General features: G+C 72.4%; 96 protein-coding genes, 2 tRNA genes and 1 pseudogene (1 of these 99 running past the window's edge). 68 read left to right on the forward strand and 31 right to left on the reverse strand.

Annotated elements, in window-relative coordinates:
* Positions 1–85: 85 nt before the first annotated feature.
* The 16 genes and pseudogenes from gmk (at position 86) to pyk (ending at position 19,394) form a co-directional block, all read left to right on the forward strand.
* Positions 86–634 (forward strand): guanylate kinase, encoded by a 549-nt coding sequence (gmk, locus tag I8D64_RS00685; RefSeq protein WP_200500602.1) that lies wholly within the window; start codon positions 86–88, stop codon positions 632–634.
* 180 nt (positions 635–814) lie between these two features.
* Complete coding sequence (rpoZ, locus tag I8D64_RS00690; RefSeq protein ID WP_152353056.1) at positions 815–1,180, forward strand: DNA-directed RNA polymerase subunit omega; 366 nt, start codon at positions 815–817, stop codon at positions 1,178–1,180.
* A 56-nt stretch (positions 1,181–1,236) separates the two neighbouring features.
* Positions 1,237–2,541: a bifunctional phosphopantothenoylcysteine decarboxylase/phosphopantothenate--cysteine ligase CoaBC gene (gene coaBC, locus I8D64_RS00695; protein ID WP_200500603.1), complete on the forward strand. Its 1,305-nt coding sequence runs from the start codon at positions 1,237–1,239 to the stop codon at positions 2,539–2,541.
* A complete protein-coding gene (gene metK, locus I8D64_RS00700) occupies positions 2,538–3,746 on the forward strand; it encodes a methionine adenosyltransferase (protein ID WP_200500604.1) in 1,209 nt (402 codons plus the stop codon). Before coaBC ends, metK begins: the two co-directional genes overlap by 4 nt.
* Positions 3,743–4,096: pseudogene (gene hisI, locus I8D64_RS17070) on the forward strand (phosphoribosyl-AMP cyclohydrolase); the annotation flags it as partial. The gene metK and the pseudogene hisI, both read left to right, overlap by 4 nt.
* A gap of 122 nt (positions 4,097–4,218) precedes the next feature.
* Positions 4,219–5,844: an anthranilate synthase component I gene (locus I8D64_RS00710; protein WP_200500606.1), complete on the forward strand. Its 1,626-nt coding sequence runs from the start codon at positions 4,219–4,221 to the stop codon at positions 5,842–5,844.
* Positions 5,841–6,494 (forward strand): Trp biosynthesis-associated membrane protein, encoded by a 654-nt coding sequence (locus I8D64_RS00715; protein ID WP_200500607.1) that lies wholly within the window; start codon positions 5,841–5,843, stop codon positions 6,492–6,494. Before I8D64_RS00710 ends, I8D64_RS00715 begins: the two co-directional genes overlap by 4 nt.
* A 33-nt stretch (positions 6,495–6,527) precedes the next feature.
* Positions 6,528–6,767 carry an HGxxPAAW family protein gene (locus tag I8D64_RS00720; RefSeq protein ID WP_200500608.1) on the forward strand — a complete coding sequence of 80 codons (240 nt, stop codon included), beginning with the start codon at positions 6,528–6,530 and terminating at the stop codon, positions 6,765–6,767.
* 26 nt (positions 6,768–6,793) lie between these two features.
* Complete coding sequence (locus I8D64_RS00725; protein WP_343068373.1) at positions 6,794–7,192, forward strand: DUF2752 domain-containing protein; 399 nt, start codon at positions 6,794–6,796, stop codon at positions 7,190–7,192.
* Positions 7,193–7,304: 112 nt separating this feature from the next.
* Positions 7,305–8,180: an indole-3-glycerol phosphate synthase TrpC gene (trpC, locus tag I8D64_RS00730; protein ID WP_200500610.1), complete on the forward strand. Its 876-nt coding sequence runs from the start codon at positions 7,305–7,307 to the stop codon at positions 8,178–8,180.
* A complete protein-coding gene (trpB, locus tag I8D64_RS00735) occupies positions 8,177–9,592 on the forward strand; it encodes a tryptophan synthase subunit beta (protein ID WP_200500611.1) in 1,416 nt (471 codons plus the stop codon). Before trpC ends, trpB begins: the two co-directional genes overlap by 4 nt.
* Positions 9,589–10,467, forward strand: a complete 879-nt coding sequence (trpA, locus tag I8D64_RS00740; RefSeq protein ID WP_200500612.1) for a tryptophan synthase subunit alpha — start codon at positions 9,589–9,591, stop codon at positions 10,465–10,467. The genes trpB and trpA overlap by 4 nt, the downstream gene beginning before the upstream one ends.
* Positions 10,464–11,468 carry a prolipoprotein diacylglyceryl transferase gene (gene lgt / locus I8D64_RS00745; protein WP_200500613.1) on the forward strand — a complete coding sequence of 335 codons (1,005 nt, stop codon included), beginning with the start codon at positions 10,464–10,466 and terminating at the stop codon, positions 11,466–11,468. The genes trpA and lgt overlap by 4 nt, the downstream gene beginning before the upstream one ends.
* Before the next feature lie 199 nt (positions 11,469–11,667).
* Positions 11,668–16,236 carry a glutamate synthase large subunit gene (gltB, locus tag I8D64_RS00750; protein ID WP_200500614.1) on the forward strand — a complete coding sequence of 1,523 codons (4,569 nt, stop codon included), beginning with the start codon at positions 11,668–11,670 and terminating at the stop codon, positions 16,234–16,236.
* Entirely contained in the window at positions 16,229–17,707 is a 1,479-nt protein-coding gene (locus I8D64_RS00755) for a glutamate synthase subunit beta (protein ID WP_200500615.1), read from the forward strand. The genes gltB and I8D64_RS00755 overlap by 8 nt, the downstream gene beginning before the upstream one ends.
* Before the next feature lie 214 nt (positions 17,708–17,921).
* A complete protein-coding gene (pyk, locus tag I8D64_RS00760) occupies positions 17,922–19,394 on the forward strand; it encodes a pyruvate kinase (RefSeq protein ID WP_200500616.1) in 1,473 nt (490 codons plus the stop codon).
* 147 nt (positions 19,395–19,541) lie between these two features.
* Here the strand turns inward: pyk and I8D64_RS00765 are convergent.
* Positions 19,542–19,624: transfer RNA gene (locus I8D64_RS00765), tRNA-Leu, on the reverse strand.
* A gap of 201 nt (positions 19,625–19,825) precedes the next feature.
* Here I8D64_RS00765 and I8D64_RS00770 point away from each other — a divergent pair.
* Positions 19,826–20,485, forward strand: coding sequence for an ANTAR domain-containing response regulator (locus I8D64_RS00770; protein WP_200500617.1), 660 nt, complete (start codon positions 19,826–19,828; stop codon positions 20,483–20,485).
* Between the two features lie 91 nt (positions 20,486–20,576).
* Positions 20,577–21,932 (forward strand): ABC transporter substrate-binding protein, encoded by a 1,356-nt coding sequence (locus I8D64_RS00775; RefSeq protein WP_200500618.1) that lies wholly within the window; start codon positions 20,577–20,579, stop codon positions 21,930–21,932.
* 44 nt (positions 21,933–21,976) lie between these two features.
* Here I8D64_RS00775 and I8D64_RS00780 read toward each other — a convergent pair whose 3' ends face one another.
* Positions 21,977–22,432: a hotdog fold thioesterase gene (locus I8D64_RS00780; protein ID WP_200500619.1), complete on the reverse strand. Its 456-nt coding sequence runs from the start codon at positions 22,430–22,432 to the stop codon at positions 21,977–21,979.
* Positions 22,433–22,491: 59 nt separating this feature from the next.
* Between I8D64_RS00780 and polA the strand changes: the two genes are divergently transcribed.
* The 7 genes from polA (at position 22,492) to aroD (ending at position 31,842) form a co-directional block, all read left to right on the forward strand.
* Positions 22,492–25,212 (forward strand): DNA polymerase I, encoded by a 2,721-nt coding sequence (polA, locus tag I8D64_RS00785; RefSeq protein WP_200500620.1) that lies wholly within the window; start codon positions 22,492–22,494, stop codon positions 25,210–25,212.
* Between the two features lie 259 nt (positions 25,213–25,471).
* Complete coding sequence (gene rpsA / locus I8D64_RS00790; RefSeq protein ID WP_200500621.1) at positions 25,472–26,962, forward strand: 30S ribosomal protein S1; 1,491 nt, start codon at positions 25,472–25,474, stop codon at positions 26,960–26,962.
* 158 nt (positions 26,963–27,120) lie between these two features.
* A complete protein-coding gene (locus tag I8D64_RS00795; RefSeq protein WP_200500622.1) occupies positions 27,121–27,951 on the forward strand; it encodes an HAD-IIA family hydrolase in 831 nt (276 codons plus the stop codon).
* 75 nt (positions 27,952–28,026) lie between these two features.
* Positions 28,027–29,268, forward strand: coding sequence for a chorismate synthase (gene aroC, locus I8D64_RS00800; RefSeq protein ID WP_281391962.1), 1,242 nt, complete (start codon positions 28,027–28,029; stop codon positions 29,266–29,268).
* Positions 29,265–29,879 (forward strand): shikimate kinase, encoded by a 615-nt coding sequence (locus I8D64_RS00805; protein ID WP_228358519.1) that lies wholly within the window; start codon positions 29,265–29,267, stop codon positions 29,877–29,879. The genes aroC and I8D64_RS00805 overlap by 4 nt, the downstream gene beginning before the upstream one ends.
* Entirely contained in the window at positions 29,876–31,006 is a 1,131-nt protein-coding gene (aroB, locus tag I8D64_RS00810) for a 3-dehydroquinate synthase (RefSeq protein ID WP_200500623.1), read from the forward strand. Before I8D64_RS00805 ends, aroB begins: the two co-directional genes overlap by 4 nt.
* Before the next feature lie 5 nt (positions 31,007–31,011).
* Positions 31,012–31,842: a type I 3-dehydroquinate dehydratase gene (gene aroD, locus I8D64_RS00815; protein ID WP_200500624.1), complete on the forward strand. Its 831-nt coding sequence runs from the start codon at positions 31,012–31,014 to the stop codon at positions 31,840–31,842.
* Positions 31,843–31,848: 6 nt separating this feature from the next.
* On the opposite strand, the gene I8D64_RS00820 is transcribed toward aroD, so the two are convergent.
* Entirely contained in the window at positions 31,849–32,868 is a 1,020-nt protein-coding gene (locus I8D64_RS00820) for a TRIC cation channel family protein (RefSeq protein WP_200500625.1), read from the reverse strand.
* 100 nt (positions 32,869–32,968) lie between these two features.
* On the opposite strand from I8D64_RS00820, the gene coaE reads away from it, so the two are divergent.
* Together coaE and uvrB are read left to right on the forward strand one after the other, a co-directional pair.
* A complete protein-coding gene (coaE, locus tag I8D64_RS00825) occupies positions 32,969–33,763 on the forward strand; it encodes a dephospho-CoA kinase (protein WP_200500626.1) in 795 nt (264 codons plus the stop codon).
* A 9-nt stretch (positions 33,764–33,772) separates the two neighbouring features.
* Positions 33,773–35,881, forward strand: a complete 2,109-nt coding sequence (uvrB, locus tag I8D64_RS00830) for an excinuclease ABC subunit UvrB (RefSeq protein ID WP_200500627.1) — start codon at positions 33,773–33,775, stop codon at positions 35,879–35,881.
* A 108-nt stretch (positions 35,882–35,989) separates the two neighbouring features.
* Here the strand turns inward: uvrB and I8D64_RS00835 are convergent, their stop codons facing one another.
* Positions 35,990–36,724, reverse strand: coding sequence for a metalloregulator ArsR/SmtB family transcription factor (locus I8D64_RS00835; protein ID WP_200500628.1), 735 nt, complete (start codon positions 36,722–36,724; stop codon positions 35,990–35,992).
* 64 nt (positions 36,725–36,788) lie between these two features.
* Here I8D64_RS00835 and I8D64_RS00840 point away from each other — a divergent pair, with 64 nt between their 5' ends.
* Positions 36,789–38,051 (forward strand): MFS transporter, encoded by a 1,263-nt coding sequence (locus tag I8D64_RS00840; protein WP_200500629.1) that lies wholly within the window; start codon positions 36,789–36,791, stop codon positions 38,049–38,051.
* A gap of 27 nt (positions 38,052–38,078) precedes the next feature.
* Here I8D64_RS00840 and I8D64_RS00845 read toward each other — a convergent pair whose 3' ends face one another.
* A complete protein-coding gene (locus I8D64_RS00845; protein WP_343068374.1) occupies positions 38,079–39,881 on the reverse strand; it encodes a bifunctional 3'-5' exonuclease/DNA polymerase in 1,803 nt (600 codons plus the stop codon).
* A complete protein-coding gene (locus I8D64_RS00850) occupies positions 39,878–40,495 on the reverse strand; it encodes an MBL fold metallo-hydrolase (RefSeq protein ID WP_200501218.1) in 618 nt (205 codons plus the stop codon). Before I8D64_RS00850 ends, I8D64_RS00845 begins: the two co-directional genes overlap by 4 nt.
* A gap of 300 nt (positions 40,496–40,795) precedes the next feature.
* Here I8D64_RS00850 and uvrA point away from each other — a divergent pair, with 300 nt between their 5' ends.
* The 9 genes from uvrA to secG all read left to right on the forward strand — a co-directional run bounded on the left by uvrA (position 40,796) and on the right by secG (position 52,295).
* Positions 40,796–43,645, forward strand: a complete 2,850-nt coding sequence (gene uvrA / locus I8D64_RS00855; protein ID WP_200500630.1) for an excinuclease ABC subunit UvrA — start codon at positions 40,796–40,798, stop codon at positions 43,643–43,645.
* A gap of 9 nt (positions 43,646–43,654) precedes the next feature.
* Positions 43,655–45,544 carry an excinuclease ABC subunit UvrC gene (gene uvrC / locus I8D64_RS00860; protein WP_200500631.1) on the forward strand — a complete coding sequence of 630 codons (1,890 nt, stop codon included), beginning with the start codon at positions 43,655–43,657 and terminating at the stop codon, positions 45,542–45,544.
* Positions 45,545–45,695: 151 nt separating this feature from the next.
* On the forward strand, positions 45,696–46,631 hold the full coding sequence (rapZ, locus tag I8D64_RS00865; protein WP_200500632.1) for an RNase adapter RapZ: 936 nt from the start codon (positions 45,696–45,698) through the stop codon (positions 46,629–46,631).
* Entirely contained in the window at positions 46,628–47,686 is a 1,059-nt protein-coding gene (locus I8D64_RS00870) for a gluconeogenesis factor YvcK family protein (protein WP_425490254.1), read from the forward strand. Before rapZ ends, I8D64_RS00870 begins: the two co-directional genes overlap by 4 nt.
* On the forward strand, positions 47,670–48,653 hold the full coding sequence (gene whiA / locus I8D64_RS00875) for a DNA-binding protein WhiA (protein ID WP_200500633.1): 984 nt from the start codon (positions 47,670–47,672) through the stop codon (positions 48,651–48,653). Before I8D64_RS00870 ends, whiA begins: the two co-directional genes overlap by 17 nt.
* 185 nt (positions 48,654–48,838) lie before the next feature.
* Complete coding sequence (gap, locus tag I8D64_RS00880; RefSeq protein WP_200500634.1) at positions 48,839–49,843, forward strand: type I glyceraldehyde-3-phosphate dehydrogenase; 1,005 nt, start codon at positions 48,839–48,841, stop codon at positions 49,841–49,843.
* A gap of 111 nt (positions 49,844–49,954) precedes the next feature.
* Positions 49,955–51,157 carry a phosphoglycerate kinase gene (locus I8D64_RS00885; RefSeq protein WP_200500635.1) on the forward strand — a complete coding sequence of 401 codons (1,203 nt, stop codon included), beginning with the start codon at positions 49,955–49,957 and terminating at the stop codon, positions 51,155–51,157.
* Positions 51,154–51,933 carry a triose-phosphate isomerase gene (gene tpiA / locus I8D64_RS00890; protein WP_200500636.1) on the forward strand — a complete coding sequence of 260 codons (780 nt, stop codon included), beginning with the start codon at positions 51,154–51,156 and terminating at the stop codon, positions 51,931–51,933. The genes I8D64_RS00885 and tpiA overlap by 4 nt, the downstream gene beginning before the upstream one ends.
* A 113-nt stretch (positions 51,934–52,046) precedes the next feature.
* Complete coding sequence (secG, locus tag I8D64_RS00895) at positions 52,047–52,295, forward strand: preprotein translocase subunit SecG (RefSeq protein ID WP_200500637.1); 249 nt, start codon at positions 52,047–52,049, stop codon at positions 52,293–52,295.
* 232 nt (positions 52,296–52,527) lie between these two features.
* On the opposite strand, the gene pgl is transcribed toward secG, so the two are convergent.
* The 4 genes from pgl to tkt form a co-directional block, all read right to left on the reverse strand.
* Positions 52,528–54,228, reverse strand: a complete 1,701-nt coding sequence (pgl, locus tag I8D64_RS00900) for a 6-phosphogluconolactonase (protein WP_200500638.1) — start codon at positions 54,226–54,228, stop codon at positions 52,528–52,530.
* Positions 54,225–55,766: a glucose-6-phosphate dehydrogenase gene (gene zwf / locus I8D64_RS00905; RefSeq protein WP_200500639.1), complete on the reverse strand. Its 1,542-nt coding sequence runs from the start codon at positions 55,764–55,766 to the stop codon at positions 54,225–54,227. The genes pgl and zwf overlap by 4 nt, the downstream gene beginning before the upstream one ends.
* A gap of 143 nt (positions 55,767–55,909) precedes the next feature.
* The gene (gene tal, locus I8D64_RS00910) at positions 55,910–57,022 is read right to left on the reverse strand and encodes a transaldolase (RefSeq protein WP_200500640.1); all 1,113 of its coding nucleotides are present in this window, start codon (positions 57,020–57,022) and stop codon (positions 55,910–55,912) included.
* A 175-nt stretch (positions 57,023–57,197) separates the two neighbouring features.
* Positions 57,198–59,297: a transketolase gene (tkt, locus tag I8D64_RS00915; RefSeq protein ID WP_200500641.1), complete on the reverse strand. Its 2,100-nt coding sequence runs from the start codon at positions 59,295–59,297 to the stop codon at positions 57,198–57,200.
* Between the two features lie 349 nt (positions 59,298–59,646).
* On the opposite strand from tkt, the gene I8D64_RS00920 reads away from it, so the two are divergent.
* The 12 genes from I8D64_RS00920 to I8D64_RS00975 all read left to right on the forward strand — a co-directional run bounded on the left by I8D64_RS00920 (position 59,647) and on the right by I8D64_RS00975 (position 72,008).
* The gene (locus tag I8D64_RS00920) at positions 59,647–60,666 is read left to right on the forward strand and encodes a heme o synthase (protein WP_425490255.1); all 1,020 of its coding nucleotides are present in this window, start codon (positions 59,647–59,649) and stop codon (positions 60,664–60,666) included.
* Between the two features lie 17 nt (positions 60,667–60,683).
* Positions 60,684–61,661, forward strand: coding sequence for a tyrosine recombinase (locus I8D64_RS00925; RefSeq protein WP_343068375.1), 978 nt, complete (start codon positions 60,684–60,686; stop codon positions 61,659–61,661).
* Positions 61,662–61,900: 239 nt separating this feature from the next.
* Positions 61,901–62,773: a ParA family protein gene (locus I8D64_RS00930; protein WP_152353016.1), complete on the forward strand. Its 873-nt coding sequence runs from the start codon at positions 61,901–61,903 to the stop codon at positions 62,771–62,773.
* Positions 62,773–63,600: a pseudouridine synthase gene (locus I8D64_RS00935; protein WP_200500642.1), complete on the forward strand. Its 828-nt coding sequence runs from the start codon at positions 62,773–62,775 to the stop codon at positions 63,598–63,600. The genes I8D64_RS00930 and I8D64_RS00935 overlap by 1 nt, the downstream gene beginning before the upstream one ends.
* Positions 63,597–64,745, forward strand: coding sequence for a prephenate dehydrogenase (locus tag I8D64_RS00940; protein WP_343068376.1), 1,149 nt, complete (start codon positions 63,597–63,599; stop codon positions 64,743–64,745). The genes I8D64_RS00935 and I8D64_RS00940 overlap by 4 nt, the downstream gene beginning before the upstream one ends.
* A 19-nt stretch (positions 64,746–64,764) precedes the next feature.
* The gene (gene der / locus I8D64_RS00945) at positions 64,765–67,077 is read left to right on the forward strand and encodes a bifunctional cytidylate kinase/GTPase Der (RefSeq protein WP_200500643.1); all 2,313 of its coding nucleotides are present in this window, start codon (positions 64,765–64,767) and stop codon (positions 67,075–67,077) included.
* Positions 67,078–67,162: 85 nt separating this feature from the next.
* On the forward strand, positions 67,163–67,501 hold the full coding sequence (locus tag I8D64_RS00950) for a hypothetical protein (RefSeq protein ID WP_200500644.1): 339 nt from the start codon (positions 67,163–67,165) through the stop codon (positions 67,499–67,501).
* A gap of 8 nt (positions 67,502–67,509) precedes the next feature.
* On the forward strand, positions 67,510–67,983 hold the full coding sequence (locus I8D64_RS00955) for an NUDIX hydrolase (RefSeq protein ID WP_200500645.1): 474 nt from the start codon (positions 67,510–67,512) through the stop codon (positions 67,981–67,983).
* Positions 67,980–68,627: a hypothetical protein gene (locus tag I8D64_RS00960; RefSeq protein WP_200500646.1), complete on the forward strand. Its 648-nt coding sequence runs from the start codon at positions 67,980–67,982 to the stop codon at positions 68,625–68,627. Before I8D64_RS00955 ends, I8D64_RS00960 begins: the two co-directional genes overlap by 4 nt.
* Before the next feature lie 134 nt (positions 68,628–68,761).
* Positions 68,762–70,135 (forward strand): extracellular solute-binding protein, encoded by a 1,374-nt coding sequence (locus tag I8D64_RS00965; RefSeq protein ID WP_200500647.1) that lies wholly within the window; start codon positions 68,762–68,764, stop codon positions 70,133–70,135.
* Entirely contained in the window at positions 70,132–71,076 is a 945-nt protein-coding gene (locus tag I8D64_RS00970) for a carbohydrate ABC transporter permease (RefSeq protein WP_200500648.1), read from the forward strand. Before I8D64_RS00965 ends, I8D64_RS00970 begins: the two co-directional genes overlap by 4 nt.
* A complete protein-coding gene (locus I8D64_RS00975; RefSeq protein ID WP_200500649.1) occupies positions 71,073–72,008 on the forward strand; it encodes a carbohydrate ABC transporter permease in 936 nt (311 codons plus the stop codon). Before I8D64_RS00970 ends, I8D64_RS00975 begins: the two co-directional genes overlap by 4 nt.
* A 70-nt stretch (positions 72,009–72,078) precedes the next feature.
* Here the strand turns inward: I8D64_RS00975 and I8D64_RS00980 are convergent, their stop codons facing one another.
* Both I8D64_RS00980 and purU read right to left on the reverse strand, forming a co-directional pair.
* Positions 72,079–73,257 carry an intradiol ring-cleavage dioxygenase gene (locus I8D64_RS00980; protein ID WP_246482624.1) on the reverse strand — a complete coding sequence of 393 codons (1,179 nt, stop codon included), beginning with the start codon at positions 73,255–73,257 and terminating at the stop codon, positions 72,079–72,081.
* Positions 73,258–73,359: 102 nt separating this feature from the next.
* Positions 73,360–74,289, reverse strand: coding sequence for a formyltetrahydrofolate deformylase (gene purU / locus I8D64_RS00985; protein WP_200500650.1), 930 nt, complete (start codon positions 74,287–74,289; stop codon positions 73,360–73,362).
* A 148-nt stretch (positions 74,290–74,437) separates the two neighbouring features.
* On the opposite strand from purU, the gene I8D64_RS00990 reads away from it, so the two are divergent.
* Complete coding sequence (locus I8D64_RS00990) at positions 74,438–74,947, forward strand: universal stress protein (RefSeq protein ID WP_200500651.1); 510 nt, start codon at positions 74,438–74,440, stop codon at positions 74,945–74,947.
* A 19-nt stretch (positions 74,948–74,966) separates the two neighbouring features.
* On the opposite strand, the gene I8D64_RS17075 is transcribed toward I8D64_RS00990, so the two are convergent.
* Positions 74,967–75,212 (reverse strand): cupin domain-containing protein, encoded by a 246-nt coding sequence (locus I8D64_RS17075; RefSeq protein ID WP_343068377.1) that lies wholly within the window; start codon positions 75,210–75,212, stop codon positions 74,967–74,969.
* A gap of 63 nt (positions 75,213–75,275) precedes the next feature.
* Positions 75,276–75,596: a DUF2249 domain-containing protein gene (locus tag I8D64_RS17080; RefSeq protein ID WP_343068378.1), complete on the reverse strand. Its 321-nt coding sequence runs from the start codon at positions 75,594–75,596 to the stop codon at positions 75,276–75,278.
* A 103-nt stretch (positions 75,597–75,699) separates the two neighbouring features.
* Here I8D64_RS17080 and I8D64_RS01000 point away from each other — a divergent pair, with 103 nt between their 5' ends.
* Positions 75,700–75,858: a hypothetical protein gene (locus tag I8D64_RS01000; protein WP_200500652.1), complete on the forward strand. Its 159-nt coding sequence runs from the start codon at positions 75,700–75,702 to the stop codon at positions 75,856–75,858.
* Between the two features lie 136 nt (positions 75,859–75,994).
* Here the strand turns inward: I8D64_RS01000 and I8D64_RS01005 are convergent, their stop codons facing one another.
* Together I8D64_RS01005 and I8D64_RS01010 are read right to left on the reverse strand one after the other, a co-directional pair.
* Positions 75,995–77,089, reverse strand: coding sequence for a winged helix DNA-binding domain-containing protein (locus I8D64_RS01005; protein WP_200500653.1), 1,095 nt, complete (start codon positions 77,087–77,089; stop codon positions 75,995–75,997).
* Positions 77,090–77,403: 314 nt separating this feature from the next.
* Positions 77,404–77,477 (reverse strand) — tRNA-Pro (locus I8D64_RS01010).
* A gap of 166 nt (positions 77,478–77,643) precedes the next feature.
* On the opposite strand from I8D64_RS01010, the gene I8D64_RS01015 reads away from it, so the two are divergent.
* The 4 genes from I8D64_RS01015 (at position 77,644) to I8D64_RS01030 (ending at position 80,546) form a co-directional block, all read left to right on the forward strand.
* Complete coding sequence (locus I8D64_RS01015) at positions 77,644–78,444, forward strand: class I SAM-dependent methyltransferase (RefSeq protein ID WP_200500654.1); 801 nt, start codon at positions 77,644–77,646, stop codon at positions 78,442–78,444.
* Between the two features lie 180 nt (positions 78,445–78,624).
* Positions 78,625–79,068, forward strand: a complete 444-nt coding sequence (locus I8D64_RS01020) for an FHA domain-containing protein (RefSeq protein WP_200500655.1) — start codon at positions 78,625–78,627, stop codon at positions 79,066–79,068.
* A 4-nt stretch (positions 79,069–79,072) separates the two neighbouring features.
* The gene (gene ftsR / locus I8D64_RS01025; RefSeq protein WP_200500656.1) at positions 79,073–79,774 is read left to right on the forward strand and encodes a transcriptional regulator FtsR; all 702 of its coding nucleotides are present in this window, start codon (positions 79,073–79,075) and stop codon (positions 79,772–79,774) included.
* Between the two features lie 190 nt (positions 79,775–79,964).
* Positions 79,965–80,546: a MerR family transcriptional regulator gene (locus tag I8D64_RS01030; RefSeq protein WP_200500657.1), complete on the forward strand. Its 582-nt coding sequence runs from the start codon at positions 79,965–79,967 to the stop codon at positions 80,544–80,546.
* A 140-nt stretch (positions 80,547–80,686) separates the two neighbouring features.
* Here the strand turns inward: I8D64_RS01030 and I8D64_RS01035 are convergent, their stop codons facing one another.
* Complete coding sequence (locus I8D64_RS01035) at positions 80,687–81,478, reverse strand: ParA family protein (protein ID WP_200500658.1); 792 nt, start codon at positions 81,476–81,478, stop codon at positions 80,687–80,689.
* Between the two features lie 122 nt (positions 81,479–81,600).
* Between I8D64_RS01035 and I8D64_RS01040 the strand changes: the two genes are divergently transcribed.
* On the forward strand, positions 81,601–82,641 hold the full coding sequence (locus I8D64_RS01040) for a methyltransferase (RefSeq protein WP_200500659.1): 1,041 nt from the start codon (positions 81,601–81,603) through the stop codon (positions 82,639–82,641).
* A 44-nt stretch (positions 82,642–82,685) separates the two neighbouring features.
* On the opposite strand, the gene I8D64_RS01045 is transcribed toward I8D64_RS01040, so the two are convergent.
* From I8D64_RS01045 to I8D64_RS01075, 7 genes are all read right to left on the reverse strand, one after another.
* The gene (locus tag I8D64_RS01045) at positions 82,686–83,330 is read right to left on the reverse strand and encodes a TIGR03085 family metal-binding protein (RefSeq protein WP_200500660.1); all 645 of its coding nucleotides are present in this window, start codon (positions 83,328–83,330) and stop codon (positions 82,686–82,688) included.
* Between the two features lie 74 nt (positions 83,331–83,404).
* Positions 83,405–84,406 (reverse strand): sugar phosphate isomerase/epimerase family protein, encoded by a 1,002-nt coding sequence (locus tag I8D64_RS01050; protein ID WP_200500661.1) that lies wholly within the window; start codon positions 84,404–84,406, stop codon positions 83,405–83,407.
* Positions 84,407–84,516: 110 nt separating this feature from the next.
* Positions 84,517–85,683: a Gfo/Idh/MocA family protein gene (locus I8D64_RS01055; protein WP_200500662.1), complete on the reverse strand. Its 1,167-nt coding sequence runs from the start codon at positions 85,681–85,683 to the stop codon at positions 84,517–84,519.
* A gap of 77 nt (positions 85,684–85,760) precedes the next feature.
* Positions 85,761–86,882, reverse strand: coding sequence for a Gfo/Idh/MocA family protein (locus I8D64_RS01060; RefSeq protein ID WP_200500663.1), 1,122 nt, complete (start codon positions 86,880–86,882; stop codon positions 85,761–85,763).
* 131 nt (positions 86,883–87,013) lie between these two features.
* Positions 87,014–87,751, reverse strand: coding sequence for a TIM barrel protein (locus I8D64_RS01065; RefSeq protein WP_200500664.1), 738 nt, complete (start codon positions 87,749–87,751; stop codon positions 87,014–87,016).
* A 113-nt stretch (positions 87,752–87,864) separates the two neighbouring features.
* On the reverse strand, positions 87,865–88,812 hold the full coding sequence (locus I8D64_RS01070) for a PAC2 family protein (protein ID WP_200500665.1): 948 nt from the start codon (positions 88,810–88,812) through the stop codon (positions 87,865–87,867).
* Positions 88,813–88,932: 120 nt separating this feature from the next.
* Positions 88,933–90,180, reverse strand: a complete 1,248-nt coding sequence (locus I8D64_RS01075; RefSeq protein WP_200500666.1) for an MFS transporter — start codon at positions 90,178–90,180, stop codon at positions 88,933–88,935.
* 206 nt (positions 90,181–90,386) lie between these two features.
* Here I8D64_RS01075 and I8D64_RS01080 point away from each other — a divergent pair, with 206 nt between their 5' ends.
* The 10 genes from I8D64_RS01080 to I8D64_RS01125 all read left to right on the forward strand — a co-directional run bounded on the left by I8D64_RS01080 (position 90,387) and on the right by I8D64_RS01125 (position 100,313).
* Complete coding sequence (locus I8D64_RS01080; protein WP_200500667.1) at positions 90,387–91,397, forward strand: LacI family DNA-binding transcriptional regulator; 1,011 nt, start codon at positions 90,387–90,389, stop codon at positions 91,395–91,397.
* 205 nt (positions 91,398–91,602) lie between these two features.
* Positions 91,603–93,420 (forward strand): ABC transporter substrate-binding protein, encoded by a 1,818-nt coding sequence (locus I8D64_RS01085; RefSeq protein WP_200500668.1) that lies wholly within the window; start codon positions 91,603–91,605, stop codon positions 93,418–93,420.
* Between the two features lie 9 nt (positions 93,421–93,429).
* Complete coding sequence (locus I8D64_RS01090) at positions 93,430–94,440, forward strand: ABC transporter permease (RefSeq protein ID WP_200500669.1); 1,011 nt, start codon at positions 93,430–93,432, stop codon at positions 94,438–94,440.
* A gap of 1 nt (position 94,441) precedes the next feature.
* A complete protein-coding gene (locus I8D64_RS01095) occupies positions 94,442–95,476 on the forward strand; it encodes an ABC transporter permease (RefSeq protein ID WP_200500670.1) in 1,035 nt (344 codons plus the stop codon).
* On the forward strand, positions 95,473–96,423 hold the full coding sequence (locus I8D64_RS01100; protein WP_200500671.1) for an ATP-binding cassette domain-containing protein: 951 nt from the start codon (positions 95,473–95,475) through the stop codon (positions 96,421–96,423). Before I8D64_RS01095 ends, I8D64_RS01100 begins: the two co-directional genes overlap by 4 nt.
* 5 nt (positions 96,424–96,428) lie before the next feature.
* Complete coding sequence (locus tag I8D64_RS01105) at positions 96,429–97,289, forward strand: ABC transporter ATP-binding protein (protein ID WP_246482627.1); 861 nt, start codon at positions 96,429–96,431, stop codon at positions 97,287–97,289.
* A 149-nt stretch (positions 97,290–97,438) separates the two neighbouring features.
* The gene (locus I8D64_RS01110) at positions 97,439–97,744 is read left to right on the forward strand and encodes a hypothetical protein (RefSeq protein WP_200500672.1); all 306 of its coding nucleotides are present in this window, start codon (positions 97,439–97,441) and stop codon (positions 97,742–97,744) included.
* On the forward strand, positions 97,741–98,724 hold the full coding sequence (locus tag I8D64_RS01115; RefSeq protein ID WP_200500673.1) for a GNAT family N-acetyltransferase: 984 nt from the start codon (positions 97,741–97,743) through the stop codon (positions 98,722–98,724). Before I8D64_RS01110 ends, I8D64_RS01115 begins: the two co-directional genes overlap by 4 nt.
* Entirely contained in the window at positions 98,725–99,318 is a 594-nt protein-coding gene (locus I8D64_RS01120) for a maltokinase N-terminal cap-like domain-containing protein (RefSeq protein ID WP_200500674.1), read from the forward strand.
* 179 nt (positions 99,319–99,497) lie between these two features.
* The gene (locus I8D64_RS01125; RefSeq protein WP_200500675.1) at positions 99,498–100,313 is read left to right on the forward strand and encodes an endonuclease/exonuclease/phosphatase family protein; all 816 of its coding nucleotides are present in this window, start codon (positions 99,498–99,500) and stop codon (positions 100,311–100,313) included.
* A gap of 64 nt (positions 100,314–100,377) precedes the next feature.
* Here the strand turns inward: I8D64_RS01125 and I8D64_RS01130 are convergent, their stop codons facing one another.
* The 6 genes from I8D64_RS01130 to I8D64_RS01155 all read right to left on the reverse strand — a co-directional run bounded on the left by I8D64_RS01130 (position 100,378) and on the right by I8D64_RS01155 (position 106,894).
* A complete protein-coding gene (locus I8D64_RS01130; RefSeq protein ID WP_200500676.1) occupies positions 100,378–101,211 on the reverse strand; it encodes a GH25 family lysozyme in 834 nt (277 codons plus the stop codon).
* Between the two features lie 145 nt (positions 101,212–101,356).
* A complete protein-coding gene (locus I8D64_RS01135; RefSeq protein ID WP_200500677.1) occupies positions 101,357–102,190 on the reverse strand; it encodes a CPBP family intramembrane glutamic endopeptidase in 834 nt (277 codons plus the stop codon).
* 316 nt (positions 102,191–102,506) lie between these two features.
* Positions 102,507–103,889: a multidrug effflux MFS transporter gene (locus tag I8D64_RS01140; protein WP_343068381.1), complete on the reverse strand. Its 1,383-nt coding sequence runs from the start codon at positions 103,887–103,889 to the stop codon at positions 102,507–102,509.
* Positions 103,890–103,972: 83 nt separating this feature from the next.
* The gene (locus tag I8D64_RS01145) at positions 103,973–105,295 is read right to left on the reverse strand and encodes an MFS transporter (protein WP_200500679.1); all 1,323 of its coding nucleotides are present in this window, start codon (positions 105,293–105,295) and stop codon (positions 103,973–103,975) included.
* Positions 105,292–106,068 carry a queuosine precursor transporter gene (locus I8D64_RS01150; RefSeq protein ID WP_200500680.1) on the reverse strand — a complete coding sequence of 259 codons (777 nt, stop codon included), beginning with the start codon at positions 106,066–106,068 and terminating at the stop codon, positions 105,292–105,294. The genes I8D64_RS01145 and I8D64_RS01150 overlap by 4 nt, the downstream gene beginning before the upstream one ends.
* Before the next feature lie 34 nt (positions 106,069–106,102).
* Positions 106,103–106,894 (reverse strand): TetR/AcrR family transcriptional regulator, encoded by a 792-nt coding sequence (locus tag I8D64_RS01155; protein ID WP_200500681.1) that lies wholly within the window; start codon positions 106,892–106,894, stop codon positions 106,103–106,105.
* A 142-nt stretch (positions 106,895–107,036) separates the two neighbouring features.
* Here I8D64_RS01155 and I8D64_RS01160 point away from each other — a divergent pair, with 142 nt between their 5' ends.
* Positions 107,037–109,865 (forward strand): MMPL family transporter, encoded by a 2,829-nt coding sequence (locus tag I8D64_RS01160; RefSeq protein ID WP_200500682.1) that lies wholly within the window; start codon positions 107,037–107,039, stop codon positions 109,863–109,865.
* Positions 109,862–112,588 carry a YhgE/Pip domain-containing protein gene (locus I8D64_RS01165; RefSeq protein ID WP_200500683.1) on the forward strand — a complete coding sequence of 909 codons (2,727 nt, stop codon included), beginning with the start codon at positions 109,862–109,864 and terminating at the stop codon, positions 112,586–112,588. The genes I8D64_RS01160 and I8D64_RS01165 overlap by 4 nt, the downstream gene beginning before the upstream one ends.
* Before the next feature lie 26 nt (positions 112,589–112,614).
* Here I8D64_RS01165 and I8D64_RS01170 read toward each other — a convergent pair whose 3' ends face one another.
* Positions 112,615–115,343 carry the 3' portion of an error-prone DNA polymerase gene (locus I8D64_RS01170; RefSeq protein ID WP_200500684.1) on the reverse strand. The gene runs 928 nt beyond the window's last position, so the window shows 2,729 of its 3,657 coding nt (coding positions 929–3,657); the start codon falls outside the window, past its right edge; its stop codon occupies positions 112,615–112,617.

Here is a 115,343-nt window from a genome sequence, read left to right on the forward strand (position 1 = left end):
CCCCGCACCCCCCCCCCCCCCCCCCCGGGGGGGGCGGGGGGGGGGGGGGGCGGGCCCCCCCCCCCCCCCCCGCGTCCCTGTCACTGTGCTCGCCGGCCCCACGGCCGTGGGCAAGGGCACCGTCTCCGCGGCGATGCGCGAGCGCTATCCCGACGTGTGGCTGTCCGTCTCGGCGACCACGCGCGCCCCGCGCCCCGGTGAGATCGACGGCGTGCACTACTCCTTCGTCAGCGACGAGGAGTTCACCCGCCTGGTCGAGACCGGTCAGATGCTCGAATGGGCGATCGTCCACGGGCGCAACCGCTACGGCACGCCCCGCGGCGCGGTCGAGCAGCGCATCGCCGACGGCCGCCCCGTGCTCCTGGAGATCGACCTCGCGGGAGCGCGGCAGGTCCGCGAGACCATGCCCGAGGCACTCTTCGTCTTCCTCGCCCCTCCGGACTGGGAGTCGCTCGTCGAGCGGCTCGTCGGCCGCGGCACCGAGGACGCCGAGGAGCGCGAGAGGCGCCTGGCCACCGCGCGCGTCGAGCTCGCCGCCGAGAGCGAGTTCGACGTCACCATCATCAACGACACGGTCGCCGACGCCACCGATCGTCTGGCCGCCCTCATCGGCGTCGCCCCGCAGCGCGGCTGACCCCGATCCGGCGAGGGCTGCGCGCCGACCGCGCACGGGCGTGACGCAGCCCGCCCGCCCACCGCTCGCCAGCGTGGGGATCAGGGCGTATTCTGGGTGGTCGCATGCGGCGCGCCCCGCGAGCCCAGCTCACCGCCGGCCCGGCAGCGCCGTGCACATCGTCAATCGAAGGGACCTTCCGTGTTCGGAACCGTCGCCCAGCCCGAGGGCATCACGAACCCGCCGATCGACCGCCTCCTCGAGGACGTCGACTCGAAGTACGCGCTCGTGCTCTACTCCTCGCAGCGCGCCCGCCAGATCAACGCCTACTACTCGCAGCTCTCCGAGGGCCTGCTCGAGTACGTCGGCCCCCTGGTGGACGTCGAGAACCAGGAGAAGCCGCTCTCCATCGCCCTGCGTGAGATCGACGAGGGCCTCCTGGTCGCCCGCGAGATCGACGAGGCCGAGCTCGAGGCCAAGAAGCAGGCCGAGTCGGAGTCCTCGCTGGCCCCGCTGCAGCTCGGCGAGGACGCGCCCGAGCCGCCGTCCACCGACTTCTCCTTCTGAGCGCACTCGGGGGAGTCCCCTCGAGATCCGCCGAGCATCGCGAGGATCCTGCTGAGATGACCCAGATCGCCGATGGGATCCGCGGAGCCCGCGTCCTGCTGGGCGTGAGCGGCGGGATCGCCGCCTACAAGGCCGCGCACGTGGTGCGCGGCCTTGTCGCGTCCGGAGCCGACCTCCGCGTGGTCCCGACCGCCTCCTCCCTCGAGTTCGTGGGCGCTGCGACCTGGGAGGCCCTCAGCCACCACCCGGTCACCACGAGCGTCTTCGAGGACGTCGACGAGGTCGCTCATGTGCGGCTCGGCCAGGAGGCCGACCTCGTGCTGGTCGTCCCCGCGACGGCCGACCTGCTGGCGCGTGTCCGCGGCGGACGGGCCGACGACCTGCTGAGCGCGACCCTGCTCATGGCCGGCCCCCGGGCCCTCCTCGCGCCGGCCATGCACACCGAGATGTGGGAGAACCCGGCGACCCGCGAGAACGTGGCGGTTCTGCGCGAGCGCGGCGTGCGGGTGCTCGAGCCCGCCGTCGGCCGGCTCACCGGCCCCGACAGCGGCCCCGGCCGCCTCCCCGAGCCCGAGGCGATCCTCGACGCCGCCCGCGCGCAGCTCACCGCCCCGCGCGACGAGCGCGGCGCCGTCGTGCCGGACCTCGAGGGCGCGCGCGTGCTGATCAGCGCCGGCGGCACCCGCGAGGAGATCGACCCCGTCCGCTTCCTCGCCAACCACTCGTCCGGGAAGCAGGGCTTCGCCCTCGCCCACGCGGCCCTCGCGCGCGGAGCCGAGGTCACGCTGATCGCCGCGAACGTCGACCTCGAGACGCCGCCCGGCGCCCGCCGCGTCGACGTCACGAGCGCCGCCGATCTCGCCTTCGCCGTCGCCGCCGAGCGCGAGGGCGCCGATGCGCTCGTGATGGCGGCCGCCGTGGCAGATTTCACCCCTGCCCAGCGCGCCGAGGCGAAGATCAAGAAGACCGGTGAGGTTGACGTCCCCTCGCTCGCGCTGCGTCGCACCCAGGACGTGCTCGCCGCGAGCGTGTCGGACCGCCGGGAGCGTCGCGACCAGGCCGCGGCGTCCGCGGGAACCCGCGTGAACCCGCATGTCATCGTCGGATTCGCCGCGGAGACCGGGGGAGAGGGCCGCACATCCCTCGAGCTCGCGCGCGAGAAGGCGCGCCGCAAGCAGGCCGACCTCCTGGTGTTCAACGACGTCAGCCGCGGGGTCTTCGGCGCCGAGGACACGGCGATCGAGATCCTCGACGCCGAGGGCGCGGACGTGGCCCGCGCCGAGGGGTCCAAGACGGCGGTCGCCCACGCTGTGCTCACGCAGGTCGCGAGCAGGCTGGGCAACGTACGCTGGACCCCATGACATCGCACGACCTGCGCAGCTTCACCTCCGAGTCGGTCACCGAGGGGCACCCCGACAAGATCTGCGATCAGATCTCCGACGCCATCCTCGACGACATGCTCGGCCAGGACACCGGCGCGCGCGTCGCCGTCGAGACCATGGTGACCACGGGGCTCGTGCACGTCGCCGGAGAGGTGCGCACCTCGGGGTACACCGACGTGCAGCGGATCGTGCGCGACGTGATCCGCGAGATCGGCTACGACTCCTCCGCGAAGGGCTTCGACGCCGACAGCTGCGGCATCGAGGTCTCCATCGGCTCCCAGAGCCCCGACATCGCCGCGGGTGTCGACACCTCCTGGGAGCAGCGGGACGGCGGCTCCGCCGAGCGCTTCGGCGACCTCGGCGCGGGCGACCAGGGACTCATGTTCGGCTATGCGTGCTCGGACACTCCGACCCTCATGCCGCTGCCGATCCACGCCGCCCACCGCCTCTCCTCGAACCTCTCCGAGGCCCGTCGCAGCGGGGTCCTGCCCTATCTGCGGCCCGACGGGAAGACCCAGGTCACCATCGGCTACGACGAGAACGACGTCGCGCGCAGCGTCGAGGCGGTCGTCGTCTCCACCCAGCACGACGAGGACGTCGACATCGCCGCGCAGCTCGATCCCGGCATCCGCCAGGTCGTCATCGCACCCGTCCTGGAGGAGCTCGAGGGCATCGGCCTGGACACCTCCGAGGTGCGCTTCCACATCAACCCCTCCGGTCGCTTCGTCATCGGCGGCCCCAAGGGCGACGCCGGCCTCACGGGCCGCAAGATCATCGTCGACACCTACGGCGGGATGGCCCGCCACGGCGGCGGCGCATTCAGCGGCAAGGACCCCAGCAAGGTCGACCGCTCGGGCGCCTACGCCATGCGCTGGGTCGCCAAGAACGTCGTCGCCGCGGGGCTCGCGAAGCGCTGCGAGGTCCAGGTCGCCTACGCGATCGGCGTGGCCGCGCCCGTGGGCCTGTACGTCGAGACCTTCGGCACCGGCACCGTGCCCGACCACCAGATCGCCCGCGCCATCGAGAAGGTCTTCGACCTGCGCCCCGCCGCGATCATCGACGCCCTGGACCTGCTGCGCCCCATCTTCACCCTGACCTCGGCCCACGGCCACTTCGGCCGCGAGCTGCCCGAGTTCACCTGGGAGCGCACGGACCGGGCCGACGAGCTCGCGAGGGCGCTGTGAACGACGGCCCCGCGCTGGACCCGGCGATCGCGCAGCGCCTCACCCACGACGCCGCGGGCCTCGTGCCCGCCGTCATCCAGGACCACGAGGACGGCCGCGTGCTCATGGTGGGCTGGATGGACGACGAGGCCCTGCGCCGCACCCTCACCGAGGGCCGCGTGACGTTCTGGTCCCGTTCGCGCCAGGAGTACTGGCGCAAGGGCGACACCAGCGGGAACGTGCAGTACGTGCGCTCGGCCGCCCTCGACTGCGACGGCGACACGCTGCTCGTCGAGGTCGACCAGATCGGCCCGGCCTGCCACCGCGGCACCGCCACCTGCTTCGTGGGCGGAGAGCTTCCCGTCCGGGTGCTCGGCCCGGACGATCGCGCCCCTGCTGCCGACGCCGCCGCGCCCAGCGCGCCCGCCGGCGCGCCCACGGTGCCCACCGCCGAGACCGCCGTCGAGAACCGCCCCGAGGAGGACACCGAGGGATGACCACGACCGATCAGCCGCACCCGGAGCGGACCCGCCCGTCGGCCCCCGAGGGCGCGAGCGCCGCAGCCTCCTACCCGGAGCTCATCGGCGGGATCGAGGGCGATGCCCTCGGGGTGATCCAGCCCGATCGCGAGACCTTTCGAGCGCTGGCCGCCCAGCAGCGGATCGTCCCCGTGACCCTCCGCGTGCTCGCCGACGAGGACACCCCGCTCACGCTCTACCGGCGCATCGTCGACCAGGAGGACCCCCGCGGCACCTTCCTGCTCGAGAGCGCGGGGGAGGGCGAAGCATCCCGCTGGTCGATCATCGGCGCCCGCGCCCGCGCCGTCCTCACCGAGAAGGACGGCCAGGCCCATTGGATCGGCGACGTGCCCGCGGGGGTCCCCGAGGACGGGGACCCGATGCAGGCCCTGGACTCCGTCGCCGACGCCTTCCGCTCCGCGCGCCTCCCGCAGCTGCCGCCCTTCACCGGCGGCCTGGTCGGGTTCGTCGCCTACGACGCCGTGCGCCACTGGGAGAAGCTGCCCGACGCCCCGCCCGACGAGATCGGCGTCCCCGACCTCTCGATGTTGCTCGCCCAGGACGTCGCCGTGCACGATGCGCACGACGGCACCGTGCTGCTGGTCGCCAACGCCCTCAACCTCGACGGCACCGACGAGCGCGTCGACGAGGCCTACGACGACGCCCTCGCGCGCCTGGACGCGCTGCGCGCGGCGCTGCACCGCCCGCTGCCCGCCCGCGCCGCCGTCTACGACACGGTCCGGGAGGTCGAGCCCAAGGCCCGCACGGCCGAGCTCGAGTACCAGCAGTCCGTGCGCGAGGCCGTCCGCGACATCGTCGACGGCGAGATCTTCCAGGTCGTGCCCTCGCAGCGCTTCTCCCTGCCCACCGCCGCGGATCCGCTGGACGTCTACCGGGTGCTGCGGCGCATGAACCCCAGCCCGTACATGTACCTGCTGCGGACCGTGGACGGCGACGGCGCGCCGATCCACGTGGTGGGCGCGAGTCCCGAGGCCCTCGTCACCGTGCGCGGGCGCACCGCCGGCACGCACCCGATCGCCGGCTCCCGGCCGCGCGGCGCGAGCCCTGAGGAGGACTCCCGCCTCGCGGAGGAGCTGCTGGCGGACCCCAAGGAGCGCAGCGAGCACCTGATGCTCGTCGACCTCGCGCGCAACGACCTGCAGAAGGTCTGCGAGCCCGGCAGCGTCACCGTGCGCGACCTCATGCACATCGAGCGCTTCAGCCACATCCAGCACATCTCGAGCGATGTCACCGGCACCCTGCGCGCCGACGCGAGCGCCTACGACGCCCTGCGCGCGACGTTCCCGGCCGGCACCCTCTCCGGGGCGCCGAAGCCGCGGGCGATGCAGATCATCGACCGGCTCGAGCCGGTGCGCCGCGGGGTCTACGGAGGCACCGTGGGATACATCGACTTCGCCGGGGACATGGACATGGCCATCGCGATCCGCACCGCCGTGATCAAGGACGGCACCGCGCACGTGCAGTCCGGGGGCGGGATCGTCGCCGACTCCGACCCCGTGGCCGAGCACCGCGAGTCCCAGACCAAGGCAGCCGCCGCCCTGCGCGCGGTCGCCTCCGCGCAGACGGTGCGCGACGCATGAGGGCGCTGCTGACCCGGCGCAGCCTCGTGCTCGCCGCCCTCGTCATGTCCCTCGCGCTCGCGGGGATGACCCGCGCGACCTGGGCGACGGCCCTGGCCGCCGGCTTCACGGGCGCCAAGCAGAGCATCGACGTCACCGGGCAGGACGCCGCCCCCGCCGTGCTCGCCCTCGCCCTCGTGGGCGGCGCCGCCGCGGTCGCGACCACGCTCGCCTCGCGCTGGGTGCGCTTCATCACCGGACCGGTGCTGGTCCTCGCGGGCATCGGCGCCGCCGTCTCCGCGATCACCGTGCGGGCCGACGCCGTGAGCGGCTCGACCTCGGCGGTCGCCGAGGCCACGGGCGTGGTGGGCGGGTCGATCGACGCGGAGGCGAGCATCTGGCCGCTCGTCGCGCTCGTGCCCGCCGTGCTGCTCGTGGTCATCGGCGTGCTGGTGCTGGCCGTCGGCGGGCGCTGGCCCCGTCGCCGCTCCCGCTACCAGCGCGACGCCTCCCGCGAGGTCGCGCCCGCCGAGCTCGACCCCTCCGACGACCCGGCGGCCGCTTGGGACGCGCTGAGCCGCGGGGAGGATCCGTCCGACGACCCGGCTGATGACCCGGCCGACGACACACGGACCGAGCCGCCGGGGGACTCCGGGCGCGTGGCAGAATAGGACCCATCCGCCCCCGCACACGAGAGGTCACCCATGCCCCGCACGTACGCCGTCCCGCCGCCGCCCCCGCACAACGAGGGCAGCACCGTCGCCGCCTGGGTGAACACCGTCGGCTGCGTCCTCGGTGCGATCGTCGCGGCGCTCGGCATCGTGCTCGGCGACATGCCGATCATCATCGGCGGCGTGGCCGTCGTGGTGATCACGATGATCGTGAGCTTCGTCCTGCGCCTCGCCGGCTTCGGCCAGAAGCGCACCCGGGCCTCGGCGCAGTGACCCGGCGGGCCGGCGCCCGGGGAGCGGTGCTGCCGCTCGCCCTGGCGGCGGCCGCCGCCGCGGCGGCGATCGGGGTGCAGGCGGTCTTCGACCCCTTCACCCAGGACGTGCCGCTGTGCCCCCTGCACGCGCTCACCGGCCTGGACTGCCCGGGCTGCGGCGCCACCCGCGCCGTGCACGCGCTGCTCGCGGGCGATCCGCTGCTGGCCCTGCACAGCAACGCGCTGATCGTGCTCGCCGTGCCCGTCGTGCTCGCCCTCTACGTGCGGTGGATCGTCGATCGCGTCCGCGGACGCGATCGCATCATCGACCCGCCCAAGAGCGTGCTCATCGCCCTGGGCGCCCTGGTGGCCGTGTTCACGATCGCCCGCAACCTCCCGGGCCTGGAGCTCCTCTCCGCGCCCTCGCTGGTCCCCGGGGCCTGAGCCCCGCGAGGCCGGCACGCAGCACCGGCGCCGAACGGGCACGCGGCCCGTCGGCGCCGCATCCGCATCGTCCGCGCAGACCAGGCTCCACGAGCCGGGACCAGGAGGGTCCGTGACAGCGACAGGCACCGTCCTCGACAGCATCATCGAGGGGGTCCGCGAGGACCTCGCGACGCGCCGCGCGCAGCTCCCGCGCCCCGCCCTCGAGCGCCTCGCCGCCCAGACCGCCCCCGCCCGCGACGCCCGCGCGAGCCTGGAGGGCGACGGCAGCACGCTGGGCCTGATCGCCGAGGTCAAGCGACGCAGCCCCTCGAAGGGCGACCTCGCCGAGATCGCCGATCCCGCCGCGCTCGCCCACATCTACGCGGGCGCCGGTGCGAGCGCGATCAGCGTCCTCACCGAGCAGCGCCGCTTCGGCGGCAGCCTCGCCGACCTCGACGCGGTCCGCGATTCCGTCGACGTCCCCGTGCTGCGCAAGGACTTCACCGTCGAGGACTACCAGGTGCTCGAGGCCCGCGCCCACGGGGCGGACCTCGTGCTGCTCATCGTCGCGGCCCTCGACGACGCCCTCCTGAAGGACCTGCACGACCTCACCCGCGAGCTCGGCATGCAGGCGCTCGTGGAGACCCATACCGCTGCGGAGCTCGAGCGCGCCCTCGCCCTTGACGCCGCGATCGTGGGCGTGAACGCGCGCGACCTCACCACCCTCGACGTGCACCTGGACCGGGCGACCGCCGTGCTCGGCGACATCCCCTCGGGGATCCTCGCGATCGGGGAGTCCGCGGTCGCCTCGGTCGCCGACGTCGAGTCCTACGCCCGCGCCGGGGCCGACGCCGTGCTCGTGGGCGAGGCCCTCGTGACGGGGCCCGACCCCCGCCGCAGCGTCGAGGAGTTCCGATCCGTCCGCCGGATCGGCCGCGCCGGCGGGGATGACGCGAGCAGCGTCGGCACGAGCACCACGAGAACGACTCCCGGAGGCGACGCATGAGCCAGAGCCTGTTCCCGCGCCCGGACACCCCGCTGCGCAGCGAGGCCGGCCCCTACTTCGGCGACTTCGGCGGGCGCTTCCTGCCCGAGGCGCTCGTGCCCGCGCTCGACGAGATCCGCGAGGCCTACGAGAAGGCGATCGTCGACCCCGACTTCATCGCCGAGCTCCAGCGCCTCTCCCGCGAGTACACGGGCCGCCCGTCCCTGCTCAGCGAGGCGCCGCGGTTCTCCGCCCTCGCCGGCGGCGCCCGCGTGCTGCTCAAGCGCGAGGACCTCAACCACACCGGCAGCCACAAGATCAACAACGTGCTGGGCCAGGCCCTGCTCACCCAGCGCATGGGCAAGACCCGTGTGATCGCCGAGACCGGTGCCGGCCAGCACGGCGTCGCGACCGCGACGGCGGCGGCCCTGTTCGGCCTGGACTGCACGATCTACATGGGCGAGGAGGACACCGAGCGCCAGGCGCTGAACGTGGCCCGCATGCGCCTGCTGGGCGCCGAGGTCGTCCCCGTGACCCACGGCTCGCGCACCCTGAAGGACGCGATCAACGAGGCCTTCCGCGACTGGGTCACGAACGTCGAGACCACCCACTACCTGCTGGGCACCGTGGCCGGCCCCCACCCGTTCCCGGTGATGGTTCGCGACTTCCACCGGGTGATCGGCGAGGAGGCCCGCGAGCAGGTCCTCGAGCGCACGGGCGCCCTGCCCGACGCTGTCGTCGCCTGCGTGGGCGGCGGCTCCAACGCGATGGGCATCTTCCACGCCTTCCTCGACGACGCCGACGTCCGGCTGATCGGCTGCGAGGCCGGCGGGGACGGCGTCGCCACCGGCCGCCACAGCGCGACCATCGGCGGCGGCAGCCCGGGCGTCCTCCACGGCGCCCGGAGCTTCGTCATGCAGGACGACGACGGCCAGACCATCCCCTCCCATTCGGTGAGCGCGGGCCTGGACTACCCGAGCGTCGGCCCCGAGCACGCCTGGCTCGCCGAGATCGGCCGCGCCGAGTACCGCGCGATCGACGACGACGCGGCCATGGACGCCTTCGCCCTGCTCTCCATGACCGAGGGCATCATGCCCGCGCTCGAGTCCGCGCACGCCCTCGCCGGGGCGCTCGCGCTGGGCCGCGAGCTCGGCGAGGGCTCCACCGTCCTGGTGAGCCTCTCGGGACGAGGCGACAAGGACGTGGACACCGCCTCCCGCTGGTTCGGACTCCTGGACGATCCGTCCGACGGGTCCGACGGGTCCGACGGGTCCGACGGCGCCGCCGCTCCTCGCGGCGATCTCGCCGCCCTGCGCGACCTCGCCCGCAGCACCCTGCCGACCGACCGCGCCGCCAGCCCGGAGACCGCCGGTCCGGAGACCACCGCCGCGGCCGATCCCGCGACGCCCCTCACCGAGGAGGAGAACCGATGAGCACCACTGCGCGGCTGCGGGCCGGAGACGTCCTCGAGCGCACGCGCGCGGAGGGCCGCCCCGCGCTCGTCGGCTACCTGCCCGTCGGCTTCCCCGACCAGCAGCGCTGCATCCAGGCGGCGCGCACCCTGGTGGACAACGGCGTCGACGTGCTCGAGCTGGGACTGCCCTACTCCGACCCCGTGATGGACGGGCCCGTCATCCAGCAGGCCGCGACCGCGGCGCTGGCCGGCGGCACCCGCACCCACCACGTCCTCGAGGCCGTCGAGGCGCTGAGGGGGAGCGGCGCGGCCGTCCTCGTGATGACCTACTGGAACCCCGTCCTCGCGCAGGGCGTCGCCTCCTTCGCGCAGCGCCTCGCCGCCGCGGGCGGCGCCGGGCTCATCACCCCCGACCTCATCCCCGACGAGGCAGGGGACTGGCTCACCGCGAGCGAGGAGGAGGAGCTTGACCGCGTGTTCCTCGTGGCCCCCAGCTCCCCGCGCGAGCGACTCTCGCACGTCGTCTCCCACGCCTCCGGCTTCGTGTACGCCGCCTCGACCATGGGCGTGACCGGCACCCGCGACTCCGTCGGCGAGGCCACCCGAGGGCTCGTCGAGCGCACCCGCGCCGCGGGCGCTCGCAACGTCTGCGTCGGCCTCGGCGTCTCCACCGGGACCCAGGCGGCGGAGGTCGGCGCCTACGCCGACGGCGTCATCGTCGGCTCGGCCTTCGTCAAGGCGCTCATGGAGGACCTCGCCGCGGCGGGAGCCGACGGAGCGGACCCCGGGGCGGAGGCCTCCCTCGATGCCGCTGTGCCCATGCCACGCCTCGCGGCGAAGGCGCGAGAGCTGCGCGAGGGCGTCGAGAGCGCCCGGAGCGGAGTGCGCGCATGATCCTCGCCGACATCCCCAGCCCCACGATCTCCGCGATCCACCTGGGTCCGCTCGAGATCCACTTCTACGCCCTGTGCATCCTCGCCGGCATCGGCGTCGCCCTCTGGTGGGCCACCAAGCGCTGGGAGTCCCGCGGGGGCACGGGCGAGGACATGTTCGACATCGTCTTCGCCGCCGTCGTCGCCGGCATCATCGGTGCGCGCATCTGGCACGTGCTCTCCTCTCCCGCTCCCTACTTCGGGGCCGACGGGAACCTCCTGGACGTGCTCAAGATCTGGCAGGGCGGCCTCGCGATCTACGGCGCCGTCGCCGGCGGGGCCGTGGCCGTGTGGTTCATGGCCCGCCGCAAGGGCATCTCCTTCGTGGCGCTCGCGGACACGATCGCACCGACCCTCATGGTCGCCCAGGCGATCGGCCGTCTGGGCAACTGGTTCAACCAGGAGCTCTACGGCCCGCGGACGTCCCTGCCCTGGGGACTGGACATCTCCTGCATCCAGAACGGCGGGACCATCCCCGGTTGCGTGCCCGGCACCTACCACCCGACGTTCCTCTACGAGCTTCTGTGGAACCTCGTCGGCGTGGTCGTGCTGCTCGCGATCGCGAAGCGCCTGCAGCTGGGCGGGGGCCGCGTGTTCTGGCTCTACGCCGCGATCTACTCGGCGGGGCGCGCCTGGATCGATGCCATGCGCACCGAGCCCGTCGCGATGATCGGCCCGCTGCGCATCCACACCGTGCTGGCCATCGTCGTCCTCGTGGTCGCGATCGTCGTGCTCGTGGTGCTCACCCGGCGCAGGCGGCGGCGCGGGGGAGAGGTCCTCGCGGCCGACGGCTCGTGGACCCTGGCCGTCGCGTCGCCCGCGGGCCCGTCCGCCTCCGCGGAGGGGTCGGCCCCCGCGGACCCGTCCGCCCCTGACGGCCACGACGGTGTCGACGGTGTCGACGGTGTCGAGCGGACCGTCGCCCCCGATGCGCGCCGCGGCCGCCGTAGGCGCCGCGACTGACCGACCCGGCGCCCTCGCGGGCGCACGCTCGGCGGACGGGCGTCTCACGATGCGACTGCTGAGATCCCGCACGACGGACGCAGGCAGTAGTCTGTCTCGACGGCAATCGGGGCCCCGGGTGGCGCCATGCCCTCCGGGACCCGCGTCACGGCCCCTGTGCGGGCCACGGTCCACAGCACCGGCCCCGGAAGGAACGCCCATGATCCCCCTGCGTTCGCGGTTCTCCGCGCAGCCCCCGGCCACCGGCCTGTACAGCCCCGAGGACGAGCACGACGCCTGCGGCGTCGCCATGATCGCCACCACGCGCCGCACCCCCGGGCACGACATCATCGAACACGCCCTCACGGCGCTCGAGAACCTCGACCACCGGGGAGCCGTCGGCGCCGAGGAGACCACGGGCGACGGTGCGGGGATCCTCCTGCAGGTACCTCACCGCTTCCTCGCCGACGTGGCGGCCGAGGCCGGTGCCGAGCTCCCCGCGCCGGGCGCCTTCGCGGTCGGCCAGGCCTTCCTCGCCCAGGATCCCGGGGCGCGCGCCCTCGAGGTGGAGCGCGTCGAGCGCATCGCCGAGGACGAGGGTCTGCGCGTGATCATGTGGCGCGACGTGCCCGTGGTCGACGGCCTCGTCGGCCCCAGCGCGCGCGCCGCGCAGCCGCATTTCGCGCAGGTCGTCCTCGAGGACGCCGCGCACGAGCGCGCGGGCCTGGACCTCGAGCGGGCCGCCTTCGCCGTGCGCCGCCGGGTCGAGCACTCCACGGGCGCCTACTTCGCGAGCCTGTCCGCGCGCACCCTCGTGTACAAGGGCATGCTCACCACCACGCAGCTCGGCGAGTTCTACCCGGACCTGCGCGATCCGCGGCTCGAGTCGACCGTGGCGATCGTCCACTCGCGCTTCTCGACCAACACCTTCCCGGCCTGGCCGCTCGCGCATCCCTTCCGGATGCTCGCCCACAACGGCGAGATCAACACGGTGATCGGCAACCGCAACCGCCTGCGCGCGGCGGAGGGGCGTCTGGCCTCGCCCCTGTTCGGCGAGGACCTGGGCCGCCTGTTGCCCGTGAACTCGCCCGGGGCCTCGGACTCCGCGAGCCTCGACGAGGCCCTCGAGCTGCTGAACCTCGCCGGCCGCTCCGTGCCCCACGCGATGATGATGCTGGTCCCGGAGCCCTGGGAGAACGACACCTCGATGGACCCCGACCTGCGGGCGTTCTACGAGTTCCACGCGATGATCCAGGAGCCCTGGGACGGCCCTGCCGCGCTCGTCTTCAGCGACGGCGACATGGTGGGCGCGAAGCTCGATCGCAACGGCCTGCGGCCCCTGCGCTACTGGGTGAGCGACGAGGGTCTCGTGGTCCTCGGCTCCGAGGCCGGCATGATCGAGATGGAGCCCGAGCACGTCGCGCGCAAGGGACGCGTCGCCCCCGGCGAGATGTTCGCCGTCGACCTGGTCGGCGGCCGCGTGCTCACCTCGCAGGAGGTCAAGGACGAGGTCGTCGCGAGCAGGCCCTGGAGGCGCTGGCTCTCCGAGCAGAAGGTCGACATCGCCGATCTCCCGCAGCGCGAGCCGATCTGGCACTCGCGCTCCTCCGTGGTGCGCCGCCAGCAGACCTTCGGGTACTCCGAGGAGGAGCTGCGGATCCTGCTGGGCCCGATGGCGGCCAAGGGCGCCGAGCCCATCGGCGCGATGGGCACCGACACCCCCACGGCCGTGCTCTCGGACCGCCCCCGCCTGCTCTTCGACTACTTCACCCAGCAGTTCGCCCAGGTCACGAACCCGCCGCTCGATTCGATCCGCGAGGCAGTGGTCACCAGCCTGGGCGTCGCGATCGGCGAGTCGCGCAACCTGCTGGACGCGACCGCACTGCACGCGCGCCAGCTGTCCCTGCCCGCGCCGGTCATCGACAACGAGCAGCTGGCCCGGATCCTCACCATCGACTCCGATCCCGGGACGGCGGACTTCCACACCACCCGCCTGCGCGGCCTCTACCGCGTGAGCGGGGGAGCCTCGGCTCTCGAGGAGCGGATCCAGGAGATCTGCGAGGAGGCGGTGCGCGCGATCGACGACGGCGCGACCTTCCTCGTGCTCTCCGACCGCGACTCCAACGCCGAGCTCGCCCCGATCCCCTCGCTGCTGCTCACGAGCGCCGTCCAGCACCACCTCATCCGCACCGGCCGGCGCACCCGCGCCGCCCTCCTGGTCGAGGCGGGCGACGTGCGCGAGGTCCACCACGTCGCGCTGCTCATCGCCTACGGCGCGAGCGCCGTGAACCCCTACCTGGCCATGGAGAGCGCCGAGGACCTCGTCAGCCGCGGTGTCGTCGGCGACATCAGCGGCGAGCAGGCGGTCGCGAACCTCCTCCAGGCCCTCGCCAAGGGCGTCCTGAAGATCATGTCGAAGATGGGCATCTCGACGGTCGCCTCCTACCGCGGCAGCCAGCTCTTCGAGGCCGTGGGCCTCTCGCGCGAGCTCGTCGAGCGCTTCTTCCCGGGCACCACCAGCCGCATCGACGGCATCGGGCTCGACGTCATCGCCGAGGAGAACGCCTCCCGCCACGCCCTCGCCTATCCGCGCGACGGCCTGCGCAACGCGCACCGCCGCCTCGACGTCGGCGGCGAGTACCAGTGGCGCCGCGAGGGCCCGCCGCACCTGTTCACCCCCGAGACAGTGTTCCGCCTCCAGCACTCCACGCGCTCGCGGCAGTACGAGGAGTTCCGCCGCTACACCGAGCTCGTCGACGACCAGTCCACGCAGCTGATGACCCTGCGCGGCCTCATGCGCCTGCGCACCGACGAGGTCTCCCCGGTGCCGCTGGAGGAGGTCGAGCCGGTCTCCTCGATCGTCACGCGCTTCATGACCGGCGCCATGAGCTACGGCTCGATCTCCCGGGAGGCCCACGAGACCCTCGCGATCGCCATGAACCGCCTGGGCGGCATGTCGAACTCGGGGGAGGGCGGAGAGGAGCCCGACCGCCTCCACGACCCGGAGCGCAACAGCGCCATCAAGCAGATCGCCTCGGGCCGCTTCGGCGTGACCAGCGAGTACCTGACCTTCGCGCGCGACATCCAGATCAAGATGGCGCAGGGCGCGAAGCCCGGCGAGGGCGGCCAGCTGCCCCCGGAGAAGGTCTACCCGTGGATCGCCCGCACCCGGCACTCGACGCCCGGCATCGGCCTCATCTCCCCGCCGCCGCACCACGACATCTACTCGATCGAGGACCTCGCCCAGCTGATCCACGACGCGAAGTCCGCGAACCCCGCGGCCCGCGTCCACGTGAAGCTCGTGTCGCGCTTCGGCGTCGGCACGGTCGCCGCCGGCGTCTCCAAGGCCCACGCCGACGTCGTCCTCGTCTCCGGGCACGACGGCGGGACCGGCGCGAGCCCCCTGAACTCCCTCAAGCACGCGGGCACCCCTTGGGAGCTCGGCCTCGCCGAGACCCAGCAGACCCTGCTGCTCAACGGGCTGCGGGACCGCATCACCGTGCAGGTGGACGGCCAGATGAAGACCGGGCGCGACGTCATCATCGGCGCGCTCCTGGGCGCCGAGGAGTTCGGCTTCGCGACCGCCCCGCTCGTGGTCTCCGGCTGCATCATGATGCGCGTGTGCCACCTGGACACCTGCCCCGTGGGCGTGGCCACACAGAACCCCGAGCTGCGCGCCCGCTTCACCGGGCAGGCCGACTTCGTGGTCACCTTCTTCGAGTACATCGCCGAGCAGGTCCGCGAGCACCTCGCCTCGCTCGGCCTGCGCTCGCTCGACGAGGCCGTCGGCCGCATCGACCTGCTCGACGTCGAGGACGCCCGCCGCCACTTCAAGCAGCAGGGCCTCGACCTCGCGCCGGTGCTCGCCGCCCCCGAGGTCTTCGCGGGCGACCACGTGCGCCGCATGCGCGGCCAGGACCACTCCCTGGAGAAGGCGGCCGACATCCCCTGGATCGCCGCCGCCGAGCCCGCGCTCGAGCGCGGCGAGGCCGTCGTCATCCGCGACCGCGTCCGCAACATCCAGCGCACCGTCGGCACCCAGCTGGGGCACGAGGTCACCCGGCGCCACCGCGCCGAGGGCCTGCCGGAGGACACCATCCGCCTCGAGCTCGAGGGCACCGGCGGCCAGTCGCTCGGCGCCTTCCTGCCGCGCGGCATCACCATGGAGCTCACGGGCGACGCCAATGACTACGTCGCCAAGGGCCTCTCCGGCGGCGTGCTCGCAATCGGCCACGGCGAGGGCACCCCGTCGTCGCTGACCTCCGCGACCATCGCCGGCAACACCTGCGGCTACGGCGCGACCAGCGGCAAGCTGTTCCTCGCCGGCGCCGCGGGGGAGCGCTTCGGCGTGCGCAACTCCGGCGCCACGATGGTCGTCGAGGGCATCGGCGACCACGGCGCCGAGTACATGACCGGCGGCGCCGTCGTCATCCTCGGCGCGACCGGCAGGAACCTCGGCGCCGGCATGAGCGGCGGCACCCTGTTCGTCCTCGACCTCGACGAGAGCGACCTCAACCCCGCCGACGCCCCGACCTTCGAGATCACGCCCGTGCGCGAGGACCACCGCGAGTTCGTGCTCGAGGCCGTGCGCGAGCACGCCCGGCGCACCGGCTCCGACCGGGCCCATGCGCTCCTGGCGGACGAGGACGACCTGATCTCGCGCCTCGTCGAGATCGCCCCCCGCGCGTTCCTGCGCGTCACCGAGATCCGAGACCGCGCCCAGGAGGCCGGCATCGACCCCGATTCCCACGAGGTGTGGAACGAGATCCTGGAGGGTTCCCATGGCTGATCCCCGCGGCTTCCTGAAGACCCGCGACCGCGAGCTGCCCGCGCGTCGTCCCGTGCCCCTGCGCCTCATGGACTGGCGCGAGGTCTACGAGTCCCGCGAGCAGGGTCGGCTCGGCGTCGTCTCCCGCCAGGCGGGCCGCTGCATGGACTGCGGCATCGCCTTCTGCCACCAGGGCTGCCCGCTGGGCAACCTCATCCCCGAGTGGAACGAGCTGGTTTACCGCGAGGACTGGCGGGACGCCTCCGAGCGCCTGCACGCGACCAACAACTTCCCCGAGTTCACCGGGCGCGCCTGCCCCGCGCCCTGCGAGTCCAGCTGCGTGCTCGGCATCAACCAGCCGCCCGTGACCATCAAGAACATCGAGGTCTCGATCATCGATCGCGCCTTCGACGAGGGCTGGGTGACGCCCCAGGAGCCCGAGCGGCAGACCGGTCGCTCGGTCGCCGTGGTCGGCTCCGGGCCCGCGGGCCTCGCCGCCGCGCAGCAGCTCACGCGCGCCGGCCACTCCGTGGTCGTCCTCGAGCGCGACGACCGCATCGGCGGGCTCCTGCGCTACGGCATCCCCGAGTTCAAGCTCGAGAAGCGCCACGTCGACCGCCGCCTCGAGCAGATGCGCGCCGAGGGCACCCGCTTCCGCACCGGCGTGGACGTGGGCGGCAGCGGCGAGGGCGCGATCAGCATGGAGCAGCTGCGCCGCCGCTTCGACGCGGTGGTGCTCGCGACCGGTTCGCAGATCCCGCGCGAGCTGCCCGTGCCCGGCCGCGAGGCCGCGGGCATCCACCCCGCCATGGAGTACCTCACGCAGGCGAACCGCCGCGTCGAGGGCGACGAGGTCGCCGACCAGATCAGCGCCGAGGGCAAGGACGTCATCGTCATCGGCGGCGGCGACACCGGCGCCGACTGCCTGGGCACCGCCCTGCGCCAGGGGGCCCGCTCCGTCACCACGCTCGCGATCGGCTACCAGCCGCCCACAGAGCGCGACGAGGCCCACCCCTGGCCCACGCACCCCGTGCTCTTCGAGGTCTCCGGCTCCCACGAGGAGGGGGGCGAGCGCAGCTACCTCGCTTCCACGACCGGCTTCGAGGTCGGCGAGGACGGCGAGGTCACCGGAATCCGGGTGGCGCGCACGAGCGTCGAGGACGGCCGCCGCGTCCCCACGCCGGGCACCGAGAAGGTGCTGCCCGCCCAGCTCGTGCTCATCGCGATGGGCTTCACCGGCCCGCGCCGCGAGGGCGCACTCGAGCAGGCCGACGTCGAGCTCGACGACCGCGGCAGCATCGTGCACGACGAGTCCTGGCGCACGAGCGCCGACGGAGTGTTCACCGCGGGCGACTGCGCCCGCGGGCAGAGCCTCATCGTCTGGGCGATCGCCGAGGGCCGCTCCTGCGCGGCCGCCGTGGACGCCCACCTGATGGGGTCCACGGCCCTCCCGCAGCCCGTCGAGCCCCACGCCCGGGCCCTCTCCGTCTGAGCCGGAGGCGGTCGGCGGCCGGTCGTCGCCGGCCGTCGCCGGCCGCCCGCCGTTCTGCGACCGGTGGCCGGTCGCCCTGCCCGGCTCCGCCGCGCGGACAGTACACTGGACGGCGACGGATCACAGCGGTGCGACCCGTGGCAGCGCGTTGCCCGGATGCACCCCGCTGCGACGGGGATGCGCGCCCCCACTTACCTCCGATAGATGGGTTGACATGCGAAAAGCCAAGATCGTCTGCACACTCGGCCCGGCGACGAGCTCGTATGAGCAGATCCGCACGCTGATCGACGCCGGGATGAACGTGGCCAGGATGAACCTGAGCCACGGCACCCACGACGACCACGAGAAGGTCTACGCGAACATCCGCCGCGCAGCCGATGACCTGGGACGCAACGTCGCGGTCCTCGTCGACCTCCAGGGACCCAAGATCCGGCTCGGGAACTTCGCGGACGGCCCCCACCAGCTCGCCGTGGGCGACGAGTTCACCATCACCACCGAGGACGTCGAGGGCACCAAGGAGCGCGTCTCCACGACCTTCAAGGGCCTGCCCGGCGACTGCCGCCCGGGCGACGTCCTCCTCATCGACGACGGCAAGGTGTCGGTGCGCGTGACCGACGTGTCCGACACCGAGGTACGCACCGTCGTCGAGGTCCCCGGCCCCGTCTCCAACCACAAGGGCATCAACCTGCCCGGCGTGGCCGTCTCGGTCCCCGCCATGAGCGAGAAGGACATCAACGATCTGCGCTGGGGCCTGAACCTCGGTGCCGATCTGATCGCCCTGTCCTTCGTGCGCGACGCGCACGACATGGACGACGTCCTGCGGATCATGCAGGAGGAGGGGCGCCGCGTCCCGGTCATCGCCAAGATCGAGAAGCCCCAGGCCGTGCGCGCGCTGCGCGCGATCGTCGGCGCCTTCGACGGCATCATGGTCGCCCGCGGCGACCTCGGCGTCGAGCTGCCGCTCGAGCAGGTCCCGCTCGTGCAGAAGCGCGCGATCGAGCTGGCTCGCCGCAACGCCAAGCCCGTGATCGTGGCCACCCAGGTGCTCGAGTCGATGATCGAGAGCCCGCGCCCCACCCGCGCCGAGGCCTCGGACTGCGCCAACGCCATCCTCGACGGGGCCGACGCGGTCATGCTCTCGGGCGAGACCAGCGTGGGCAAGTACCCCTTCGAGGCCGTGCGGACGATGGCGCGCATCGTCACCAACACGGAGGAGAACGGCGCCGACCGCATCCTCCCGCTGGGCACCATCCCGCACACCCGCGGTGGCGCCATCACCCGCGCGGCGTCGGAGATCGGCAGCCAGCTGTCCGCCCAGTACCTGGTGACCTTCACCGAGTCCGGGGACACCGCGCGCCGCCTCGCGCGCCTGCGCCCGTCCATCCCCCTGCTCGCCCTCACCCCCTACGAGCACGTGCGCCATCAGCTCGCGCTCTCCTGGGGCATCGAGGCGCACCTCGTGCCGATGCAGAAGAACACGGACGAGATGGTCCTCGTCGTCGACGAGCTGCTGCGCGAGCACAAGGGACTGCAGAAGAACGACCTGGTGATCGTCGCCGCCGGCTCGCCCCCCGGCGTCCACGGCTCGACGAACACCCTGCGCGTCCACCGCATCGGCGACCTCGACGGCGCCGAGTCCGCGCGGATCGAGGCCGACCGCATCGCCGCCGGCACCCAGGAGTCCTGAGACCCGGGTCGCCGGAGGCACCCGCGGGGCGTCCGGCCGCACCCCGGGCGCCCCGCGACCGGAGGCGCATCCGTCGCGCAGCACGAAGGGCCCCGTTCCCGGATCCGATGCTCGGATCCGGGAACGGGGCCCTTCCGCGTCCTCGTGTACCGGGTGCGGGACTCGAACCCGCACGCCCTTGCGGACAGCGCATTTTGAGTGCGCCGCGTCTACCATTCCGCCAACCCGGCGCGCCCGTGGGGGAGAGGGGCATGGGAGCTCCCGTGACCCTGCTCGCCGTGCGGACCCGCGTGACCGCTCACGACGGGCCCTCGCGGGACAGCTGGTCTAGGATAACGCGTGTGCGACGCGCGCCGAGCGGGCGTCGCGACCGCATGCATCAGCGCTCCGGCCAGCACCGGAGCGAGCCACAGGAAGTGAGCGCGTACCCCATGAACGATGTCACCCCCGACGAGGTCCCCCTCGATCTCGATGCCAAGGCTCCCGAGGAGGAGGCCCCTGCGAAGGGCCGTCGCACCGCCGTCGTCGCGGAGGACGAGAGCCTGATCCGGATGGACATCGTCGAGACCCTCACCGAGGCCGGCTTCGACGTCGTGGCGGCCGTGGGCGACGGTGTGAGCGCCGTCGAGAAGACCCGCGAGCTGCGCCCCGACATCGTCGTGCTCGACGTGAAGATGCCCAAGGCCGACGGCGTCACCGCCGCGGAGAAGATCGGCGAGGACAGCCTCGCGCCGGTCGTCATGCTCACCGCCTTCTCGCAGGGCGAGCTCGTCGAGCGCGCGCGCGACGCGGGCGCCATGGCCTACGTCGTCAAGCCCTTCACCGCGGCCGATCTGCTGCCGGCGATCGAGATCGCGATCTCCCGCCACGCGCAGATCGTCGAGCTCGAGAACGAGATCGAGGACCTCGGCGAGCGCTTCGAGACCCGCAAGCGCGTGGACCGCGCGAAGGGCCTCCTGCAGTCCAACATGGGGCTGAGCGAGCCCGAGGCCTTCCGCTGGATCCAGAAGACGTCCATGGATCGTCGTCTGACCATGCGCGAGGTCGCCGACGCCGTCGTCGATCAGCTCGGCGGGCGCGGGAAGGACTGACGAGGTCCTCACGGTCCGCCGTCCGCGGCGGTCCGTGATCCCTCCTGCTCGCCCACGACCCCGCAGCCCGAGTCGCGAGAGAGGCCGCCGCATGAGCATCTCCCGGCGCGCCCTCGCGCGCTCGCTCGTCGCGGGCGCCCTCGGCACGACCGTCCTCGCCGGCTGCAGGATCGGGCCCCTGGTCCGGGGCGATGCGACGACGCCCGCCGCGGGCGACCCCTCCGAGTCCGTGCCGGACGAGCCCCTGCGCATCGGCGCGATCCTCACCACCGCCGGTCCCGTCGGCCAGACGCATCCGCAGGTGATCGCCGCGATCAACCAGGCGATGCGCGAGATCAACTACGACGGCGGCGTGTTCGGGCGCGAGGTGGAGCTGATCGAGCCGCGCATCGTCGAATCGGCCGACGACGACCTCGGCGCGATCGCCGAGGAGCTCGCTGCCGCCAAGGCCTCCGGCCTCGTGCTCTCGGTGGACGACGCCCAGCTCGCGAAGCACCTCGCGGCGATCGCCGACACCGGGATGGCGCTGGTCTCGCCGACCTCCAGCTCCACGCGCGTGCGCTCGGGCTCCGCCGGCTCCGGTCTGCTGACCCGCCTGGCGCCGACGCAGGAGGCGATCGCGCGCCACCTCGTGGAGGAGTCCGTGGGCCTGCACCCCCAGAAGGGCGGCGCACCGGGCACGATCGCGTTCCTGGGCACGAAGGACGAGGCGTCGGAGAACCTCCGCGACCAGCTCACCACCCAGGGCCGGCCCCGCGGGGCGAAGCTCGTGCTCGAGGGGACCTACCCCTTCGGGAAGCTCGGCGACGCGAAGGCCTGGGCGAAGAAGATCGCGAAGGCGAAGCCCGCGATGCTCGTGCTCACGGGCGGCGAGGAGACCGGGACCCTGTTCGGCGCCCTCCACGACGAGCTCGCCGACGACCAGGGCCGGCCCCGCTTCGACATCGCCGTGCGCCTTGCGGGCCTCGGAGCCCGCGACCACGCGGGCGAGCACCTGCCGAAGGAGGCGCTCGAGGGGGCGCAGGCGATCCAGGCCGGTGGCGAAGTCTCCGAGACCTTCCGCCTGATGATGCTCAACGCGGACTCGGACCTGGTCGAGCTCGGGCCGCCCGCCATGGGCGCCGCCACCCAGGCCTTCGACGCCGTGGCGCTCATCTGCCTCGCGGCGCAGCAGGCGCTCTCCCTCGAGGGGACGACGATCGCCGCCGCCATCCCGGACCTGCTCGTGGGGGAGACGGAGTGCGCCGACGTCAGCGAGTGCGTCGAGCGGCTCCGCGCGAGCCTGCAGTACGACGAGACCGCCTCGATCGCCTACGCCCTCGCGACCGGCGATCTCGCCCTCGGCAAGGACGGCGACCCCGTCTCCGGGGGCCTGCGCACCTTCACCTTCTCCGATGACGGGGCGATATCGGCGCCCACCACGGACAGCTTCGACCTCTCCGAGTAGCAGGGGCGAGCAGGGGAGGAGCGCCTCTCTCGCTCCCCCCCGGGTCAGCCTCGCGGCGGCAGCAGCATGGTCGAGACCTGGATCGTGGACAGCAGCCTCTCCTGCTCGTCGACGACCTCGACGAGGTACGAGGCGACCTGCCGACCCAGGTGCTGGGCCCGGCAGTGCGCGGTGACGACCCCGCTGCGCCCCGAGCGGTGATGGGTGGCGGAGATCGAGGTGCCTACCGCCTGCGCCCCTTCGCCGTGGACGGCGCGCGCCTGCAGCAGGGCGGCCATCGAGCCGATGGTCTCGGCCAGGGCGATCGTCGCGCCGCCGTGGAGGAGCCCCGCCGGCTGCAGGTTCCCCTCGACGGGCATCGTCATCTCGCCGCCGTCGGGCCCCAGGCGCACGCAGCGCATGCCCATGGTCTCGCTCAGGGTGCCGCGCAGCGCGCCCGCGGCGAGCTCGGCGGCGGGCAGATCGGCGGCGGCTGTCTCGTGGGGATCCGTGGAGGTCATGGGGCCAGAGTGCCACAGCGCCGCGCGCGTCCGGGGGCGGCCCGTGCGAGACTTGACCCATGACCTCGAGCGAGCATCCCGGCAGCGACCAGGCACCCGTCCGCCTCCTCCTCATCGACGGGCACGCGATGGCGTTCCGCGCCTTCTTCGCGCTGCCCGCGGACGGCTTCACCGACGGACGCGGCCAGTCGACGAACGCCGTCTACGGCTTCGCGCGGATGCTGTTCAACGTGGTCGCCTCCGAGCGGCCCACCCACGTCGCCGTCGCCTTCGACATGGCGGGCGGCACCTTCCGCGATCGCATCTACGACCAGTACAAAGCCGGTCGCGACGAGACCCCCGCGCAGTTCATCGGGCAGATCGCGCTCATCCAGAAGACGCTCGACGCCCTCGGCGTGACCTGGCTCGAGGTGCCCGACTTCGAGGCCGACGACATCATCGCGACCCTCGCGACCCGCATGCGCACCCGCGAGCAGGAGGCGCTGATCGTCTCCAGCGACCGCGACGCCATCCAGCTCGTCGGCCCCGGGGTCACCCTGCTGCAGCCCGTCAAGGGCGTCACCGAGATGCGGCGCATGGACCCCGCGGCCGTCGAGGAGAAGTACCAGGTCACCCCCGAGCACTATCCGGATCTCGCGGCGCTCGTGGGGGAGAGCGCCGACAACCTCCCGGGCGTTCCCGGCGTCGGCCCCAAGACCGCCGCCAAGTGGATCGGGAAGTACGGCGACCTCGAGAGCCTCCTGGAGCACGCGGAGGAGATCACCGGCAAGGCCGGCCAGTCCCTGCGCGACCACGTCGAGGACGTGCGCCGCAACCGGGTGATGAACGCCGCCGTCACCGATCTGGAGCTGCCGGACGACGAGGTCGTCTTCACGCTGGGCCGCGGCGACCGCGCCGCCGTCCATGATGTCTTCGACGACCTGGCCTTCGGCGCGACCATCCGCCGCGACCTCCCCGCCGTCTTCCTCCCTGAGGGCGAGGACGGGACGGACGCGGCGGCCGACGAGCAGGCGGCCGAGCTGCCCGAGATCACCCGTCCCGAGGGCAAGGACCTCGCGGCGGCGCTGCGGGGGCCCTTCGCGGACGGTGCGGCGCTCGCGATCGACGGCACCTGGGAGCTCGGGCTCGGGGAGGCCCGCCGGATCGCCCTCTCCACCGAGTCGGCTCTGGCCGTCATCGATCTCGAGCGCCTCGACACCGACGGGGAGCGGGCCCTCGCGGCGTGGCTCTCCGACGCCTCCGTCCGCAAGGACGCGCACGACGCGAAGCTCGCGGTGCACGAGCTCTCCGCCCGCGGGCTCGACGTCGAGGGCTGGGGCACCGACCTCTCCCTCGCCGAGTTCCTGTGCCGCCCGGACCAGAGGCCGACGGACCTCGCGGGCCTGGCCATGCGCCATCTCCAGGAGGAGCTCGAGGCCGAGCAGGCCGCGCCCCAGCAGACCCTGGACCTCGAGGGGGACGACGGCGCGGCCGACGAGAGCCTCGCCCGCGCGGCCGACGCCGTGCGTCGCCTCGTCCCGCTGCTGCGCACGGATCTCGAGGAGCACGAGGCGACCGCCCTCCACGACGATCTCGAGCTGCCGCTCGCGACGGTCCTCGGGGAGATGGAGGCCGTGGGCATCCAGGTCGAGGACGAGGTGCTCGCGGATCTCGACGCCGAGCACGAGCGCCGGCAGACCGAGGTCGCCGAGGCCGCGTTCTCGGAGATCGACGGGGAGCGCATCAACCTGGGCTCTCCCAAGCAGCTCCAGGAGGTCCTCTACGAGAGGCTCGGCATGCCCAAGGGCCGGCGCACCAAGACCGGCTACAGCACCAACGCCGAGACCCTCACGGACCTCTTCGAGAAGACCCAGCACCCCTTCCTCGCGCATCTGCTCGCCCACCGCGACGTCACCAAGATGCGGCAGATCATCGAGACCCTGCGGCGGTTCATCGCCGAGGACGGGCGCATCCATACGACCTTCCACCAGAACATCGCCGCGACGGGCCGGCTCTCCTCGAACAACCCGAACCTGCAGAACATCCCCATGCGCACCGAGGATGGGCGGCGCATCCGCAGCGCCTTCGTGGTCTCCGAGGGGTACGAGCAGCTGCTCACCGCCGACTACTCGCAGATCGAGATGCGGATCATGGCGCACCTCTCCGAGGACGAGGGCCTCATCGAGGCCTTCCGCTCGGGCGAGGACCTGCACCGCTTCGTCGCCTCCCGCGTCTTCGACGTCGCCCCCGAGGACGTGAGCGCGGCGATGCGCTCGAAGACCAAGGCCGTCTCCTACGGACTCGCCTACGGGCTCAGCGCCTTCGGCCTCGCCCGCCAGCTGCACATCTCGCAGGCGGAGGCCACAGGTCTGCGCGACGGGTACTTCGAGCGCTTCGGCGGCGTGCGCGACTTCCTGCGCGAGAGCGTCGAGCAGGCGAGGAGCACCGGGTACACCGAGACCATCCTGGGCCGCCGCCGCTACCTCCCCGACCTCACGAGCGACAACCGCCAGCGCCGCGAGAACGCCGAGCGCGTCGCCCTGAACTCGCCGATCCAGGGGAGCGCGGCCGACATCATCAAGCTCGCCATGCTGCGTGTCGCCGCCGACCTGCGGGAGGCCGGGCTGCGCAGCCGCGTCCTGCTCCAGGTCCACGACGAGCTCGTCCTCGAGATCGCCCCGGGCGAGCTCGAGCAGGTCCGGGACCTCGTCGTCACCGGGATGGGCGACGCCTACGAGATCTCGGTGCCCCTCGAGGTCGGCGTCGGCGTCGGACGCACCTGGCTCGACGCCGCGCACTGACCCCGGCCCGACACGATCCTGATCGACCCGTCCCGACCCGTCTCGACCCGCCCTCGGACATGCCCTCGTCCGGCCGCGCCCGGACCGCGCCCGGACCGCGCCCGGACCGTCGGGCGTCGCGCAGAACACTCCCGACAGCCCGGATCCCGGGTCGCGCCCGAGGCTGCGTGCTGGTACTCTGGACGGGTCTGTGCGCACCTGCGCCCGGGCACCAGATCGTCCACCCACTCATATCTGTCCCTACGGAGTTCCGACCTACATGACCGACACCACGACCCCCCAGATCGCCATCAACGACATCGGCGATGCCGATGAGCTCATGGCCGCCATCGACTCGACCATCAAGTACTTCAACGATGGCGACATCGTCGAGGGCACCGTGGTGAAGGTCGATCACGACGAGGTCCTGCTCGACATCGGCTATAAGACCGAGGGCGTCATCCCCTCGCGCGAGCTCTCGATCAAGCACGACGTCGACCCCGGCGAGGTCGTCGAGGTCGGCGACGAGATCGAGGCGCTCGTCCTCCAGAAGGAGGACAAGGAGGGTCGCCTGATCCTGTCCAAGAAGCGCGCCCAGTACGAGCGCGCCTGGGGCACGATCGAGCAGATCAAGGAGGACGAGGGCGTCGTCACCGGTCACGTCATCGAGGTCGTCAAGGGCGGTCTCATCGTCGACATCGGCCTGCGCGGCTTCCTCCCGGCCTCCCTCGTCGAGATGCGCCGCGTGCGCGACCTGCAGCCGTACGTCGGCCAGGAGATCGAGGCGAAGATCATCGAGCTCGACAAGAACCGCAACAACGTGGTCCTCTCCCGTCGCGCCTACCTCGAGGAGACCCAGTCCGCGGTCCGCTCGGACTTCCTGCAGACCCTGCAGAAGGGCCAGGTCCGCGAGGGCGTCGTCTCCTCGATCGTCAACTTCGGCGCCTTCGTCGACCTGGGCGGCGTGGACGGCCTCGTGCACGTCTCCGAGCTGTCCTGGAAGCACATCGACCACCCGAGCGAGGTCGTCGAGGTCGGTCAGAAGGTCAAGGTCGAGGTCCTGGACGTCGACATGGACCGCGAGCGCGTCTCCCTGTCGCTGAAGGCGACCCAGGAGGACCCGTGGCAGCTCTTCGCCCGCACCCACGCCATCGGCGAGGTCGTGCCGGGCAAGGTCACCAAGCTCGTCCCCTTCGGCGCGTTCGTCCGCGTCGAGGACGGCATCGAGGGCCTCGTCCACATCTCCGAGCTGGCCCAGCGCCACGTCGACCTGCCCGAGCAGGTCGTGTCGGTCGACCAGGACGTCTTCGTCAAGGTCATCGACATCGACCTCGAGCGTCGCCGCATCTCGCTGTCGCTCAAGCAGGCCAACGAGGGCGTCGACCCCGAGGGTGACGACACCACCTTCGACCCGGCGCTGTACGGCATGGCCGCCGACTACGACGAGAACGGCGAGTACAAGTACCCCGAGGGCTTCGACCCGGAGACCAACGAGTGGCTCGAGGGCTACGAGTCCCAGCGCGAGGAGTGGGAGGGCCAGTACGCGGCCGCCTACGAGCGCTGGACCGCCCACAAGGCCCAGGTCGCCGAGGCCATCAAGGCCGACGAGGAGTCCGCGAGCCAGGGCGGCGGCCAGCAGGCCACCACCAGCACCTCCTCGCCGGCCCCCGCCGCCGCTGCGCAGTCCTACCAGTCGGCGTCCTCCGACGAGGGCACGCTGGCCTCGGACGAGGCGCTGGCCGCGCTGCGCGCGAAGCTCACCGGCAACTGATCGGCTGATCACCGGCCCGGGCCGGCAGGGCACCGCCCCGCCGCTCCCGGATCCCGGAAGCCCACGACGGGCGTCACCCCCACGGGTGGCGCCCGTCGTCGCATGCCGGGGCACGCCGGCCACTGCGGGGGAGCCGCAGGACAGGGCACACTAGGGGCATGACCACCGCTCTCGAAGACCATCCCGTCCACACCTGGCTCACCGACATGGACGGCGTCCTCGTCCACGAGCAGTCGGCCCTGCCGGGAGCCGCGGACTTCATCGCCGCCCTCCAGCAGTTCGACCGGCCCTTCCTGGTGCTCACGAACAACTCGATCTTCACGCCCCGGGACCTGCGGGCACGGCTCTCGCGCAGCGGCATCGAGATCCCCGAGGAGGCGATCTGGACGAGCGCGCTGGCCACCGCGCGCTTCCTCGCCGAGCAGGCACCCGGCTCCTCGGCGTACGTGATCGGAGAAGCAGGACTCACGAGCGCCATGCACGAGGAGGGCTTCATCCTCGCCGACACGGACGTCGAGTTCGTGGTGCTGGGGGAGACCCGCACGTACTCCTTCGAGTCGATCACCCGGGCGATCCGCCTCATCGACAAGGGCGCGAAGTTCATCGCCACCAACCCGGACGTCTCCGGGCCGAGCGCCGAGGGCCCGCTGCCGGCCACCGGCTCGGTCGCCGCCATGATCACCGCCGCCACGGGCATCCACCCGTACTACGTGGGCAAGCCCAATCCGCTCATGATGCGCACGGCCCTGAACCGCATCGGCGCCCACTCGGAGACCTCCGTGATGATCGGCGACCGCATGGACACCGATGTGAAGTCCGGCCTCGAGGCGGGCATGCGCTCGGTGCTCGTGCTCACGGGCTCGACGGCGCAGCGGGACATCGCGAAGTACCCGTACCGGCCGACGACCGTGCTGCCCGGCATCTCCGATCTGGTCCCGCTCATCGAGCAGCTCACGCCGCACGAGGCCGTCGAGCTCGACGAGGACTGAGGGGACGGATCCCTCGGGCCGGACCCTCTGGGACGGCGCGACCCGAGCCCGCCTGCACGTGAGAGGATCGGGGTCATGCTGCGCTGGCTCACGGCCGGGGAATCCCACGGCCCCTCCCTCATCTCCCTGCTCGACGGCGTCCCCGCCGGGATCGAGCTGACCAGTGACGATCTGCGCTCCGCTCTCGCGCGCCGCCGCCTCGGCCACGGCCGCGGCAGCCGCCAGAAGTTCGAGCAGGACGTGGTCGCGATCCACAGCGGCCTTCGCCACGGCCTCACCCTGGGCTCCCCGCTCGCGATCGAGATCGCGAACTCCGAATGGCCCAAGTGGGAGAAGGTCATGTCGGCCGACCCCGTGCCGCGCGAGGACCTGCTGATCGACGCCGGCACGGGCGACGAGCGCGAGATCGCGCGCAACCGTCCGCTCACGCGGCCGCGCCCGGGCCACGCCGACCTCTCCGGCATGCTCAAGTACGGCTTCGAGGACGCCCGCCCGGTGCTCGAGCGCGCGAGCGCCCGCGAGACCGCCGCACGGGTCGCCGCCGGGCGCGTCGCCGCGGCCCTGCTCGAGCAGGCCGCCGGCATCCGCCTGGTCTCCCACACCCTGGCCGTGGGCGCGGTGCGCGCCCCCGAGGACGCCGAGCTCCCCCAGCCGGCCGACTCCTCGCGCCTGGACGAGGACCCCCTGCGCTGCTTCGATCCCGCCACATCGGAGGCCATGGTCGCCGAGGTCGACGCCGCGAAGGCCGACGGCGACACCCTGGGCGGGGTCGTCGAGGTCCTCGCCTACGGGGTGCCTGTGGGCCTGGGCTCCCACACCCAGTGGGACCGCAAGCTCGACGGCCGCCTCGCGCAGGCGATCATGTCGATCCAGGCCATGAAGGGCGTCGAGATCGGCGACGGCTTCACGACCGCCGCCCGTCGCGGCTCCCGCGCGCACGACGAGATCCTTCCCGCGCAGGACGCAGGGGAGGACCGCGAGTACCCGCGCGTGACCAACCGGGCCGGCGGCCTCGAGGGCGGCATGAGCAACGGCCAGGTCATCCGCGTGCGCGGGGCCCTCAAGCCGATCTCGACGGTCCCGCGCGCCCTGCGCACCGTGGACGTCACCACGGGCGGCGAGGCCACCGCGAACCACCAGCGCTCCGACGTCTGCGCCGTCGCCCCCGCCGCGGTGATCGCCGAGGCCATGGTCGCACTCGTCCTCGCCGACGCCCTGCTCGAGAAGACCGGCGGCGACAGCGTCGAGGAGATCCGCGCCCACCTCGCCGAGACCGTCGCCCAGCAGTCGCGCCTCGGCGGCGCCCCGTCGGCGTGAGCACGGTGTCCACGGACCCGAGCCCGTCGACCCCCGCACCCGGCGCAGAGGATCCCGCCCCGACGCCCTCGGGCGGCGGCCCGCGCCTGGTGCTCATCGGCCCCATGGGCGCGGGGAAGACCACCATCGGCCGCGAGGTCGCGCGCCGGCTCGGCGTGCCCTTCGCCGATCTCGACGAGCTGATCATCGAGGCCGCCGGTCGCAGCATCCCCGAGATCTTCGCCGCCCAGGGCGAGAGCGCCTTCCGCGACCTCGAGGCGAGAGTGCTCGCCCTCGCGCTCGAGGCGCACACGGGAGTGCTCGCCCTGGGCGGCGGCGCCGTCGTCGCCGAGGGCTCGCGCGCGCTCGTCGCCGCCCGCCCCGCCGTGCTGCTCGAGATCGACGAGGAGACGGCCCGGTCCCGCGTGGGACGGGGCCGGGGCCGGCCGATGCTCGGCGGCGAGGACCCGCTGGGCCGCTGGCGCACCCTCACCGACGCGCGCATGCCGCTGTACCGCGAGGCTGCGCGCTGGAGCATCGACGCGACCCACGGCGGGATCGACCAGATCGCCCGCCGCATCATCGAGACCCTGGAGGGCGCCGAGCCGCCCGCACCGAAGGAGCACGCATGAGCCCCGAGAACCCTGCCGACACAGAACCCGCCGGCACCGACGCCCCGGACACCACCGTCATCCCCGTGGGCACACCCACGGGCGGCTACGACGTCGTCGTGGGCCGCGGTCTGCTGGCGGGCCTGCCGCAGCGCATCCCCGCGAACGCCCGCCGCGTCGTCATCGTCCACCAGCCCAGTCTCCGCACCGTCGCCGAGGAGCTGCGCGAGGCCGTCGCCGCGACCGACCGCTCCGCGTTCCTCGCGGAGATCCCCGACGGCGAGGAGGCGAAGACCGTGCAGGTCGCGGGCTTCCTCTGGCAGGTGTGCGGACAGGCGGAGATCTCCCGGAGCGACCTCGTGATCGGACTCGGCGGCGGCGCCGCGACCGACGTCGCGGGCTTCATCGCGGCGACGTGGCTGCGCGGCATCGACGTGCTGCAGGTGCCCACCACGGTCGCCGCGATGGTCGATGCGGCCGTCGGCGGGAAGACCGGCATCAACACCGCCGAGGGCAAGAACCTCGTGGGCTCCTTCCACCCGCCGATCGCCGTGATCGAGGACCTCGACGTGCTCGCCGGGCTCGGCGCGCACGACGTCGCCGCCGGCCTCGCCGAGGTCGTCAAGGCAGGCTTCATCGAGGACACGCGCATCCTCGAGGTCGTCGAGGCCGACCCCGCCGCCGTGCTCGACATCTCCACCCCCGCCTTCCGCGAGATCATGGAGCGCGCGATCCGCGTGAAGGCCCGAGTGGTCTCCGCCGACCTCACCGAGACCGGTGAGCGCGAGATCCTCAACTACGGCCACACGCTGGGCCACGCCATCGAGCACAACGAGCGCTACCAGTGGCGCCACGGCGCCGCGGTGTCCGTGGGAATGATGTTCGCGGCCGAGCTCGCGCACCTCGCCGGCAAGCTCTCCGAGGCCGACGTGGACCGTCATCGCGACCTCCTCGTCTCTCTGGGACTGCCCACGACCTACCGCGGCCGCCAGTGGCCCAAGCTCGAGGAGGCCATGAAGCGCGACAAGAAGTCGCGCGCCGGCCTGCTGCGCTTCGTCGTCCTGGACCGCATCGGCAAGGTCTCGCGCCTCGAGGGGCCTGACCCGGCCCTGCTGCTCTCCGCCTACTCCGCGATCGCCGAGGACTGAGAGGGATGGGGCCGACGGGGGACGCCGCGCGCGCCGACGGCGACCGGTCCGGCGGCGTCGTGCGCGTGCGGGGGATCGAGCTCGGCGCCGGCCGCCCGGAGATCATCGTCCCGCTCACCGGAGCGGACGAGCGCAGCGTGCTCGCCCAGGCCGAGCGCGCGCGCACGGCGCCGGCGCGGATCATCGAATGGCGCGCCGATCTCCTCGCCCCGTCGGCCCCTGGCGCCGAGCACCGCGAGCGCGTGCTCGGCGCCCTGCCCGCCCTGCGCGAGGCCCTCGCCCCCGAGCAGGCGCTCCTGCTCACGGTCCGCACCGCCGCCGAGGGCGGAGGGCGGGACCTCCCGGACACGGACCTCGCTGAGCTGCTGCGCGCCGGGATCGCCCTGCGCGGCGCGGACGGCGGCCCGCTCGTCGACCTGGTGGACGTGGAGACTGCTCGCGCACCGGAGGCCGTCGGCGCCGTGATCCGCGGGGCGCACGAGGCGGGCCTCGCGGTGGTCGGCTCCTTCCACGATTTCGCCGCGACGCCCTCGCGGGAGGACATCCTCGCGACGCTGCGCGCGCAGCGTGACCTCGGAGCCGACGTCGCGAAGATCGCCGTCACCCCGCGCACCGCGGAGGATGTGCTGGTCCTGCTCGCGGCGAGCCTCGAGGCCGCCCGCGACGGGGCAGGCCCCCATCTGGCGATCTCGATGGGATCCCTGGGGGCGGTCAGCCGCGTCGCGGCCGAGGTGTTCGGCTCCTGCGCGACCTTCGCGACGGCGGGCGAGGCCTCCGCTCCCGGTCAGCTCGGGGCCGACGAGGTCTGCCGCATGCTCGCGGCGCTGCGCCCCTGAGGGTCCTCAGCGGCGCTCGTCGTCCTCGGGGTCCCCGGGCGCACGGTCGTCGTCCGCGGGCGTCTCCCGCGACGCGGGCGGTGCTGGAGACCCGGGCGACTCCGGGGTCGAGTCGTCCTTGGGCGTCGGGGTCGGCTCTCCGCCCGCGGTGGCGATCGGATACTCGATCGGGTCCTCCGGCGGGAGGGTGGTTCCGGCGCTCTCCTCGTCGCCGAGAGCGCGGCGCTGGAACTCCGCGGCGTCGTCGTCCGGGATCGTGGAGTCGTCCGCGAAGTCGTCGTTCGTCTCGTCCACCACCGGGATCGCGCCCGTCTCGAGAGCCACGCGATGCCGCTCGTCCTTGCGCACGCGGCGCACGAGCGACTTCATCTGCGAGGCCGAGAGCGTCACCTGCCACTCGCCGTGGGAGGGCAGGTGCCAGCGGCGCCAGGCCGCCAGTCCCGCGAGGAGAGCACCCAGCGCGACGGCAGCCAGCACCCAGGCGGAGGGCAGCCCCAGCGCCACGACGCCCCAGGTCGCGACGGCCGTGACCAGCGCGCCTGTCGCGTACAGAGGGCCTCCGCCGAAGATCGCCGGGACGCGCCCCACGAGCACGTCGCGGATCACGCCGCCGCCCACGGCGCTGGTGACGCCCAGCAGGACCGCCGGCAGCGGCTCGAGGCCGTATCCGATCGATTTCGCGGTCCCGGTCGCCGCCCACAGCGCCATCGCCAGGATGTCCAGACCGGTGACGGCGCGTCGCCACCAGGTGGCCTCTGCCGCGATCAGGTAGGAGAAGGTGGAGCCGGCGAGGGCGCACGCGAGATAGAGGGGGCCGTCGAACGCCGCGGGCGGGTCGACGCCGATGATGAGGTCGCGGACGATGCCTCCGCCGAGACCGGCGACGATGCCGATGATCGCGAAGCCCACGGCGTCGAAGTTCAACCGCGAGGCCAGCGCCCCCGCCGCGACACCCATGATGAACACGCCTGCGAGGTCCAGCCCGCGGAGGAGGTCGTTGGTGACCAGCAGTTCGAGGGGATCCACGGGCACGACCGTAGTATGCGCGGGCGCCCGGGGCGATGGGTCGCGGACGGGATGTGACGGCGATGACCGGCCTCGTGCCGCGCACCGTACGATCGGGAGCATGGACAGCCCGACCACCGGCACGGCCTCCGCGCGCACCGACGCCGCGGCCGGCGCCACCGGCACCGCTGCCGCCGACACCTGCCGCGATGCCGCTCCCGGGCTCGTCCGCCTCGGCCTGACCGGCGGCATCGGCGCCGGGAAGTCGAGCGTCGCGGGGATCTGGCGCGATGCCGGGACCGCCGTCATCGATCTCGACGCGCACTCCCGCGCCGTGCTCGACGTGCCCGGCGAGGGCGTCGAGGAGGCCGTGGCCCGCTTCGGCGAGGAGTACCGCGCGGCCTCGGGCACGATCGACCGGGCGGCCCTCGCCCTTCTCGTCTTCGCCGACGCGGCGGCCCGCGCCGACCTCGAGGAGATCGTGCTGACGAGGGTCGACGCCGCCGTCGAGGAGGCGGAGCGCGAGGCGGCCGCGGCGGGGGAGCGCCTCGTCGTGCACGACAGCCCGCTGCTGCTCGAGAAGCACCACGAGGACGAGTACGCGCGCGTGGTCGCGGTGCTCGCCCCTCGCGAGGAGCGGATCGCCCGCGTCGTGCGCGACCGAGGTCGCGACCGCGCCTACGTCGAGTCCGTGATGGCGGCGCAGGCCACGGACCTCGAGCGGATCCGGCGGGCGGACCGCCTGCTGCTGAACAACGCCGACGCGGGCACCCTGCGCACGCGCGCGCTCACCCTCCTCGAGGACCTGCGTCGGGAGCTGCTCGGCGGACCCGCCGAACCCATCGGGCCCGCTTGCGCCGCTTCACGGACAGCACGCGTCCGCTCTCACACGCGGGATGTCCGGCCCGGGACGTAGGCTCGTCCCATGCGCCCCGTCACCGACCTCACCCGCTCCGTCAACCCCTTCGAGGTGGTCTCCGAGTACCGGCCGTCGGGCGACCAGCCGCAGGCGATCGACGAGCTCGCGCGCCGGATCAACGGGGGAGAGCAGGACGTCGTGCTGCTGGGCGCGACCGGCACCGGCAAGAGCGCGACGACGGCCTGGCTGATCGAGAAGCTGCAGCGGCCGACCCTCGTCATGGCGCACAACAAGACCCTGGCCGCGCAGCTCGCGAGCGAGTTCCGCGACCTGCTGCCGCACAACGCCGTCGAGTACTTCGTCTCCTACTACGACTACTACCAGCCGGAGGCGTACGTCCCGCAGTCGGACACCTACATCGAGAAGGACTCCTCGATCAACGCGGAGGTCGAGCGCCTGCGCCACAGCGCCACGAACTCCCTGCTGACCCGGCGTGACGTGGTCGTGGTCTCCTCCGTGTCCTGCATCTACGGCCTGGGCACGCCGCAGGAGTACGTGGACCGCATGGTGCGGCTGAAGCGCGGCGACGAGGTCGATCGCGACGACCTGCTGCGGCGCTTCGTGGACATGCAGTACGACCGCAACGACGTCGAGTTCGTGCGCGGCACCTTCCGGGTGCGCGGGGACACCGTCGAGATCATCCCGATGTACGAGGAGCTCGCGATCCGCATCGAGTTCTTCGGCGACGAGATCGACGCGATCTACACCCTGCACCCCGTCACCGGCGAGGTGATCCGCGAGGAGGAGGACATCCACATCTTCCCCGCCTCCCACTACGTCGCCGGTCCCGAGAGGCTCGCGAAGGCGATCGACTCGATCGAGAGCGAGCTGGGGGAGCGGCTCACGGAGCTCGAGGGGCAGAACAAGCTGCTCGAGGCGCAGCGCCTGCGCATGCGCACCGCCCACGACCTCGAGATGCTGCGCCAGGTGGGCACCACCAACGGCGTCGAGAACTACTCGCGCCACCTCGACGGCCGCGGCCCCGGCACCCCGCCGAACACCCTCATGGACTACTTCCCCGAGGACTTCCTGCTGGTCATCGACGAGTCCCACGTGACCGTCCCGCAGATCGGGGCGATGTACGAGGGGGACCGCTCGCGCAAGCGCACCCTCGTGGACTTCGGCTTCCGCCTGCCCAGCGCCCTCGACAACCGCCCCCTGACCTTCGGCGAGTTCACAGAGCGCACCGGCCAGACCGTCTACCTCTCGGCGACGCCCGCCGACTACGAGCTGGGCCGCAGCGACGGGGTGGTCGAGCAGATCATCCGGCCGACGGGCCTCGTCGACCCCGAGGTCATCGTCAAGCCCGTCAAGGGTCAGATCGACGACCTGCGCGCCGAGATCGAGAAGCGCGTCGAGCGCGATGAGCGCGTGCTCGTCACCACGCTCACCAAGCGCATGGCCGAGGACCTCACCGACTACCTGCTGGAGAACGGCGTGCGCGTGCAGTACCTGCACTCCGACGTCGACACCCTGCGACGCGTCGAGCTGCTGCGCTCCCTGCGCCAGGGCGAGTACGACGTGCTGGTGGGTATCAACCTGCTGCGCGAGGGCCTGGACCTCCCCGAGGTCTCCCTGGTCTCGATCCTCGATGCCGACAAGGAGGGGTTCCTGCGCTCGCGCACCTCCCTCATCCAGACCATCGGCCGCGCGGCCCGCAACGTCTCCGGTCAGGTGCACATGTACGCCGACACCGTCACGGACTCCATGCGCGAGGCGATCGACGAGACCAACCGCCGACGCGAGAAGCAGATCGCGTACAACACCGAGCACGGCATCGACCCGACGCCGCTGCGCAAGAAGATCGCCGACGTCACCGACATGCTCGCCCGCGAGGACATCGACACCGACACGCTGCTCGCGACCGACTACCGCTCCGGCAAGGAGCGCGTGAATCGCGACCGCGCCCGGGCGAACGTCGTGGACGCGGTCTCCGCGCGCACGGTGGACCTGGGCGACGACCCGGTGGGCGCGCTCAGCGAGATGATCGACGAGATGACGGCCCAGATGCACCAGGCCGCGGAGACCCTGCAGTTCGAGGTCGCGGCACGCCTGCGCGACGAGGTCCAGGAGCTCAAGAAGGAGCTCAAGCAGGTCCAGCGCAGCGCGTCCTGAGCCCGGACCCGTCCGCCGGGGCCGGGACGTGGGCCGCGCGGCGGGCACCGCGTGATGGCAGCTGTGCCGCGGGCTCGGACGTCCCGCGGACTCAGCGGTGCCGCGGACTCAGACGCCCTGCAGCCAGGCGGCGATGCGCCCGGGCTCGCGCACCGCGAGATCCCGGGCGTCGGCGCGGCGCGCCACCCAGCCGCGATCGACGAAGGCCTCCGCGACCGCGGCGCCCAGTCCGCCGGCGAGGTGGTGGCGCTGCTCGGTCCAGTCCGAGCACACCCGCAGCAGCGGGCGACGCCGCCGCTCGAGGTCCGCGAGGTCGATGCCCAGGGCACCGAAGGCATCGTCGGCGCGCGGTCCGAGCGCATAGGGGGCGCGGGGGACCGGAGCGCTCAGAGGATCCCCGTCGGACCGGCCGGAGCCCTCGTGGCCGTCGGTCCGCAAGAGCGCACCGCCCTCGACGAGGCCCGCGAGCACGTCGGTGCCCAGGGTCCCCGCGAGATGGTCGTAGCAGGTGCGCGCGACCCGCAGCCTCTGCCACCGCATCGAGGAGCGCAGGCCCACGGCGGAGGGTGTCTCGGACAGCGCCAGCAGCGCCTCGAGGAGGACGACCACCTGCGGATCGGCGATCCGGAACCGGCGGTGCCGCCCCTCGCGGCGCACCTCGACGAAGCCCGCATCCTGCAGCCGCGCGAGATGCGCGCTCGCGGTCGAGGCGGAGACGGACGCCGCCTCGGCGAGACGGCTCGCCGGCCTCTCGCTGCCGTCCACGAGCTCCATGAGCATGGCGGCGCGCGACGCGTCGGCGACGAGCTCGGCGACGGCGGCGATGTCGGGCAGCGGGTCCATGGAGACAGTGTGCCCCGAGGACGCTTCGCCGGCCGTCGAAGCGTCCCGCACGCAGACTCGCCCCATGACCGGAGAGCCGCGACCGCCCGCCCCCGACATCCCGATCCATGACCGCACGGGCCCGTCCCGGCTGCTGCTGCCCACGCTGTGCACCCCGATGTTCCTCGTCCTGCTGGACGTGATGGCCATGAACGTCGCGATGCCGTCCCTCGGCCGCGCCCTCGGCGTCGGCCCCGCCTCCTGGCCGCAGGTCGTCGACGCCTATACGGTCCCGCTCGCCCTCGCGCTCGTGCCGGCGGGCCTGCTCGTCGACCGACTCGGGCCCCGGCGCTCCCTGCTCGCGGGCCTGCTGGTCTGCCTGCTGGCCTGCGTGCTCGGCGGCATCGCGGGCAGCTGGGGGACGGTGCTGCTCGCGCGCCTCGTCCAGGGGATCTCCGCGGCCGTCATGCTCCCCGCCGATCTCGCCGCGCTCACCCTCACCTGGACCGAGCCCGCCCCGCGCGCCCATGCGCTGGGCCTGTGGTCCGCCGTGAGCGCGATCGCGACGGCGATCGGACCGGGCGTGGGCGGACTGCTCGTGGGCGCGGTGGGGTGGCGAGCCGTGTTCTGGGTGAACGTGCCCCTCCTGCTGCTCGCCCTCGTGGGCACCGCTCGCCTGCTCCCCGGCTTCCGCTCCGGGGCCGGGAGCGGCAGCCGGGACGTCGGAGGAGAGGCCGACGCTCCGGCCTCCGCCTCCGGCGCACCCCCGGCCCTCCGGCCGCTGCTGGTCTCGATCCTGGTCGCGGCGATGATGACGAGCGGCGCGAACGGCACGCTGCAGGCGATCACCGTTTATCTCCAGCATTCGCTGCGGCTGGCGGCCGCCCCGGCCGGAGCGGTGCTCCTGCTCGCGACCGCCCCGTTCGTCGTGCTCGGTCCGCTCTCGGGTCGTCTCGTCGCCGCGCGGGGCCGACGGGCGACGGCCGCCGTCGGACTGGTCCTGGGAGGCTGCGGCCTGCTGACCCTCGGTCACCTCGGCACCGGTGCGGACGTGGTCTCGCTCGTGCCCGCACTGCTCGGCATCGGCGTCGGCCTTGGGCTGATGACCTCGGCGATCGTGGGGGAGACGATGGCCGCGTGGCCCTCCCGTCCTGGGCTCGCGGGCGGGCTCAACAATGCGCTGCGGCAGGCGGGCACGAGCCTCGCCGTCGCCGTCGGCGGCGCGATCGCGGCGCGCAGCGCCGGAGCGGGGATGCTCGCGCGCGTGGGCGGCGCGGCGGGCACGTGGTGGCTGCTCGGGGCCGTCCTCGTGCTCTGCGCGTTCACGCGGGGGAGCAGGACGCGATGACCGGACCGTCGGCCGGACCGTGGGGCGTCACTTCTCCGCGGAGCGCTCGACGATCTGCAGGTCCAGCAGGAAGTCGACGTCGCTCGCGGGGAAGAGCAGTCGGCCCGCCGTGTCGGCCGCCTCCTGCACGGCCCGCGCCGCCGCCTCCGCCTGCGCGGCGGGGGCGTGGACGATGACCTCGTCGTGCAGGAAGTAGGCGAGGTGCGCTCGGCGCGCGAAGGCCGGGCCCGACGGCGTCGCCGCCTGCTCGGGCTCCACCGGGTCGAGCGAGGCGAGGGCGAGCCGCAGCCCCGCCATCCAGGCGAGCGCCCATTCGGCCGCCGTGCCCTGCACGACGAAGTTCCGGGTGAACCGTCCCCGATCGCGGGCCGCGCGGCGCGAGCGCTCCTGCTCGCCCTCCTGCGCATCGGGCGAGTTCGCCCGGAGCTGGGCCTCGGACCAGGCCGGGTCGGGAGGTGGCGAGGAGCGTCCCAGCCAGGTGGTGACGGTGCCGCCGCGCTCCCCGGTCGCGGCGGCGTCGTCGACCAGCCGCATGGCGCGGGGGAAGCGCTCGCGCAGGCGCGGCACCACCCGGGCGCTGTCCCCGGTGGTGCCGCCGTACAGGGCGCCGAGCACGCCGATCTTCGCCTCCTGGCGGGTGGCGACGATCCCGGCGTCGACGATGCCCGAGTAGAGGTCCTTCCCCGCGCCGGCCGCGGTCATCGCCCGGTCGTCGGACATGGCGGCGAGCACGCGCGGCTCGAGCTGGGAGACGTCGGCGCTGACCAGCCGCCACCCCGGGTCGGCTCGGAGGGACGGGCGCAGGCGCCGCGGGATCTGCAGGGCCCCGCCGCCGCTGCTCGCCCAGCGCCCGGTGACCACTCCGCCGGGCACGTACACGGGCCGGTAGCGCCCCTCGTGCACCCACTCCTCGAGCCAGTGCCAGCCGTTGGCCGTGAGCAGCCGCGACATCTTCTTGTACCGCAGCAGCGGCTCGATCACCGGATGATCGATCTCCTGGAGCTCCCATTGGGATGTCGAGGAGACGTCGATGCCGGCGCGTCTCAGCGCGCGCAGCAGGCGCGGCGGGGAGTCGATGCTCAGCAGCGGGTCGCCCAGCGCGGTGCGGACCTCGGCGGCGGCCTCCGCCATCCGCACGGGCACCTGGTCGCGTCGCGGGCGCGGTCCCAGGGCCTCGGCGAGGATTCGGTCGTGCTCGACGACGTCCCAGGGGATGCCCGCGGCGTGCATCTCCGCGGCCACGAGCGCGCCCGCGGACTCGGAGGCGAGGAGGAGCCGGAGCCGCGAGGGGTCGGCGCTGCCCGCGACCGCCGCGCGCTGGCGGCCGTGCTCGGCGAGCACCTCGTCCACGCCCTGGGGGACGCCGCCCGTGCGGCCCGCCGCGTCGAGATCGAACAGGGTCGCCCCGGAGCCGCGGCCCTCCCGCTCCGCCCCGACGAGGTCCTCGGGGGTCTCCCAGGCACGGGCCTCGATCAGCGGCGCCGCATCCGTCTCGCGCACGAGCGCCGAGCGGGAGAGGACCGTGTGGGCGAGGCGCAGGTCGTGGCAGCGACGCAGGCGCACCCCGGCGCGCAGCAGCGCCGGGCACCAGGTCGCGGCATCCGGCACGACCCAGCGCGGGGACGACGGAGGTCCCAGGGCGGCGTGGTCGTCCCCTGTCCCGCCGATCTCGATCCCGCGCGCGCGGCGCGGCCAGTCCTCGGCGGCGACCGTCTCGAGGCCCGTCTGCTCGCCCTTCGCGTCGAGCGCGACGAGCGCGATCCGGCCGTCGGCCCCGCGCGCGACGAGGATCGACGCAGGAGGGGCTCCCTCGGGGACCGGCGTGCTCACCAGCCCCGCTCGCGCCAGTCGCCGAGCTGCGGGCGCTCAGCGCCCAGGGTGGTGTCGTCCCCGTGGCCGGGGTAGACCCAGGTGCTGTCCGGCAGCACGTCGAAGATGCGGTGCTCGACGTCGTCGAGCAGCGAGGTGAAGCGCTGGGCATCGCCCTGGGTCGCGCCGACGCCGCCGGGGAACAGGGAGTCGCCCGTGAACAGGTGGTCGCCGTCCTCGCCGCCGCGCCACAGCAGCGCGATCGAGCCGGGGGTGTGGCCGCGCAGACCGATCACGTGCAGGTCGTTCACGCCCACGCGGATCAGCGCGCCGTCCTCGAGGGGCTCGTCCGTCGGCGTCGCGATCTCGGGCGCATCGGCCGCCCCCGCGAAGGTGCGGGCGCCGGTGGCCGCCACGAGCTGGGCGAGCGCGCCCACGTGGTCGTGGTGGCTGTGGGTGGTGACGATCGAGTCGAGGCGGCTCGAGGGGGAGCCCTCGCGCACCAGGCGCAGCAGACGCGGGAGGTCGGCCGCGGCGTCCACGAGGAGCTGCGCGCCGGAGACCCGGCAGGTCAGGAGGTAGCTGTTGTTGTCCATCGTGCCCACGGACGCCTTGCGGATCACGAGGGTCGTCATGCGGCGGGTGGCCGTGGGGCCGTCGACCTCGACGTGGCCGTCGTAGGCGGTGCCGGCGTGGCCACCGGTCGCGGAGACGACGTCCTCGTCCAGCGTCGGGGTGCGGTTCTCGGGCGCGGGGTGCTCGCTCATGCTCCTCAGTATGGCGCGCCGCGCGCGCCGCTCCCATCTCGCGCCTCGCCACGCGAGAATCGGCCGACGGCGTCAGCGGACATGCGCGTGTCCGCGGAGCGCGGAATCGGGGTGGCAGCGGACTCACCGGGCCCTCGCGCGTCGGTTCCCGCTCGTAGGATGGGACGTGTGAGTGACACCCTCCTGGTCCGCGGCGCACGCGAGCACAACCTCAAGAACGTCGACATCGAGATCCCGCGCGATCACCTGATCGTCTTCTCCGGGCTCTCGGGGTCCGGCAAGAGCTCCCTGGCCTTCGACACCATCTTCGCCGAGGGCCAGCGGCGCTACGTGGAATCGCTCTCGGCATACGCCCGCCAGTTCCTGGGGCAGATGGACAAGCCCCGCGTGGACCTCATCGAGGGCCTCTCCCCGGCGGTCTCGATCGACCAGAAGTCCACCAACCGCAACCCGCGCTCGACGGTCGGGACGATCACCGAGGTCTACGACTACCTGCGCCTGCTGTTCTCCCGCACCGGCGTGCAGCACTGCCCCGTGTGCGGGGCGCGCGTGACCAGCTCGAGCGCCGAGCAGATCGTGGACGTGCTTCTCGGCGAGGAGCCCGGCACCCGCTTCCAGCTGCTCGCGCCCGTGGTGCGCGGGCGCAAGGGTGAGCACGCCGATCTGCTGAGCTCCCTGCGCTCGGAGGGCTATGCGCGCGCCCGCGTCGACGGCGAGGTGCGCCGCCTCGACGAGGAGATCTCCCTCGACAAGAAGTACAAGCACACGATCGAAGTGGTCGTCGACCGCCTGGCCGCGAAGCCCGACGCGCGCCGCCGCCTCACCGACTCCGTGGAGACCGCGCTGCGCCTGGCCGACGGCCTGCTCGTCGTGGACTTCGTGGACCGCGAGGCCGACGCCGAGGACCGCTCCCGCCGCTTCTCCGAGAAGCGCGCGTGCCCCAACGACCACCCGCTCACCCTGGACGACATCGAGCCGCGCTCCTTCTCGTTCAACGCCCCCTACGGCGCCTGCCCCGAGTGCACCGGCCTGGGCATGCGCCTCGAGGTCGATCCGGAGCTCGTGATCCCCGACGAGGACCTCAGCCTCGCGGACGGCGCGATCGCGCCCTGGACCATGGGACACGCCGACCACCACCAGCAGGTGATGGCGGGCCTCGCCGAGGAGCTCGCCTTCTCCCTCGACACCCCGTGGCGGGCGCTGCCCGAGCGCGCGAAGGAGGCGCTGCTGCACGGCAACGACTTCAAGGTCCACGTGCGCTACCGCAACCGCTTCGGCCGCGAGCGAACGTACTCCACGGGCTTCGAGGGCGTCATCCACTACCTCGAGCGCCGCCACGAGGACACGGAGTCCGACTGGGCGAAGGACCGCTACGAGCAGTTCATGCGCGAGGTGCCCTGCCCCGCGTGCGGCGGCGCGCGCCTGCGGCCCGAGGTGCTCGCGGTGACCGTGGGCGACCGCTCGATCGCCGAGGTCTGCGACCTCTCGATCCGCGAGGCCCACGCCTTCCTCGGCGGCCTCGAGCTGGGCGTCAAGGAGGCGCAGATCGCCTCCGAGGTGCTGCGCGAGATCGAGGCCCGCCTGGGCTTCCTGCTCGACGTCGGCCTGGACTACCTGACGCTGGCCCGCGCGGCCGGCACCCTCTCGGGAGGGGAGGCCCAGCGCATCCGCCTGGCCACCCAGATCGGCTCCGGGCTCGTGGGCGTTCTCTACGTGCTCGACGAGCCCTCGATCGGGCTCCACCAGCGGGACAACGAGCGCCTCATCGCGACCCTCACCCGCCTGCGCGACCTCGGCAACACCCTGATCGTCGTCGAGCACGACGAGGACACCCTCAACGCCGCCGACTGGATCGTGGACATCGGCCCCCTCGCCGGCGAGCGGGGAGGCCACGTCATCCACTCGGGCGACCTCGCGGGCCTGAAGTCCAACCCCGAGTCCCTCACCGGCCAGTACCTCAGCGGGAAGCTCTCGATCCCGGTGCCGCCCGTCCGCCGGCCCATCGACAAGGAGCGCCGGGTCACCGTGCACGGTGCTCGCGAGAACAACCTCAAGAACGTCGACGTCTCCTTCCCCCTGGGCACCTTCACCGCCGTCACCGGCGTCTCCGGATCGGGCAAGTCGACGCTCGTGAACGACATCCTCTACTCGGTGCTCGCCCGCGAGCTCAACGGCGCGCGCACCGTCGCCGGCCGCCACAAGCGCGTGACGGGCCTCGAGAGCCTCGACAAGGTCGTGCACGTCGACCAGTCGCCCATCGGGCGCACCCCGCGCTCGAACCCGGCGACCTACACGGGCGTGTGGGACCGGGTGCGCACCCTGTTCGCCCAGACCTCCGAGGCGAAGGTGCGCGGCTACAAGGCCGGGCGCTTCTCCTTCAACGTCAAGGGCGGGCGCTGCGAGACCTGCTCGGGCGACGGCACCATCAAGATCGAGATGAACTTCCTGCCCGACGTCTACGTGACCTGCGAGGTCTGCCACGGGGCGCGGTACAACCGCGAGACCCTCGAGGTGCACTTCAAGGGCAAGAACGTCGCCGAGGTCCTCGACATGCCGATCGAGGAGGCCGTCGAGTTCTTCGACGCGGTCCCCGCGATCCGCCGCCAGCTGCAGACGCTCGACGACGTGGGCCTGGGGTACGTGCGCCTCGGCCAGAGCGCGACCACGCTCTCCGGCGGCGAGGCCCAGCGCGTGAAGCTCGCCTCCGAGCTGCACAAGCGCTCCAACGGCCGCACGATCTACGTGCTCGACGAGCCCACCACCGGACTCCACTTCGAGGACGTCCGCAAGCTCCTCGAGGTCCTCGGCGGCCTCGTCGACAAGGGCAACACCGTGATCGTCATCGAGCACAACCTCGACGTCATCAAGAGCGCCGACCACGTCATCGACCTCGGTCCCGAGGGCGGGGACGGCGGCGGCCGCGTGGTCGCCACCGGCACCCCCGAGGACGTCGCGCGCGTGGGCGCCTCCCACACCGGTCGGTTCCTGCTGCCGATCCTCGAGGCGGGGAGGCAGTGACCGTCCTCCATGGCTGACCCGTCGACCTACCGTCCCGCGACAGGGACCATTCCGACCTCCCCGGGCGTCTACCGCTTCCGCGACGCCGACTCCCGGGTGATCTACGTCGGCAAGGCGAAGAACCTGCGGGCGCGGCTGTCGAACTACTTCCAGGACCTCTCGGCCCTCCACGAGCGCACCCGGCGGATGGTCACCACGGCGACGGGCGTCGAGTGGACGGTGGTGCGCACCGAGGTCGAGGCGCTGACCCTCGAGTACACGTGGATCAAGGAGTTCGATCCGCGGTTCAACGTGAAGTTCCGCGACGACAAGTCCTACCCCTACCTGGCCGTGACCATGGGGGAGGAGGTGCCGCGCGTCCACATCACGCGCCGGCCCCGCACCAAGGGCGACCGCGTCTTCGGCCCCTACACGCAGGTGTGGGCGATCCGCGAGACCCTCGACCTGATGCTCCGCGTGTTCCCCGTGCGCTCCTGCACCGCCGGCGTCTACCGGCGCGCCGAGCGGTCCGGACGGCCCTGCCTGCTCGGCTTCATCGGCAAGTGCTCGGCGCCGTGCGTCGGCGACATCTCGGTGGAGGACCACCGCCGCCTCGCCGAGCAGTTCAGCGACTTCATGGCCGGCAACACCGGCGCCTATCTGCGGCGCATCGAGAAGCGCATGCGCGAGGCCGCCGCCGCCCAGGACTACGAGACCGCCGCCGGGCTGCGCGACGACCTGCAGGCGCTCGAGAAGGTCATGGAGAAGAACTCCGTGGTGCTCTCCGACGCGACCGACGCGGACCTCGTGGCCCTCGTCCAGGACGAGCTCGAGGCCTCCATCCAGGTCTTCCACGTGCGCGGCGGGAGGATCCGCGGCCAGCGCGGCTGGACCGCCGAGATCCTCGACGAGTCCGGCCCCGGCGACCTCATGGAGCGGGCGCTGGCGACCCTGTACACCGACGGGGAGGCCCCCGCCGAGGTGCTCGTGAGCGAGATGCCGACCAACGCGGACCAGGTGCAGGAGCTCGTCGGCCGGCGCGTCGACCTGCGCGTGCCCCGCCGCGGGGAGAAGAAGGAGCTGCTGGAGACCGTCGGCGCCAATGCGGAGGAGGCCCTGCGCCTGCACCGGCTGCGCCGCACGGGCGACCTCACGGCCCGCACCAAGGCCCTCGAGGACCTCGGGGAGGCGCTGGACCTCGCGGAGCCCCCGCTGCGCATCGAGTGCTTCGACATCTCCCACTCCCAGGGGACGAACGTCGTCGGCTCCCAGGTGGTCTTCGAGGACGGGCTGCCCAAGAAGAGCGAGTACCGGCGCTACTCCGTGACGGGGGAGGCCGCGCGCGACGACACGGCCTCCATGTACGACGTGATCCGCCGGCGCCTCCAGCGGCACCTCGATCCCGCCCCCGCCGACGACGAGGACTCCCGCCGCTTCGCCTACCCGCCCGCGCTGATCCTCGTCGACGGCGGGCAGCCGCAGGTCGCGGCCGCGCAGCGGGCCTTCGAGGACCTTGGCGTCACCGACATCGCCCTCGCCGGCATCGCCAAGCGGCTCGAGGAGATCTGGCTGCCCGGCGACGACTACCCGGTGATCCTGCCCCGCACCAGCGAGGCGCTGTTCCTCGTCCAGCGCCTGCGCGACGAGGCCCACCGCTTCGCGATCTCCTACCACCGCTCCAAGCGCGGCCGCGCCATGCAGGCGAGCGCCCTGGACGGCGTGCCCGGCCTGGGGCCGGCCCGTCGGCGGGCGCTGCTCGACCGCTTCACGACGGTCGCGAACATCCGTGAGGCCGATGCGGAGACCCTCCAGGAGGTCCAGGGCATCGGCCCGCAGCTCGCCGCGCAGGTGCTCGCGACCCTGCGCGGGGAGGAGCCCGGCCCGGCGGTCGACATGGCGACGGGCGAGATCCTCGAGTGACCCGCGGGGCGTCCGGGCGATCCTCACCACGGATCCCTCGGCGTCCATCCGCGGGCGGTACCCTTCACCAGCACGAGGACGATGACGACGGCCCTCGACCCCGAGCTCGACCCCGACCCCTGACCCCGACCTCGACGAAGGAGCAGCATCCATGTCGCAGGACAGCAGCGTCCCGGAGTCCGCGCCCGCCGAGGGCGCGCCGGAGCCGGAGCCCGATCGGGCGGCGCCGCCGGGCGACGTCGTGATCATCACGGGCCTCGCAGGCGCGGGGCGCGAGACGGCCGCCCACGCCCTCGAGGACCTGGGCTGGTACGTCGTCTACAACATCGCGCCGCAGCTGATCCCGCGCCTCTACGAGCTCCAGCAGCAGGCCGAGGGCCGCGAGACCCGCTTCGCCGTGGTCGTCGACCCCCGCTCCGGCCCGTTCTTCTCCGAGCTGTCCCAGGTGATCGAGCAGATGCGCGCCTCCGAGATGCGGGTGCGGCTGGTCTTCCTCACCGCCGACGAGCACACGCTCGTGCGCCGCTTCGACTCCGTGCGCCGCCCCCACCCGCTGCAGGGGGAGGAGGGCGTGCTCGAGGGCATCCGCCGCGAGCGGGAGATGCTCGCGCCCTACCGGCGCCTCGCCGACGTCGCGATCGACACGTCCCCGCTGAACGTGCACCAGCTGACGATGAAGATGCGCACCACCTTCGGCTCGCACAGCGAGCAGGCGCTCACCGTGAACGTCATGTCCTTCGGCTTCAAGTACGGGATCCCGATCGAGGCCGATCACGTCAGCGACGTCCGCTTCATCCCCAACCCGTACTGGGTGCCCGAGCTGCGCTCCCAGCGCGGCACCGATCCGGCGGTCGCCGAGTTCGTGCTCGCCGACCCCAACGGCGCCGAGTTCGCCGCCCGCTACCTCGACATGATCCGTCCCGTGCTGCGCGGTTACTCGGCGGAGAACAAGCACTTCACGACGATCGCGATCGGCTGCACGGGCGGCAAGCACCGCTCGGTCGCGATGGCGGAGAAGATCGGGGAGGACCTGCGCCAGGCGGGCTTCGCGGTGCGCGTGCGCCACCGGGATCTGGGGCGCGAGTGACCGCCGCCGGACTGCCCCCGCACCTGCGACGCGGTTCGCGCAGCGGCCCCCGCCGCGCCCTGTCCTCGCCGCGCCGCGCGGTCGCCCTCGGCGGCGGCCACGGGCTCGCCGCGAACCTGCGGTCCCTGCGCCTGCTGGTCGACGACATCACGGCCGTGGTCACGGTCGCGGACGACGGCGGCTCCTCGGGGCGCATCCGCGCCGAGCTGCCCGTGCTGCCCCCCGGGGACCTGCGGATGGCGCTCGCGGCGCTGTGCGAGGACTCCGACTGGGGCGCCTTCTGGCACGACGCCGTCCAGCACCGCTTCGTCACCGACGGCGACCTCGACGGCCACGCCCTCGGGAACCTCATGATCGTGGCCATGTGGCAGATCCTCGAGGACCCGATCGCGGGCCTGGACCGGATCGGCGAGCTGCTCGGCGCCCGCGGGCGCGTCCTGCCCATGGCGCTGGACCCCCTGGACATCGAGGCGCAGGTGGCCTTCGCGGACGGCACCCGCGGCACGGTGCGCGGCCAGGCGCAGGTCGCGAAGGTCCCCGGGCGGGTCGAGTCGATGCGGCTGATCCCGGAGCGGCCCCGGGTGCCCGAGGAGGTGCTGCGCGCGATCGCGGAGGCCGACTGGGTGATCGTCGGCCCCGGCTCCTGGTACACCTCGGTGCTGCCGCACCTGCAGATCCCCGAGATCGCGGAGGCCCTGCGCACCACCCGCGCCCACCGCTGCGTGGTCATGAACCTCTCCTCGGGGGGCGAGGAGATCGAGGGGATGCGCAGCACGGACCTGCTGCGCGTGCTGCTGGACAGCGCGCCCGAGACGAGCTTCGACACCGTGATCGCCGACCCGACGGCCCTCGAGGACGCGGTGGAGCTCGCGGAGTTCGCGCGCACACGAGGAATACGTACCCTGCTGAGGCAGGTGAGCGTGGGCGGCGGGGTGCCGGTCCACGACCCCGTGCGGCTCGCCGCCGCCTACCGCGACGTGTTCGACGGCGTGTACGGGGATGTCGAGGGGACGCAGGACGAGGAAGAGGGGACTCAGCATGGCATTGACCGCTGACGCCAAGGAGGAGCTGTCGCGGATCGACGTGGCGCGCCCGTCGGCCCGGAAGGCGGAGGCCGCGGCGATGCTGCGCTTCGCCGGCGGCCTGCATCTGCAGGGCGGGCGCGTGGTGATCGAGGCCGAGGTGGACAGCACCGCGACCGCGCGGCGGCTGCGCGCGATCATCGCCGACGTCTACGGGCACGGCAGCGATATCGCGGTGCTCGCACCGTCGGGGATCCGGCGCTCGACGACGTACATCGTGCGCGTGCACGGCGACGGCGCGGTGCTCGCCCGCCAGACGGGCCTGCTGGACGCCCGCGGCCGTCCCGTGCGCGGGATGCCGCCGGCCGTCGTCGGCGGCGCCGCGGTGGACGCCGAGGCTGCCTGGCGCGGCGCGTTCCTCGCCCGCGGCTCCCTCACCGAGCCGGGCCGCAGCTCCGCGCTCGAGCTCGGCTGCCCGGGGCCCGAGGTCGCGCTCGCGATGGTGGGCGCCGCCCGGCGCCTGGGCATCGCCTCGAAGGCCCGCGAGGTCCGCGGCGGCGACCGCGTGGTGCTGCGCGACGGCGACGCGATCGCCGCCCTGCTCACGCGCATGGGCGCCCATCAGACCGTCCTGGTGTGGGAGGAGCGGCGCACGCGCCGCGAGGTCCGCGCGACCGCCCACCGCCTGGCGAACTTCGACGACGCCAACCTGCGTCGCTCGGCGCGGGCCGCGGTCGCCGCGGGGCAGCGCGTGGAGCGCGCGCTGGAGATCCTGGGCGACGAGGTCCCCGAGCACCTGCGCGAGGCCGGACGCCTGCGCGTCGAGCACCGTCAGGCGAGCCTCGAGGAGCTCGGCCGCCACGCCGATCCGCCGATGACCAAGGACGCGGTCGCCGGTCGCATCCGCCGCCTGCTCGCGATGGCCGACAAGCGCGCCGAGGAGCTCGGCGTCCCCGGCACCGACGAGGTCAACGAGGGCGGCGAGGACGCGCGCTCCTGAGCCGGGAGCCGCGCTGCGGTCCAGGGAGCGGACCCGTTCCGACGTGACCCAGTGCATTGATAGACTGATCCGCGGTCGTGATCGTCGTCTCGGGTTCCCGGGAGGCGCCGCGGTCGTCCGAGCGTACGAGGGCGTGCGCGACACACATCCCCGCAGCCTCCTGGGCTGCGATCCAAGGAGGAACCGTGACCACTAAGGTCGGAATCAACGGATTCGGTCGCATCGGGCGCAACTTCCTGCGCGCCGCCCTCGAGCAGGGTGCCGACATCGAGGTCGTGGGCGTCAACGATCTGACGGACAACGCGACGCTCGCCAACCTCATCAAGTACGACTCCATCGGCGGCGTGCTGCCCTACGAGGTCAGCCACGACGACGACTCCATCACCGTCGGCGACCTCACCTTCAAGGCCTTCGCCGAGCGCGACCCGAAGAACATCCCGTGGGGCGAGATCGGCGCGGACGTCGTCATCGAGTCCACCGGAATCTTCACCGACGCCGAGAAGGCCAAGGCCCACCTCGAGGGCGGTGCGAAGAAGGTCATCATCTCCGCTCCCGCGAAGAACGAGGACGCGACCTTCGTCATCGGTGTGAACGAGGGCGACTACGACCCGGCGAAGCACGACATCGTCTCGAACGCCTCTTGCACCACCAACAGCCTCGCCCCCGTGGCCAAGGTGCTGAACGACGAGTTCGGCATCGTCAAGGGCCTCATGACCACGGTCCACGCCTACACCTCGGACCAGGTCCTGCAGGACGGCCCCCACAAGGATCCGCGCCGCGCCCGCGCCGCCGCTCTGAACATTGTGCCCACCACGACCGGCGCCGCCAAGGCCGTCGCGCTCGTGCTGCCCGAGCTCAAGGGCAAGCTCGACGGCTACTCGCTGCGCGTGCCGGTCCCCACCGGCTCGATCACGGACCTCACCTTCGAGGCCTCCCGCGAGGTCACCGCCGAGGAGATCAACGCCGCGGTGAAGAAGGCCGCCGAGGGCCCGCTCAAGGGCATTCTGCGGTACACCGAGGACCCGATCGTCTCCAAGGACATCGAGCACGATCCGCACTCCTCGATCTTCGACAGCCAGCTCACCAAGGTGAACGGCAACCTCGTCAAGGTCTTCACCTGGTACGACAACGAGTGGGGCTTCTCCAACCGCCTCGTCGAGCTCACCTCGCTCGTCGGCAAGAGCCTCTGACCCTCTCCCTCACGGAGAACGGGTCCGACGGAGCCCGTCCGGCGCCGCCCCTGCGAGGCGCGGCCCGGGCGGGCTCCGTCGCACGCACCCCTCGACACTAGGAGCCACCCCGTGCTGAAGACCATCGCGTCGCTCGGCGACCTGCGCGGCAAGCGGGTCATCGTCCGCGCCGACCTCAACGTGCCGCTGGACGGCACCACGATCACCGACGACGGCCGCATCCGCGCCGCCCTGCCCACGATCTCGACGCTCACAGGCGCCGGTGCGCGCGTCGTCGTGATCTCCCACCTCGGCCGCCCCAAGGGCGTGCCCGAGGAGAAGTACTCGCTGCGCCCCGTCGTCGGGCGGCTGTCCGAGCTCCTCGGCGCCGACGTCGCCTTCGCGACCGACACCGTGGGCGACAGCGCCCGGCAGACCGTGGACGCCCTCGCCGATGGCCAGGTCGCGATCCTCGAGAACCTCCGCTTCAACCCGGGGGAGACCGCGAAGGACGAGGCCGAGCGCCGCGCCTTCGCCGAGCAGATCGCCGCGCTCGGCGACGCCTTCGTCTCCGACGGCTTCGGCGTCGTCCATCGCAAGCAGGCCTCCGTGTACGAGCTCGCGCAGATTCTGCCCTCGGCCGCGGGCGAGCTCGTGACCAGCGAGGTCGAGGCCCTGCGCAAGGTGACCGACGACCCGGAGCGCCCCTTCGTCGTGATCCTCGGCGGCGCCAAGATCGCCGACAAGCTCGGCGTCATCGAGAACCTGCTGACCAAGGCCGATCGGATTCTCATCGGCGGCGGCATGGCGTACACCTTCCTCAAGGCCCAGGGCCATGAGATCGGCAAGTCCCTGCTGGACGCCGAGCGCGTCGACACCGTGCGCGAGTACCTCGAGACGGCGCAGCGCAACGGCGTCGAGCTCGTGCTGCCCGTGGACACGGTCGTCGCCCGGGAGTTCTCGGCCGACGCGGAGCCGACGACGGTCCCCGCCGACCAGATCCCCGCCGACCAGGAGGGCATGGACATCGGCCCGAGGACCGCGGAGCTGTTCGCGGAGAAGATCGCCGATGCGCGCACGATCTTCTGGAACGGCCCGATGGGGGTCTTCGAGTTCGAGACCTTCGCACGGGGCACGAAGGACGTCGCGACTGCCCTCGCCGACGCCGACGGCTTCACCGTGATCGGCGGCGGCGACTCCGCGGCCGCCGTCCGCACCCTGGGCTTCGACGAGTCCGCGTTCTCGCACATCTCGACCGGCGGCGGTGCGAGCCTCGAGCTGATCGAGGGCAAGGAGCTGCCGGGCATCGCCGTCCTGGAGGAGGACCACGCATGAGCACCACCCGCACCCCGCTGATGGCGGGCAACTGGAAGATGAACCTCGACTGGAAGCAGGGCCTGTCCCTCGTCGAGGATCTGGGCGACGCCCTCAAGGGCCTGGACACCTCCGCCGTCGAGGCGGCCGTGCTGCCCCCGTTCGTGGACCTGCGCACCGTGCAGACGGCCGTGGACGCCGGGAAGCTCCCGATCTCCTACGGGTCCCAGGACGTGTCGGAGCACGAGTCCGGCGCCTTCACCGGAGAGGTCTCGGCCTCCATGCTCACGGCCCTCGGCGCGACCTACGCGACCATCGGCCACTCCGAGCGCCGCCAGTACCACGGTGAGACCGAGCAGATCACCAACGCCAAGGTGAAGGCGGCCCTCGGCGGCGGTCTGACCCCCATCCTCTGCGTCGGCGAGCCGCTCGAGGAGCGGAAGGCGGGCACGCAGGTCGAGTACACGCTCGCGCAGCTCGAGGGCGGCCTCGAGGGCGTCGACGCCGCACAGGTCGGCTCCCTCGTCGTCGCCTACGAGCCGGTCTGGGCGATCGGCACCGGCGAGGTCGCGACCCCGGATGACGCCCAGGAGGTCTGCGGAGCGATCCGCGACTGGGTGCGCACTGCCCACGGCGAGGCCGCGGCCGACGCCGTGCGCGTCCTCTACGGCGGCTCCGTGAAGTCCTCGAACGTCGCCGAGCTGATGACGAAGCCCGATGTCGACGGCGCCCTCGTGGGCGGGGCCTCGCTGAAGGCCGACGAGTTCGCCAAGATCGTCCGCTACCAGGACGCCTGAGCGGCACGACCGGACGAGGAGCCGAACGGCTCACATCCGGCGGGGCGGGTCCGGCGACGGATCCGCCCCGTGTCGTATCCTGGCGCAGTTCCAACGTCCCGTGAGGAGTGTCCGTGGACCTCAACCTGCTCAAGCTGATCCTGCAGATCGTGCTGGCGATCACCGGCATCGCAGTGATCCTGCTGGTGCTGCTGCACCGCGGCAAGGGCGGCGGCCTGTCCGACATGTTCGGCGGCGGCGTGTCCTCGTCCGCGAGCGCCTCCGGCGTCGCCGAGCGCAACCTCGACCGCCTCACGGTCACCCTCGCCGTCGTCTTCGGCGCCGCGGCCGTGGGTCTGGGAGTGCTCGAGCGCTTCATGTGATGCTCCGGCGCGCGGCGCGCGCATGAGTCAGCCGTCCGAGAGGCCGGGAGGATGCGATCCTCCCGGCCTCTCGCATTCCCGGAGGGACAGGGTGCCCGACGAGGCGATGAGGCTCGCCGTCGCACAGCGGGTCACACAGCGGGACAGCGCACAGAGAGAGGGCCCGACCGCGCCACGTGCGCGGTCGGGCCCTCTCGGTGCTCCGGGCGGTCGTCCCGGTGCGGCCTGCTCGTCAGCCCTTCCGCAGGCCCGTCGCCGAGGACTCGTCGAGGTACCAGGTGGTGGACTCGAGCCCGCGCACCGAGGAGGCCGGGACCTCCCACGGGTCGATGCCCTCGTGGGCGCGCGCGACCGCCTCGGCCTTCTCCTCGCCGGCGGCGAGCAGGCCCACGTGGCGGGAGGAGTTCAGCACGGGCCAGGTCAGCGACACCCGCAGCGGCGGCGGCTTGGGGGAGTCGACCACGGCCACGGCGCTCGCGCCGTCGAGCTGCTGCGCCGGATGGCGCGGGAACAGCGAGGCCACGTGGCCGTCGGGGCCGACGCCCAGCAGCAGCACGTCGAAGAACGCCTCGCCGCGGGTGCGGAACGGACGGTCGCCGCCCGCGCGGTCCAGCTCCTGGCCGTACCAGGCGGCGGCCTCGTCCAGGGACATGCCGCTCGAGGTCGAGGGGACCGGATGCACCTTGCCGGGCGCGAAGGCGATCTTCTCGAGGAAGCCGACGCGCACCGCCTGGTCGTTGCGGTCCTCCGAGTCGGCGTCGACGAAGCGCTCGTCGCCCCACCACACGTGCACGGCGGCCGGGTCGACCTCGTGCTCGACGAAGGCGATGGGAAGGGCATCGGCGGTGGCGGTGCCGATGGTGCCGCCGGTGACCACGAGGTGCGCCTCTCCGCGTGCGGAGATCGCCTCGGCGAGGCGGGAGGCCACGTCGTCGGCGGCGCGCACGGCGGCGGCCTCGAGGGACTCCGAGACGGCGTCCGTCGGCTCCGGCTTGCCCTTCGCGAAGGTGGAGGCGTCCTCGACCTTGGAGAAGGCGTGGGCGAGGACCTCGCCGTAGACCTCGTCGGGATCGAGGCGGCGCAGCTCCTCGGCGAGCAGCTCGTAGAGGGAGCTGGCGGGCACGGGGACGCGCTGGTCCTCCTGGTCGCCGGGCAGGGAGATGATGACGCTGTCGCCGTCGCCGCGGCGCAGGGCCACGGTCCCGTCCTCGCGCTCGAAGACGAGGGACTGGGGGCCGGCGGGGCAGCCGTCGACGGTCTCGATGTCGACCTCGAGCCCGAGCTCGAGGGCGAGCCACGCGGCCAGCAGGCGCACCGAGGGATCGCCCGCGGGTCCGGCGACGCTCACGCTGCGCGGGAGGGAGATCGGCGGGGTCTCGTAGGCCGTGGCGGCCAGTCCGCGCCAGCGGGTGATGCGGGCCCAGGAGAGGTCGGAGTCGCCGCTGGAGTAGCCGCGGCGCAGGCGCTTGAGCGTCGCGTCGGGGTCGCTCGAGGAGGCTGCGTCGGTGATGCGGCGCTGGGAGATCGACCCCAGGACGTCGTGGACCGGGGACGAGGGAGCGTCCTCGGGCCACCAGGTGACGATCGGGGCGTCGGGAAGCAGCAGCGGGGTGATGAGCGTGTCCAGGCTGGACATGACCTCGCCGCGGGCGCGGAGGATGACGATCTCGCCGGCTCCCGCGTCGCGGCCCACGCGGATCTCCGCGTCCAGTCCGGTCTCGGCGTCGGTGTCGGCATCGACCACGATGACCCGCGAGGGGTGCTCGTGGCTGGCCTGCACGGCGGCCTGCAGGGGCTGATCGATGTCCTCCCCGGTCGCGACGATGATCAGCGTGAGCACGCTGCCCACGGTGGTCGCGCCGAAGGTCTCGCGCATCTGCGTCATCTTCTTGTCGACGGCGGATGCGGTGGTGTCGTTCAGGGTGGTGATCACGGTCGCCTCCAGGCGCGTCCGTCGCGCGTGAGCATCTCGTTGGCGGTCTCCGGGCCCCAGGTGCCGGGGCGGTACGGAGCGGGCGGAAGGTTCTTCGCCCAGTAGTCGGTGATCGGGTCGAGGATCTCCCAGGACAGCTCGACCTCCCGCTGGCGCGGGAACAGCGGCGGGTCTCCCAGGAGCATGTCCAGGATCAGCCGCTCGTAGGCCTCGGGCGATTCCTCGGTGAACGAGGACCCGTACTGGAAGTCCATGTTCACGTCCCGCACCTCCATCTGGGTGCCGGGGACCTTGGAGCCGAACCGCATGGTCACGCCCTCGTCGGGCTGGACGCGGATCACGATCGCGTTCTGGCCGAGATCCGCGGTGTCCGTGGAGGAGAACGGCAGGAACGGCGCGGACTTGAAGACCACGGCGATCTCGGTGACGCGGCGGCCCAGGCGCTTGCCCGCGCGCAGGTAGAACGGGACGCCCGCCCAGCGGCGGGTGTTCACGTCCAGGCGCATCGCGGCGAACGTCTCGGTCGTGGAGTCGGCGGGGATGCCGTCCTCCTCGAGGTACCCCTTGACCTCCTCGCCGCCCTGCAGACCCGCGACGTACTGTCCGCGGGCGGTGTGCAGGGAGAGGTCCTCGGGCAGGGAGATGGCCTCCAGGACCTTCTCCTTCTCCGTGCGCAGCTCCTTCGCGTCGAAGGAGATGGGCTCCTCCATCGCGGTCAGCGCGAGCAGCTGCAGGAGGTGGTTCTGGATGACGTCGCGCGCGGTGCCGATGCCGTCGTAGTAGCCCGCACGCGAGCCGATGCCGATGTCCTCGGCCATCGTGATCTGCACGTGGTCCACATAGTTGGCGTTCCAGATCGGCTCGAACATCTGGTTCGCGAAGCGGAACGCGAGGATGTTCTGGACCGTCTCCTTGCCCAGGTAGTGGTCGATGCGGAAGACGTCCTCCGGGCGGAAGACCTTCTCCACGACGTCGTTGAGCTCCTTCGCGGAGGCCAGGTCGTGCCCGAAGGGCTTCTCGATGACCACTCGCCGCCAGGAGCCGTCCCGCGGGGTGTTCAGTCCCGAGTTCGCCAGCTGCGAGCAGACCTGCGGGAACGCGTCCGGCGGGATCGAGAGGTAGAAGGCGTGGTTGCCGCCCGTGCCGCGGGTGCGGTCCAGCTCCTCGACGACCTCGGTGAGCTTCTGGAAGGCGGCCGTGTCGTCGAAGGTGCCGGTGACGAAGCGCAGACCGCCGCGCAGCTGCTCGAAGGTCGACTCGTCGAACTCGGTGCGGGCGTGCTCGGTCACGGACGTGCGCACGTAGTCGGCGAAGTCGTCATGGCTCCAGTCGCGGCGGCCGTAGCCGACCAGGCCGAAGCTCGGCGGCAGCAGACCCCGGTGGGCCAGGTCGTAGATCGCGGGAAGGAGCTTCTTGCGGGCGAGGTCTCCGGTGACGCCGAACATCACCATCGAGCTCGGCCCCGCGATCAGCGGCAGACGCCGATCACGGGGATCGCGCAGCGGATTGCGCGGAGTGGGGGTCGTGTTCACGATCATCCTTCCGGCACGTGGCGGAGCCGACCCGTCGGGGGCGGCTCCGCCGTGTGCTCGATGGAGTGAGGGCCGCGGCCCCTCCTCTCCGCGCGGCGTCGCGGGCGGCGCTCAGGAGCGGACGGGGGAGGGGAGGCGGCGGGGTGGGGTCAGGCCGAGGCCGAGGCGATCTGCGCCGCGACGGTCTCGAGCAGCTCGTTCCAGGCCTTCTCGAACTTCTCGACGCCCTCGCGCTCGAGGACGGCGTAGACGTCGTCGAGGTCGACGCCCGCGGCGGAGATCTTCTCGAGGTCCGCGGCCGAGGCCTGCGCGGCCTCCGCGTCCAGCGCCTTCCCGGGCTCGGAGTGGTCGGCGACCGCGTCGAGCGTCTTCTCCGGCATCGTGTTCACGGTGGGGGAGGCGACCAGCTGGTCGACGTACATGGTGTCGGCGTACTCGGGGTTCTTCACCCCGGTGGAGGCCCACAGCGCGCGCTGCACGTGGGCGCCCTTCGCGGCGAGCTTCTCGAAGCGCTCCGAGGAGAACTTCTCGAGGTACACGCCGAAGGCCACGCGGGCGTTCGCCACGCCGGCCTTGCCGCGCAGCTCCAGGGCGTCCCCGCCCAGCTTCTCGAGGCGCGCGTCGATCTCGGTGTCGAAGCGCGAGACGAAGAAGGAGCCGACCGAGCGGATGGTCGAGAGGTCGATGCCGGCGGCGTCGGCCTTCTCGAGGCCCGCCAGGTAGGCGTCGATGACCTCGCGGTAGCGGTCCACGGAGAAGATGAGCGTCACGTTGACGCTGATGCCAGCGCCGATCACCTCGGTGATGGCCGGCAGGCCCTCCTTGGTGGCGGGGATCTTGATCATCACGTTGCTGCGGTCGACGACCTCGCTGAGGTGGTGGGCCTGCGCGATCGTCTTCTCGGTCTCGTGCGCCAGGCGCGGGTCGACCTCGATCGAGACGCGGCCGTCCTGGCCCTCGGTGGCCTCGGCGACCGGGGCGAAGAGGTCCGAGGCGGCGCGCACGTCGTCGGTCGTGAGCTTCTCGACGACCGCGTCGACGTCCTTGCCGGCCTTCGCGAGCTCGGCGATGTCAGCGTCGTAGTCCTGGGCGCCGGAGATCGCGGCCTGGAAGATCGAGGGGTTGGTGGTGACGCCCACGATGTTCTTCGTGTCCACGAGCTCCTGGAGGTTGCCGGAGGTCAGGCGGCCGCGGGAGAGGTCGTCCAGCCAGATCGACACGCCGGCGTCGGAGAGGGCCTGGGTGCGGGTGTTCTGGGTCATGAGGGGAATCCTTCCTCGGCGCGCGCGGCGCCGATCAGATCATGGGGAGTCGGAGACGGACGGTCGTCGTGGATGCGCGGGGCAGGTCCGGGGCCCGAGGGCCGACGGCGGGCTCCCGCGCGGGCACGGCGAGAAGAGGGGGCGGGACCTCTGGGGTCCCGCCCCCGTCGGCGGATCAGCTGCGTGCGGCCTCGATGGATTCCTTCGCGGCGGCCACCACCGCGTCGGCCGTGAAGCCGTACTCTCGGAAGAGCGTGGCCGCGTCCGCGGAGGCGCCGTAGTGCTCGAGGCTGACGGCGCGGCCCGCGTCGCCCAGGTACTTGAACCAGGACTGGGCGATGCCCGCCTCGACGCTCACCCGGGCGCGGACGCCGCGGGGGAGGACCGACTCGCGGTAGGCCTCGTCCTGGTCCTCGAACCACTCGACGGACGGCATGGAGACCACGCGGGTCGGCGTGCCGGCCTCCTCGAGCTGCTTCTGCGCCTCGACGGCGTACTGCACCTCGGAGCCGGTGGCGATGAGGATGACCTCGGGCTCGCCGCTGCCGGCGTCCTTGAGGACGTAGCCGCCCCGGGCGACGCCGTCGGCGCTCGCGTACTCGCCGCGGTCCAGCGTCGGCAGGGCCTGGCGGGAGAGGATCAGGCCGATCGGGCGCTCGCGGCGCTCGATCGTCGCCTTCCAGGCGGCGGCCGTCTCGTTGGCGTCGGCCGGGCGGACGACGTCCAGTCCCGGGATGGCGCGCAGCGCGGCGAGGTGCTCGACCGGCTGGTGGGTGGGGCCGTCCTCGCCCAGGCCGATGGAATCGTGGGTCCACACGTAGATGTTGTCCACGCCCATCAGGGCCGAGAGGCGCACGGCGCCGCGCATGTAGTCCGAGAACTGCAGGAACGTGCCGCCGTAGGCGCGGGTCAGCTCGTCGAGGTTGATCCCGGAGAGGATCGCGCCCATGGCGTGCTCGCGGATGCCGAAGTGCAGCGTGCGGCCGTACTCGTCGCCCGAGAACTCCTTGGTGGAGCGCTCGGCGGGGATGAAGGAGGGCTCGCCGTCCATGGTGGTGTTGTTCGAGCCGGCGAGGTCGGCCGAGCCGCCCCAGAGCTCGGGCAGCACGGGGGCGAGGGCGTTGAGCACCTTGCCGGATGCGGCGCGGGTGGCCAGGCCCTTGGCGTCGGCCTCGAAGACGGGCAGGGCGTCGGCCCAGCCGTCGGGGAGGTCACCGGCGACGAGCCGGTCCAGCAGCGCGGCGCGATCCGCGTTGGCCTCGCGCCAGCTCGCGAGCTTCTCGTCCCAGGCGGCGTGCGCCTCCTTGCCGCGCTGCACGAGCTCGCGGGTGCGGTCGAGGACCTCGGCGGGGACGTCGAAGGTCTTCTCGGGATCGAGCCCGAGCGCCTTCTTGAGGCCCGCGACCTCCTCGTCGCCCAGGGCGGAGCCGTGGGAGGCGCCGGTGCCCTGCTTGGTGGGGGCGGGCCAGGCGATGACGGTGCGCAGGGCGATGAAGGACGGCTTGTCGGTGACCTTCTTGGCGTCCTCGATCGCGGCCTTGAGGGCGGCGACGTCCTCGACGTACTGGGTGCCGCCGTTGGTCCAGTCGACGCGGTGGACGTCCCAGCCCAGCGCCTCGTAGCGGGCCGCCGTGTCCTCGGTGAAGGCGATGTCGGTGTGACCCTCGATCGAGATGTCGTTGTCGTCCCAGAGGACGATGAGGTTGCCCAGCTCCTGGGTGCCGGCGATCGAGGAGGCCTCGTTGGTGACGCCCTCCTGCATGTCGCCGTCGGAGGCGATCGCGAAGGTGAAGCGGTCGAAGGGGCTCTCGCCCGCGGGGGCCTCGGGGTCGAACAGGCCGCGCTCGCGGCGCTGGGCCATGGCCATGCCGACGGCGGTCGCGAGGCCCTGGCCGAGCGGGCCGGTGGTGGTCTCGACGCCCTTGGTGTGGCCGACCTCGGGGTGACCCGGGGTCTTCGAGCCCCAGGTGCGCAGGGACTCGATGTCCTCGAGCTCGAGGCCGAAGCCGCCGAGGTAGAGCTGGATGTACTGGGTGAGGCTCGAGTGACCCGCGGAGAGGACGAAGCGATCGCGGCCCAGCCACCCGGTGTCCGAGGGGTCGTGGCGCATGATGTCCTGGTACAGCAGGTAAGCGGCCGGGGCGAGGCTGATCGCCGTCCCCGGGTGGCCGTTCCCGACCTTCTGGACGGCGTCCGCCGCGAGGGTGCGCACCGTGTCGATCGCGCGCTTGTCCACGTCGGTCCAGCCGTCGATTCCCTTGAACGATTCGCTCACGAGTTGTTCTTCCTTCCGTCAGGAGCTGCAGGAGCGGCTCGCGTCGCCCGGGTCCCGGGGCGCGCCGCTCAGCGACTATTCGATCCTATCGCCCCGCCCCGTGGCCAGGGGTTGCCGCGACTTCTCGTGGGACGCGCATCCGGTGAGCCATGTCATGCGAGGTCAGGGACTCTCACGTCCCGAGCAACGGATCGGGCGGTCGCGAAGATGTCCCGAGGTGACGAGAGGCACGCGGTGTGGCGCGTCGAGCATCGCGGCGGCGGTCCGCAGGGCCGCCCGCCGGGTAGTATCGGGCCCGTTCGCCCCCTCGGCGCAGACGCGTCGGTCGCAGCAGGAAGGACGGTGGACGGTGACCGCTCCCCACGGCACCCCCGCTCCCGGGACCGCCCGGCGCACCCCGCAGACGTCGCAGACCCCCGGGTCGGAGCCGGCCCCGGCCGCCTCGACCGCCCCGGCCCCGTCGGGCCCCGCGGGCCGCCGCGGCATCGGCCGCACCGTGCGCGCCTACGTCGCGCTCACCAAGCCGCGGATCATCGAGCTGCTGCTGATCACGACGATCCCCACCATGTTCCTCGCGGCCGGGGGCTTCCCGCACCCGCTGCTGATCCTCGCGACGATGATCGGCGGCTACCTCGCCGCCGGCGGCGCGAACACGCTGAACATGTACCTGGACCGCGACATCGACGCGAAGATGAAGCGGACGAAGAACCGTCCGATCGTCACCGGTGAGGTCTCCCCGCGTGCGGCCGTCGTCTTCGGCGTGGTGCTGTCGATCGCCTCCGCCCTCTGGCTGGGCCTGCTCGTGAACTGGGCCTCGGCCGTGCTCGCGATCGCCGCGATCCTGCTGTACGTCCTCTTCTACACGATGTTCCTCAAGCGCCGGACCTCGCAGAACATCGTCTGGGGCGGGATCGCCGGCTGCATGCCCGTGCTGATCGGCTGGTCGGCCGTCACGGGGACGGTCTCCTGGACCGCGTTCCTGCTGTTCCTGGTCATCTTCTTCTGGACGCCGCCGCACTACTGGCCGCTCGCCGAGAAGTTCACCAAGGACTACGAGACCGCCGGCGTGCCCATGCTCCCCGTGGTCAGCTCCCGCACGAACGTCGCCCACCAGATGGTGCTGCACAGCGTGCTCATGGTCGCCTCGAGCCTCGCGATCATCCCGCTGGGGCACACCGGCTGGGTCTACGCGGTCGCCGCCGTGGCCTCGGGCGCCTGGTTCCTCTTCCTCGTCATCCGCTACGCGGTGCGCACGCACAAGGGTCTGACCGGGAAGAAGCTCGGCCCGATGGTCGTCTTCCACGGCTCGATCACGTACCTGACGCTGCTGTTCGTGGCGCTCGCGATCGACCCGTTCGTCCGCTTCTGAGCAGCTGGGCCGAGCCCGTGGTCGCCACCGACGCCGACCCCGCCGAGGTGCGCACGGGCGACGCCCGCGACCTCGAGCAGTACCTGAGCCATCTGCGCGTCGAGCGCGGCCTGTCCGAGAACACGCTGGCCGCCTACCGCCGCGACCTCACCCGCTACCTGCGCCACCTCGCCCGCGAGGACCGGGCGCTGCACGCGATGACCCCGGAGGACGTCTCGGCCTGGCTGCGCACGGTCCGCTCGGGGGCCGACGGGGGATCGGCGCTCGCGGCCTCGAGCGCCGCACGCGCGCTGGCCGCCGTCCGCGGCCTGCACGCCTTCCTCGACGCCGAGCGCACCTCGAGCACCGGCGACCCCACGCGGCTGCTGCCCGCCCCGAGCCGTCCGCGCACCCTGCCCCACCCGATCACGATCGACGAGGCCGCCCGGCTCGTCGAGGCCGCGGGTCGTCCCGGCACAGGTGCTCTCTCCGCCGAGCGCGCCCTGCGGGACCGGGCCCTGCTCGAGGTGCTCTACGGGCTCGGCGCACGCATCTCCGAGGCGATCGGCCTGGACGTCGACGACGTCGATCCGCTCGAGCGCGCGGCGGTGCTGCGCGGCAAGGGGGACAAGCACCGCGTGGTGCCCGTCGGGCGCTTCGCCCTCGAGGCGCTGGAGGCGTATCTCACCCGGGCCCGGCCCTCCCTCGCCTCCCGGGGACGGGGCACCCCGGCGATCTTCCTGGGCTCGCGCGGCACCCGTCTCACCCGGCAGGCGGCCTGGCAGATCGTGCAGCGCGCCGCGGCCGACGCGGACCTCGAGGGCGCGATCGGCCCGCACACCCTGCGCCACTCCTTCGCGACCCACCTCCTGCACGGCGGCGCCGACGTCCGCGCGGTCCAGGAGCTGCTGGGGCACGCCTCGGTCACGACCACTCAGCTCTACACCCAGGTGACGGTCGACTCCCTGCGCGAGGCCCACGCGGCCGCCCATCCGCGCTCCCGCGACCGGACCTGAGACGGGGCCGAGCGCCCGCGGGAGCGGCGTCGCGGCTCCGCCGGGCGGGACCGGCGGTCCCGGGGAACCCATGGGGCTTAGACTTGCGGGGCGATCCGCGGCTCCGCCACGTGCGGCGGAGCCGCCCCGCGTCCGCCGCGCGCACCGCGGCGGGACCCGAGCAGCGGGTCCCGATCGGCAGGATCGGCGCAGCAGCGCAGCAGTACGACGCCCGGACGAGCAGACGACAGGAACACCACGTGAGCGACTCCTCCAAGTTGACCCTGGACATCGACCTGGGACCCACGGGTCTCCCGCGGCCCGATTTCCCCGAGCCCCCGGCGCTGGAGAGCCACGGCCCCGCGCGCGTGATCTCGATGGTCAACCAGAAGGGCGGCGTCGGGAAGACCACGAGCGTCATCAACCTCGGCGCGGCGCTCGCGGAGATGGGCCGCAAGGTGCTCCTCGTGGACCTCGACCCGCAGGGCGCGCTCTCCGCCGGCACCGGCGTGAACCCCTACGAGCTCGACATCACCGTCTACAACCTGCTCATGGACCGCAGCCACGACGTCCACGACGTCATCCAGTCCACGAGCACCGACGACCTCGACGTGCTCCCGGCGAACATCGACCTCTCCGCGGCCGAGGTCCAGCTGGTCAACGAGGTCGCCCGCGAGATGGCGCTGGCCCGCGTGCTGCGCCCCGTGATGGACGAGTACGACGTGATCATCATCGACTGCCAGCCCTCGCTGGGCCTGCTCACCGTGAACGCGCTCGCGGCCAGCCACGGTGTGATCATCCCGCTCGAGGCCGAGTACTTCGCCCTGCGCGGCGTCGCCCTGCTCGTGGAGACCATCGAGAAGGTGCAGGACCGCATCAACCCCCGCCTCGACATCGACGGCATCCTCATCACGATGTTCGATCCGCGCACGCTGCACGCCCGCGAGGTGAGCCAGCGGGTCGTCGAGGCCTTCCCGGACCGGGTCTTCCGCACCACCATCAATCGCACGGTGAAGTTCCCCGACGCGTCCGTGGCCGCGGAGCCGATCACCTCCTTCGCCTCCTCCACCAAGGGCGCGGAGTCCTACCGGCAGCTCGCGCGGGAGCTCGTCGCGCGCGGCTGCGCCGCCTGATGGCCGAGCGCCGCCGCAGCGCCTTCACCCCGCCGCGCAGCGTCCGCCTGCGGGACAGCGACGGACGGCCGGCGCCCGCCGCCGAGTCCGCCCCGGCCAGCGGCGAGCGCCTGCAGAAGGTCCTCGCCCGCGCGGGGTTCGGCTCCCGGCGCGCCTGCGAGGCGATCATCGCGCAGGGGCGCGTGAGCGTCGACGGCGAGACCGTGCTCGAGCAGGGCGTGCGCATCGACCCGGCGCGGCAGGTCGTGCACGTGGACGGCCGCCGCCTCCAGCTCGACGGGGGCAAGCGCACCGTCGCCCTGAACAAGCCCCGCCACGTCGTCAGCGCCATGTCCGACCCGGAGGGCCGTCGCGACCTCACCGAGTTCGCGGAGCGCTTCCCGGAGCGGCTCTACCACGTGGGCCGCCTCGACTTCGAGACAGAGGGCCTGCTCCTGCTCACCAACGACGGCGAGCTCGCCCACCGCCTCACCCACCCGAGCTTCGACGTCGAGAAGACGTACGTGTGCCGCTTCCCGCTCACCGGGGCCTTCCCGCGCGGCCTGCTCAAGGCTCTGCGCGAGGGCGTCGAGCTCGAGGACGGCCCCGCCCGCGCCGATCGTGCGCGGCTCGTCGCCCACGATGGGCGCGAGGCTGTCGTCGAGGTCACCCTCCACGAGGGCCGCAACCGCATCGTGCGCCGGATGTTCGCCTCCCAGGGCCACGAGCTCACGGCCCTCGTGCGCACCCGCATCGGCCCGATCCTGCTCGCGGACCTCGCGCCCGGCCAGACCCGCGAGCTCGAGCCGAAGGAGCTCGGCACGCTGATGGCGGAGGTCGGCCTGTGAGCGAGGCGCCCGCCGCTCACGACGCGCCCCTGCTGCCGAGCCCGGTCCTCGTCATCGGCACCGGCCTGATCGGCGGATCCCTCGGACTCGCCCTGGGCGGCGCGGGCGTCGAGGTCCACGTGCAGGACGTCTCCCCGGGCACCACCTCGCTCGCGGTCGAGCTCGGCGTGGGGCGAGTCCGGCGTGCGGACGACGCCGACCCCGCGCTCGTCGTCGTCGCCGCCCCGCCCGACGTCGCCGCAGCCCTCGTCGCCCAGGCGCTCGAGGCCCACCCCGAGGCCCTCGTCGTCGACGTCGCGAGCGTCAAGCGCGTGGTCCTCGAGGACCTGCGCGCTCGCGCCGCCGCCGGGGAGCTCACCGCCGACGACCTCTCCCGCTACCTCGGCACCCATCCCATGGCCGGGCGCGAGGTCTCCGGAGTGATCGCCGCCCGCGCCGACCTGTTCCTGGGCCGCCCCTTCGTGATCTGCCCGCACGAGGGCACGCGACGCGGCGCGGTCGCCCGGCTCCGCCAGATCGCGACGGAGCTCGGCTCCCTGCCCGTGGTGATGGAGGCGGCCCGCCACGACGAGGCCGTCGCCCGCGTCTCCCATGCCCCGCAGGTGCTCGCGAGCCTGCTCGCAACCGGCCTGCTGGAGGCCGAGGAGCAGGCCCTCGAGCTCTCCGGCCAGGGACTGCGCGACACCACGCGCATCGCCGCCTCGGACCCGCGGCTGTGGGTCGAGATCCTGGGCGCGAACGCCCGGGCCCTGCTCCCTGTGCTCGGCGACATGCAGGAGAGGCTCGCGGGCGTCGCCGACGCCCTGTCCACCATGCAGGGCGATCCGGACCCGGCCGTCGGCTCGCGCCGCGAGCTCGCGCGCCTCATCGCCGACGGCAACCGCGGGGTCGCCCGCATCCCCGGCAAGCACGGCAGCGGCACCGACGCCTTCGCGACGGTCTCGGTGATGGTGCCGGACAGCCCCGGCGAGCTCGCGCGCCTGCTCACCGAGACCGGCCAGATCGGGGTCAACCTCGAGGACCTCCACCTCGAGCACTCGCTCGGCCAGCGGGTGGGCGTCGCCCACATCGCGGTGATCCCGAGCCATGAGGATCTGCTCACGAGGGAGCTCGCCCGGCGCGGATGGAGCGTGCTCGAGGGCTGAGCGCCCGTATCCTGATCCGATGGAGTCCTCCGCAGCCCAGCCCGCATCCGAGCACGCCGTCACGTCGGACGCAGCGCCCGCCGGCGCGCCCCGCGGCGTGACCGTCGCGATCGACGGCCCCGCCGGCTCGGGCAAGTCGACCGTGGCGCGTCGCGTCGCCGAGGTCACCGGCGGCGGGTTCCTCGACACCGGCGCCATGTACCGGGCCGTGACCTGGCAGTGCCTCCGCGGCGACATCGACCTCGAGGACCGCGAGGCCGTCGCGCACGTCGCCGAGACCCTCGACCTGGACCTCGGGACCGACCCCGCCGGGGCCACCGTCGCCGTCGGCGGCCAGGACGTGACCGCCGAGATCCGCACCCAGGGCATCAGCGGCAAGGTCTCCGCGATCGCCACGAACACGGCCGTGCGCCCGATCCTCCAGCGTCGCCAGCGCGAGGTCCTGCGGGAGACCGCCGATCTCCGCGGCCTCTGCGCCGCCGAGGGCCGCGACATCACCACCGTCGTGGCTCCCGACGCCGACGTGCGCGTGCTGCTCACCGCGAGCGACGAGGCCCGCATGGCCCGGCGCGCCGCCGAGCTCGGCCTCGACGACTCCGAGGAGAGCCGCGCGCGCATGCGCGACCAGGTGCTGCGCCGCGACCGCGACGACTCCACGGTCTCCGAGTTCCTCACCGCCGCCGAGGGCGTCACCCCGATCGACACCACCGACCTCACGATCGAGCAGGTCATCGAGCGCGTCCTGGCCCTCGTGGACGAGGCCCGCGCGCGCCACGAGGAGGCGGCGGGCGTCCAGGACGGACCGCGGGACGTTCAGGGCGATCCGCAGGACGCGCAGGACGACCCCGAGGTGCACTGGACGGGCGGCCCGGACGCCGTCGCCTCCCTCGGGGACGAGCCCACCGACGAGGAGATCGCGGAGGCCTGGCGCGCTGGTCTCGAGGACTACGACCTCGACGACGAGGACCTCGCCCTCCTGAGCGAGGGGATCGAGGAGGCGCCCGTCGGCCGTGCGGCGAAGAACCTGCCGGTCCTGGCCGTGGTCGGCCGCCCGAACGTCGGCAAGTCGACCCTCGTGAACCGCATCCTGGGCCGCCGCGAGGCCGTGGTCGAGGACGTCCCGGGCGTGACCCGCGACCGCGTCTTCTACGCGGCCGAGTGGGCGGGCACCGACTTCTGGCTCGTCGACACCGGCGGCTGGGAGGACAAGGTCCAGGGCATCGCCTACCGGGTCGCCGAGCAGGCCGAGGTCGCGATCGAGCTCGCCGACGCCGTCCTCTTCGTGGTCGACGCGACCGTCGGCATCACCACCACCGACGAGCAGCTGCTCAAGGTGCTGCGCCGCTCGGACCGCCCCGTGATCCTCGCGGCCAACAAGGTCGACGACGAGCGCGGCGAGCTCGAGGCCGCAGCCCTGTGGAACCTGGGCCTGGGGGAGCCGCACCCGGTCTCCGCGATCCACGGCCGCGGCTCGGGCGATCTGCTCGACGCCGTCCTCGCAGCGCTCCCGGAGGAGGGGCGCGGGGCGGCTCCCGACGACGGCCCCCGGCGCGTCGCCCTGCTGGGCCGCCCGAACGTCGGCAAGTCCTCCCTGCTGAACCGCCTGGCGGGGGAGAACCGCGTGGTGGTCGACGATCTCGCGGGCACGACCCGCGATCCGGTCGACGAGAAGATCGAGCTGGGCGGACAGGTCTGGACCTTCGTGGACACCGCGGGCATCCGCCGCCGCGTGCTGCAGTCCCAGGGCGCCGACTTCTACGCGTCCCTGCGCACCCGCTCGGCGCTCGACCGGGCGGAGGTCGCCGTGGTGCTGCTCGAGGCCTCGGAGCCGATCTCCACGCAGGACCTCAAGATCATCGACATGGTGCTCGAGTCCGGGCGCGCCCTCGTGCTCGCCTTCAACAAGTGGGACCTCATCGACGAGGACCGGCGCCGCCAGCTCGAGTGGGAGATCGAGAAGGACCTCGCGCACGTCGCCTGGGCGCCGCGGGTGAACATCTCGGCACTGACCGGACGCCACGCCGAGAAGCTCGTGCCGGCCCTGCGCACCGCCCTGGACTCGTGGGACACCCGCATCCCCACCGCGCGCCTGAACGCCTTCCTGGGCACCCTCGTCGCCGCGCATCCGCACCCGCTGCGCGGCGGCAAGCAGTCGCGCATCCTCTTCGCGACGCAGGCCCGCACCCGGCCGCCGCGGATCGTCATCTTCGCGACCGGATTCCTCGAGCACGGCTACCGGCGCTTCATCGAGCGCCGCCTGCGCGAGGACTTCGGCTTCGCGGGCTCCCCGATCGAGATCGGCGTGCGCATCCGCGAGAAGCGCTTCCGCTGACCCGAACGGGAGCACCACGGCCCGCGTCGACCGTCGCCCCCTCCCGACCGTCCCGACCAGCCCCACCCGCCCTGAGGAGCAGACCATGAGCCAGTCCTGGCAGCAGGTGCCGCCGCCCCAGCCCCCGGGCCCGGGTGCTCCGGTCCCCACGCCACCGGTGCAGTACCCGGAGCGCCAGTCCCTGCAGACGCAGGCGATCGTGCAGATCGTCATCGGCGCGATGTGCGGGGCGATGATCCCGTCGATCCTCGGGATCATCGCGCTCGTCAAGCTCGACGAGCCCACCACGGCACGCGCCCTCGTGAAGTGGGGCTGGATCTCGATGATCATCGTCGCCGCGCTGATCGTCCTCGTCTTCCTGGTGACCCTCGTGCTGCCGCTGATCATCACCCTGATCACCGTCGGCGCGGCGTCGGCGAGCTGAAGGAACCCATGGCGACCCCCGATTTCGTCCTCGCACTGCGCGAGCACATCGGCCACGACCTGCTGTGGATGTCCGGCGTCACCGCGATCGTGCTGGACGCCGAGCGGCGGCGCACCCTCGTGGTGCGCCGGGCCGACACCGGCGACTGGACCCCGGTCACGGGCATCATCGATCCCGGCGAGCAGCCCGCCCGCGCCGCCGTCCGCGAGGTCGCCGAGGAGGCCGCGCTCCTGGTGCGTCCGCTGCGGCTGATCGAGGTGCGCACCCTGCCGGAGACCACCTACGCCAACGGCGACCGCGCGCAGTACCTCGACCTGTGCTTCGTCCTCGAGCACGTCGACGGAGAGCCGCGGCCGGCGGACGGCGAGAACACCGAGGCGCGCTGGGCGGACCTCGACGACCTCCCGTCGATGCCCGGCCGGTTCCGCGACCAGATCGCGCTCGCCCTCGAGGGCCGTGCCGAGGCGGTGTTCCGGGCATGAGCGCCGCCGCCCGCGCCTCTGGCCGCGCCGCGCGTCCCGGCGACGTGCTCGCCCTCGCGCTCACCCAGCACTCCGGGGACGAGGCCCACGTGCGCATGCTCCTGGACCAGCGCACGCTCGCGGATCGCGTGCCCGATGCCGCCGAGCACCTGGCGGTCTTCGGGGACGGCGTCCTGGTCGAGGTCAGGGTCGGCGAGCGCCTCGCGCTGCCGGGCGTCTGGGTCGAGCGCAGCGTGCTCGACCTGCGGCCGACGGGGGAGCGGGAGCCGCTGCGCGAGGAGGACCTGCGGCTGCCCGCGGCGGTGGTCGGCGGCACCGGGCAGACCTCCCTGGCCTGGGGCGAGACCCGCTGGCCGCTGCCCTTGGACGCGACCGTCGCGATCCCGTCCTCGTGCAGGCCCGGGCCCCACTCCCTCCCGGATCTGCGGAGGCTCGCCCTGCATGCGGCCGGCCGCCGCGCCGAGATCGCGCTGACCCTCTGGCAGGACCCCGGCTTCGACGTGCCCTGGCGCGACGTGCGACTCGTCCCGCACGCCTCCTGGTGGTTCGAGATCGCGCAGATCCCGCCGGGGACCCGCTACGCCGACGCCGCCGCCCGCCAGGGCGTCGAGGCCGCGCGGCTGCTCGTCGCCGCTCGCGACTGACCGCCGGACACGCCAGCGCCCGGCCTCCGCGGCCTGCGGCGCCGCGCCTGTAGGCTGGCTCACAGCCACGCGCACCCCGCGGGAGGACCACGCGCCCCGCGGCTGCCGCCCCTCGATGTGGAGGAGCCTTCCCCATGGTCACCCCGGGACCCACCCGCCCCGACAGACGCACCTTCCTCAGGATCACCGCCGGCGCCGCCGTCGTCCTGCCGCTCGCCGCCTGCTCCTCGGACGCGGGAGCGGACACCGTGCGGATCGCCTACCAGCAGTTCGGCTCGGGCACGAACCTCAAGGACTGGCTGAGCGCGAGCGCGAAGACGTTCACCGCCGCCCGTCCGGGCCTCAGCGTCGAGCTGGTGCCGATCGTCGCCGCGGAGAACGACTACTTCACCAAGAACGAGCTGCTCATGTCCTCGCCGCGGACCTCGGCCGACGTCGTCTACGAGGACTCCTTCATCATGCTCTCCGACGTCGGCGCCGGATACCTGCGGCCGCTCGACGCGCACATCAGGACTTGGGACCACTGGGGCGACGTCGTGAAGGCCTCCCGCGAGGCCTTCACCGCGGAGGACGGGCACGTCTACGGCGCCCCGCAGACCACCGACACCCGCGCCCTCTTCTACCAACGAGACGTCTTCAAGGAGGCAGGGCTGCCCAGCACCTGGGAGCCGACCTCCTGGGACGACATCCTCGAGGCCGCCCGCGCGATCAAGGACTCAGATTCCGAGGCCGCCCCGCTGTTCATCTTCAGCGGGAAGGCGCAGGGCGAGAAGGCCTCGATGCAGGGCTTCGAGATGCTGCTCTACGGCACGACCTCCCGTCTCTACGACGAGGACACGCGGAAGTGGGTCCTGGGCTCGCAGGGCTTCGTCGACGCCCTCTCACTGCTGCGCACCATGTTCGAGGAGGAGCTGACCCTCCCGGTCTCCCAGCACCTGGACCCGAACATCAGCGAGAGCATCTACTCCACGATGATCCCCGAGGGGAAGCTCGGCATCCTGCTGGACGGCTCGTGGATCACCCGGAACTGGGCCGAGGGGTCGCCCGGGGAGTGGCCGGAGTGGACCGAGAAGGTCGGCCTGGCGAAGATGCCCACGAAGGACGGTCAGGACCCGGGCACCCTCACCCTCGCGGGCGGCTGGGGGCTCACCATCCCCCAGCACTGCCGGGACGAGGACGCCGCCTGGGCGTTCATCGAGGCGGCGACCTCGACGGAGAACTCGCTGGCCTTCGCGATCGCGGACAACCACATCACCGTGCGCAAGGACGTCGCGGCGAAGAAGGAGTACCAGGAGTACGCGCCCAGCGTCGAGTTCTTCACGGATCTGCTCGCGACCGCCTACTACCGGCCGGCCCTGCCGGCCTACCCCGAGGTCTCGGCGGCGATCCAGGAGGCCATGGAGGCGGTCATGTCCGACGCCGCGGATCCGAAGAAGGCCGCGGCCGACTACGACGCCGCGGTCACGGACATCGTCGGCGCCGAGAACGTGCAGGAGGAGTCCCGATGAGCGCACTCGCCCCCGAGCGCCCCGCGACCGGGCCCGTGCGGCCCCGCCCTCGGCGCCCCGCCGGCATCGGCGACCGTCTCACCCTGCGGCGCGCCGCGCCCATGATCCCCGCCGCCGTGCTCCTGGTGCTGTTCATGGCCGGCCCCATCATCTACTCGCTCTACCTCGCCTTCACCGACAAGGCGATCCGCGGGGACGGCGCCTCGAAGACCTCCTTCGTGGGCGTCTCGAACTTCACCGACGCCCTCACCGACGGCGACTTCTGGAACTCGGTCGTGCTCACGATCCTGTTCACCCTGATCTCCGCCGTGATCGGGCAGAACCTCCTGGGGCTGCTGCTCGCGGTGCTCATGGAGAGGGCGAACCGGGTGATCAGCTTCGCGATCACCTCCATCGTGATCGCCGCCTGGATCCTGCCTGAGGTGGTCGCCGGCTACCTGCTCTACACCTTCTTCGCTGAGGGCGGCAGCCTCGACGGCATCCTCGGCCTGGTGGGCATCCCGCCGCAGACGCTGCTGTTCAGCGCCCCGATCGTGGCGGTGAGCTTCGCGAACGTCTGGCGCGGCACGGCCTTCTCGATGCTCGTGTACTCGGCGGCGCTCGGTGCGATCCCCGGCGATGTCCAGGAGTCCGCCGCGATGGACGGGGCCGGGCCGATGCGCCGCTTCACCTCGATCACCCTGCCGCTGCTGCGCCCGGCGCTCGCCACGAACCTCATGCTCATCACCCTGCAGACCCTCTCCGTCTTCGGGCTGATCTTCATCATGACCGGCGGCGGTCCCGACCGGAAGAGCCAGACCCTGCCGCTGTACATGTACGAGCAGGCCTTCTCCTACGGCCAGCTCGGCTACGGCACCGCGGTCGCCCTGCTCCTGCTGCTGATCGGGGCCGCCGCCTCCCTCGTCTACCTCCGCCTGCTCCCCGAGGAGGAGAAGCGATGACCTCCACCGCAGCGGCCGACGCCGCCTCCGCACCCGCCTCCCCGTCCGCCGCATCCGTCCCCGGCCCGACGACCGCGCGCACCCGCCGCGGCCACAAGGGCGGCAAGGGGCCGCGCGAGCGCACCGCCGAGCTCGCCTCGAGCCTCGCGATGATCGTCATCGGCGTGGCGTTCCTGATTCCGCTGCTGTGGGTCGTGCTGGCCTCGTTCAACGAGAGCGCCACGCTCTCGGTCAGCTGGCCCGAGAAGTGGAGCCTGGGCAACTTCCGGGCGATCTGGAACACCGAGACCACGTTTCGCCCGCTCGGGAACTCGCTGCTGCTGTGCGGCGGGGCGACGATCGTGACCATGGTCGCCGCGGTCCTCTGCGCCTACCCGTTCTCGCGGTACCGCTTCGCGGCCAAGCGTCCGCTGCTGCTGACCGTCATCTTCGCGACCGGCCTGCCGATCACCGCGATCATGATCCCCGTCTACTCGCTGTTCGTGCAGGTCAACCTCATCGACTCGATGTTCGGCGCGATCCTCTTCCTGGGCGCCTCATCCCTGCCGTACGCCATCTTCCTCACCAAGGGGTTCATGGATTCGGTGCCCGTGGAGATCGAGGAGTCGGCATGGACGGAGGGAGCGGGCGTGCTGCGCACCCTGTGGTCCGTGGTGCTGCCGCTCATGCGCTCGGGACTCTCGGTGGCGACGATCTTCACCTTCGTGGGCATGTGGGGCAACTTCTTCGTCCCCTTCATGCTGCTGCTGAGCCCCGATCACCTGCCGGCGGCGGTCACCCTGTACACGTTCTCCTCGCAGTACGGGCAGGTGGCCTACGGCCAGCTCGCGGCCTTCTCGATCTTCTACTCCCTCCCGGTGGTCGCCCTGTACCTGATCATGGGGCGGAGCCTGGGCACCGGCTTCGCCGCTGCGGGCGGCGTCAAGGGCTGACGGGCTGGGCATCGGACCTCTGCGACCCCGGCTCAGGAGGAGCCGGGGTCGCAGCGCGTCCGGCCCGCGATCAGCGCGAGGCGGCGAGAACGTTCCCGACCAGCGATGACTCCGCGGAACCGGTGGAGGCCGATGCGCTGTCCTGGGATCCTCCTCCGTCACTCTGGGCTCCGCCGCCGGGCTGTCCCGAGGGAGTGCTTCCCCCGGGGGGCGTGCCGCCGCCGTCGGAGGGCGGCGTACCGCCGCCACCATCGGAGGGCGCCGAACCTCCGCCCATGTCGTCCGAGACTCCTGGCTCCGTCGTGGGATCGATCGCGACGGGCAGAGTGACGGTGTACCCGGACTCCGCGTCACCCTCGACTTCCGCGAGCTGGAGCTCGCCACCGTCCTCCCCGAAGACGTTGTCGGAGTCGAGCGTCACCTTCGACATGTTCTCGGCCGACCCGTCGTACTCATCGAGGGCGTAGACCGTCTCGCAGACGTCCTGCGGGAGAGCGACCTGCGACGTCGCGAGGAGATTGTCCGTGCTCGTGATCGAGTCCGCATCGGGGTAGACCTCGAAGTGGATGTGCGGCCAGCGTCCCATGTAGCAGCCGGGGAAGATGCTCGTGAAGGTGACCGACCCCTGCGCATCGGCGACCTGGACGCCCCGGAGATAGTTCTCATCCTCCAGGCCCTCGGAGTAGAGGGAGTACTCGCCCGCGGCGTCGCACTGCCACACGTACACGGCCACGCCCTCGTACGCGGAGTTGTCGTCGTTCAGGTTGGTGATGTTCAGCGTGAGCTCGATGGGTACACCGCTTGCGGTCGCGCTCGCGTCTCCGAAGCTCGAGGTGATGTCGGCGCGGATGATTCCCGATTCCGTGAGCACGTTCACCCCATTGGTCCCGTCGGCCGGATAAGGGCCGTTGGTTTCCTCGGGGATCTCGCCATCACTCGTGGAGTCGCCGCCGCTGTCCGAGGATGAGCTGCTCTCCGTCGTGCTGTCCGCGCTGCTCGAGCCGCAGGCTGCGAGGCCCATTGCCGCGGCACCGAGACCCAGACCAGCAAGCGTGCGCCGTCGGGAGAGCAGCGTGCGCAGATCGAAGCCGAGGCCCTGGTCCGCAAGAGGCTCTTCGGGGTGTTCCAGGGGGCGTCCCTCGTACGTCGGCGTGCCATCGGCCTCCAGATGAATCCGTGGGTCGTCCGATGAAGCTACGAGGCGGGCATCGGGCCGGGAATCGTCCGGCTGTGGGGTGCGCGTGGTCATCTCATGTCCTTCAGTCGTTCTGCTGGGGCGAGATCGATCCTTCGTGCGCAGGCCATGCCGCGGCCTGGTGCGAGCTGTGCTGAGGCTGTGTGCGGCACGACCTCAGCGGAAGACGACCGTCCGCATCCCGTCGAGCAGCACCCGGGACTGCGCGAACCAGGTGACCGCCCGCCGCAGCGCGAGGCACTCCTGGTCCTGGCCGATCTCCCGCAGCTGCGCGACCGAGTGCGAGTGCTCCACGCGCGTCACGTGCTGCTCGATGATCGGGCCCTCGTCGAGATCCGAGGTGACGAAGTGGGCGGTCGAGCCGATGAGCTTCACGCCGCGCTCGTGCGCCTGCCGATAGGGGTTCGCGCCCTTGAAGCCGGGCAGGAACGAATGGTGGATGTTGATGCAGCGACCGGCGAGGGCCTCGCACAGCTCGGGGGAGAGGATCTGCATGTACCGGGCGAGGACCACGAGCTCGATGTCGTGCGCGTCGACCGCCTCGAGCACGGCGCTCTCGAAGGCCTCCTTCTGCTCCGGGCCCGCGACGGGCAGGGAGCGGAAGGGGACGCCGTGGAACTCCACGAGGTCGCGCAGGGTGTCATGGTTCGCCATCACGAGCGGCACCTCGATCGGCAGGTGCCCCGAGCGCTGGTGGAACAGCAGGTCGCTCACGCAGTGCGCGGCCTTCGAGGCCAGGATCAGTGTGCGTCGGGGTCTGCCCGCGGCGTCGAGGGAGGCCTCGAGGCCGAAGCGCTCGATCACCGGGGCGAGCGCGCCCTCGAGCGCGTCGCGCCCCGTGTCCGAGGCGATCTGCAGGCGCATGAAGAAGCGCCCCGTGTCGGGGGAGGCGAACTGCTGGGATTCGGTGATGTTTCCGCGCGCGGCGACGACGGCGCCGCTGACCGCGTGCACGATCCCGGGCCGGTCCTCGCACGCGAGGGTGAGCACCCAGGTGGTCAGCGCGGTGGTCGGCTCCGCGGGGGTCTGGGAAGCGGTCGTGGGGCCGACGGGCGCGGCGGGCTTCTCGGCGGGGGTCTCGGGCATGGGAGGAGTCTAGGGAACAGCGGCGCCGCCCCGGCGGCTCGGACCGCGGGATGGGCTGGTCGAAGGGCTGGACTTCTCCCCGAGGGCGGGGGACGATCTCGGTATCCGTGCACCGCGCTCCCGCGCGGTCGGGGGAGGGAGGTCAGTGATGATGGACTCGACCCCCACCGTCGTGGTGGGTGTGATCCCTGGACAGCACTCCCGGGTCGTCGCCGAGGCGGCGACCTTCGCCGAGCGCTTCGGCGCCGAGCTCGTGTGCGCGAGCGTCGACGCCTCGAGCTACACCCTCGAGAGACGGCCCGACGGCACCGTCACCGCACTGCCCGTGGACCCGGACGCCTTCGAGGAGATCGTCGAGGTCTTCGACCCGGCCCTGCACCGGGCGATCGCCGAGACGCTCGCCGACCGCGGCGTGCACTGGTCCACGGTGGCCCTCGCGGGTCCGCCGGCGCAGGAGCTCATGCGGCTCGCCGACCAGCTGGACGCGGCGATGATCGTGGTGGGCACCCGGGAGTCGGGCCTGCGCGCCTCGCTGCGGGAGTTCCTCAGCGGCTCCGTCGCCGTGCACCTCGCGCACCACCAGGAGCGGCCCGTGGTCGTGGTGCCGCTCGCCTCCCATGGCGAGGACCTCACCCTGCCCTGGGAGGACGAGAGCTGATCAGGGCGCGCCTCGCGCCTCAGCGCGGGGCGTCGGTGATCTGGAGCGTCGGCCGACGGCGGTGCACGGTGAGGTGGCGCAGCCCCTCCGGTCCCGCGGTGAAGGCGCGGCGCGAGCGGCGGGGGAGCAGCACCAGCTCGCCCGGCGCGAGGTCGACCTGACCGCGCTCCGTGGTGATCGTGCCTCTGCCGGTGAGGACCACGACCAGCACGTCGTGATCCGGCCCGACGTGCTCGCCGATGCCGCCTCCCGCGGGCAGGATCACGAGGTTCGAGTCCAGGTCGCGCGGCTGTACGCCGATCGACCAGGCGGCCCCGCCGGCCGACCCCTAGGGCAGCTCGACCTCGGCGGTGTCCACGAGCACGCGGGGGAGCGCGGTGGAGGCGAGCCGCGAGATCCGCACGCGCCAGTCGCCGTCCTCCGTTCCCTCGTACTCCCAGTCGAAGCTGCCCGGCTGGTCCCGCTCGAGGTCGTCCCGCAGGTGCAGGGGATCGTGGTCGTTGACGAGCACGAACGACTCGCCGGCCCCGAGCTCCTCGAAGCGCGCGAAGATCCGTCCGTGCCGCTGGGGCCTCGGCACCTCGCGCACGTCCAGGATCGCGGGCTGCGGGGTGCGCGCGGAGTGCGGATCGGTCGACGGGGAGGGCACGGGGGACTCCTTCTCCGAGTGGGGCGGACGGCGGTATGACCGCACCCTACGCGCGGCGCAATACCCTCGAGCCGATGAAGGTCCCGGCGGCGAGGGAGGCGCGATGAGGGAGGGCGAGCCGGTGCGCATCGAGGGCGGGGAGCCCGCCTGCTGGCTGCAGCGCGTGTGCCCGGACTGCGGCGCGCTCACCGAGCAGCCCGGCGTGACCTGCTGGCGCTGCGGGCGCCGCCTCGAGGACTCTGAGGACGAGTCCGGGGCGTGATCCGCGGCCCGTCGACGCCCCTGCGTGCCCACGCGGTCTTCCGAGCGACCGGGATCGACCCGGGACAGTGGGCATGATCTTGAATCCTCTCCGGTCCCCCTCGGCGCCGAGCCGGTGGACCGACCGGTATCGGGTGCTAGATGCCGCTGTGGAACCGCTCGAATGCGGCGGCCGAGCGAGCGAACGCCAGGCTGTCCGGCGCCGTGAGCTCCCGGAACGGCTCGATGGTCGCCGTGGTGCGCCCGGCGGAATCGGACCGTCGCCATGTTGCGATGACCCTGCCGCGGGCGAGCACCGTGGGGTGGAAGATGCCGTTGCGGCCGGTGGTGACGCGGTCGACGTACTCCTCCGGGATCGCGGCGGAGCGGTCCCGGTAGCCGAGCAGATACTCGTCGTACCCGGGCAGCGCGTGCGTGGTCTTCGGGATGCGCAGTCGACGGACGCCGTGATCGCTCGCCTCGTCCATCGTCCGTGCGGTGGCCCAGTGCGTCACGCCGCGGTGCTGGAGCTCGATGAGGTCGGCGCGGGCCAGTCGGATGGCCGTGCGGGCCTGGGAGAGAGGCATTCCCGCCCACCAGGCGAGGTCCGAGTCCGTGGCAGGACCGTGTCCGGCGAGGTACCGACCGGCGAGCTCGCGGAGGGCATCGTCGCCGGCCAGTTCGACGGAGTCGCCGATCCATTCCTCCGTCAGGACGAGCCCCTGTCCGGTGCCGCGTGCCGGTCCCCCGCAGACGATGCCGCTCTGCGACAACCACCAGATCAGGTGATAGCCGCGCTGCCCGCCCGTCGGAATTCCCGCAGCCTCCAGCCCGCGGAGGTATTCAGCGCGGGGAAGGGCCGTGCGGTCGCCGAGAAGCGCCTCGGTGACGGAGCGCGCACGGCACAGCGCCGGGTCGTCGAGCTCGAACCGGCGAAGTCGCGGGCCGGCCGCAGCGATCTCCCGTGGAGCGGTGATGCCGAGCATCCACCGCAGATCTCGTGCGGCGAGGAAGTGGAGAGTGCCGCGAAGCGACGAGGCGCGGATGAGCTCTCCGCGCTCGAGCGCGCGGTGCACGTCGCCAAGGGCCGATCCGCGAGCTCGGATGCCGAACGCCCATGTGCCCTGCGCGAGGTCCTGGGCCTGCACGGCCAGCATCCTGCTGGCGACGTCGTGGACCGAGAGTCTCGGACCCCGTGCCATGAGACCGTGACTGCGCAGCCGGAGGGCGAGGAGCTGCGCTGTCGTGATCATCGATGACCTCCACCGCGCCGACGGTCGGCTCGGTTCGAGACATTACCTCTTCGGTTGGCGCGTGCTCACGGACTGCGCGCACACCACGTCGTCGTCGCGCGGGGGTGCACGGTCGCGCAGCGCGGTCTCGTGACACGGCCCTGTGCCTCGGCAGAGCGAGAGGCGGGGGGGCGGCCGGGGGGGGGGGGGGGGGGGGGGGCGCGCGGGGGGGGGGGGGCCCCCCAGAGGGGGCCCCCCCCGGGGGGGGGGGGGGGGCCGCGCCTCTCGGTCCGAATATGCACGTCACCGATAGTTCCGGCGACCGATTCTCTCGGTCGGGCTGACAGGATTTGAACCTGCGACCCCTTGACCCCCAGTCAAGTGCGCTACCAAGCTGCGCCACAGCCCGGAACCTCCGCGGCGGGAGGACCGGGATAAATGCTACCCCGGAAGATGCGTCGAGAGCGAATCCGCGAGCGCGTGACCTGCGGCACCCCGGCCGACGCCCCGCCGCTGCGCGCGTCGCGGGCGTGCATGCGATAGTGAGGCCAGCCCCGTCGGCAGGAGGTCCGAGGATGGATCAGCAGCACAGCGAGAGCCCCTCGGCGCCGCGCGAGGAGATCCCCGGCGCGCCCGTGCCCGATCTGTTCGAGCAGAGTCCCGGCCTCGACCTGCCCGAGCTGCCGTGGCGCGTCGCGCAGAGCGCGAGCGCCCTCGCCCAGCTCTCCCATCACGTGCTCGCGATCGGGCCGCGCGCCGCCCGCCTGCTCGCCCGACTGCGGGGAACGCTCGCCGAGGAGGGCGTCGCGGCTCTGCCCGTCGGCCCCGCCCACTCCTGGACCCGTGAGCGCCTGGGGTCCCTGGGTCTGGAGGTCCTCGACCATGATCCGACCGACGTCGGCGCGACGCTGCCGTTCCCGCCCGAGCGCTTCGACCTGGTCCTCGTGGTCGATGCCCCCTACGACCCGCGCGAGGTCCATCGCGTCCTCGCGCCCGAGGGGCTGCTCCTCGCCCAGCAGCGGGGCCCCGGCGATCTCGCCGAGCTGGGCTCCGAGGGCACCGACGGCTCGGGCGGCTCAGGCGGCGCCGCGGACTCTCTCGCCGATCACCTGCGCCGGGTCACCGAGGCGGGGCTCGAGACCGAGCACTCGGACACCTTCCACGGCGAGGGGCGGATCGAGACGCCCGAGGGTCTGCGCGCCCTGTGCGAGGGGGAGGGTCTCCTGGTCCCTCCGACCTGCACGGCCGACGCTCTGCCGCTGCGGATCACGCTCTCCCGGTACCTGGTCCAGGCGCGTCGACCGAGCCGGCCCGCTCCGGCGCGCACCGACTTCGCCGAGATGCTCGACGACCCTCTCGAGGTCCCGCGCGTCTGACGCGGCTCCGCGTCTGACCACGACCGATGGCACCTGTGCCCGCGATGCCCGTTTTCGCGGACCGGCCGCGCAACCCGCCTCGGTCAAGTGTTCGTCAAATCTCCACAGCATTGTCCTTGCACCTCCCGGGAGCGCTGATCCACATGGGAGGATGGTGCGACCTAGGGAAGGGGAGCTTCAGTGACCGAGAACGCCGACGGCACCTACGACAGCCTCGACAAGACCTCGACGCTGCACGCCATCCCCACGCAGGATGCGCTCGAGGAGCCGGAGCACGGCCTCAACCAGCAGGACCGTGCGGCGATCGAGAACCTTCCCGACGGCAGCGCCCTGCTGATCGTCCGCAAGGGTCCGAACCTCGGTGCGCGCTTCCTCCTGGATGCGGAGAAGACGGTCGCCGGCCGCCATCCCAACAGCGAGATCTTCCTGGACGACGTCACCGTCTCCCGCAAGCACGCCGCCTTCCTGCAGCAGGGCGCGGACTTCGTGATCCGCGATCTCGGCTCCCTGAACGGCACGTATGTCGGCATGGAGCGCGTGGACGAGGCCGTCCTGCGCAACGGCCAGGAGGTCCAGATCGGCAAGTACCGGCTGACCTTCCACCTCAAGCCCGGGAAGGACTGACCTCGTGGCGGCATCGGCCTCGCGCAGGCCGACCCCGTCCGGCAGTGCGCGCCTGAGCATCGGGCAGGTCCTGGACCTCCTGCACGAGGAGTTCCCCGACCTCAGCCACTCCAAGCTCCACTACCTCGAGGCGGAGGAGCTGATCTCCCCCGAGCGCACCGCGAGCGGCTACCGCAAGTACTCGCGGGCAGACGTGGACCGTCTGCTGTTCGTCCTGCGCGCCCAGCGCGACCGCTTCTGGCCTCTCAAGGTCATCAAGGAGCACCTGCTCGAGCACGGCGTCGACGGCGACGGCGATGTCACGTCGATCGCCTCGCGCCCGGGACCCACCTCCCAGATCCAGCCCGTCCGCCTCGACCGGCGCGGGCTCCTGCGCGAGACGCAGGTCGACGAGGAGCTCCTCGAGGAGCTCGAGAGCTACGGGATGCTCGAGGAGGGCCTCGTCTTCTACGGGGCCTCGGAGCTCGAGATCGTGCGCGCGGCCCGCGTCCTCGCCGACGAGGGGCTGCACCCGCGCCACCTCGTGATGGTCCGCACGTCCGTCGAGCGGCAGGCGCACATGCTGCGCTCGGTCGCCCAGCCCCATTCGCGGCCGACGGACGCCGCCGCCCGCGGTCAGGCCCAGAGCCTCGCCGAGGAGCTCGGCGAATCCCTGAACTCCCTGCACAACGCCCTGCTCAGGAAGCAGATCCACCGCGGCGGGTGAGCCCCGTCGGCCTCCGGCCCCTCCCGGCGACGCGGATCCGCCGCCGGCCCCGGCCGTGTCCGGATCCTCCGCGCGCGCCCCGATTCGTCCGCGACACGCGCGGGACGGGGAGGACGCCCGCGCGAGGAGACGCTAGGCTGTCTGCGTGCTCTCACCCTTCCCCATAGGAGAGCCGCTACCGGAGGCGAATGTGAACAGCGATCAGAGCGCGGACCGCACGACGCAGTCGACAGTGCCCGCCGAGGACGCGCAGGGCGTGCTCTTCGACGAGCTCGTGGATGCGCCCGGCGAGTTCGGCTACCGCGGGCCCGCCGCCTGCAAGGCCGCCGGCATCACCTACCGCCAGCTCGACTACTGGGCCCGCACCGGCCTCGTCGAGCCCGGCGTGCGCGCCGCGAGCGGCTCTGGCAGCCAGCGTCTCTACGGCTTCCGCGACGTGCTCGTCCTCAAGGTCGTCAAGCGGCTCCTCGACACCGGCGTCTCCCTCCAGCAGATCCGTGTGGCGGTCAGCGCCCTGCGCGAGCGCGGCATCGACGATCTCGCCCAGATCACCCTCATGAGCGACGGCGCCTCGGTCTACGAGTGCACGTCCGCGCAGGATGTCTTCGACCTGGTCCAGGGCGGCCAGGGCGTCTTCGGCATCGCCGTGGGCCGCGTGTGGCGCGAGGTCGAGAGCGAGCTCTCCGTGCTGCCGAGCGTCGACCCGGCCGATGACGCCGAGATCGCCCTGCACGACGAGCTCGCCGCGCGCCGACGGCGCTACGCGGGCTGAGCGAGCCGCCAGCGGCACCACCGCAGCAGACGGAAGGAGAGGGCGGGCACCCGGGAAGGGTGCCCGCCCTCTCTGTCTGTGCGCGTCCGCGCGCGGAGCGGATCGGCGGAGCCGCGGGAGGCGTCTCCCCGCTGTCCCGGTCAGCTGTCCTGGCGGGAGTCCATCACGCGCTTGAGCAGGGCGTCGAAGTCCTCGGTGAGCCGCGCGCCGCTCGCGCCGTGGTACTCGTGCAGGGGGACCGCGCCGCCCTGCGCCTGCTGCAGGCCCACGCGCTCCTCGATCACGGGGTCGAGCACGAGATCGCCGAACAGGTCGCGCAGCTCCGCCAGGCGGTACTGGTGCTCGACGGAGCGCGGCCGATAGCGGTTCACGACGAGGCCCAGCGGCTGCAGGCGCGGCGCGAGATCGCCCTCGCGCATCTCCTGGGCGAGCTTGAGCGCGCGATCGGCCGCGGTGACCGCGAAGAAGCCCGGCTCGCAGACCACGAGCGACCGGTCCGAGGCGGACAGGGCCATCTGCGTGAGCCCGTTGAGCGAGGGCGGGCAGTCCACGATGACGAGGTCGTAGCGGTGCGTGCGGCGGTCCAGCGCGTCGCGCAGGCGCCGCACCTCCCGGCCCTTGGGGGCGGGGGAGTCCACGAGCACCGAGCGGTGGCTGCCGGGGATGATGTCCAGGTGCGAGGAGGAGTCCTTGGACCACGGGGCCGGGATGATCGCGCGGTCCACGGTCTCGGTGCGCGGCGAGGACAGCACCTCGGCGACGTCGGTCGTGGTGCCCGGCTCGCCGAGCAGGCCCAGGGTCGCGTCCGCCTGCGGGTCCAGATCGATGACGAGCGCGTTCACCCCCTGATGGAGGGCCGCGGACGCGAGGCCCAGGGTCACGGACGTCTTGCCGACGCCACCCTTGAGGGAACAGACGCTCACAGTGAACACACGGCGAGTCTACCGATCCCGGGCCGCTCGGCCCGCACCGGCGCACCGACGATGTGCCTCGGGTTACCGTGAGTGGCCGCCCGTCGCCGCACCCGCCGTCTCACCCGCACCAGGAGGGGCCCATGACAGCCGATCGCCAGGACCCCGCAGGCGAGCTCGTCCTCGAGGTCCTCGAGGGCTGCGGCCCCTTCGCCCGGCGCGAGGCGGAGCAGCTCGGCACCGTGGTCTCCGAGGGGCCGACGGAGCTGCGGCTCACGGTCCCGGATCTGCCCGCCGCCATCCCCTTCGCGCGCTCCTGGCGCCGGGTCGTGTCCGCCTCCGCGGTGCTCGCCCTGCCCGCCCGCCGACCGCGGGAGCTCCTGGAGACCTCCGCGCAGCAGCGCATCGGCGAGCTGATCGAGCAGGTGCGGCGCGCGAAGCCGCGCCGGCGCTTCGACGCGCTGCGCCTGCGCGCGGCCGGCGCCGACACCCCCGACATGCGCCGGCTGTCCGCGGAGATCGCAGAGCGCGCCGGGCTCCCCGTCGCGGACGACGGCGACCTCGTGATCCGGGTCCGCCGGGCGCCGACGGCGGGGGAGTGGGAGCTGCTCGTGCGCCTCACCCCGCGACCGCTCTCGACCCGGTCCTGGCGCACGGGCGACTATCCCGGCGCCGTGAACGCGACGATCGCCGCGAGCTGCCTCGATCTGCTCGGCGTCGGCGTGCAGGACTCACTGCTGGACATGACCTGCGGCTCCGGCACCTTCCTCATCGAGCAGCTGCACGAGGTCGCGCCCCGTCGGGCCGTGGGCGTCGATCTCTCCGAGCAGGCGCTCGAGCTCGCGCGCGGTCATCAGCGGGCGGCGAGGCGCCGTGGCCGGATCGACTGGGTGCACGGGGACGTCCTCGGGACGCCTCTCGAGGGCGGCTTCACGCGCCTGGTGTCGAATCCGCCCTGGGGCACCCTGCACGGGGAGCACGAGAGCAACGAGCAGCTGCTCGGGGACCTCATGTCACGCGCCGCGGAGCTCGCAGCGCCCCGGGCGCGCCTCGCGATCCTCACCCATGAGATCCGGCGCATGCACGCGGCCCTCGAGGGCCGCACGGACTGGCGCCTCGCGGACGAGCACCGCTTCTTCCAGAAGGGGCACCATCCCCGGCTGTTCCTGCTGGACCGGGGCTGAGCGGGCCGGGCGCGCACGGACCCCGAGGGGCCCGTGCGCCGGGCTCAGAACCCGCGGTCGCCCCGACGCAGCACGAGCAGCGCCTCGGGGTCGCCCTCGATGCGCACGCGGGAGACGCGATCGCGGCCGAAGGCCCACAGGGTCAGCTCGGTCGGGCTGCCGTGCACGCGCACGGAGCCGATGGGATCCTTCGACGGCACGCGCACTCCGCCGAGCGGCGAGACGAGGGTGACGTCGACGTCGGTGCGCACGAGCGGGCGCGCCATGCGCTTCAGGTGCGTCCACAGCTCCTGGTCATGGGCCTCGGAGAGCGTGCGCGGCTCCCATCCCGGGCGTGCGCGCAGGAGGTCCTCGTGGTGGACGAGGTACTCGATGGTGTTGGCGAGCGAGTCGACGAGGCGGAACGGGGAGAAGCGCGGCGGGCCGCTGCGCAGCATCTCGACGCGGTCGGCCCAGGTGCGCTCCTGGAGCCGGCGCAGGGCGGCGTACGAGCGGTCGGCGATCGGGCCGACGGGCAGCTTCGGGCCGATCATGAGGTCCTGGCGCTGCTCGCGCAGGATCAGGTGCTCGAGGAGCGCGGACGCGTCCCACTCGTCGATCACGGTGGGGGCGTCGGGCCCGAAGGAGACGAGGTCGTCGGCCAGGGCCGCGCGCTCGTGGCGGGCCAGGGGCTCGGAGTGGGGGGACATGCCGCCATGATAGGCGCGGGGGATCGGCGGACGCCGGGTGCGCCCTGTGTGTCCGCCTACCGCGCGCGGGGTCCTCACTCCTGGTTGCTGAAGGCGGCGTCGAAGGCGGCGTCGGAGACCGGGTAGTCCAGGGACTTCAGGTGCTCGATGGCCTCGGCGGCGCCGTGCAGGCGGTCCATGCCCGCGTCCTCCCACTCGACGGAGAGCGGTCCGTCGTAGCCGACGGACCGCAGTGCCCGCAGGCACGCGTCGAAGGGCACGTCGCCGCGCCCGAAGGAGACGAAGTCCCAGCCGCGGCGCGGGTCGCCCCAGGGCAGGTGGGAGGACAGGCGCGTGTTGCGCCCGGTGATGCGCACGCGCACGTCCTTGCAGTGGGCGTGGTAGATCCGGTCGCCGAAATCGGTGATGAAGGAGACCGGGTCGATCTGCTGCCACATCATGTGCGAGGGATCCCAGTTCAGTCCGAAGGACTCCCGGTGCCCGATCGCCTCGAGGGTGCGCTCGGTGGTCCAGTAGTCGTAGGCGATCTCGGAGGGGTGGACCTCGAGGGCGAAGCGCACGCCGCACTCCTCGAAGACGTCGAGGATCGGGTTCCAGCGCTCGGCGAAGTCCTCGTAGCCCTTCTCGATGACGTCCGCGCCGACAGGCGGGAACATCGCCACGTACTTCCAGATGCTGGATCCGGTGAAGCCCGTCACCGTGTTCGCGCCGAGCGCTCTCGCGAGCCGCGCGGCGTCCTTCATGTCCTCGGCGGCGCGCTGACGCACGCCCTCGGGGTCGCCGTCCCCCCACACGCGCGAGGGCACGATCCCCTGGTGGCGGAAATCGATCGGATCGTCGCAGACGGCCTGCCCCACGAGATGGTGGGAGATCGTCCAGACCTTCAGCCCGTAGCGGTCGAGGATCTCCTTGCGCTCGGCGATGTACTCCTCGTCGTCCCAGCGGGAGGCGCCGAGGTGCTCGCCGGAGATCGCGATCTCCAGGCCGTCGTAGCCCCAGCCGGAGGCGAGCCGCGCGACCTCCTCGAGCGTGAGGTCGACCCACTGGCCGGTGAACAGGGTGTGCGGCTGAGGCATGTCTGATGCTCCTTCGGATCGGACGGTGCGTTCTTCGGTGGATGGTGGGGCCGTGCTTCGGGCCGATGATGCTGGGGCGATGTCGGCCGTCGGGGATTCCCCGGCGGCGATCAGCCGACGGGCGTGCTCGCCCCGTCGGCCGCGTCGGAGGCGATGACCGCGTCGAGCACGCGCTGGAGGGCGAGGCCCTCGGCGAAGTCGGGGGAGAAGGGCGCGCCGCCGGAGATCGCGCGCAGCAGGTCGTGCGCCTGGTTCGTGAAGGCGTTCTCCCATCCCAGCGCATGGCCCTGCGGCCACCAGCCCTCGAGGTAGGGGTGCTCGGGCTCGGTGACGAGGATGCGCGTGAAGCCCTGCTCGGCGACCGGGAGGGTACGGTCCAGGAACCAGAGCTCGTTGAGCGCCTCGAGGTCGAAGCGCAGCGCACCGTCGGTCCCGTAGAGCTCCACGACCAGCTCGTTCTTGCGGCCCGTCGCGAGGCGGCTGGCCTCGATCGAGGCGATCGCCCCGCCCTCGAGCTCGAGGGTCGCCCACGCCGCGTCGTCGACCGTCACCGGCTCGAGAGCGCCGTCCTCCCCGGGCCTCTCGGGGACCGCGGTGGTGAGGCGCCCGCGCACCGAGGTCGCGCGCATCCCGGTGAGGAACTGGATCTGGTCGATCGCGTGGGAGCCGATGTCCCCGAGGGCACCCGACCCGGCGGTCTCGCGGCGCAGCCGCCAGCTCATCGGGGCGCTCTCGTCGACCAGCCAGTCCTGCAGGTAGCTCGCGCGGGCCTGCAGGATCCCGCCCAGGCGCCCGTCCTTGACGAGACGTCGCGCCTGGGCAAGAGCTGGCACCCGGCGGTAGGTGTGGCCGAGCGCCGCGACCTGGCCGCGCTGCCGGGCGGCGTCGGCAGCGGCGACCATCCGCTCGGCCTCGCCGGTGTCGTTCGCGATGGGCTTCTCGCAGAGGACGTGCTTGCCGGCCTCGAGCGCGGCGATCGCGATCTCCGCGTGCAGGAAGCCCGGGGTGCAGATGTCGACGATGTCGACGTCGTCCCGCGAGATCGCGCGCCGCCAGTCGGTCTCGTACCCCTCCCAGTCCAGGCGGCGCGCCGCCTCGGAGACCTTCCGCTCGTCGCGTCCCACGATCACCCGGCGGGCGACCGGGGGACCGTCGAAGGCGGCGCCCAGTGTGCGCCAGGCCTGCGAGTGGGCGCGCCCCATGAACTCGTAGCCGATCAGGGCGATGCCGAGCGGGCGCTCCCCGTCCGCTCGAGGATCCTGGTCAGGGGTGGTCATGCGTGCTCTCCTCCGCTGGTGCTCGCTGATGGTCGCTGGTGCCCGTCCGTGCGCTGCCGTGCGCCGCCCGGCTCGGCTCAGAGCGTTGCGGCGCTCGGGTCGAAGTCGGCGGGAAGCGGCTCGGGGACGACGGTCGTGGAGGCGACGGCGACGGGCTGCGCCGTGGCCACGGCCTCGTCGATCGAGACCATCACGTCCAGCACGTGCGCGGCGAGCTCGCCGGTGAGGCGGTGGGGGACGCCCGCGCGGATCGCGCGCGCCATCTCGAGGGTGCCGAGCCCTCGCCCGGTGGCCGGGCCGCTCTCGGGCCGCGGCTTCCAGGTGTCGCCGCCCGCGCCCGCCTCCTCGCGCAGCGAGAGCATGCTCGCGCCCTCGAAGACGTTCGGGTCGGGTGCGGCGATCGTCCCGAGCGAGCCCGTGAGGTCGAGCTCGGCCGGGTAGGCGGCGCCGGAGTCGAAGGTGAGCATGACGGTCGCGGTGGTGCCGTTCTCGAAGGAGAGCAGAGCGCTGACCTGGGTGGGGACCTCGACGGGGAAGTCCTGGCCGGCCTTCGGGCCCGAGCCGATGGTGCGCGCCGGGACGGCCTGCGTGCCGACGGCCGTCACCGACGCGACGGGGCCCTGGGCGAGCACGAGCGAGGTGAGGTAGTAGGGGCCGATGTCGAACAGCGGGCCCGCGCCGAGCGCGAAGAGGAAGGCGGGGTTGGGGTGCCAGGACTCGGGCCCGGGCACGCGGAACAGGGCGAGGCCGAAGCGGGGCTCGCCGATCGCGCCGTCGGCGATCTGCCGCAGGGTCGACTGGATCCCGGCGCCGAGCACCGTGTCCGGGGCGCCGCCCACGCGCAGCCCCTTCTCCTTCGCGCTCGCGAGCAGTGCGGCGGCGCTCTCCCTGTCCGTGGTCAGGGGCTTCTCGCTCCACACGTGCTTGCCGGCGGCGAGGATCTGCTCGGAGACCTCGAAGTGGGCGGCGGGGATCGTCAGGTTCACGACGATCTCGATCTCCAGATCGTCCAGGACGACGTCGGGTCCGCCGAAGGCGGGGACGCCGAACTCCTCGGCGCGCTGCGCGGCGGCCTCGGGGACGATGTCCCCGATCGCCCGCACGTCCAGGTCGGGGAAGGATCCCAGGTGCTCGAGGTACTGGGCGGAGATGGTGCCCGCTCCGATGATCCCGACTCCGACGCGTCCGGTTCCGCTCATGCTCGTTCTCTCCTCTGTTCTGCCGGCCGGTCGGCCGTGCTGATGGGTGGTGGGTGCTGCGGGTGCTGCGGGTACTGCCGGTCCTGTGGGTGCTGACGCTGCTGCGGGTCCTGCGAGTGCGGCGGGGAGGGTCAGGGCCGCTGGTCGAGATGCGCGAGCGAGGCGGCGATGCCCTCGAAGATGTCGCCTGCATAGTCGTCGAACTCGATGACGCCCAGGTGCCCGGCCTCCTGCGAGGCGGCGATGATCGCGTCGACGTCGATCTCGCCGCGGCCCAGCGGCTGCTGGGCGTCCTTGCGCCCGTCGCGCAGGCCGTCCTTGAGGTGGACGGCGCGCACGCGGTCGCCGAGCGCGGCGAGCAGCGCGACGGGATCCGATCCGCCGACGGCCGCCCAGTACGTGTCGACCTCGAGCACGACGTCCGCTCCGAGCGCCTCGTCGAGGACCTCGACGCCCGTGCGGCCCGCGAAGACGGGCTCGGCCTCGAAGCCGTGGTTGTGATAGCCGACGGCCACGCCCTCGGAGAGCCCGACCTCGGCCGCGGCGTCGAGCAGCTCGGCCGTGCGCCGGATGTCGGCCTCCTGCGTCCACAGCGCGGGATCGCGGTGCGGCTGGATGACGGTGCCGATGCCGAGCTCGGCGGCGGTCGCGAACAGAGCCCGCTGGTCCTCTGCGCCGAGGACATCGGCGTGCGTCGTCGGCGCGCTGAGGCCGAGTGCGCCGAGGTGCTCCCGCAGCATGTCCGCGTGCTCGGCGAGGCCGAAGGGCTCGACGCGGGTCAGGCCCAGGTCGCGAAGACGCGCGAGGGTCCCGGCCGGATCGGCGGCGAGGGCCTCGCGCACGCTGTAGAGCTGGACGGAGATCTGCACGGGGGCTCCTTCGACGCGGTGCGGTGACGCGGCAGCAACCGGTTTCCTGTGCGCCGCATCACCAGCCTACGAGGTCGAGGGGCATGCCACAACGACCGCCCGCGACGCGGTCCTCAGGCCTCGGGCGCGTCGTGCCCGGGGTCGCCGTCCGCGGGGCCCTCGCCGGTGGCGCCGTCGCCGTCGTCGAGCCCCTGCAGGAACTTCTCGACCTCGGCGGCGATCTCCTCGGCATCGGGGACGTCGGTGTCGTCGAGCGCGCCCGAGATCCCCATGCGGTCCACGTTCTCCTCGAGGGAGGAGACCATCTCCTGGAGCTGCGGGGACGCCTCGACCTGCTGGGCGATCGACTCGCGCACGGTCTCGGCCATCGGCTCGAGGGCGCCGGCCGGCAGCAACGGCCCGCCCTCCTCGCCGACGGCGCGCAGCAGGGAGATCGCGGCATCCGGGTACTCGAGCTCGTGCAGGTACTGGGGGACCTGCACGGCGATCCCGACCACCGTGTGACCCGCCTCGTGCAGACGCATCGTCAGCAGCGCCGTGAACGGGGCGCGCAGCCGGAAGGTCGCGGGCACGGGGTGCGGGCGGGAGATGTCGGCGCGATCGCCGGCGAAGCGGCTGACCTGCAGGGCGCGCGTATGGGGCACGGGCGCGGGGAAGCTCTGGGCGACCAGGGTGCGCTCGACGCCGAGCTGCTCGACGACGATCCGCAGGGACGAGGCGACCCGCTCCCACTGGAACGACGGCTCGGGCCCGGTGAGCAGGAAGAACGTCTCGCCGCTGGGGTCCGTGACCTCGTGCAGCAGGATCTCCGGCTTGTCGTACTCGGCGAACTCGTCGCGCTCGAGAGTGATCGAGGGCCGGCGCCCCGTGTAGTCGTGGACCTGGTCCATGTCGAGACGGCCCACGACCCTGTTCTCCAGGGTGTTCAGCAGGTGGTCGTCCACGAGCCGCTGGGCATGGCCGGCGTCGCCGAACGCACCCAGGGTGACCACGAGCGTGCGGCCGCGCAGCGCGCGCGAGTCGACATGGCGTTCGTAGCTGAACAGTGCTGTCGGGTCCATGGTGCGCCTCCTGGTCCTGCCGCTCGGTCGATGCCGGCGCGGTCGATGCGGATGTCCAGGTCAACGTCCTCGGCGGATCCCGTATTCCGGTCCCGCGGCCCGCGGGGTGTGAGACGGGAGTCATCGGGCCGACGGCGCCGCCTCGCGGCCGCCCACGAGCCGGATCGCGAGCGCGGCGACCGCCGCGAGCAGCGCGAAGGCCCAGAACGTGAGTCCGTACCCGCTCGCGCCGAGCGCGGCCAGGGCGAGCAGGGGACCGGTGAGGATCGCGCCCGCGCGACGCGAGTTCAGGTAGACGCCCGAGGCGAGGCCGGGCCGGTCGATCGCCTCCTGCATCCACGCCAGTCCGACGCCGGTGAGCGCCGCGATTCCCAGCGCGTTGGGGATCTGCAGCGCCACGAGCGCCAGGGGAGAGGCGAGCAGCGGCACGAGCGCATAGTAGAGAGCGGAGAGAAGGGCGCCGGCGGCCAGGAGCGTCGTCGGACGGATCGTACGGGTGAGTCGGCCGAGCAGCAGCAGCGCGGGCGCCTCCAGCGCGGCGCAGACCCCGAGCGCGACGCCGGCCCAGACCGTGGCGAGGTGCAGGTGCTCGGTGACCAGCAGCGGCATCGCCGTGACGGATCCTGCGTTCCCCGCCTGCAGCGCGGTGATCGCGAGCACCACGACGACCAGCTCGAGCCGGCGGGCCGGCGCGCGTGCCGCTGCGGCCCCCTCGTCGGCCCGCCCGTCGTCGGCGGACCCGTGCCCGGCCGGTCCGTGGCCGGGCCCCGTGCCGCCGGCCCGCCCCGTCGCTCCCTCGCCCTCCGCGGGCTCCGTGCGCGCGGCGGCGCGCCGCAGGCTCGTCCGGATCGCGATGCTGAGGGCGAGCGACCCGAGAGCGACGGCGGCGATCAGCAGCAGCACCGCGCGATCCCCGAAGCCGGTCATCACGCCCGTGGCGAGCGGGGGACCGGCGACCCATGCCACCGAGAACACGGCGCGGGTGCGCACCACCTGCTCGGCGCTCGACCCCTCGGAGCGCTGCAGCGCGAAGAGCATCCCCGACCACACGCCGGCGGGCCCGGCGAGCACCACGAGCACGATGCCCGCCACGGTGAGGCTCGTGGTCGCGGCGAGGCTGAGCACGGTGGCGAGCGTGAGCGCGGCGCACAGGATCATCGGGCCCGCGTAGTCGCGCCGACGATCCGCCCACGCGGGGATCACGAGCGCTGCGAGGAAGCCGCTCGCGTTCATGATCGCGAGAACGAGGCCCACCTGTCCGGGGTCCGCGCCGAACAGCGCGGAGAGCAGGAGTGCGATCACCGGGTTCAGCAGGGCGAGCTGCAGTCCGCCGACGAGGGCGGAGGCGGGGATCAGGCAGCGGCTCACACCGAGAACGATACGGAGCGCTCCGTTCGGGTCGAGGCCCGGTCGACAGGGGCACCGCCGCTGTCCCCGTCCGCGGTGCCCCGGTGGCCGGGACACCGCTCTCCTAACCGATCCGGACTCCCTCGTGGCGCGCGAGCGCATACGGTAACCCCCGAGCGGTGCCCTCCGGGCGCCGCGGACGAGGGGACGGGGAGGAGGCGATCTCGATGAGCTCGACGCTGAGCGATGTGGCACGGGAGGCAGGAGTCTCCAAGGGGACGGCCTCCAAGGCTCTCAACGGCCGGTCCGGGGTCTCCGCGGCCACGCGGGAGCGGGTGGTCGCCGCCGCGGAGGACCTCGGGTGGAAGCCGTCGTACGCCGCGCGGGCGCTCTCGCGCTCGGCGACCGGGGTGTTCGGTCTCGCGATCGCGCGCTCGAGCGAGACCGTGGGCGCGGAGAACTTCTTCATGGCGTTCGTCGCCGGGATGGAGGAGGAGCTCTCGCACAGCGACCGCGCGCTGCTCATGCAGATCGTGCCCGACGTGGGCGCCGAGGCGGCGCTGCTCGAGCGCTGGGCGGCCGAGCGGCGCGTGGACGGGATCGTGCTCATGGACGCGCGGGTGGACGACCCCCGGATCCCGGTCATCGCGGACGCGGGAGTGCCGACGGCGGCGATGGCCTGCGAGGACCTGGGGGCGGGCATCGCGATGCTGCTCGTGGACGAGGAGGAGCGGATGCGCACGATGCTCGAGCACCTCGCCTCCCGCGCCGGGGGCGGCCATGAGCGCATCGCCTACATCGCGGGCCCCCCTGAGTTCCTGCACGTGGCGCGCCGTCGTCGCGCCTTCGAGGAGATCTGCGCGGCCCGCGGGATCGGGGCGAGTGTGCTCACCTCGGACTATCGGCGCGCGTCCGTCGCGCGCTGGGGTCGCGAGATCCTGGCCCTGCACGAGGACGAGGGCTGCCGCGCCGTCATCGTCGACAACGAGCTGCTGGCCGCGCAGCTGCTCGTGCAGCTCCGCGGGGCCGACCTCGCCGTTCCGCGCGATCTCGCGGTCACCGCGCTCGAGGACTCGATCCTGTGCACGGTCACCGATCCGCCGCTCACGGCTCTCGGCCGGGACGTGGGCGAGAACGGCAGGCAGCTCGCGCGCCTGCTCGTGGAGCTCGCCGAGCAGGGGCCGGCGGGCGTCGTGGTCGCGGATCCGGGAGCGGTCGTGGAGCGCGGAAGCAGCTGAGCGGATCCGCTGAGCGCCCGTGCGCTCGCGAGCGGTGGAACGCGCAGAGTCGCGCAGGTCACGGAAACCGGTTGCGATCGTTATTAGTTCGTGACCCCGGATTCGGTGCGGTGACGGGCGGCACAGCCTAGATTCTGGAGCCATCGGATCAAGGCGGATCCGCGGCTCCAACGGCGGGGCCGATCCTTGAGAGGCCACGGTCACCATGTCCCACCTCGATTCATCCCAGCGCACCCTGTCCGGCTCCACCCGTCGCGGGTTCCTCGCCGCCTCCGGCGCGGCCGGCGGCGTCCTCGCCCTGGCCGCCTGCGGCGGCAAGAGCGGGGGAGGGTCCGGCGGTTCCGACGAGCTCGTCGGCGTCGGCAACAACGGCATGGCCGGCAAGGGCCGCAGCGGCGACGCCGCCGACCAGCTGTTCATCGCCGGCTTCCAGTGGAGCCCGCCCACGAACTTCAACACCTTCGCCGGAGCCCCGGCATGGCCCGCCTCCGGCAACGTCGCCCAGTACGTCTACGAGACCCTGCTGCGCTACGACATCGTCTCCGGTGATCTGAAGCCCGGCCTGGCGGCGAAGTACGAGGTCGACGGCACGTCCTCGATCACGCTCACGCTCCAGGACGGCATCACCTGGCATGACGGCACCGAGTTCACGACGGACGACGTCCTGTACACCTTCGAGCTCGGCAAGATCGACGAGAGCCTGGGCGTCGCCTCCTTCTGGGTCGAGGTCGACGAGATGACCGCCGACGGCAGCACGATCAGCATCGCGGTCAACAAGGACCGCAAGAACGTCGGCATGGTGCTCGCGACCCTCGCCCAGCAGTTCATCGTGCCGAAGGCCGTCTTCGAGAAGGCAGCGAAGGAGACCGGCAACAAGCTCGCCTCCTGGGAGACCAAGGAGTGCATGGGCACGGGCCCGTACACGCTCGAGAAAGCCGATCAGACCCAGATCATCCTCGCGCGCAACGAGAAGTACTGGGGCAAGGACTTCTACGGCGGCCTGCCCGCGCCGACGAAGGTCATCCACCCGATCTTCAAGTCCAACGAGGACGGCAACCTGAAGTTCCAGAACGGCGAGCTCGACGTGATGCAGCAGTTCATCCCGCAGATCTCGAAGATGTGGGACTCCGGCAAGCCCGTCGGCACCTATCTCCAGGAGGAGCCCTACTTCGTGGCCGGCTCGATGCCGATGTTCCTCATCAACACCACGAAGGACGGGCTCAAGGATCCCGAGGTGCGGCGCGCCATGGCCTACGCCGTGGACTACGCCTCCATCGCCGAGACCGCCATGTCCGGCTACTCGCCCGACGTCGTCGCCTCGCTGATCCTGCCCGAGGGCGCCGAGTCGGAGTGGATCGACAAAGACAAGGCCAAGGCCGACGGCTGGAGCTACGACCCGAAGAAGGCCGAGCAGATCCTCACCGACGCCGGCTACGCGAAGGGCTCGGACGGCATCTACGCCAAGGACGGCGTGAAGCTGGGCCCCTGGAAGCTCATCACCCCGCAGGGCTGGACCGACTGGAACGCGGCGCTCGAGATCGTGGCCAAGAGCTTCACGGCCGTCGGCATCTCCGCGGCCACGAACTTCCCGCAGCAGGCGCAGGTGACGACGTCCATCCAGAACGGCGACTTCGACCTCGCCTGCTGGTACGTCGCCGGCGCGAACCCGGCCACGCCCTGGCAGCGCTTCAGCGACGTGATGAGCAACGTGGAGCTCGCCGACCTGGGCAAGACCGCCTATCGCAACTATGGACGCTGGGAGAACGACGAGGTCAACGACCTTCTCGAGGCCGCCGCCGCAGCCGCGGACGACGACACCAAGAAGAAGGCGCTGACGGCGCTCGACGATCTCTTCCGCAAGGAGGTCCCGGCGTTCCCGCTCATGTACCGGCCGGACGAGTTCTTCGAGTTCAACGCGAGCAACTGGTCGAACTGGCCCACCGAGAAGAACGACTACGCGCCGCCGATGTTCCGCGGCGCGGGCAACGAGTGGATCTTCAAGATCCAGAAGATCGGCGGCTGAGGCACCGCCGTGAAGCTCGGACGCTACATCGCACGCAAGACGATGTGGTACCTGGTCGCGCTGGTGGCAGCAGTGTCCCTGAACTTCCTGCTGCCCCGGCTCGTCCCGGGCAACCCCGTCGACGTCATCGTCTCCAACCTCACCCGCGGCGGCTCCATCACGGGTGAGCAGCAGAAGCAGATCTACGACAGCTTCGTCACCGAGTTCGGTCTGGACCAGCCCCTGTGGCAGCAGTTCCTCACCTACCTCGGCAAGGTGTTCAGCGGCGACCTGGGCACGTCCTTCGGCTCGTACCCGACCTCGGTGAACACGCTGATCGGCGACGCCCTGCCGTGGTCGATCGCCGTGCAGCTGCCCGCGATCATCATCGGCTGGCTGCTGGGCAACCTGGTCGGCGCCGTCGCGGCCTTCCGGGGCGGCAACTGGGACCGCAGCGTGTTCACCTCCTCGCTGTTCCTCTCGGCCATGCCGTACTACTGCCTGTCGATCCTGCTGCTCTACGGCCTCGCCGTGGTCGCGGGCGTGTTCCCCGTGGGCGGCGCGTACTCGCTCGGAGAGACGCCCTCGCTCAGTCCGTCATTCCTCATGGACGCGCTCAGCTACTACTGGCTGCCGTTCCTCTCGCTCGTGGTCGTCTTCATTGGCGGCCAGGCGGTGGGCATGCGCTCGATGGCGATCTACGAGCTGGGCGGGGACTACGTGAACTACGCCCGTGCGATGGGCATCGGCGACAACAAGATCACCCAGTACATCTTCCGCAACGCGATGCTCCCGCAGATCACGGGCCTCGCCCTGTCGATCGGCACGCTCGTGGGCGGCGCCCTGATCACCGAGCTGGTGTTCAACTATCCGGGCGTCGGGACGCTGCTGTTCACGGCGATCTCCAACAACGACTACCCGGTGATCCAGGCGATCACCCTGATCATCACGGTGGCCGTGCTGGTGGCGAACTTCTGCGTCGAGATCGTCTATGGCATCGTCGACCCGCGCATCCGCGCGGCGGCCACAGGGGAGAAGTGACATGTCCGCACCGAACGCTCCCCTCACCGACGAGAAGGCCGCGCCGCGGTCCAATCCGTTCCGCAGCATCAACCTCTCCACCCGGTTCTGGGTCGCCCTGGTCCTCGTGGCCTTCGTGGTGGTCCTGGGCATGGCCGGGTGGGTCTACCCGACGGGTCCGGGCGAGAAGGTCGGGTCCCTCTACGACCCGCCCGGCAACGGCCTGCTCTTCGGCACCGACAACTTCGGGCACGACGTGGTCTCGGTGCTCATGGCCGGTACCCGCACCTCGCTGATCATCGGGCTCGTCGCCGGCATCGTCGCCACCACGATCGGCGTGGCCATCGGGCTGATCTCCGGATTCGTGGGCGGCTGGCTCGAGGAGCTCCTGATGGGCGTCACCAACGTGGTGCTCGCGATCCCCTCGATCATCGTGCTGATCCTGATCTCGATCTCGCTGCCCCAGAGCACCATCTGGTCGCTCGCGATCGTCATCGGCATCACCTCGTGGCCCTGGACGGCGCGCGCCGTGCGCGCACAGGCCAGCAGCGTCGCGACCCGTGAGCACATCGACGTCGCCCGGCTGTCCGGTTCGCGACTGCCCTCGATCCTGCTGCGGGACGTGCTGCCCTACATCCTGTCGTACACGGTGATGGCCTTCGTGCTGCAGGTCTCCGGCGCGATCCTCGCCGAGGCCGCGCTGTCGATGCTGGGGCTCGGCCCGTCGGGCGCGAACTCCCTGGGCACCCAGCTGCACTGGGCGCTCGCCTTCCAGGCCGTCGCGAGCGGCGCCTGGTGGGCGTTCCTGCCGCCGACCATCATCCTCACCCTCGTGTCCTTCGGCTTCCTGCTGCTGCAGGCGAGCCTGGACGAGGTCTTCAACCCGCGTCTGCGCCGTGGCAAGCGCCGGCAGATGAAGCAGGCCGCCGCCCGCCGCGCCGCGGACGCCCGTGCGCTCGCAGCCTCCCGCAGCGAGCAGGACGACGACGCACAGGACCCCGAGGGCGCGGCGGTCCCGGCCGCCGGCCGCGGCATCCAGGAAGGAGGCGTCGCATGAGCGTCGCCGCACCGGCCCCCGAGACCCCCTCCCGCCACGAGGGGATCCTCGCCCGCGCCATCGACGTCACCGCCGTCTACGGCGGCGGCGAGAAGGACTTCACCGCCGTGGACGCCGTCTCCCTCGAGCTGGGGGAGGGGCAGATCCTCGGGCTCGCGGGCGAGTCCGGGTGCGGGAAGACCACGCTGGGCAACTCGCTCGCGATGATCGCGACCCCTCCGCTCTACGTCCTCGGCGGACGGCTCGAGATCGACGGGCAGGACATCGACCTCACTACAGTTCACGGCGCGGCCGACGTCAAGCGCCAGCGCCCGTACCGCGGCGGCACCGTCTCGATGCTCCCGCAGGGCGCGATGAACGCCATCAGCCCGACGGTGAGGATCCGCTCCCTCGTGCACGACGTGATGCGCGCGCACGACCACTCGGTCACCAAGGACCAGGCGCTCGACCTCGCGCGCGACAGGCTGAAGATGCTCGAGCTTCCCGTGCGGGTGCTCGACTCCTACGCCCACCAGCTCTCCGGCGGTATGAAGCAGCGCGTGATCACCGTGATCTCGACCCTGCTGAACCCGCGCCTGCTGATCGCCGACGAGCCGACCTCCGCGCTCGACGTCTCCAGTCAGCGCATGCTCGTGGAGATGCTGCTCGCGATGGTCGAGGAGGGCATCATGTCCGGCGTCGTCTTCGTGACGCACGACCTCCCGGTGCTCTCCCAGGTCTCCGACAGGCTCGCGATCATGAACGCCGGCAGGATCGTCGAGACCGGGCCGACGGAGCAGCTCGTCCACGACCCGCAGCACCCCTACACGAAGAAGCTGCTCTCCTCGGTGCTCGACCCCACCGAGGAGACCCGGCAGCGCGGGCAGGCCAGGGCGCGCGGGACGGCGCCGTCGGCCGCTGCGGCCCCGAGCCCCGCGCCGGCCCCGACCCCTGAGCGAGAGGCGTGAGCGCCATGGAGCAGATCACGACGGCCGAGGCTGCCGGCGACCGGACCGATGACATGTTCAGCCACAGCGTGGTGACGGGTGAGGCCGTGCTGGCCTGCGAGAACGTCACCAAGGAGTTCAGCGTGGCGGGCGGGAAGGTCGTCGCGGTCGATGACGTCTCCCTGCAGTTCCCCGCCGGCAGCGTGCTCGCGGTGGTGGGGGAGTCCGGGTCGGGCAAATCGACGCTCGCCCGGATGCTGCTGCGGCTGATGCCCGTCACCTCGGGCACGATCACCTTCCGCGACCAGGACGTCACGCGACTGCACGGCGGTCACCTGCGCGGGTACTGGCGCGAGGTGCAGGCCGTGTTCCAGGACCCGTTCGCCTCCTTCAACCAGTTCTTCACCGTCGGCTCGCTGCTGCGGCGCAGCCTGCACCTGGCGGAGGTCCCCAAGGACGAGGCCGACGACCTCATCGAGCAGTGCCTGGGCTATGTCGACCTCACGCCCGACCAGGCGATGGGCAAGTTCCCGCACCAGCTCTCCGGCGGGCAGCGCCAGCGCGTGATGATCGCCCGCGCGCTGATGATGAAGCCCACCGTGCTGCTGGCCGACGAGGCGACGAGCATGCTGGATGCGACCCTGCGCGTGAACGTCCTCAACGTCCTGCACGACCTCAAGCACGACCTCGGGCTCACGGTCCTGTTCATCACCCACGACATCGGCCAGGCCTGCTACCTCGCGGACCGCGTTGCGGTGATGGAGCACGGCCGGGTCGTCGAGCGCGGCACGACGGAGGAGGTCATCTTCGACCCCCACGGCGACTACACCAAGCGACTGCTCGCGGACGTCCCCGACCTCAAGGGCAGCCTCAAGCGCAGCGCCTGAACAGCGCTCAAGCGCAGCGACCGGGCGCAGCGCCCGAGCAAGGCACGCGGGCGCGGACGGACGCACCGGGCGTGCCTCGCCTCACCGCACGCCGATAGGCTGGGGTGGACGCCCTCGGCGGGCGTCGACCCGGGGAGAGGAGTCGCACCGTGGGCGCGATCAAGCCATGGCATGTCATCGTCCTCGTCGTCTTCGTGATCCTGCCCCTGCTGGTGATCGCGGCGGTCGTCGCCCTCGTCCTCGTCCTGATGAGGCGTTCCCGCTCCGCGCCGTCGGCCGCGCCGCAGGATTCGTGGTCGCCCCCGCGGCAGGGGAGTCCGGCCCCCGCGCCCGGTGCTGCGTCGGAGGACCCCCGGGCGATCCTCGATCGGCGCCTCGCGCTCGGGGAGATCGGCCCCGAGGAGCACGCGCGACTCCGTCGGATCCTCGACGCCGAGAACGGAAGGAATCCATGACCGCGACCTCCGAGATCGATCACCTGACCTGGGACACACTGCGCCTCGAGGACGTCGAGCAGCTGCGCTCGCTGATGAACGCCATCGGCGAGGCCGACGGCACCGGCGAGACCATCTCCCTCGCGTCGACGCGCGAGTTCCTCGGGACGCCGGGCACGGATCTCGACCGCGAGTCGATCGCGGTGCGCGAGGGCGACCGCCTGATCGCCTACGGCTGCGTCGACGTCGCCGCGCAGCCCGATCGCGAGGGGCGTGCGCGCTGCCGTCTGCCGGGAGGAGTGCACCCGTCCCGCCGCGGCCGGGGGATCGGTGGCCGGATCCTCGACGCCCAGCAGGAGATCGCCGAGAGCCTCGCGGCGGCCGAGCACCCCGGCCGGGCCGGTCACATGCACGTCGGCGGAGGGCTCGAGGGCGCGGACGTGCGCCCGCTGCTCACCGCGCGCGGCTTCGCACCCGTGCGCTCCTTCCTGGAGATGCTGCGCGAGCTGCCGGGGGAGCAGGTGGCCCCCTCGCCGTCGATCGCGGGCGTCGATCTGCGCACTCCCGGTGACGCGGACGCCGAGCCCGTGCACGCCGCGCACGTGGCCGCCTTCGCCGACCATTGGGGCTCGGCGCCCTCGTCCCCGGAGCGCTGGGCGCACATGTGGAGCGCCTCGACCCGTCGTCCCGAGTTCTCCTCGATCGCGATGGACGGAGAGGGGCGCGTCCTCGCCTACGTGATGACCGACGTGTGGGAGGACCGCCGTCTCTACATCGCGCTGGTCGGCACCCGGCCCGAGGCCCGCGGACGGGGGATCGGCACCGCCGTGCTCACCCGCACCCTGCGCCTCGCGGCGGCGTCGGGGGAGTTCGACGACGTCCAGCTCGAGGTCGACGGCGCGAGCCTCACCGGGGCAGGGCGGCTCTACGAGCGTCTCGGCTTCACTCGGGACAAAGAATTTACGCTGTACAGTAAAGATCTGCAGAAAGAGGCTGTGTAGATGGCGATCATCCACAGGGCGCAGCTGACGCCCTCGAAGACCGAGATCCTGCACGACCTGCTGGCCTCCCGCGGCTGGCTCGAGGGCGAGGACCTCACGGTGATCGGGGCCTACCGATTCGATGATCCCGCAGGCCAGGTGGGTATCGAGTGCCATCTGGTGCGCACGGGGGAGACGGTCTACCACCTGCCGCTCACGTACCGCTCCGCGCCGATCGAAGCCCTCGACGGCGATGACGAGTCCGCCGAGCCGGTCGCGACCATGGAGCACTCGGTGCTCGGCACGCGCTTCGTCTTCGACGCCCTCGACGACGAGGTCGCGCTCGACGCGTTCTGGCGCGCGCTGTGCGGCGAGCAGCAGCAGACGGAGCTCGATGTGTACGACGGCGACCGGCTCGTGGAGCATCGCGCCCAGTCCGTCGATCTGCGACTGGAGATCGATGCGGGCGCGCAGGCGCCGCGGCTCGGGCAGCTTGAGGACGACGGTGCGTCGTTCACGATCGCGCAGAGCATCGGCGGGCTCGACGGCGTCGTCCGTCTGGTCGCCGACTGGGGAGAGGGCAGCGGGGTGATCGCCGCGTACGACGGGGACTGAGCAGCGAAGGTCCGTCGCGCCTCTTCCGGTATACTTTACATAACGTGCATTATCGGCGTTCCGCACGGTGCTCGCCACGTAGGCTCTGCCGCACGCCCGCGCATGGGAACCCACCGCAGAACCCTCAGACGCAGACCCCGCACACTCAGAACCCGCAGACCTCGACGAGGAGACTCCGCATGCTGTTCGGCCCGGCCGACCCGAAGCACCTGCACCTGATGTCCTTCAACATCCGCATGGCGTCCGACGACACGCGACCGGGCGACAGCGACCACTGGCCGGACCGTGCGCCGCTGCTGGACGCCCTGCTGCGCACCGAGCAGCCCACGCTCCTGGGCGTCCAGGAAGGGACATTCCCCCAGCTGCCCGTGATCCAGCGCGCGCTGCCCGCCCATCGGATGGTCGGCTCCGGACGCGAGGGCGGGAGCGCCGGCGAGCACGCGGCGATCTTCTTCGATGCCGAGCGCCTGCACCTCGAGGCCTGGGACCAGCTGTGGCTCTCGGACACGCCGCGGCTCGTCGGCTCGCGCACCTGGGGCAACCAGGTCACTCGGATCCTCACCTGGGCGCGCTTCCGCGATGCCAACACAGGAACCGTGTTCGTGCACGTCAACACGCATTTCGACCATGAGGTGGAGGAGGCGCGCGTACGGAGCGCGGGGCTCCTCGCGGGCCTCGTGACGAGCCCGGAGCTCGCCGAGCTGCCGATCCTGGTGACGGGGGACTTCAACTCCCCTGCGCTCTCCCCTGCCTGGCAGGCGCTCGTCGCCCGGGGCCCGCTCGTCGACCTCTGGGAGTCCGCCGACCGCCGGGCCACGCCCGCCTGGGGATCCTTCCCCGACTACGGGCCTCCGGTCGAGGGCGCCGAGCGCATCGACTGGATGCTCGCCTCCCCGGATGTCCACGCGGAGAAGATCGGCATCGGCGCGGTCCCCGCCGGGCGCCCCGCGCCCTCGGACCATGCGCCCCTGCACGCACTGATCCGTCTGGGCTGAGCCTCGCGGCGGCCCGGGCGGATCAGGGTCGGACGCCCGTCGGGCGCCCAGAGCGGCGATCGAATCAGATCCCGCGCGGCGCGTAGTCCTTGTCGGAGACGAACGAGGTGAACGCGCTCTCAGAGCCCTGGAAGACGCTCGAGTCGCCCGCGAAGGGCGCGGAGTCGGAGAACTGCCACATGTCCCAGTCCCACCAGCGTCCGGGCAGGTTCGTCGGCTTCTTCGAGCTGTAGTACGCGATCTGCATCGGCGTGTGCGCGGGCGCGAAGTCCCCGACGTACTTGTCCCACCAGTTGGCGTTGGTGTAGATCATCGGCCGACGGCCCACGGCGCTCCTGTACGCCGAGATGAAGCCGGAGATCCACGTCTGCAGCTCCTTCTGGCTGAGCCCGAAGTTCGCGGGCACGCCGGAGACGGACTCGAGATCGAGCATGCCGGGCAGCGTCCGACCATCGGCCGACCAGCCTCCCCCGCCGTTCAGGAAGGCGTCGACCTGCTTCTCCGGACCGCCGGAGTCGGGGCGCGCGAAGTGGTAGGCGCCGCGGATGATCCCGGCCTTCGTCGCCGAGCTGTACTGCTGGCTGAAGGTGCTCGAGTGCCAGGTGTTGCCCTCGGTCGCCTTGATGAAGGCGTAGCGGGAGCCCTTGGACATCTGCGCCTTCCAGTCGACGCTGCCCTGGTAGGTGGAGACGTCCTGGCCGGGAATGCCGGCGGGGATCGAGGCGGCGAGCGCCGGGGCGGTCGCGAGTCCGCCGACGGTCAGCGCGGAGACGCCGACCGCTCCCCCGCGCAGCAGGGCGCGGCGGGAGGCGGGGTGTCGGGAGTCGGAGGACGGGAGGGAACGGGAGGGGCCTGTGGCGCCGGCGGCACGCGCGTGCCGGGGAAGGTAGCGGGTCACGGGGATGCTCCTGTGGTGGGGGAAGTCGCGACTGCGGAGCGAGCCGCGCCCGGCCACCGTAGCGGCCATGGAGGCCCAGGTCACTCCCCTGGCGCCCGTGTCGCCGGATTCGCCGGAACCTCGGGACGACGATCCGGCGTCGTCCTCACGCGCTCGTCGCGGGCTGTTCGCCCTCTCGTCCACGCAGTTCACGCCGCGTGCGACGACGGCCGAGCACCGCGAGGACCGCGACCACGAGGAGGTCGAGCCCCAGTATCCCGAGCACCCAGGGTCCGCCGGCGCCGCCCTCTGCGGAGCGGTCGATGACGATCCCGCCGTCGCCGACCGTGAGCGCTGCGAAGAGCATGAACACCATGTTGTTGCCGACGTGGAAGGCGATGGAGGCCTCGATGCCTCCCGTGGCGATCGCCAGCAGCGCCCCGCACAGCCCGAAGCCTGTGTAGTAGAGCGCGAGCCAGGGATCGGTGGCGCCGTGGACCAGGCCGAACAGCACGGTCGAGAGCGCGGTGCCCAGGATGATCGCCCCCAGCGGGCGCCGTCGGATCCAGGAGCCCAGCAGCGGGAGCAGGGTTCCCCGGAACATGACCTCCTCGCCCGCCGCCTGCAGCGGTGTGGTGAGCAGGGCGATGAGCACGAGCGGCAGGGTCGAGGCTCCGATCTGCACGGTGCCCGCGGCGCGCAGGTCCGGGCTCGCGAGGAGGGCGGCGCCCAGGGCGAGCGCGATCACGAGAAGCACGATCAGCGCGCTGCGCAGCACTCGGCCCCATGAGAAGGGGCGCGAGACGGTCAGGGCCGCGCGCCACGGCACGCCCGCGATCCAGCGCAGGGCGAGCAGCGAGACGGGGATCAGCAGTGCGAGGCAGAGGTTGGTCAGCAGCATCAGGGAGGGGGACAGTCCCAGCCCCGTCGGCGCCGTGCCCTGCAGTGCCATCGTCCCGATCGCCCAGAGGATGCCCGCGACGATCTGCGTGGAGAACATGATGACCACGAGAACGACCAGCACGGCGATCGGTGCCCACCAGCGCGTCCGGACGTGCGCCCCGAACGGCCGCTCCGGGATCACCGAGCCCCGAGGCGGCGCCTGGGGTGCGGGCGGGGTCTGCCCGGCCGATGGGGCGGGTGCTCGGTCTGTCGGAGGAAGGGTGTGCGGTGCATCGGAGGAGGTCATGGCTCCACCCTTCCGGAGCTCGTCCCCTCCGGCATCCGCCTCTCGGCCAGGCGCCGTCGACCGATCGTGACCCGTGCCGGGGTCCGTCCGCGACTTTCGTCGCACGGCGCCGGGTCCGAGGCGCGCCTCAGCTGGTCTGCTCGCGCCCGCTCCCCCGTCCCGCGATCACGAAGCACGTCACGGAGATCAGGGAGCCGATGACCATCACGATCGCCATCGGCAGCGAGGACTCGGTGCCGCCCAGGCCCACGAGGGGCGCGGCGAGGGAGGCTGCGATCGAGAAGCCCAGGCCCAGCATCGCCGAGCCCGTGCCGGCGACCTCGAGGGCGGCGCGCGAGGCGAGGGCGCCGCCGTTGCCGAAGATCATGCCCTGAGGGGCGACGGTGAGGAAGAAGGCGGGCAGCACGATCCATGCGGGCGTGTCGAGGAAGAGGCTGCCGATGAGCAGGGCGAAGGACGCGCACACGACCACGCTCAGCCCGATCCGGATCAGCGGGCGCGGATGGATGCTGCGGGTCAGGCGTGCCGAGAGGAAGGACATGGCCATCATCCCCATCGAGTTGATCGCGAAGCTCACCGAGTACGCGGACGAGGAGAAGCCCAGCATGTTCTGCACGACGAACGAGGAGGCCGACACGTAGGCCATGAGCGCGAAGGCCGAGAAGGCGTTGACGAGCATGTAGGCGACGAACTGACGGCGTCTCAGCAGCATCGCGCAGTTGCGGGCGAAGGTGCGCAGTCCCCCGCTGTGGCGCCGCGAGGCCGGGAGCGACTCGGGGATCAGCAGCAGCGTGCCCACGAGCGAGAGCAGCGACATCGCGGCGATCCCCCAGAACACCTCGCGCCACTGCCCGAAGAGCAGGATGATCCCGCCCAGCAGCGGCGCGACGATCGGGGCGATGCCGCCCACGCCCTGCATGATGTTCATGACCCGGAACAGCTCCGGCCCGTCGGTGAGGTCGATGAGGACCGCGCGCCCGAGCACCATGCCGAAGCCGCCCCCGAAGCCCTGGAGCACCCGGAAGGCCAGCAGCACGCCGACGTTCGGGGCGAGGGCGCAGACGATCGAGGCCGTCAGGCACAGGGAGATGCCGAGGAGAAGCGGGATCCGTCGCCCCACGCGGTCCGAGAGCGGGCCGGCGATGATCTGACCGCTCGCCGTGCCCAGGAAGAACGCGGTGATCGTGAGCTGCATGCGCGAGGCCGTCGTCCCCAGGTCGCCCGTGACCTCGGGGAAGGCGGGGATGTACATGTCGGTCGCGAGGGGGCCGATGGCGCTCAGCGTGGTGAGCACGAGGATCACGAGCGCGGTGACGCGCCCGCGGGTCCCGGCGAGCTCCTCGGAGCTGGGCAGGTGGGCGAGCTCGCGGTCCGCCGCGTCCTCGAGGACGGGGATGCCGGAGGTGATGGTGGGGACCGCGCCGGTGATGGTCGGCACGTCGCCGGTGAGCGTGGGCAGTCCGCCGGTGGCGGTGCACGTGTATTCGGGGTCGCCGGGGCGCGAGGACACGGAGGGCCTTTCGAAGGGCATGAGGAGGCGGGGAGGGGAAGGAGTCTGCGACCGCACATCCCACGTGGGAGTGTCCGAGAAGCCTAGTCGCGCCGTTCCTCGCGCGCATCCTCCGCGCGGCGTCGTCTCATCGCTCGGGAACCGAGCAGGGCGGCGATCGCCGCGATCGCCGCGTACAGGGTCCCGAGCCCCGCCGCCGCGAGCCATCCGCTGTGCTCGTAGCCGACGGAGCCCAGCGCCGATCCGGCCGTCGCCCCCACGTAGTAGGCGGTGAGGTAGAGGGCCGACGCGGTCGAGCGGGCCGAGGCCGGGGCGAGACGGGCGACCGTGGCCGAGGCGCTCGAGTGGCCGAGGAAGAACAGGGCCGTCATCAGGCCGAGGCCCACGACGACCCACAGCAGCTGGGAGGGCAGGGCGATCCAGTAGCCCGCGGCCACCGCGAGGGCCGAGACCAGCAGCGCGGGCACCAGCCCGATCCGGCCGACGATCCTGCCGGCCCGGGCCGAGGTGAACGTGCCGAGCAGGTAGAGCAGGAACACGGCGTTCGCCGCGGCGGGACCCAGGCCGAGCTCGGGCCCCTGGAGCCGGAAGCCGACCACGGTGTACGCGCTGTTGAACGCAGCCATCAGCGCGGCCCCGATCACGCAGGCCGCGAGCACCCCGGGGATCGAAAGCGACTCCCGCGCGGCGCGGAGCGTGCGGCCGACGGCCCGCTCCCCCGTCTGCCGCTCCCCGGTCCGCTCCTGTCCCGTCGTCGGCCGGCTCCCCGGCCCGGCCGAGGTCGAGCCCGCGCTCGCCGCCGCTCCGCGAGGACGCAGCAGTGCGACGCCCAGCCCGCACGCGAGGCACAGCACGGCCATCACGCCCATCGCCCAGCGCCAGGACGCGAACTCGGCGACGGCGCCGGGGATCAGTCGCGAGCAGAGCCCGCCCACGGTGTTGCCGGCCAGGTAGATGCCCGTCGCGGCGGTGATGGCCTCGGGCCCGATCCTCTCACCGATCAGGGCGAGCGCGCTCGCCGGCACCAGGGACACGGCGACGTCCTGCAGGAACCGCGCCGCCACCAGCGACCAGAGCGAGGGCATGAGCGCGCAGGCCAGGCCGATCACCCCGGAGAGGACGAGGAACACGAGCATCCGGTGGAAGAGCCCCCGGCGCAGGCCGACCGTGCTGAGCGGGATCATCCCGAGCGCCATGCCGAGCGTGGTCGCGGCGACGCTCCAGCCGGTCGCGGCCTCCCCAGCGCCGAAGCCCGCGCCGATCTGCGGGAGCAGGCCCTGCGTGTCGTACATGACGAGGAAGACCGCGAAGCCCGCGAGGAACACGGCGCCCACCACGCGGCGGTAGCCGGGCGATCCCTGGGGGTAGGGAACGGACGGGAAGGAGACGGTGTCGGCAGAGGTCATGAGGCGGCTGCCAGCGCCGCCTGGTAGGTCGGGTCCACGCGCTTGAGGAAGCGGATGACCGCGGCGGTGATCGGGATGACCGCGTACTGCACGGCCACCTTGTAGACGAAGCCGAGCACCGTGTACTCGGCCCAGTCGCCCACGCTGGTGATGCCGATCGCGGCGGCCGCGATCGTGCAGAAGAGGATGGTGTCCACGAGCTCGCCGGCGCCGCTCGCGGAGAACAGGCGGCCGATGAGGCCACGCTCCCCCGCTCGTCGCTTCATGCGGCTCATGATCAGGGAGTTCACGCTCTGCCCGGCGGCGAAGCCCACGAGACCCGCGAGGACCACGATCCACACCGGGCCGAGCGCCATCTCGATGGCCTCCTGCTTGGCCAGCCCGTAGTCGTCGGGGAACGGCGGCAGGGCGATGATCACCTGGTAGCAGATCGCGGCAAGGATGTTCACGACGAAGCCCATGATGATCGCGCGCCGCGCCGCGCGCACCCCGTAGAGCTCGGTGATGATGTCCCCGACGATGTACGCCAGGGGGAAGAGGAAGAAGCCGCCGTCGGTGATGATGTCGAAGCCAATGCCCGGGATCGTCCCGAAGAACACGCCCTTCGCGGCGCCGATCCCCGAGAGGATCACCACCGCGCACATGATCATGGCGAGGATGTCGTAGTGCGAGGAACCCCGGTCGGCGTAGGCCACGCCGGCCGGGCGTCCAGAGTGCTCACGCTTCGCGGGGATCTGCGCGCTCTCGGCGCGCGGGGTCGGGGCGGTGCTCATGCGGTCCCTCCGGGGTCGGTGCGGGGCCGACGGATCAGTCGGCCGTCCGGCATTCTCCCCTGTCGGCGGCCCCGGCGCAGACAGCGCCCGCCACAGCCTCCTCGCCCGGCTGCAGGAAGGCCCGCAGCGTGCCCAGGATCGTCGTCGAGGCGAGGGCGGAGACGTCCTCGCCCTCGAGCTGCTCGCGTGTGATGAGGTCGATGAACACGCCGATCAGCAGCTGGGCGAGGTCCTCGAAGTCCAGCCCCTCGCGCGGGCCGACGCCGGGGGCGGTCGAGGCGAGCACCCCCGCGACCGTCGAGCGCAGCAGCCGGCGCTGGGAGACCAGCTCGTCGCGATCGGCCTGGGAGCGCAGCGAATGGGTGACGGCCTCGGTGTGCAGCAGGCACCACTGTCGGCCGAAGGGGCGCATCGCCTCGAACAGGTCGAGCATGAGCGCGGCCTCCTCGGTGCGCGCGCCCTCGTCGGCCACTCCGCCGGCGGAGCCGCCCGGGGCCACGGATCCGAGCGGGCCGTGCGCGGCGCGCGCCTCGTCCACGCGCTCGTGCATGATCTGGATCACCTGCTGGGTCGCGAGCGCGAAGGCGGCCCGGAACACCTCGTCCTTGCTCGAGAAGTTCGAGTAGAACGCGCCGCGCGTGAATCCCGCGGCGCGCACGAGGTCGTCGATGGTCGCCCCGTCCAGGCCCTTCTCCGCGAACACCTGCACGGAGGCGCGCACCAGCCGTGACCGGGTGTTCTCCTTGCGGCGGGTCTCGTCACCGGCGGGCACGTTCCCCAGGAGGTCCGGCACGGGGTCGGCCACTTCCGGATGTCCAGCTTCCATGGGTAGCATCCTACCGATACATTCGTGTATCGAGCGGACTCTCTGCGCACCTCATGGTCGCGGTCCGTCGGCCCTCTCCGTCGACACTGCCCGTCGGCCCCGCCCACCCTCTCCCCGCCGCCGAACGTCAGGAGATCCCTCCGTGTCCTCCACCCTGTACCGCCTCGGACGCGCGATGGCCCACGCCCGCTGGAAGGCCGTGGGCGTCTGGGCCCTCCTGCTGGTGGTCCTCGGCGGGCTCGCTGTCGGCCTCGGCGGCTCCTTCTCGAGCCAGTTCGAGATCCCCGGCACCCAGGGCCAGGAGGGGCTCGACGAGCTCGCCGACCGCTTCCCGCAGATGAGCGGCACGAGCGGCCAGCTCGTCTTCCTCAGCGAGGACGGCACGAAGATCGACGACCACGAGGCGCAGATCGACCGGGTGATGGACAAGGCGGCCGACGTCGACGGGGTCGAGGCGGCGCCCTCCCCCTTCGACGAGAACAGCCCTGGCACCCGCAACGACGGCGACACCGCGATCATCGGCACCGTGCAGCTCTCGGGCAGTCCCGGCGGATTCGCCGACGGCGCCCTGGAGAAGCTCCAGAAGATCTCCGACGACGGGAACTCCGGCGGCCTGCGCGTCGAGCTCGGCGGGCAGATCCTGCAGAGCTCGGACATCCCGATGGGCTCGAGCGAGATCATCGGCCTGCTCGCCGCGCTCATCATCCTCGCGGTGACCTTCCGGTCCGTGGTTCCCGCCTTCGTGCCGATCGTGAGCGCCGTGGTGGGCGTCGGGGTCTCGATGCTCGCGGTGATGGCGCTCTCGGCGGGGATGGAGATCCCCTCGGTGACCATCTCGCTCGGCGCGATGCTTGGCCTGGCCGTGGGCATCGACTACGCCCTGTTCATCCTCTCCCGCCACCGCGGGCAGCTCAGACGCGGGATGGACGTCGTCGAATCGATCGGCGAGGCGATCGCGACCTCCGGCAGCGCCGTGATCTTCGCGGGCCTCACCGTGGTGATCGCCCTCGTCGGACTCTTCGTCACGCGCATCCCCTTCCTCACCATCATGGGCATCGCCGCGGCGGCGACGGTCGCGCTGTCCGTGGTCGTGGCCCTCACCCTGCTGCCGGCGATCATGGGCCTGCTGGGCGAGAACCTGCGCCCCCGCCGCGTGCGCCGCCTGATGGCGGAGAACGGCGGCGCGCTCCCGGAGCCCGAGGAGGGCGAGGACGAGGGCGCGGGATCCGCCGCGAAGCGCGCCGGCGGCAGCCGCTGGGTCCGCATCGTCACCAAGGTCCCGGCGCTCACGATCATCGTGGTGATCCTCGTGGTGGGCTCCCTCGCGATCCCGATCAAGGATCTGCGCCTGGGCCTCCCGGACCTGGGCACGGAGAAGCCCGACACCCAGGCCCGACAGACCTACGACCTGGTCGCGGACGAGTTCGGCGCCGGGTACAACGGCCCGCTGCTGGTCACCGCCGACATCATCAACTCCGACGACCCCCTGGGCGTGGTCGACGACTTGAAGACGCGCATCGGCGATCTTCCGGACGTCGAGGAGATCCAGCTCGCGACCCCGAACGAGGGCGCGGACATGGCCGTGGTCGTCGTGATCCCCCAGGGCTCCCAGACCGACGAGTCGACCTCCGAGCTCGTGCGGACCCTGCGCTCCGACTCCTCGACGTGGGAGAAGGACCTCGACATCTCCGACGTCCGCGTCACCGGGCAGACGGCCGTCGCGATCGACATCACCGACCGCCTCTCCGAGGCGCTCCTGCCCTTCGCGGTGTTCGTGGTGGGGCTCTCCCTGATCCTGCTGATGGTCGTCTTCCGCTCGATCTGGGTGCCGATCAAGGCCTCGCTCGGCTACCTGCTGAGCGTCGGCGCGGCCTTCGGCGTGGTCTCGATGGTCTTCGAGTACGGATGGGGCAACGAGGCGCTCGACATCCACGTGGTGGGCCCGGTGATCGCGTTCATGCCGATCATGTGCATGGGCGTGCTGTTCGGGCTCGCCATGGACTACGAGGTCTTCCTCGTCTCCCGCATGCGCGAGGAGTACGTGCGCACGGGGGACGCCCACGGAGCGATCGAGCGCGGCTTCTCCGCGAGCGCGCCCGTGGTCATCGCCGCGGCCCTCATCATGTTCTCCGTCTTCGCGTCCTTCGTGCCCGGCGGCGCGTACATGCTGCAGCCGATCGCGGTCGCGCTCGCCGTCGGCGTGCTCGTGGACGCCTTCGTGGTGCGCATGACGCTCGTGCCCGCCGTCCTGGCCCTGCTGGGCCGCTACGCCTGGTGGCTGCCCAAGTGGCTGGACCGCCTGCTCCCGGTGGTCGACACCGAGGGCGAGGGTCTGGGCGCGGTGCTCGAGCACCGGCGATGGACCGAGGAGCACGGCGACATGGCGCTGCGCATGGAGGACACGATCGTCCCGCTCGTCGGCGAGCCCGGGGTGCTGGGCCCGCTGACCGGAGCGGTCGACCCGGGCGCGCTGCTGGTCGCGCGCAGCTCGGACGACGCCGCCCGCGAGACCTTCCTCGACCTCGTCTCCGGGCGCATCGCGCCCAGCTCGGGCGTCTTCGCCGTGCACGATCGCCTCTCCCCCGCCGACGTCGGCGCGATCCAGGCGCGCGTGCACCGCATCGGCCCCGGCGAGGACGTCGCCGGGCGCATCGCGGAGATCAGCCCGCGCCGCGCCGCGCGGGAGATCGTGGTGATCGACCTCGTCACCGACCTCGCCCACGCGAGCGTGATCACCCAGGGACGCGCCGTGCGCCGGCTCGAGGAGCTCATGCGCCAGGGCATCGCCGTGGTCACGGGATCCCGAGTGGACCTCGGCCTCGAGTCCTCGCAGCCCGAGCAGACCGTCGTCGACGCCCTCGAGGACCCCTCCCGGCACGTGGCCCTGCGCGTGCACCGCAGCGCCTCCCCCGCCCCTGCCGCCTTCGCGCATTCCCACTCCGCCTCCGTCGTGGAAGGAGCCCACGCATGAGAACGCTCTCCCGCCACATCCCCTCCCTGGTGATCGTCCTGCTGCTGCCGCTGCTGGTGGCGGGCATCGGCATGTGGGCGCTGACCGGCCGCGTGGACAACATCGACCGGGTGCCGGCCGCTGTGGTGAACCTCGACGAGGGCGCCACCATGAAGGTCGACGGCAAGGACCAGAAGGTGCCGCTCGGCCGCACGCTCGCGGGTGCGCTCACCCAGCCCTCGACCGCGAAGGACTCGGACCAGCAGACGGGCTTCGACTGGCAGCTGACCTCGCAGGACGATGCGAAGGACGGGCTGAAGGACGGCTCCTATTCGGCCATCATCGTGATCCCGAAGGACTTCTCGAAGAACCTCGCCTCGATCGGCTCGACCGACGCGGCGAAGGCGCAGGTGCAGGTGCTCACGGACGACTCCTCCGGGATGCTCGACGGACTCATCGGCAACGCGGTCGCCACGGCCGCCTCGCAGTCGATGGGCAGCCAGTTCACCGAGCAGTACCTCGATCAGCTGTACGTCGGCTTCAACGACATGCACGACAACTTCAAGGAGGTGGCCGACAGTTCGGCGGACCTCTCCGACGGCGCCGACCAGCTCGACGACGGCGTGAAGAAGTCCGCCGACGGCACCCGCGACCTCGCCGACGGCGCGGGCGACCTCTCGGACGGCTCCCAGGAGCTCGCCGACTCCACGCCCGAGCTCGCCGAGGGCGCGCACGGCGTCGCCGACGGCAACAAGAGCCTCGCGACGGGGCTCGGCACCCTCGCCGACGGCGCCGACTCGCTGTCGAGCGGCACGAGCGATCTGGCCGACGGCCTCGACGACCTCTCGGACGGGGCCGACGGACTCGCGGACGGCACGAAGAAGCTATCCGGCGGCCTCGACGACCTCGCCGATGGCTCCCAGGGCGTGGCCGACGGCGTGGGCGCCCTGAAGACCGGACTGCGCGGCGACGGCACCGAGAAGAACCCCGGCCTGGTCCCCGCGGCCGACGCGATCACCGAGGGCATCGCCGGCGACGGCACGGCGAAGAACCCCGGCCTCGCCGAGGGCGCGAAGCAGCTCGCGGACGGCGCCGAGCAGGTGGGCGACGGCGCGGACACGGCCTGGAACGGAGATGGCACGGCGAAGAACCCCGGTCTGAAGGGCGGGGGCGATGATCTGGGCAAGGGGTCGCAGGACGTCGCCGATGGCCTCTCGCAGCTCCAGACGGGGCTGAAGGGAGACGGCAGCGCTCAGGATCCAGGCCTGGAGAAGGCCACGGCGACCGTGCAGGAGGTGTGCGGAGACCCTGATCGCGTCGATGAGTGCAAGGCCGCCGCTGAGGCGGTCGCCGGGTACGGAGACGCGGTCGACGGTGCCCTCGCAGGCGACGGAACGGAGAAGAACCCGGGCCTCGTCGCCGGCTCCCAGGGCGCCGCCGACGGCATCGACCAGTACACCTCGGGCGTCTCCCAGGTCTTCGAGGGCGACGGCACCGCGAAGAACCCGGGCCTGGCGGCGGGCGCGAAGCAGGTCGCCGAGGGCGCGGACACCTTCAGCACCCAGGTGCCCGATCTCGTCGACGGGCTGCAGGAGTTCGACAAGGGCCTGCACGGCTTCGCGGGCGGCGTCGACGACCTCTCCGACGGCGCGACCAAGGTCGCCGACGGCACGGCGTCGAGCGCCGAGGGCGCCTCGGACCTCTCCGACGGCGCCACGAAGCTCGCCGACGGCACCGGCAAGAGCGCGAAGGGCGCGCACTCCCTCGCGGACGGCGCCTCCGACCTCGCCGACGGCGCGCGCTCGAGCGCGGACGGCGCGGACACCCTCGCGGACGGCTCCTCGAAGCTCGCCGACGGCACCGACCAGCTGGTCACCGGCACCCAGGGCCTCGCCGACGGCGCCTCCGGGCTGGCCGACGGCACCGAGAAGCTCGCCGACGGCAACGACAAGCTCGCCGACGGCGCTGACCAGCTCTCCGACGGCACCGGGAAGCTCTCGGACGGCCTCGCGAAGGGCGCCGACCAGATCCCGAGCTACACCAAGGGCGAGCGCGAGAAGATGTCGACGATGGGCGCCCAGCCCATCTCGACGTTCTCCTCGCGGGCGAACGAGGCCTCGGGCGCGGCCACCGCGACGTTCCCGTTCGTGGTGGCGCTCGCCCTGTGGCTGGGCGCCTTCGGCACCTTCCTGCTGATGCCCGCGCTCTCCAAGCGCCTGCTGGACGGCGCGGTGCCCATGTGGAAGGTCGTGCTGCGCTCGCTCGTGCCCGGCCTGCTGCTGGCCATCGTGCAGACCGTCGCGGTGCTCGCGGTGATCACGGCGATCGGGATCTCGCCGGTCTCGCCGCTCGCGGTGGGGCTCGTGTGCCTGGCGGGGGCGGTGATGTTCGCGGCCTTCCACCAGGCGCTGCTCGCCCTGCTCGGGGACCGGATCGGCAGGATCCTCTCGATCGTGCTGATGGTGCTCCAGGTGGTGGTGCTCGTGGGCATCCTGCCGCTGCAGACGGCCCCGGAGCTGCTGCAGTCGGTGAGCGGGCTGATGCCGATCACGATCGTCAGCCGCGGCCTCGTGCACGCCTCGCTCGGAGGGTCCCTCACCTCGACGACCGCGACGCTGCTCTCGATCGCCGCCTGGTTCGCGGTCTCGGTGCTCGTCACCCTGGTGGCCTCCCGGAACGCGCGCACGGTGAAACCCGCGAAACCGCCGAAGCACGCGCGCGGCGGCGCCCACGCGGCCGCCTGAGTCGGCCCGTCCCGGGACCTCCGCGCTCAGTGGAAGTCCCGGGACCTCCCGGCGCCGGCGAGCCCGAGCACCTCGACCCCGTCGGCCACGAGGTTCACGGCCCCGGTGAGGTTCTCGACGATCCCGCGGACCACCACCGAGCGCGAGGTGCGCAGCACCGCCCGGTGTCGTGACCAGAACCCCTTCGAGCAGACCACGTTGAGGATCCCGGTCTCGTCCTCGAGGCTGAGGAAGGTGATGCCGCTGGCCGTCGCGGGCCGCTGGCGGTGCGTGATCACCCCGCCCACGCGGATGCGCGTGGAGTCCTCGGCCGCGCGCGCCCCGCGGATGGAGAGCACGCCCGCCTCCTCCATCTCCTCGCGCACGAGCACCATCGGATGGTCGGCGAGCGTGATGCCCGTGGCCCAGGAGTCGGAGGCGGCGATCTCGGCGTCGCTGAGCCCGGGCAGCATCGGCGCGTCGGCCCCGATGGCCAGGTGCGGCAGCACGTCGGGCGACTCCTGCGCCGCAGCGCCCGCGGCCCACAGGGCCTGTCGGCGCGAGGGCGCGAGGGCGTCGAGCGCCCCGGCGGTCGCGAGCGCCTCGAGCTGACGGGCGCTGAGGCGCACCCGCCGCGCGAGGTCGCTGATGGAGGCGAAGGGCCCCTCCTTCTCGCGGGCGCTCACGATCTCCTCGGCCTTGTCCTCCCCGATCCCGCGCACCTGCGTCAGCCCCAGCCGGATCACCGGTCCTCGTCGCGCCGCCTCCCCCGTGACCTGCGGGCGCGCGGCGCGCAGGGCGTCCTTCTCCGGGTCCGTCCAGCCCTCCGGGCCCCGGTGCCGCGCGGCCGGGCCCAGGACGTCCTCGTTGCCGGGCAGCGTGTACGCGCGATGGCCCGTCCCGTCCCCTGCGCCTCCCGTGTCCCCCGTGTCCGCCGTCCCTCCCGTGTCGGTCTCGAGCCCGGTCTGCACCTCGGAGACGGTGACGTCGACCCCGCGGGTGAGGACGCCGTGGCGGCGGGCGTCGGCCACGAGGGACTGCGGGGAGTAGAAGCCCATCGGCTGGGAGCGCAGCAGCGCCGCGGTGAACGCGGCCGGGTAGTGGCACTTGAGGTAGGCGCTCGCGTACACGATGTAGGCGAAGGAGTAGGCGTGGGACTCGGGGAAGCCGTAGTTCGCGAAGGCCAGCAGCTTGCGCTGGATCGCCTCGGCGTCCTCCCCCGTGATCCCGTGGCGCGCCATGCCCGCGAACAGCTGGTCCGAGAGCGCGAGCATCTTCTCCGTGGACCGCTTGGAGCCCATGGCGCGGCGCAGCTGGTCCGCGAGCGCCGGGGTGAAGTCGGCGACGTCGACCGCCATCTGCATGAGCTGCTCCTGGAACAGCGGCACCCCGTAGGTGCGGCCCAGGGACTTCTCGAGCAGCGGATGCAGGTAGGTGGTCTCCTCCTCCCCCGTCCGACGGCGGATGTAGGGGTGCACGGAGCCGCCCTGGATGGGGCCGGGACGGATCAGGGCGACCTCGACGACGAGGTCGTAGAAGCACTCGGGACGCAGCCGCGGCAGGGTCGCGATCTGCGCGCGCGACTCGACCTGGAAGACGCCCACGCTGTCGCCCGCGCACAGCATGTCGTAGACCGCCGGGTCCTCCTGCGGGAGGGTGCGCAGGCCGTGGTGCTCCCCGTGGTGCTCGGCCACGAGGCGCAGGCAGTGGTCGATCGCGGTGAGCATCCCGAGGCCCAGCAGGTCGAACTTCACCAGGCCCGCGTCGGCGCAGTCGTCCTTGTCCCACTGCAGCACGCTGCGGTCCTCCATCGCCGCCCACTGCACGGGGCAGATCTCGATCACCGGGCGGTCGGCGAGCACCATGCCGCCGGAGTGGATGCCCAGGTGGCGCGGGGCGTCGCGCAGACGGTGGGCGAGCTCGACGACGTCGGCGGGGATGTCGGCATCCGCGAGGGAGCGGAAGGAGCGCTCGATCCGCTTGGACCACGCGTCCTGCGTGCCGACGTCGTAGCCCAGCGCGCGGGCCGCATCGCGCACCGCGAGCTTCGCCCGATAGCTGATGACGTTGGCGACCTGCGCGGCGCACTCGCGGCCGTGGCGATCGTAGACGTGCTGGATGACCTCCTCGCGGCGGTCGGAGGCGATGTCGAGGTCGATGTCCGGCGGCCCGTCCCGCTCGGGCGCGAGGAAGCGCTCGAAGAGCAGATGATGGCCGACGGGCTCGACGGCCGTGATCCCGAGCGCGTAGCAGACGGCGCTGTTGGCGGCCGACCCCCGGCCCTGGCACAGGATCTCCTCCTTCTCGCAGAAGGCGACGATCTCGTGGACGATGAGGAAGTATCCGGGGAAGTGCAGGCCGGAGATGATCTGCAGCTCCCGGTCGATCTGCGCCCACGCCCCGGGGACCCGCTCCTCCTCGGCCGGCGCGTCGGCCGCGTCGGCCCTGCCCGTCCTGCCCGTCCCGCCCGTCCTGCCCGTCCTGTCCGTCCCGCCCGACCCGGGCCGCGGGCCGTAGCGCTCGCGCCCGCCCTGCTCCACGAGCTCGCGCAGCCAGCTGTCCTCGGTGTGCCCCGCGGGCACGGGGAAGGGAGGCAGGTCGGGAGCGAGCAGCTGCAGGTCCAGCGCGCACTCCTCGGCCATCCGCGCAGCGGCCGCGACCGCACCGGGATGGCGCGGGAGCAGCTGCGCCATCTCCTCGCCGCTGCGCAGGTGACCGGGCCGCGAGGGGAGGTGCGCATCAGCCTCGGCGAGGGACGTGCCCGCGCGCAGGGCGG

The organism is Brachybacterium halotolerans (assembly GCF_016623465.1).
Taxonomy (GTDB): Bacteria; Actinomycetota; Actinomycetes; order Actinomycetales; family Dermabacteraceae; genus Brachybacterium; species Brachybacterium halotolerans.

Excerpts from the sequence above, each read along its gene's own strand:
- I8D64_RS01085 (WP_200500668.1), top strand. The coding sequence starts at position 91,603 with ATGTCCCACCTCGATTCATCCCAGCGCACCCTGTCCGGCTCCACCCGT.
- polA (WP_200500620.1), top strand. The coding sequence starts at position 22,492 with ATGACCTCGAGCGAGCATCCCGGCAGCGACCAGGCACCCGTCCGCCTC.
- I8D64_RS01070 (WP_200500665.1), bottom strand. The coding sequence starts at position 88,812 with ATGGACCCGACAGCACTGTTCAGCTACGAACGCCATGTCGACTCGCGC.
- I8D64_RS01005 (WP_200500653.1), bottom strand. The coding sequence starts at position 77,089 with ATGATCACGACAGCGCAGCTCCTCGCCCTCCGGCTGCGCAGTCACGGT.
- I8D64_RS01095 (WP_200500670.1), top strand. The coding sequence starts at position 94,442 with ATGTCCGCACCGAACGCTCCCCTCACCGACGAGAAGGCCGCGCCGCGG.
- I8D64_RS00755 (WP_200500615.1), top strand. The coding sequence starts at position 16,229 with ATGGCTGATCCCCGCGGCTTCCTGAAGACCCGCGACCGCGAGCTGCCC.
- zwf (WP_200500639.1), bottom strand. The coding sequence starts at position 55,766 with ATGATCGTGAACACGACCCCCACTCCGCGCAATCCGCTGCGCGATCCC.
- I8D64_RS00775 (WP_200500618.1), top strand. The coding sequence starts at position 20,577 with ATGAGCATCTCCCGGCGCGCCCTCGCGCGCTCGCTCGTCGCGGGCGCC.
- I8D64_RS00795 (WP_200500622.1), top strand. The coding sequence starts at position 27,121 with ATGACCACCGCTCTCGAAGACCATCCCGTCCACACCTGGCTCACCGAC.
- I8D64_RS00850 (WP_200501218.1), bottom strand. The coding sequence starts at position 40,495 with ATGACGACCCTCGTGATCCGCAAGGCGTCCGTGGGCACGATGGACAAC.
- I8D64_RS01040 (WP_200500659.1), top strand. The coding sequence starts at position 81,601 with ATGACAGCCGATCGCCAGGACCCCGCAGGCGAGCTCGTCCTCGAGGTC.
- I8D64_RS01055 (WP_200500662.1), bottom strand. The coding sequence starts at position 85,683 with ATGACCACCCCTGACCAGGATCCTCGAGCGGACGGGGAGCGCCCGCTC.
- trpA (WP_200500612.1), top strand. The coding sequence starts at position 9,589 with ATGAGCACCACTGCGCGGCTGCGGGCCGGAGACGTCCTCGAGCGCACG.
- tal (WP_200500640.1), bottom strand. The coding sequence starts at position 57,022 with ATGACCCAGAACACCCGCACCCAGGCCCTCTCCGACGCCGGCGTGTCG.
- coaBC (WP_200500603.1), top strand. The coding sequence starts at position 1,237 with ATGACCCAGATCGCCGATGGGATCCGCGGAGCCCGCGTCCTGCTGGGC.
- I8D64_RS00970 (WP_200500648.1), top strand. The coding sequence starts at position 70,132 with ATGAGCGCACTCGCCCCCGAGCGCCCCGCGACCGGGCCCGTGCGGCCC.
- I8D64_RS00710 (WP_200500606.1), top strand. The coding sequence starts at position 4,219 with ATGACCACGACCGATCAGCCGCACCCGGAGCGGACCCGCCCGTCGGCC.
- rapZ (WP_200500632.1), top strand. The coding sequence starts at position 45,696 with ATGTCGCAGGACAGCAGCGTCCCGGAGTCCGCGCCCGCCGAGGGCGCG.
- I8D64_RS00715 (WP_200500607.1), top strand. The coding sequence starts at position 5,841 with ATGAGGGCGCTGCTGACCCGGCGCAGCCTCGTGCTCGCCGCCCTCGTC.
- I8D64_RS01155 (WP_200500681.1), bottom strand. The coding sequence starts at position 106,894 with ATGGAAGCTGGACATCCGGAAGTGGCCGACCCCGTGCCGGACCTCCTG.
- I8D64_RS00720 (WP_200500608.1), top strand. The coding sequence starts at position 6,528 with ATGCCCCGCACGTACGCCGTCCCGCCGCCGCCCCCGCACAACGAGGGC.
- I8D64_RS00955 (WP_200500645.1), top strand. The coding sequence starts at position 67,510 with ATGGCGACCCCCGATTTCGTCCTCGCACTGCGCGAGCACATCGGCCAC.
- I8D64_RS01045 (WP_200500660.1), bottom strand. The coding sequence starts at position 83,330 with ATGTCCCCCCACTCCGAGCCCCTGGCCCGCCACGAGCGCGCGGCCCTG.
- rpsA (WP_200500621.1), top strand. The coding sequence starts at position 25,472 with ATGACCGACACCACGACCCCCCAGATCGCCATCAACGACATCGGCGAT.
- I8D64_RS01015 (WP_200500654.1), top strand. The coding sequence starts at position 77,644 with ATGGATCAGCAGCACAGCGAGAGCCCCTCGGCGCCGCGCGAGGAGATC.
- coaE (WP_200500626.1), top strand. The coding sequence starts at position 32,969 with ATGGACAGCCCGACCACCGGCACGGCCTCCGCGCGCACCGACGCCGCG.
- gltB (WP_200500614.1), top strand. The coding sequence starts at position 11,668 with ATGATCCCCCTGCGTTCGCGGTTCTCCGCGCAGCCCCCGGCCACCGGC.
- aroB (WP_200500623.1), top strand. The coding sequence starts at position 29,876 with ATGAGCCCCGAGAACCCTGCCGACACAGAACCCGCCGGCACCGACGCC.
- I8D64_RS00960 (WP_200500646.1), top strand. The coding sequence starts at position 67,980 with ATGAGCGCCGCCGCCCGCGCCTCTGGCCGCGCCGCGCGTCCCGGCGAC.
- whiA (WP_200500633.1), top strand. The coding sequence starts at position 47,670 with ATGGCATTGACCGCTGACGCCAAGGAGGAGCTGTCGCGGATCGACGTG.
- pyk (WP_200500616.1), top strand. The coding sequence starts at position 17,922 with ATGCGAAAAGCCAAGATCGTCTGCACACTCGGCCCGGCGACGAGCTCG.
- I8D64_RS01080 (WP_200500667.1), top strand. The coding sequence starts at position 90,387 with ATGAGCTCGACGCTGAGCGATGTGGCACGGGAGGCAGGAGTCTCCAAG.
- der (WP_200500643.1), top strand. The coding sequence starts at position 64,765 with ATGGAGTCCTCCGCAGCCCAGCCCGCATCCGAGCACGCCGTCACGTCG.
- I8D64_RS01145 (WP_200500679.1), bottom strand. The coding sequence starts at position 105,295 with ATGACCTCTGCCGACACCGTCTCCTTCCCGTCCGTTCCCTACCCCCAG.
- I8D64_RS00835 (WP_200500628.1), bottom strand. The coding sequence starts at position 36,724 with ATGGACCCGCTGCCCGACATCGCCGCCGTCGCCGAGCTCGTCGCCGAC.
- metK (WP_200500604.1), top strand. The coding sequence starts at position 2,538 with ATGACATCGCACGACCTGCGCAGCTTCACCTCCGAGTCGGTCACCGAG.
- I8D64_RS01135 (WP_200500677.1), bottom strand. The coding sequence starts at position 102,190 with ATGTTCTCCACGCAGATCGTCGCGGGCATCCTCTGGGCGATCGGGACG.
- I8D64_RS01120 (WP_200500674.1), top strand. The coding sequence starts at position 98,725 with ATGGCGATCATCCACAGGGCGCAGCTGACGCCCTCGAAGACCGAGATC.
- I8D64_RS00950 (WP_200500644.1), top strand. The coding sequence starts at position 67,163 with ATGAGCCAGTCCTGGCAGCAGGTGCCGCCGCCCCAGCCCCCGGGCCCG.
- I8D64_RS00935 (WP_200500642.1), top strand. The coding sequence starts at position 62,773 with ATGGCCGAGCGCCGCCGCAGCGCCTTCACCCCGCCGCGCAGCGTCCGC.
- I8D64_RS01165 (WP_200500683.1), top strand. The coding sequence starts at position 109,862 with ATGAGAACGCTCTCCCGCCACATCCCCTCCCTGGTGATCGTCCTGCTG.
- I8D64_RS01125 (WP_200500675.1), top strand. The coding sequence starts at position 99,498 with ATGCTGTTCGGCCCGGCCGACCCGAAGCACCTGCACCTGATGTCCTTC.
- I8D64_RS00990 (WP_200500651.1), top strand. The coding sequence starts at position 74,438 with ATGATGGACTCGACCCCCACCGTCGTGGTGGGTGTGATCCCTGGACAG.
- I8D64_RS01150 (WP_200500680.1), bottom strand. The coding sequence starts at position 106,068 with ATGAGCACCGCCCCGACCCCGCGCGCCGAGAGCGCGCAGATCCCCGCG.
- uvrB (WP_200500627.1), top strand. The coding sequence starts at position 33,773 with ATGCGCCCCGTCACCGACCTCACCCGCTCCGTCAACCCCTTCGAGGTG.
- I8D64_RS00980 (WP_246482624.1), bottom strand. The coding sequence starts at position 73,257 with ATGACCACGCGCACCCCACAGCCGGACGATTCCCGGCCCGATGCCCGC.
- I8D64_RS00780 (WP_200500619.1), bottom strand. The coding sequence starts at position 22,432 with ATGACCTCCACGGATCCCCACGAGACAGCCGCCGCCGATCTGCCCGCC.
- aroC (WP_281391962.1), top strand. The coding sequence starts at position 28,027 with ATGCTGCGCTGGCTCACGGCCGGGGAATCCCACGGCCCCTCCCTCATC.
- I8D64_RS01050 (WP_200500661.1), bottom strand. The coding sequence starts at position 84,406 with ATGCCTCAGCCGCACACCCTGTTCACCGGCCAGTGGGTCGACCTCACG.
- I8D64_RS00975 (WP_200500649.1), top strand. The coding sequence starts at position 71,073 with ATGACCTCCACCGCAGCGGCCGACGCCGCCTCCGCACCCGCCTCCCCG.
- I8D64_RS01100 (WP_200500671.1), top strand. The coding sequence starts at position 95,473 with ATGAGCGTCGCCGCACCGGCCCCCGAGACCCCCTCCCGCCACGAGGGG.
- I8D64_RS01060 (WP_200500663.1), bottom strand. The coding sequence starts at position 86,882 with ATGAGCGGAACCGGACGCGTCGGAGTCGGGATCATCGGAGCGGGCACC.
- aroD (WP_200500624.1), top strand. The coding sequence starts at position 31,012 with ATGGGGCCGACGGGGGACGCCGCGCGCGCCGACGGCGACCGGTCCGGC.
- I8D64_RS01000 (WP_200500652.1), top strand. The coding sequence starts at position 75,700 with ATGAGGGAGGGCGAGCCGGTGCGCATCGAGGGCGGGGAGCCCGCCTGC.
- I8D64_RS00840 (WP_200500629.1), top strand. The coding sequence starts at position 36,789 with ATGACCGGAGAGCCGCGACCGCCCGCCCCCGACATCCCGATCCATGAC.
- tpiA (WP_200500636.1), top strand. The coding sequence starts at position 51,154 with ATGAGCACCACCCGCACCCCGCTGATGGCGGGCAACTGGAAGATGAAC.
- I8D64_RS00965 (WP_200500647.1), top strand. The coding sequence starts at position 68,762 with ATGGTCACCCCGGGACCCACCCGCCCCGACAGACGCACCTTCCTCAGG.
- lgt (WP_200500613.1), top strand. The coding sequence starts at position 10,464 with ATGATCCTCGCCGACATCCCCAGCCCCACGATCTCCGCGATCCACCTG.
- trpB (WP_200500611.1), top strand. The coding sequence starts at position 8,177 with ATGAGCCAGAGCCTGTTCCCGCGCCCGGACACCCCGCTGCGCAGCGAG.
- I8D64_RS00770 (WP_200500617.1), top strand. The coding sequence starts at position 19,826 with ATGAACGATGTCACCCCCGACGAGGTCCCCCTCGATCTCGATGCCAAG.
- I8D64_RS01105 (WP_246482627.1), top strand. The coding sequence starts at position 96,429 with ATGGAGCAGATCACGACGGCCGAGGCTGCCGGCGACCGGACCGATGAC.
- purU (WP_200500650.1), bottom strand. The coding sequence starts at position 74,289 with ATGCCCGAGACCCCCGCCGAGAAGCCCGCCGCGCCCGTCGGCCCCACG.
- I8D64_RS01115 (WP_200500673.1), top strand. The coding sequence starts at position 97,741 with ATGACCGCGACCTCCGAGATCGATCACCTGACCTGGGACACACTGCGC.
- uvrC (WP_200500631.1), top strand. The coding sequence starts at position 43,655 with ATGGCTGACCCGTCGACCTACCGTCCCGCGACAGGGACCATTCCGACC.